Here is a 96,673-nt window from a genome sequence, read left to right as displayed (position 1 = left end):
AGCTTCCGCGGTCCCTGCGGCTTCCGTTCCTCGCGGATCTCGAAGTCCATCGCATCCCCTGAACTGGGGTGTTGCGACGACCACTAGAACCCAAGTCGACTCCGGGGCGGCCCTTTCTGCTGCGTACGTCAGATGCCTGGCGTGAATCGACGTGAAGCGGCGTGAATCAGCGTGAACGCTTGGCGAGGCGCTCCACGTCCAGCAGGATCACGGCCCGCGCCTCAAGCCGCAGCCAGCCACGCTGCGCGAAGTCGGCCAGCGCCTTGTTCACCGTCTCGCGGGAGGCGCCCACCAACTGGGCCAGCTCCTCCTGAGTGAGGTCGTGGACGACGTGAATGCCCTCCTCCGACTGCACGCCGAAGCGGCGCGACAGGTCGAGGAGCGCGCGGGCGACGCGGCCCGGCACGTCGGAGAAAACCAGGTCGGACATCTGGTCGTTGGTCTTGCGAAGACGGCGGGCGACCGCCCGCAGCAGCGCGGTGGCCACCTCGGGGCGTACGTTCAGCCAGGGCTGGAGGTCGCCGTGACCCAGGCCGAGGAGCTTGACCTCGGTCAGCGCACTGGCGGTGGCGGTGCGCGGCCCCGGGTCGAAGAGGGACAGCTCGCCGATCAGCTCGCCCGGGCCGAGGACGGCGAGCATGTTCTCGCGGCCGTCGGGGGACGTGCGGTGGAGCTTGACCTTGCCATCGGTGACCACGTAAAGCCGGTCACCGGGGTCGCCCTCGTGGAAGAGAGCGTCGCCGCGGGCGAGCGTCACTTCACTCATCGAGGCGCGGAGCTCCGCGGCCTGCTCGTCATCGAGCGCCGCGAAGAGCGGGGCGCGCCGCAGAACGTCGTCCACGAGTTCTCTCCTTGTCGACCTGCTCAGGGGACCGTGGCCCCCTATGATGCCGGACCGCGCTGTGCTGGTCCGGAGGACAACCCCCGGACCCCCGGCAGTAAAAATTCGTGCGATCAGTCACAACAAGTTTGACGCACGGGAGCGCCTGTTCGTACGGCAGGGGCCCGATTGGGTCCTGATTACCAGGGACCGGGGCGGATGTCAGTGGTGGCCCGTAGGCTGACCGGGTGTCCAATTCGCCGGTGAGAGCGCAGGCCAAGGGGGCTGGGAGAGTGTCCGGAGAGCAGAATTCCGCTGTGGGCGAACAGTCCTCGCCCGGCGTCAAGAAAGCGACAAAAGCACCCAAATCGGAATCACGACTGGCGATGGTCCGTCGCGCCCGCCGGATCAACAGGGAGCTTGCCGAGGTCTATCCGTACGCCCATCCGGAGCTCGACTTCCGAAATCCCTTCGAGCTGCTGGTCGCCACGGTCCTCTCCGCCCAGACGACGGACCTGAGGGTGAACCAGACCACGCCCGCGCTCTTCGCGAAGTTCCCCACGCCCGAGGACCTCGCCGCCGCGAATCCGGAAGAGGTCGAGGAGCTCATCCGCCCGACCGGCTTCTTTCGTGCCAAGACCAAGTCGATCATGGGACTCGCGGCCGCCGTCCGGGACGAGTTCGGCGGCAAGGTCCCCGGCCGCCTCGACGATCTGGTGAAGCTGCCCGGAGTGGGCCGCAAGACGGCGTTCGTGGTCCTCGGCAATGCGTTCGGAGTGCCCGGCCTCACCGTCGACACCCACTTCCAGCGCCTCGTGCGCCGTTGGAAGCTGACCGAGCAGCAGGACCCGGTGAAGATCGAGGCCGAGATCGCCGCGATCTTCCCCAAGAGCGAGTGGACGATGCTCTCGCACCGGGTGATCTTCCACGGCCGCCGGATCTGCCATGCCCGCAAACCGGCCTGCGGCGCCTGCCCGATCGCGCAGCTCTGCCCTTCGTACGGAGAGGGTGAGACGGACCCTGTGAAGGCGAAGAAGCTGCTCAAGTACGAGATGGGCGGCCAGCCGGGCCAGCGCCTGAACCCGCCCCCGGACTACCCGGGCGAGCCGGCTCCGCCCCTGGGAGCTGCCGGGTGACCTCGCACGTCGATACGACTCACGGAACGACTCAAGGTCTACTCACGGAACGATCCAAGCGCCCCGAGGCGTTGTGCATGAGGGGGTGCTCATGATGCGCGCTGAAGGAGAAACGTACGACCGCGATGTGGCCGTCACGACCGACGGCCTGCCCGCGTGGCTCGACCCCGTCGTGCGCGCCGCGGACACCGTCGAACCCCAGCAGCTCAGCCGCTTCCTGCCGCCCGAGAGCGGCCGCGGCCGGCAGTCCGCCGTCCTGATCCTGCTCGGCGAGGGTGCCAGGGGCCCCGAGCTGCTGCTCATGGAGCGCGCCGGCAGCCTGCGCTCGCACCCCGGGCAGCCCTCGTTCCCCGGCGGCGCGCTCGACCCCGAGGACGGCGACCCGGCCACCACGGGACCGCTGCGCGCGGCGCTGCGCGAGGCCCAGGAGGAGACCGGCCTCGACCCGGCGGGCGTCCAGATCTTCGGCGTGCTGCCCAAGCTCTACATCCCGGTGAGCAGTTTCGTCGTCACGCCCGTACTGGGATGGTGGCGCACCCCGAGCCCTTTCGGAGCGGTCGATCCCGCGGAGACCGCGCGGGTCTTCACCGTGCCCGTGGTGGATCTCACGGACCCGGCCAACCGTGCGACGGCCGTGCACCCAAGCGGCCACACAGGACCGGCGTTTATGGTCGAGGGGGCTCTGGTCTGGGGTTTCACCGCCGGTGTGATCGATCGCATTCTGCACTTCGCAGGCTGGGAACGACCATGGGACCGCGCCAAGCAGGTCCCGCTCGACTGGCGCTCATGACAGGCTGACCCCGTGCCGCGCCCCCAGGGGCGCGGCATTGAAGGCGGCTCGGCAGCGGGCGGCCAGGACCCCAGCCGGACGGAGCACCCGGCGACGAATCTGCGAGGCTAGACGGTGAACGTGCTGGACATCCTGTTGCTGGTCGCCGCCGTGTGGTTCGCGATCGTCGGCTATCGCCAGGGCTTCGTCGTCGGCATCCTGTCGGTGATCGGTTTCCTCGGCGGCGGACTTGTGGCGATCTATCTGCTGCCCGTCATCTGGGGTCAACTGACGAACGATTCCGAGGTGTCCACCACGGCCGCGGTCATCGCCGTCGTACTCGTGATCGTCTGCGCCTCGGTCGGCCAGGCCTTCACCACCCACCTCGGCAGCAGACTGAGGCGGCACATCACCTGGTCGCCCGCCCGCGCCCTGGACGCCACCGGCGGCGCGCTGGTCAACGTGGTCGCGATGCTGCTGGTCGCCTGGCTGATCGGCTCCGCGCTCGCCGGGACCGCGCTGCCCACCCTCGGCAAGGAAGTCCGTAACTCCAAGGTGCTGCTCGGGGTCTCCCGGGTGATGCCCAGTGAGGCGAACACCTGGTTCGCGGACTTCTCCTCCGTCCTCGCGCAGAACGGCTTCCCGCAGGTCTTCAGCCCGTTCGCCAACGAGCCCATCACCGAGGTCCAGGCCCCGGACCCGGCGCTCGCGGGCAGCCCGGTGGCCGCCCGCGCCCAGCAGTCCATCGTCAAGGTCGTCGGCACCGCGCAGAGCTGCGGCAAGGTCCTCGAAGGCACCGGCTTCGTCTTCTCCGACCGCCGGGTGATGACCAACGCGCACGTCGTCGGCGGCGTGGACGAGCCGACGGTGCAGGTAGGCGGCGAGGGCAGGCTGTACGACGCGAAGGTCGTGCTCTACGACTGGCAGCGCGACATCGCCGTACTGGACGTACCCGACCTCAGGGCGCGGCCGCTTCAGTTCGCCGACTCCGACGCACGCAGCGGGAACAGCGCGATCGTCGCGGGCTTCCCGGAGAACGGCTCGTACGACGTGCGCTCGGCCCGCGTCCGCGGCCGGATCAACGCCAACGGCCCCGACATCTACCGCCGTGGCACCGTGCAGCGCGACGTCTACTCGCTCTTCGCGACGGTCCGTCAGGGCAACTCCGGCGGCCCGCTGCTCACGCCCGACGGCAGGGTGTACGGCGTCATCTTCGCCAGGTCACTGGACGACCCGGACACCGGCTACGCCCTGACGGTCGACGAGATCCGCGAGGACATCGCAGTCGGCCTGACCGCCAACCAGCAGGTCGACAGCCAGGGATGCGCGCTGTAGCCGGAGCGGATAGACGTCAGCCTCGGGAAGACGTCAGCCTCGGACAGACGTCAGCCTCGGACAGACCTCAGCTTCGGGCAGATGTCAGCTTCGGGTATGCCGCAATCGCGCCGAGACCCAGCGGGCCCGACGCCTCAGGATGCGGGGAATGCCGATCCCTTGCCCCGGATGCTCATGGCCCTCGGCCTGCGGGCCACCCCTCTCGTGGGTGATCGGCCCACTGGCCGAGCGGCGGTTGCGTGCTGCGTCACCGTAGTCGTGCGTCCAGCCCATACCTCGACGTTTGCCCGTGCCTCATGGTCGGTAATCGCGTCAGGGGCGGCCAATTGGCCTATGCGTCGGGCATTTGGCTGCTGGTCGTACAAGCGTTCTCGGCGGTAGCGGGCCGCGGGGCCGCAGCTGCGACTACCGGTCGGGCTCGGGGTCTTTCAGCCAGCTGATGAGCTCGGTGGAGAAAGCCACGGGGTCCTCCTCATGAGGGAAGTGACCGAGGCCGTCGAACAGCCGCCAGCGGTACGGCGCTTCCACGTACTGGCCCGACCCCGCCGCGCTGCGCGTCCGCATCGCAGGGTCCAGCGAGCCGTGCAGATGCAGCGTCGGAACCCGCACCGGCCGCTTCATCCGGCGGTTGAACTGGATCCCGTCCGGCCGTGCCATCGACCGCACCATCCACCGGTACGGCTCGATCGAGCAGTGCGCCGTCGACGGGATGCACATCGCCCGCCGGTAGACGTCGACCGCGTCCTCGTCCGGCAGCTGCGGCCCGGACCAGTCCTGCATCAGCTTGCCGACCAAGGCCGCGTCGTCCGCGACCAGCTGACGCTCCGGCAGCCACGGCCGCTGGAAGCCCCAGATGTACGAACCCGCACGGCTCTGCGAGAAGTCGGAGAGCATCGCCGAGCGCCACCGGCGCGGATGAGGCATCGAGGAGACCGCGAGCCGGCGCACCAGCTTGGGCCGCATCACCGCCGCGGTCCACGCCAGATAGCCGCCCAGGTCGTGCCCGACGAGCGCCGCGTCCGGTTCGCCGAGCGAGCGCACCACGCCGGTGATGTCGAGCGCGAGGTTCGCGGGGTCGTAACCCCGCGGCGTGCGGTCGCTGCCGCCCACACCCCGCAGATCCATCGCCACCGCGCGGAACCCGGCGTCGGCGAGCGCGGTCAGCTGATGGCGCCACGTCCACCAGAACTGCGGAAAGCCATGGAGCAGCAACACAAGCGGCCCGTCGCCCATCTCGGCGATATGGAAGCGTGCACCATTGGCAGCCACGTCGCGATGTGTCCAGGGACCATCGATGCGTACGGGGCTTCCAGTACCGGTATCAGGGGCCGTCATGCAGACGAGCGTGCCACAACTGAGCACCCCACGGTCACCAAGCCGGTCCCCCGAGGGGGCGACGGGCCGCCCCGACGCCCCCGACGCCCGCTGCGCCGGTGCTCACCGGCTCCGCGGCCGCGGGGCCTCAGACCAGGACCTTGTCCTGCGCCGGCCGGGGGTGCGGTTTGACGCCCTGCAGTACGGCCGCCGTCTCCTTGGCCGATGCGATGGACCTCTCCGGCGGCTTGACCTTCTTGAACTTGGCGACGGCGAGCAGCGCCAGCAGCCCCGCGAGCACCAGGTACGCCCCGCCCACGATCAGGAACGACCAGGCCAGACCCAGCCCCAGATTGTGAATCCCGTACGCCGCCGCGAAGCTCAGCACCGGCAGCGAGAAGAGCGCGAACACTCCCGCGACGGTGATGGCCGCTCCGCCCATCGCGCCTCGCTTGACGTCCTGCCGCAGCTCCGCCTTGGCCAGGGCGATCTCGTCGTGCACGAGCGCGGACATCTCGGCGGTCGCCGAGGCAACCAGCTGGCCGAGACTGCGTTCGGCGCCGACAGCGTTCGCCGCGCTGTTGCCGGGGTCGCTCATCGCTGACTCCCTCTCCTCATCAACGGATCCGTCGTCAGATCATGCCGGACTGTCGCCGCCGTCGTGCGACGCCCCCGCCAGTTCGGCCTTGCGCCGGTGCTCCGCGGCCTTCTCCTCGTAGATCGCGGCCATCCGCAGGTGGTACTCCGGTTTGTCCATCTCGTAGATGTCGGGGATGCCGTCCTGGTCGTCGTCGCGCTCCTCCTCCTCGGTGAGCGAGCGGTACTTGCGGTCGCGCAGCTTGAGCAGGATTCCGGCGAATACGGCGGCGATCAGAGAGCCCATCAGGACCGCGGCCTTGATCTCGTCGGTCAGCACCGCGTCGCCGGAGAAGGCCAGTTCCCCGATGAGCAGCGAGACGGTGAAGCCGATGCCGGCGAGCGAGGCGACGGCGAAGACGTCCGGCCAGGCGAGATCGTCATTGAGCTCGGCGCGGGTGAAGCGTGCCGCGAGCCATGTGCCGCCGAAGACCCCCACAGTCTTGCCGACCACCAGACCGAGGACGACACCGAGGGGCTCGGGCTTGGAGAAGACGTCGGTAAGAGAGTTGCCGGAGACCGAGACGCCCGCGGAGAAGAGCGCGAACAGCGGCACGGCGAGGCCCGCCGACAGCGGCCGTACGAGGTGCTCGATGTGCACCCCGGGGGAGTACTCCTCGCCCTTGCGCGTGGTGCAGCGCAGCATCAGGCCCATCGCGACACCGGCGATCGTGGCGTGCACGCCGCTGTTGTACATCAGCCCCCAGATGACCAGGGCCAGCGGGACGTACACGTACCAGCCGCGAACGCCCTTGCGCAGCAGCAGCCAGAAGACGCCAAGGCCGATCACGGCCCCGCCCAGCGCCGCGAAGTTCAGGCCGTCGGTGAAGAAGACCGCGATGATCAGGATCGCGAACAGGTCGTCGACGACGGCGAGTGTCAGGAGGAACGCCCGTAGCGCGGACGGCAGCGAGGTCCCGAGGACGGCGAGGACGGCGAGGGCGAAGGCGATGTCGGTGGCGGTCGGGACGGCCCAGCCGGCGGCGGATCCGCCGCCGGTGGTGGCGACCAGGACGTAGACGAGCGCGGGTACCGCCATGCCGCAGATCGCGGCGATCACGGGGAGGGCGGCGGCTTTGGGGTCGCGCAGTTCGCCGGCCACCAGCTCACGCTTGAGCTCGATGCCGGCGACGAAGAAGAAGACGGCGAGCAGGCCCTCGGCGGCCCAGTGCTGGATCGAGAGGTCCAGACCGAGGGCGGAGGGGCCTACGTGGAAGTCGCGTACGGATTCGTAGCTGTCGCCCAGCGGGGTGTTCGCCCAGATCAGTGCGGCGATCGCGGCGGCGAGGAGGAGTACGCCGCCGACGGTCTCTGTACGCAGCGCGTCCGCCACGAAGGTCCGCTCGGGCAGGGACAGACGTCCGAGGAACTTACGGTCGGTGGTGGGCGGCGCGGCCACGTCGGGGGACCTCCGGTCGGGTAGGCAGGACAAAGCACATGCCGACCAGACTTCCCGGCGCACCTAGGTTTTCTTGTCGCGTCGTTGACGCGTTCATTAGCTTACCCAAGCGCGCAAGGGCGTATCCGGTGAGTGTCACTTTAGGTGCATAAAGGGCACCCGGCGCGTCTTGGCCGAGTGCCCTTCAGTGCTGTTCAGAGCTGCTCTCTGTGGATCTTCCTTGGTCAGTCCTCGCTGGCGGCGCTCGGCAGCTTCGACTGGATCAGGTCCATGACGGAGGAGTCGGTGAGTGTGGTGACATCGCCCAGCTGGCGGTTCTCCGCCACATCGCGCAGCAGCCGGCGCATGATCTTGCCGGAGCGGGTCTTGGGCAGCTCGGCGACCGGGAGGATCCGCTTCGGTTTCGCGATCGGGCCGAGCGTCACGCCGACGTGGTTACGCAGGTCGTTCACCAGGCTCTCGTCCTCGCTGGCCGTGCCGCGCAGGATCACGAAGGCCACGATCGCCTGGCCGGTGGTCTCGTCCGTCGCGCCCACGACCGCCGCCTCTGCGACCTTCGGGTGCGAGACCAGCGCCGACTCCACCTCGGTGGTGGAGATGTTGTGGCCGGACACCAGCATCACATCGTCGACCCGGCCGAGCAGCCAGATGTCGCCGTCGTCGTCCTTCTTGGCGCCGTCGCCCGCGAAGTACTTGCCCTCGAAGCGCGACCAGTACGTGTCGAGGAAGCGCTGGTCGTCGCCCCAGATGGTGCGGAGCATCGACGGCCACGGCTCGGTGAGGACGAGATAGCCGCCGCCCCCGTTGGGAACCTCGTTCGCCTCGTCGTCGACGACGGTCGCTGCGATGCCGGGCAGGGCGCGCTGCGCGGAGCCGGGCTTGGTCTCGGTGACGCCGGGCAGTGGCGAGATCATCATCGCGCCGGTCTCGGTCTGCCACCAGGTGTCCACGATCGGCGTCTTGCCGGCGCCGATGTGCTCGCGGTACCAGATCCAGGCCTCTGGGTTGATCGGCTCACCGACCGAGCCCAGGACGCGCAGGCTGCTCAGGTCGAATTTGGCGGGGATGTCGTCTCCCCACTTCATGAACGTACGGATGGCGGTCGGCGCCGTGTAGAGGATGGTGACGCCGTACTTCTGCACGATCTCCCAGAAGCGGCCCTGGTGCGGGGTGTCGGGCGTGCCCTCGTACATCACCTGCGTCGCGCCGTTGGCCAACGGCCCGTACACGATGTACGAGTGGCCGGTGACCCAGCCGACGTCGGCGGTGCACCAGAAGACATCGGTCTGCGGCTTGAGGTCGAAGACGGCGTGGTGGGTGTAGGCCGTCTGGGTGAGGTAGCCGCCGGAGGTGTGCAGGATGCCCTTCGGCTTACCCGTGGTGCCGGAGGTGTAGAGGATGAAGAGCGGGTGCTCCGCCTCGAACGCCTCGGGGGTGTGCTCGGCGGACTGACGGGTGACGATGTCGTGCCACCACACGTCGCGGCCGTCGGTCCACGCGACGTCCTGGCCGGTGCGGCGTACGACCAGCACATGCCGGACGCGGTCCACGCGGTCGATGGCGTCGTCCACGGCGGGCTTGAGCGCGGCGGGCTTGCCGCGCCGGTAGCCGCCGTCGGCAGTGATGACGACCTTGGTGTCGGCGTCCTCGATACGGGTGGCGAGCGCGTCGGCGGAGAAGCCGCCGAAGACCACCGAGTGCGCCGCGCCGATGCGGGCGCAGGCCAGCATCGCCACGACGGCCTCGGGGATCATTGGGAGGTAGACGGCGACCCGGTCGCCCTTCACAACTCCCAGCTCGGTCAGCGCGTTGGCCGCCCGGGAGACCTCGTCCTTGAGCTCGGCGTAGGTGATGGTGCGGCTGTCGCCCGGCTCGCCCTCGAAGTGGATGGCGACGCGGTCGCCGTTGCCCGCTTCGACATGGCGGTCCACGCAGTTGTAGGCGACGTTCAGCTTGCCGTCGGCGAACCACTTCGCGAAGGGCGGGTTGGTCCAGTCGAGGGTCTCGGTCGGCTCGGTGGCCCAGGTGAGCCGCCTCGCCTGCTCGGCCCAGAAGCCAAGCCTGTCCGCCTCGGCCTGCTCGTACGCCTCCGCCGTCACGTTGGCGCTCGCGGCCAGCTCGGCCGGCGGCGCGAACCGCCGCTCTTCCTTGAGCAGGTTGGCCAGGCTTTCGTTGCTCACGACATCTCCCTTTCCCAGGGCGTCCTATGTGCCTATGTGTCCCAGGCCATAGCTCATCAGCCAGATGGCCGGGTGACAAGAGCCTTCCGGAAATTGGTTTAGACCTGTAGGTGAATCCAGGGGTGAAGCTATGAGGTAGCCCCTCCTGCCCGGGCGGTGGGAAAGAGGGGCCATACGTTCTCACGGACAGGACCGGTGTGCGGTTCAGGCGCGCGACTTCTCCAGCGCTGGAGGCGCGGGAGTGACGCGGTCGAAGACCACGTCGATCTCGTGCTCGTCGCTGCTCGCGAGGAGATACGCCTGGGCCTCGCCGACATGGAAGTACATGCCGTGCAGCGCCAGCGTGCCCTCGGCGAGCCGCCTCGCCACTGCCTCATGGGCCCGCAGATGCTCCAACTGCTGCACCACATTGGTCAGGCACAGCTGCTCCACCGCGTCGCTGGGCATCCGGCCGGAGATCCTCGCCCAGGAACGGTGCCGACTCCGCATCCGCTCCAGGCTCGGCATTCCGTGCTGCAGCCACCGCCGCAGCGGAGTCTGGGCACCTTGGGGCGGACTGCTCAGCAGGGCCTGCATCGCGCCGCAGCCGGAGTGTCCGCAGATGGTGATCGAGTCCACCTTCAGCACATCGACCGCGTACTCGATCGCGGCCGCCACCGAGTCGTCGCTGCTCTCCGCACCGGGAAGCGGCACGAGATTCCCTACGTTCCGCACGGTGAACAGATCGCCCGGACCGCTGGCCGTGATCATGCTGGTGACCAGGCGGGAGTCGGCACAGGTGAGGAAGAGCTGAGAGGGCCGCTGTCCTTCCCGCGCCAGCCGGGCCAGCTCTTCGCGCACCAGCGGGGCCGTATTGCGCTGGAAGGAGCTGAGCCCGCTGGCCAGTTGATGCGCGGTGGCGTGCAGGGGACTGGCGTCGCAGTGGTGGTTGCGCCAGGGCGTCCAGGGGCGGCAGGAGCAGTGCGTCTGGGTGGCGGGCTCGCTTATCCGGCCCCCGGACCGCCCGGTGAACTCCACCGTCCCACCCTGTGCGACATGCGAGGTCTGCCAGTCGTGCAGCGCCTCGTACGCGGCGTGGTCCATGAAGGACCCGTCCAACTCCACGACACAGTCGGCTCCATGGGGCACCTGCCCCAGCGTCCGGCTCAGCCGCGGCACGGCAAGGAAGGTCAACTGGCCGCGCGCCCGCACCCGGTGGATCCCCTCCTGCTCGTCCGTGGTGATCCGCGTCCTGGTCAGCCGGTGCAGCGCGACCGCGACCGCCACCGCGACCCCGATCACCACCCCTTCCAGTACGCCGGTGACGACGACGGCGGCCAGCGTCACCGCGTACACCAGCACCTCCCGGTTCCGCTTCACGCTGCGCAGATGCGTGATGCTGACCATCTGGACGCCCACGACCATCACCAGCGCCGCCAGGGCGGCCAGCGGGATCAGATCGAGCAGGGGGACCAGCAGCAGCGCGGCGACCGCGATCCACAGCCCGTGCAGCATCGTGGCGTTACGGCTCACCGCGCCCGCGGACACATTGGCGGCGCTGCGAACGGCGACCCCGGTAATGGGCAGCCCGCCGAGCGCGCCGGAGACGACATTCGCCGCCCCCTGCCCGGCCAGCTCCCGGTCGAGCTGGGCGCGTGGAATGCGAACGTCCGGCTCCTTGCGGGCACCCACCAGCTTGTCGACGGCGACCGCCGACAGGAGCGACTCCACGCTGCCGACCAGGGTGATGGTGAGGACGGCGGCGAGGATGCCGAGCATCGGCCCTTCCGGCAGCTGGGGCAGGGCGTGGCTGCTCCAGGACGGCAGATCGACGCGCGGCAGGCTCAGCCCGGCGACCACGGCGAAGGTGGTCGCACCCGCCACCGCGGCGAGGGCGGCGGGGATCTTCCGTACGAGCCGGCCCGCCCGCCCGGGAATCCGCGGCCACACCAGCAGTACGGCAACGGTCAGGACACTGGCCGAGAATGCGGCCGGATGGAGGTCGGCCAACTGGGCCGGCAGGGCAACGACGTTGTCGACTGCGGAGCTCTGCGGGGTGCCGCCGAGCACGATATGGAGTTGTGCGAGGGCGATCGTGACGCCGATGCCGGCCAGCATGCCGTGCACGATCGCCGGGCTGACGGCGAGAGCCGAGCGGGCGACCCGCAGGGCGGCCAGCCCGAGTTGGGCGAGTCCGGCGAGGACGGTGATGGCGCAGGTGGTGCGCCAGCCGTACCGCTGGATCAGATCGGCGGTGACGACGGTGAGCCCGGCCGCGGGACCGCTGACCTGCAGCGGTGCCCCGCCGAGCCGCCCGACGACGATGCCGCCCACGGCGGCGGCCACCAGCCCGGCCTGGAGTGGTGCGCCGGTGGCCAGTGCGATGCCGAGGGAGAGCGGCAGCGCGATCAGGAAGACGGAGATCGAGGCGGACAGGTCGGCGCCCGCGATGCGGAAGCGGCGGCGGCCGCCGCCGGGGGGCGGCGGGCTGTGCGGGCGCTGGAAACACGAGGCGAGAATCGTCCGGAACAGACGGGCCTCGCGGGACGTGCCGGCGGTGCCGTCCTTCTGCGGCTTGCCGGACTTGCCGTTCTTCTGGGACTTGCCGTTTTTTCGGGACTTTCGGGGCTTACGGGTCTTGTGAGATGGGTCGTCGGTGCGAGTGGGGACGCAGGCAGACATGTTTCCCGTCTCCTCCGGGGCAGCGCGGTCGCGGAATGTGGGGGACGCGGCCGTGGGTCACGGCGTGCAGCGGCGGGATTCTCAACTCTCGGTAAATGGATAGTAATGCAGAGTAAAGACTGAGGTGGGATTTCCGGGGCAAATGGGGCACTCTTTCACCCGTACCGGTGATTAATGATTTGAACGCGGCTCGTCGTATCACCCCCCTCACCACCGCGATGCGAGCTTGACGGCGCCGAAGGAAATGCGTCTTACAGGCATATATGCATAGAAAGAGGTGGGTGGATGAACGCCGCCACGAGGAGGATCGCCGTCGGCGCAGTCGCCACGGCGCTGATCGCGGGACTCGCCGGCTGCTCCGGATCGGATGGCCGTGGCGCAACAAGGAAGGGCGACTCCGGATCCAACAAGGGTGCCCCCGGACCGAACATGGGGGCCGCGGGTCCCCAGAGCGCGGTGCGTCTCATCGGCGACGGATCCACTGCGTTCACCGGCATCCAGCCGGGGCTGCTCAAGCCGGAGCGACTGAAGCCCGGTCAGCCGCCGCCGCAGTTCGTGGTCTTCTCCTGGGACGGGGCCGGCGAGGACAGCCTGAAGCTCTTCTCCCACTTCCGCAAGGTCGCCAGGAAGTACGGCGCGACCATGACCTACTTCCTCAGCGGGGTCTATCTGCTCCCCGAGGAGAAGGCGAGCCTCTACGATCCGCCCCAGCACTCTCCCGGGCGTTCCGACATCGGCTTCAATGACATCCAGGGCATCACGGACACCGTGCGTGAGCTGCGCGGCGCCTGGCAGGAGGGCAACGAGGTCGGCACCCACTTCAATGGCCACTTCTGCGGCGAGGACGGCGGGGTCGGCAACTGGTCCGTCCCCGAGTGGAAGAGCGAGATCAGCCAGGCCAAGTCCTTTGTGAAGAACTGGAAGACGAACGCGGACCTGCGGACCGAACCGCCGCTGCCTTTCGACTACGAGAAGGAACTCATCGGTGCCCGCACCCCCTGCCTGGAGGGCCGCCCGAACTTTGTGCGCGCCGCGAGCGAGCTGGGCTTCCGCTACGACACCAGCGGTATCAACGACCAGGTCTGGCCCAAGAAGGAACTGGGCCTGTGGGACCTGTCACTGCAGATGGTGCCGGTGCCCGGCCGCGCCTTCGAGACGCTCGCAATGGACTACAACTTCATGGTCAACCAGTCGGGCACGTCCAAGGGCGACTCCTCCCAGTACGAGTACTGGGGCAACCAGATGCGCGACGGCCTGGTGCAGGCCTTCGACCGCGCGTACCAGGGCAACAGAGCCCCGCTGATCATCGGCAACCACTTCGAATCCTGGAACGGCGGCACGTACATGCGGGCCATCGAAGAGACGATCGCCACGGTCTGTGTGAAGCGCGACGTGAAGTGCGTGTCCTTCCGCCAACTCGCCGACTGGCTGGACGTCCAGGACCCACAGGTCCTGGAGAAGATGCGCACACTCCGAGTCGGCGAGGCCCCGAAGGGCGGCTGGGCGACGTTCCTCGCCGCCCAGCCGGCGAACGCGGCAGTCTCACCCGCGGTCAACCAGGCCGAGCAGGGCTGACGGCCGGTATCCGCTCCCCGAGCCGGTTCCTCAGCTGGGCTGCGGGACTGCCGAACGCTCGCCCATCACGAAGGCGGGGTCGACCTGCGCGGCAAGGTCGGCGCCCGTCTTCGCGTTGCCCCAGCTCTCCGCGTTCTTCAAGTGGAAGTGCACCATCTGGCGCGTGTAGCGCTCCCAGTCGCGATGCGCGTACGAGTCCTCCGCGGCGTTCTGCAGGGTCTGCAGCGACATCCGGTTCTCGGCCTCCAGGAGCTCGAAGCGCGTCGGCCGGCCCTTCTCCATCCCCCGCACCCAGTCGGAGTGCCCGACGGTGACGAGCAGGTCGTCCCCCACCTCATCGCGCAGGAAGTCGACATCGTCCTGCCCCTGCACCTTGTTGCCGATGACCTTCAGCGCGACGCCGAAGTCCCTGGCGTACTCCTTGTACTGGCGGTAGACGGACACGCCCTTGCGGGTCGGCTCAGCCACCAGGAAGGTCATGTCGAAGCGGGTGAACATCCCGGAGGCGAAGGAGTCCGACCCGGCCGTCATATCGACGACCACGTACTCCTCGGGGCCGTCGACCAGGTGGTTGAGGCAGAGCTCCACCGCACCGACCTTGGAGTGGTAGCAGGACACACCGAGATCCGACTCGGTGAAGGGACCGGTCGCCATCAGCCGGATGTCCCCGTCGTCCAGCCGGACGGTGCGGGCGCAGGCCTCGTAGACCGGGTTGTCCTCGCACACGCGCAGCAGGCGCGACCCCGTGCCAGGGGGCGTGGTCTTGATCATCGTTTCGGCGGAGGCGATCCGGGGGTTCGTTCCCCGCAGGTAGTCCTTGATCAGCGACAGATGCGCGCCCATCGCGGGCAGCGCGGCGGCCTCCGTCTCGTCGAGGCCGAGCGCGGCCCCCAAGTGCTGGTTGATGTCGGCGTCCACCGCGACGACGGGTGCCTCATTGGCGGCCAGGTGGCGGATGAAAAGCGAGGACAGCGTCGTCTTCCCGCTGCCGCCCTTCCCTACGAAAGCGATCTTCATGTTCACGAAGGGTAGTGGGTCGATCGCGTGGTGCGATCGAACTGGGTGAGGAAGACCACTCCAAGGTGGGGCGTGCGGCGGGGGCGCGTAGCCTCGCTACCTATGAGTACGAATGCCTCGTCGGTCGACCCCCTTGCCGCACTCGGCTCCCTGCCGGGCGTCGCCGACTCCGTGGACTCCGTGCGCAGGGCAGTCGACCGCGTCTACGGCCATCGGGTCATGCGGCGTCGCAGCAACGAGGTCACCTCGGAGGCGGCGCTGCGCGGAGCGCGTGGTTCAGCCGCACTGTCCGGGGCGGACTGGGCTCTGGAAGAGGTCCGCAGGCGCACCGACTTCGGAGTCGAACCCGAGGCGCGCACGGTCGGGGCCGCCCTGCGGCTGACCGCAGAAGCCGGTCAACTCCTCTCCATCTGGCGGCAGTCGCCGCTACGGGTGCTGGCCCGGCTGCATCTGGTCGCGGCAAGCGGCGCAGGCGACGACGACACGGTGGGCCGACCGCGTCTCGCGGGTGAGACGGTCGAAGAGCCGCTGATCGAGGCGCCGCTGCCGGAGGCGAGCGAGGTGACCGGCCGGCTGGACGGCCTGGCCGAACTGATCATCGCGGGCACCTCCGCACCGGCCCTGGTGACCGCGGCCGTGGTCCACGGCGAGCTGCTGGCGCTGCGCCCCTTCGGCTCGTACAACGGTCTCGTCGCCCGGGCGGCCGAGCGCATCGTGCTGATCGGCAGCGGGCTGGACCCGAAGTCGATCTGCCCGGCGGAGGTCGGACACGCCGAGCAGGGACGGGCCGCGTATGTCGCGGCCTTCGAGGGGTATCTGACGGGGACGCCAGAGGGTATGGCCGCCTGGATCGCGCACTGCGGGCGCGCTGTGGAGCTGGGAGTCAGGGAATCGACTGCGGTGTGCGAGGCGCTGCAGCGCGGAGCCGCCTGAATCGCCCCGTCCGAACTACCCCTGGGAAAGCCCCTGAACAGGGTTGCGGCGGTACCAGAATTGGTACCGCCGCTGGCATGTCCACCGAGTTACCATGCGTCCTCGAATGTTGCCCATCAGGCCGGGAACTTCTGCCCGTCACCTGGTGCGGCTGGCCCGTAATCGACGGGTCGACGTCGCGTGGGTGCTCAGTTTCCATGCTCGGTCCGTGGGGCCTTCATGCGTTAAAGGTGATCCTCTCGGATGTCCTTGGTCTCGCGGGCCGTTGACTCATTTGTACTCCTGCGGGAGGGCAAGCGGAAGCCCTGACTGCAGTTCTTTACTTTTAGGTTCAAATACGGGCGATTTGTTTCACGCGGTCGCGGTGGCGATTTGAGCGGCCGCGCTACGCCGCCGGCTCGCGTACCAGACGAGTCCAGCGGTGGCGGCCGCCGCACCCACCGCGGCCACGGCGACTATGGCCGGGCGCGCGGGCATGGAGAACGCGGGCAGCCGCTGCTTGAGCCGGACCGGCTTATTGAAGACGAGAATCGGCCAACCCCGCGCCGTCGCCTCCCGGCGCAGCGCACGATCCGGATTCACGGCGTACGGATGGCCGACGGACGCGAGCATCGGGACGTCCGTGGCGGAGTCGCTGTAGGCATAGCAACGCGCCAGGTCGTACCCCTCGGAGGCGGCCAGATCCTTGATCGCCTCCGCCTTGGTCGGTCCGTACGCGTAGTACTCCACCTCCCCTGTGAAGCAGCCGTCGTCGCCGACCACCATGCGGGTGGCCACCACCCGGTCAGCGCCGAGGAGCTCGCCGATCGGCTCGACCACCTCCGCGCCGGAGGTGGAGACGATGACGACGTCGCGGCCCGCGGTGTGGTGCTCCTCGATGAGGGAGGCGGCCTCGTCGTAGATGATCGGGTCGATCAGGTCGTGAAGCGTCTCGGCGACGATCTCCTTGACCTGTTGGACGTTCCAGCCCTTGCAGAGCGCGGAGAGGTACTCGCGCATCCGCTCCATCTGGTCGTGGTCGGCGCCCCCGGCGAGAAAAACGAACTGGGCATAGGCGGTGCGCAGTACGGCGCGCCGGTTGATCAGCCCGCCTTGGTAGAAGGACTTGCTGAAGGTCAGCGTCGAAGACTTCGCAATGACCGTCTTGTCCAGGTCAAAGAAGGCGGCTGTGCGCGGCAAGGAGTGGTTTTCCACGAGCCTGAGCATAGGTGCCCGCCATTCGGCGTACGCTGGGGCGCGTGGGTTTGCCTGAGAAGGCTCTCGGGTACACCATGGAAGTCACGGATCGTTCGCGACCGTGCTAACCCGGTCCGGCTCCTCCCCCCCCGAGTCGGCCGGAGAGACGACCCCCGCTCTCCCCCCCGGCGGGGGTCGTCGCATGTCCGGACGCGTTTTCGTCCGTCTGCTGCGATCCATCGTGATCGTTCTCCTCTCGTGTGAGCCCTGCCGGCATCGGCCTTCCATCACTCTGCACCGTCACTGTGCGTAGTGGAAGGGATGCTCCTGGGAGTCACCGGTATGGACGACGGAGATATTCACAAGTGGCTAGTTGTCCACAGTTTTTCAGCAAGATCCACACGATTTTCCGGTGCGCTGCACGGTGATTCCACCCGCGTAGTTCGCGGACCGCAGGAATCGCAGATCTCGGAACCAAGCGAGATCAAAGTAAGTAGGGGGCGGAGATCGTGGCTGGATCTATCACATCGCAGCGGCCGTCGGTCGTCGAAGGGCGGCGGGACGGGCCTCTGATCGTCACCGAAGATATGGAACTGCTCGACGATCTGCTGCGGCTGTGCGCCGCGGCGGGAGCCGAACCGGACGTCCATCACTCGGTGCCCGAGCGAAGCGGAAGCTGGGAGGGCGCGCCGCTGGTGCTCGTCGGCGACGACGCGGCCGCGCGCTGCCGCGGAGCCACGCGCAGACGGGGTGTGCTGCTCGTGGGGCGGGACCAGGACGACCCGGACGTATGGCGGCGGGCGGTGGAAATCGGAGCCGACTGTGTGCTGCGGCTGCCCGATGCGGAAGGCTGGCTCGTCGACCGGATCGCCGACGTGGTCGAGGGTGTCGGACGGCAGGCGCTGACCGTCGGTGTGATCGGCGGCAGGGGTGGAGCCGGGGCATCGACGCTGGCCTGCGCACTGGCGGTCTCTGCGGCCCGGGCAGGCCGGCGCACCATGCTGGTCGACGGAGACCCGCTCGGCGGCGGGCTGGACGTGCTGCTCGGCGGAGAGCAAGTAGAAGGCAGACGTTGGCCGGATTTCGCCGCTTCCAAGGGGCGGGTCGCCGGCGGGGCGCTGGAGGAGTCGCTGCCCGAGCTCCATGCGCTGCGGGTGCTCAGCTGGGACCGCGGGGACTCGGTGGTGATTCCGCCGGAGGCGATGCGTTCGGTGCTGGCCGCGGCACGCAGGCGCGGCGGGGTGGTGGTCGTGGATCTGCCACGCCGGGTCGACGAAGGCGTGGCGGAGGCGCTGGCGCAGCTCGATCTCGGGCTGCTGGTGGTGCCGGGCGAGCTGCGGGCGGTCGCGGCCGCGAACAGAGTGGCGTCGACGGTGGGCATGGTGCTCCAGGACCTGCGCGTGGTGGTGCGCGGGCCGTACGCGGCGGGGCTGGACGAGCAATGGGTCGCGCACGCCCTGGGACTGCCACTGGCGGGCGAACTGCCCGTGGAAGCCGGACTGTTGGCCGCTCAGGACGGGGGCGCTCCGCCGGGCCGTGCGCGCGGACCGCTGGCCAGGTTCTGCACAGCCTTCTGGGAGCGGGCGCTGACCGGGGGCGGCGTCTCATGAGCACCGGACTGCTGGACGCCGTACGACAGAGGCTCGCGGAGAGCGGGGCCGAGCCCACGCCTGCCCGGGTGGCGGCCGCGCTGCGTGCGCAAGGACGGCTGCTCGGGGACGCCGAAGTGCTCGGCGGCACCGAGAAGTTGCGGTGCGAGCTGGTGGGGACGGGGGTCCTGGAGCCGCTGCTGGCCGATCCGTCCGTGACCGACGTCCTGGTGTCCGCGCCCGACCGGGTGTGGGTGGACCGGGGGCGCGGTCTCGAGCTCACCGGGGTGACCTTCGCGGACGCGGCGTCGGTGCGCAGGCTGGCACAGCGGCTCGCCGCGGTCGCGGAGCGACGGCTGGACGACGCCCGGCCCTGGGTGGACGCCCGGCTGCCGGACGGGACGCGGATGCATGCGGTGATCCCGCCGGTGGCGGTCGGCTCGACGTGTCTGTCGCTGCGGGTGGTGCGCCCCAGGGCCTTCTCGGTGGGGGAACTCGTCGCCGCGGGGACGGTGCCGCCGGGCGGCGACCGGGTGCTGCGGGCGCTGATCGACGCCCGGCTGTCGTTCCTCATCAGCGGCGGCACGGGATCGGGGAAGACGACCTTGCTGTCCAGTCTGCTGGGGCTCGTGGGGGAGCGGGAGCGGATCGTCCTGGCCGAGGACTCGGCGGAGCTCAGACCCGAGCATCCGCATGTGGTGCGGCTGGAGTCGCGCGCGGCGAACCAGGAAGGCGCCGGCCGGGTGACGCTGCGGGACCTGGTGCGCCAGGCGCTGCGGATGCGGCCCGACCGGCTGGTCGTCGGGGAGGTGCGCGGAGCCGAGGTGACCGAGCTGCTGGCCGCGCTCAACACGGGCCACGAGGGCGGTTGCGGGACCGTCCATGCCAACGCTGCAGCGGATGTGCCCGCGCGGCTCGAGGCGCTCGGGACGGCGGCGGGGCTCGACCGGGCGGCGCTGCACAGCCAGTTGGCGGCAGCCCTCTCGGTGGTCATCCATCTCGTACGGGACCGGGGTGGACAGCGGCGTATCGCCGAGGTGCATGTGCTGGAGCGGGACGCGGCGGGGCTGGTGGTGACCGTGCCCGCGCTGCGATGGGGCGCCGACGCCTTTGCGTACGAGCGGGGCTGGGAACGGCTGCGGCCGCTGATCGGAGGTGCGCGGTGATGGCCGGTGAGCCGGTGTACGCGGCCGCGGTCTGCGCCGGTGTGGCGGCGTGGCTGACGATCGGGCGGGACCAGGGACTCAAGCGCGCGCGGCTGCTGCTCGCGGGCGGTGGTGCTGGGGAGGTCTCTCCGAGGTGGTCGTGGGATCGGGTGCTGCCATGGGTCAGGCTGCGGCGGGAGTGGCTGTGCCTGCCGGTGGCGCTCGCCCTCGTCGTGCTGGGGGAGTCGGTGCTGCCGCTGATCGCGGGGGCGGCGGCGGTGCCGCTGGTGAGGCGACGGCTGCGGGCCCGGGAGCGGAGGCGGGAGCAGGAGCGGCGGGCCGAGGGGGTCATCACCTTGTGCGGTGTCGTCGCCGGGGAACTACGGGCAGGGCTGCAGCCCGGACAGGCGCTGCTGTTCGCCGCCAGATCCACGGGGGCGCTGGGTGGCACGGAGGCCGCCGTGCTGGCCGCGGCACGGTTCGGGGGCGATGTGCCCCAGGCGCTGCGGGAAGCGGCGCACGAGCCGGGCGCGGACGGGCTCGCCGGAGTCGCGGCCTGCTGGCGGGTGGCCGTGGACAGCGGGGCCGGACTGGCCGCGGGGCTCGACCGGCTGGAGGCGGCGCTGCGGGCAGAGCGGGACCAACGGGCCGACCTGCGCACCCAGTTGGCGGGTGCGTCGTCGACGATCGCTCTGCTGGCGGCGCTTCCGCTGGTGGGCCTGGGGATGGGCTGGGCGCTGGGCGCCGACCCCCTGAGGGTCCTGCTGCACACCCCAGGGGGCCTGGTGTGCCTGGCGGTGGGCGGCCTCCTGGAGGCCGCGGGCCTCTGCTGGGCCGCGCGGATCGTACGGCGGGGGGAGGAGCCATGACCGGGGACGCCGTCCACAGGCTGGGGGCAGCGGTGTTCCTACTGGCCGTGGTGGCCTGCCTGGGCTTCACGATCGCGGGGCGACGGCACGAGCTCAGGGTGCGCAGGCGGATCGAGACGCTGCTTGCGACGGAGCGCGAACGGCAGCGGTGGCGACCGGAGTACGGGGCGTGGGTGCGGCAATGGGCCTACCCGCTCGGCGCGGTGATCACCGGCTATGTCCTCGTCGGCGGGGCGATCGGCTGCGTCGTCGGACTCGGCGGGGCCTACGGCGTACGGCGCTGGCAGCGGAACCGTAAACCGGGCCCGGCCCCCGTGGACCGGGATGCCGGCCGTCAACTGCCGCTTGCCGCCGACCTTCTGGCGGCCTGCATCTCGGCCGGGGCTGGGCCGCGGGAGGCGGCGGAGGCGGTCGGGGAGTCGCTGGGCGGGCCGGTCGGCGAGCGGCTGGCGCGGGCGGCGGCCGAGTTGCGGCTCGGGGGTGAACCGGCACGGGCCTGGGGGTGGTTCGGGCAGATACCGGGCGCGACGGGGCTGGCCCGCTGTCTGGAGCGGGCCGACTCCACGGGCGCGCCGGCCGCTGAGCCGGTGTCCCGGCTGGCCGAGCGCTTCCGGGCAGACCGGGCGCGGGCGGCAACGGCCCGCGGCCGGAAGGCGCAAGTCCTGATCACGGCACCGGTGGGGCTCTGCTTCCTGCCCGCCTTTCTGGCGGTGGGGGTGGCTCCGGTGGTGATCGGCCTGGCGGACGGACTGCTGAACGGCAACTGAGTAACTGCACGAGATCTCTTGGGGGTTGAAATGTGGAATCCGATGCGGGGATGGCTGCGTGGGCTGTCGCGCAGGATGCGTAAGGACTCGGGGATGACGACGTCCGAGTACGCGATGGGGACGATCGCCGCGTGCGCCTTCGCGGCCGTTCTGTACAAGGTCGTCACGAGCGGGGCCGTCTCGGGGGCACTCGAATCGGTGATCGGGAAAGCCCTCAATGCGCAGTTCTGAGGTGCGTGACGAGGTGCGTGACGCGGTGCGTGACGCGGTGTGCGCCAGGGCGCGTGACCGGGGGTCCGTGACGGCGGAGGCGGCCGTCGCGGTGCCCGCCCTGGTGGTCTTCGCCATGGCGCTGGTCTGGGCGCTGATGGCGGCCTCCGCGCAGATCCAGTGCGTGGACGCGGCCCGGGCCGGGGCCCGGGCGGCGGCCAGGTCCGAACCGCAGGCGGCCACGCTGGCCGCCGCCCGCTCGGCGGCCCCGGCTGGTGCGCGGGTCACGCTGAGGCGGGCGGGGGACCTGTGGCGAGTACGGGTCGAGGCGCACGCGCCGGGCCCGGGCGCGCTGGCCCTGACGTTGAGCGCGGAGGCGGCGGCCCTAGCCGAGGACACGGTGGGGCGGGACGCGGCCGGGCGGGACGCCGCTGCCGAGCTACCGGCTGCCGGTGAGGCCGCCACGCGCCTGACCGCCACCGCCGGCCCGGCCACCCCGGAGGTGACCCCATGACCCCCACCCGCAGGCCTATGACGCGGGATGGCGGGCCCATGCCCCAGGACCGCGGGTCGGCGACCGTCTGGGCTGCCATGGTCACCACCGTGCTGTTTGCCGTCTTCGCCGTCGTCCTGGCCATGGGGCAGGTGGTCGTCGCCCGGCACCGGGCCGGCTCCACCGCCGACCTGGCGGTGCTTGCCGCGGCCGATCACGCCCTGCGGGGCACGGCCGCGGCCTGCGGCAAGGCGGCCGAGGTGGCCAGGGCGCAGGGCGCAGCGGTGCTGCGGTGTGCCGTGCGGGGCGAGATCGCCGAGGTGACGGCTCAGGCCCGCTTCGGGCCGTACGCGCCGACGGTCAGGGCGCGGGCGGGGCCGCCGGGGCTCCCCGCAGCCCTGGCGGGGCGGCAGGGGCTTCCCGGAGCAGTTCCGTGAGGAGGCGGACCGCGCCGCGTTTGTGCAGCGGGTCGTTGCCGTTGCCGCACTTGGGGGACTGGATGCAGGACGGGCAGCCCGCTTCGCACTCGCAGGAGGAGATCGCCTCACGGGTGGCCGCGAGCCACTCACGGGCGGTGTGGAAGGCCCGCTCGGCGAAGCCCGCACCACCCGGATGGCCGTCGTACACGAAGACCGTCGGCAGCAGCGTGTCCGGATGGAGTGGCACGGACACGCCGCCGATGTCCCAGCGGTCGCAGGTGGCGAAGAGCGGCAGCATCCCGATCGAGGCGTGCTCGGCGGCGTGCAGGGCCCCGCCCAGCTGCTCCGGGTTGACCCGGGCGGCGTCCAGCTGGTCCTCGGTGACCGTCCACCACACGGCCCGGGTGCGCAGGGTCCGCGGCGGCAGATCGAGTTTGGTCTCTCCGAGTACCTCACCCGTGATGAGTTTGCGGCGCAGGAAGGAGACGACCTGGTTGGTGACCTCGACGGAGCCGTAGCAGAGGCGTCCATCGCCCCACGGAATCTCGGTGTCGGTTTCGAGTACGGAGATGGAGGTGGTGTCGCGGGCGGTGGTGGAGTACGGCGGGTTGGCCTCCTCGACGAGGGCGGCCGAGTCCTCCAGGTCCAGGTGCTTCACCAGGTACGTACGGCCCTGGTGGAGGTGGACGGCGCCGTCGTGGACCGCGCTGTGGGCGGCCGACTCGTCGACCGTGCCCAGCAGCCGGCCGGTGGCGGCCTCGACGATCTGGACGGGGCGGCCGCCCTCACCCCGGATGTCGGTGAGGTCGGCGGCCCGCTCGCGGCGGGTCCAGTGCCAGCCCGACGCCCGGCGGCGCAGCAGCTTGGCGGTCTCCAGCTGGGGCAAGAGCTCGGCGGTCGCCGGGCCGAAGAGATCCAGGTCGGCGTCCGTGAGCGGGAGCTCGGCCGCGGCAGCGCACAGATGGGGGGCGAGAACGTACGGATTGTCGGGGTCGAGGACCGTGGACTCCACAGGCTGCTGGAACAGCGCCTCGGGGTGGTGGACGAGGAAAGTGTCCAGCGGGTCGTCGCGGGCGACGAGGACGGCCAGGGCGCCCTGGCCGGAGCGGCCCGCACGGCCTGCCTGCTGCCACAGGGAGGCGCGTGTGCCGGGGTAGCCGGCGATCACGACGGCATCGAGGCCGGAGACGTCGACGCCCAGCTCCAGGGCGGTCGTGGCGGCCAGGCCGAGGAGCTCGCCGGAGTGCAGGGCGCGCTCCAGGGCTCGGCGCTCCTCGGGGAGGTAGCCGCCCCGGTAGGCGGCGACACGCTGAGGCAGCGAGCGGTCCACCTCCGCCAGACGTTCCTTGGCGATGACGGAGACGAGCTCGGCGCCGCGCCGGGAGCGTACGAAGGCGACGGTGCGGACTCCCTGCACGGTCAGGTCGGTGAGGAGGTCGGCGGTCTCGGCGGTGGCGGTGCGGCGTACCGGCGCGCCCTTCTCGCCGTGCAGCTCGGTGAGCGGCGGCTCCCAGAGGGCGAAGACGAGCTCGCCGCGGGGCGAGGCGTCGTCGGCGACCTCGTGGACGGGCAGTCCGGTGAGCCGGCCGGCGGCCAGAGCGGGTTCCGCGGCGGTGGCGGAGGCGAGGAGGAAGACGGGATTCGCACCGTAGCGGGCGCATACGCGGCGAAGGCGGCGCAGCACCTGGGCGACGTGGGAGCCGAAGACACCCCGGTAGGTGTGGCACTCGTCGATGACGACGTAGCGCAAGGAGCGCAGGAAGGAGGACCAGCGGGGGTGTGAGGGAAGTATGCCGCGATGGAGCATGTCCGGGTTGGTGAGCACGTAGGTGGCGTACTGCCGCACCCATTCGCGTTCCTCGACCGGCGTGTCGCCGTCGTAGACCGCGGGGCGGACGCGGTTGCCGAGCGGCGCGCTGAGCTCCTTGACCGCGCGGCACTGGTCGGCGGCGAGGGCCTTGGTCGGGGCGAGGTAGAGGGCCGTCGCACCCCGTCCGTTCGGGGCCTCGGCTCCGTCGAGGAGGGTGGTGAGTACGGGAGCGAGGTAGGCCAGCGACTTGCCCGAGGCCGTTCCGGTCGCGATGACGACCGATTCGCCGTCCAGAGCGTGCTCGGCGGCGGCTGCCTGGTGGACCCAGGGGTGGTCGATGCCCGCCTGCTGAATGGCGTTGATCACTTCCGGGCGGATGCGGTCGGGCCAGACGGCATGGCGGCCGGGCCTCGGGGGCAAGTGCTCCGTATGAGTGATGCGCGCGGCCCGGCCCGCCCCCGTGGTGAGCCGGTCAAGGACCGTACCGGGGGAGGGGCGGGTGTCCCCGCTCTCGGGAGGTCGTCTGGGACGGTGATTCATGGCCATCGGCACCGAGTCTGTCACCGGCGTGACGGACAATGGTCCCAAGGCGTCGTGCATGGCTGCTGGTAAGTGATTGAATGCCATCGCGGCTGGCGACCGTCCTCCGGCTCCGCCGGGGAGACCTCAGGGGGCGGCCGCTCGATAGCAAGGTGCTGGAGGATCCGTGGACCTGTCCCTGTCGACTCGCAATGTGTCCGGACCTGGTGGCGACCGTACGGTCGTCGAGGTCGGTGGCGAGATTGATGTGTATACCGCGCCCAAGCTGCGCGAGCAGTTGGTCGAGTTGGTGAACGACGGCAGCTACCACCTGGTTGTCGACATGGAGGGCGTGGACTTCCTCGACTCCACTGGACTCGGCGTTCTCGTGGGCGGCCTGAAGCGCGTGCGCGCGCATGAGGGCTCGCTGCGCCTGGTCTGCAATCAGGAGCGCATTCTCAAGATCTTCCGGATCACAGGTCTGACCAAGGTGTTCCCGATTCACACCACGGTCGACGAAGCTGTCGCGGCCACCGACTGAGGTTGGCCGGAGACTGCCGGAAGAAGGGAGGGGTACCGGGCATCCAGCCCGGGCCCCTGAGATGCACGCCCGTACGTCCGCGAGGGGGATTGCATGGCCACCGTTGAACTCCGCTTCAGTGCTCAGCCTGAGCATGTCAGGACCGCCCGTCTGGTGGCCGCTGCCGTGGCTCGCCGGGCCGGGGTCGACGAGGCCGTGCTGGACGAGGTCCGGCTCGCGGTCGGTGAGGCGTGCAGCCGTGCCGTCGGGCTGCACCGCAGCTACGGCATCACCGCCCCCGTCCAGGTCGCCCTGTCCGAGGAGGAGAAAGCCTTCTCCATCGAGGTCAGGGACGAGGTCCCGGGAGCGGGCGCCGAGGGTTCCACGGCGGTCCCAGGCGTGCGCAACGGCACGGACGAGGACGCGGACTCCGAGGGTGAGGACGAGATGGGCCTCGCGGTGATCAGCGGTCTCGTCGACGACGTGGAGGTCAGTTCAAGCGAGGAGGGGGGCGTGATCCGGATGAGTTGGCCGACGACGCCCGTCACCGTCTTGCCCTGACTCCGGATGATCGACAACGGGCGCACACCACCGGCCCTTTGATCGTCTTTATTGGATACGGCCCTGCTGAGCAGGGCCTTTTCCTTTTCCTCTAGATCATTCAATGCGCGTCAATGCCTTTGCCCCATTACTTCTTTCGGGGGCTGTTTCCGGGCCCGATCATTTGCTGAGTAGCAAGCGAAGGTCAATCTCAATTGCCGCACCCTGTTTTGATCAGGTTCCGCTCCCTACAATCCGTCCACATCTTGAGCTCTGAGCGTCAAGGAGGACGAATGGCGGGGCTCGTCAATCCAGAACTGTCCGATCAACCCACTTCTCTCGCAGCCGCGGTACTGACCGACGACAACAGACTGATCGTGATCGTCATCGCCGCAGTCGCGGTGCTGGCCTTGATCGTCGCCCAGCTGCTGGTGCGCCAGGTGCTGGCCGCCGGCGAGGGCACCGATTCCATGAAGAAGATCGCGGCAGCCGTGCAGGAAGGCGCGAATGCCTATCTCGCGCGGCAGTTGCGCACCCTCGGCGTCTTCGCCGTCGTGGTGTTCTTCCTGCTGATGCTTCTTCCGGCGGACGACTGGTCGCAGCGCGGCGGTCGATCGGTGTTCTTCCTGGTGGGTGCGCTGTTCTCGGCGGCCACCGGATACATCGGCATGCGTCTTGCCGTAAGAGCGAATGTGCGTGTCGCCGCGGCGGCGCGTGAAGCAACACCGGCAGAGGGCGAGCCGGAAAAGGATCTGACGGCCGTAGCGCACAAGGCCACGAAGATCGCTTTCCGGACGGGAGGCGTGGTCGGCATGTTCACGGTGGGCCTCGGCCTGCTCGGTGCCTCCAGCGTGGTTCTCGTCTACGCGGCCGACGCCCCCAAGGTGCTCGAGGGCTTCGGCCTCGGCGCCGCACTGATCGCCATGTTCATGCGTGTCGGCGGCGGCATCTTCACCAAGGCCGCCGACGTCGGAGCCGACCTCGTCGGCAAGGTCGAACAGGGAATCCCCGAGGACGACCCGCGCAACGCCGCGACAATCGCGGACAACGTGGGCGACAACGTCGGCGACTGCGCGGGCATGGCGGCCGACCTCTTCGAGTCGTACGCCGTCACGCTCGTGGCGGCGCTCATCCTCGGCAAGGCGGCATTCGGCGACGCCGGACTCGCTTTTCCGCTGATCGTCCCGGCGATCGGCGTGGTCACCGCGATGATCGGCATCTTCGCGGTCGCCCCGCGGCGCGCCGACCGCAGCGGGATGACCGCCATCAACCGCGGATTCTTCATCTCCGCGGCGATCTCGCTCGTCCTGGTGGCTGTCGCGGTCTTCATCTATCTGCCGTCCTCGTACGCCAAGTTGGACGGCGTCACCGATGCTGCCATCCGGTCGCACGGAGGGGACCCGCGGATTCTGGCGGTCGTCGCCGTCGCCATCGGCATCGTGCTGGCGGCCCTGATCCAGCAGTTGACGGGGTACTTCACCGAGACCACCCGGCGTCCCGTGCGGGACATCGGCAAGTCCTCGCTGACCGGACCCGCCACGGTCGTGCTGGCCGGCATCGCCATCGGTCTCGAATCCGCCGTCTACACCGCGCTGTTGATCGGCCTGGGCGTGTACGGGGCGTTCCTGCTCGGCGGTACGTCGATCATGCTCGCCCTCTTCGCGGTGGCGCTGGCCGGCACCGGCCTGCTCACCACCGTCGGCGTCATCGTCGCCATGGACACCTTCGGCCCCGTCTCCGACAACGCCCAGGGCATCGCCGAGATGTCCGGCGACGTCACGGGCGCGGGCGCGCAGGTGCTCACCGACCTCGACGCCGTGGGCAACACCACCAAGGCCATCACCAAGGGAATCGCCATCGCCACGGCCGTACTGGCCGCGGCGGCGCTCTTCGGTTCGTACCGCGACGCCATCGCGACCGCGGCCCGGGAGGTCGGCGAGAAGGTCGGCGACGGCGCTCCGATGAACCTCGTGATGGACATCTCGCAGCCCAACAACCTGGTGGGGCTGATCCTCGGCGCCGCGGTCGTCTTCCTCTTCTCGGGTCTCGCGATCAACGCGGTGTCCCGGTCGGCGGGCGCGGTGGTCTACGAGGTGCGGCGGCAGTTCCGCGAGCACCCCGGGATCATGGACTACACCGAGAAGCCGGAGTACGGGCGCGTCGTCGACATCTGCACCAAGGACGCGCTGCGCGAGCTGGCCACACCTGGTCTGCTCGCCGTACTGACCCCGATCGCGGTCGGGTTCTCGCTCGGCGTCGGAGCCCTGGGCTCCTTCCTGGCGGGCGCGATCGGCACCGGCACCCTGATGGCCGTCTTCCTCGCCAACTCCGGTGGCGCGTGGGACAACGCCAAGAAGCTGGTAGAAGACGGCCACCACGGCGGCAAGGGCAGTGAGGCCCATGCCGCGACCGTCATCGGCGACACCGTCGGCGACCCGTTCAAGGACACTGCGGGCCCGGCAATCAACCCGCTGCTGAAGGTGATGAACCTGGTGGCGCTGCTGATCGCGCCCGCGGTCGTCCAGTTCAGCTACGGGGACGACGCCAGTGCCGGAGTGCGTGCGCTGGTGGCGGTGCTCGCCATTCTCATCATCGTCGGCGCTGTGTACATCTCCAAGCGGCGCGGCATCGCTGTGGGTGACGAAGACAACCTCGCGGAGCGGAGCGCGAAGTCGCCTGATCCAGCGGTGGTTTCATAACACCTGCTCAAGAGGCGGGCGGGCAGCGCGTATTGACGTGCTGCCCGCCCGTTGGCATGCCGTCGTGAGCCTTGTCTCCCTTGGTGCAAATGGTCACAAAAAGCCATCAATCGGATGTGCGACATGCGGTTGTCGCCCACTTGGCGTGTATGTTCCGGGGCCGAGAGCCTTGGAAGGGACCAATCCGGTGAACAAGAAGCTTGCGGCCGCGCTGTCCGGCGGTGCGGTACTGGTACTGGCACTGTCCGGCTGCAGCAGCGACGACGGTGACGACAAGGTGAATGCCTGGGCCAAGAAGGTCTGCGACCAGGCACAGCCGCAGATCCAGAAGAGAGCCAACGCCCAGCAGACCATCATCTCGACCGCGGCGGACGGCAAGCCGGCCGACATCCAGGCCGCCGACTCGAAGGCCTTCCAGGACATCGCCGACGCGGACAAGGCGCTCGCCACCGCTGTGCAGAGTGCCGGTACGCCACCGGTCGACAGCGGCGAGAAGCTGCAGCAGGACGCGGTCAAGGAGCTCAACGACACCGCCACTGCCTATCTCGGTCTGAAGAAGCAGGTCGACGCGCTGGACGCCAAGGACCAGCAGAAGTTCGCGGACGGCCTGCAGGGTGTCGCCGAGGGTCTGAAGAAGATCGAGAAGATGGACCAGGACGCGCTGAAGAAGCTGCAGTCCGGCGAGCTCGGCAAGGCGATGGCGAAGGAGCCCGGTTGCCAGGCGGCGAAGACGTCGAGCCCCGCCGCCGGCGGCACAGGATCGGCCTCGCCCGCACAGGCCACGCCGTCCGGATCGGCGTCCAAGAAGGAGTCGGCCGCCCCGTAGGCGGCGTTTGTCAGTGGCGGCCGCCACAATGGGCGGGTGAGTACGACCAGCCTCGTCCCAGGCCTTCCCTCGCCCGACTGCTCGCCGCGGCTGCGCGAGGCGCTCCTCGACGCCGCCTTCACCGCCGACGGGCTGCTCGACCTGCTCGGCGCACCCGCGTACGCCGCCCTCGCCCGCAGCGAGACCGTGCCCGCCCTGCGCGCCACCCGCGGGGACAGCGCCCTGGACACGCTCGTACGACTGTTCCTGCTCCAGCGACCCGTCGCGTACGAACGGGCACGGGCCGCGCTGCCGATCGAGGAGTGCCTGGCCGACGGCTGGCTGGTGCGGGACGGCGACGACGTACGGGCCACAGTGGACGTTCGGCCCTACGGCGGTCCCGAGGGGCAGGACTGGTTCATCGTCTCCGACCTCGGGTGCGCGGTCGGCGGCGCCGGCGGTGCCAGCGGCCAGGGCGAGGGAGTCGTCCTCGGCGTCGGCGGAGCGTCCACCACGCTTGCCGGGATCACCGTCCGTACACCGGTGTCCTCCGCGCTCGACCTGGGCACCGGCTCCGGCCTCCAGGCGCTACACGCCGCGCAGCACGCGACCCGGGTCACGGCCACTGATCTGAACCCGCGCGCCCTGCACTTCGCGCGGCTCACGCTCGCGCTCTCCGGGGCGCCGGAGGCCGATCTGCGCGAGGGCTCGCTCTTCGAGCCGGTCGGGAAGGACACGTACGACCTGATCGTGTCGAATCCGCCGTTCGTGATCTCCCCCGGTGCCCGACTGACCTATCGGGACAGCGGGATGGGCGGGGACGATCTGTGCCGCTCGCTCGTTCAGCAGGCGGGCGACAGGCTGAACGACGGGGGTTACGCCCAGTTCCTCGCCAACTGGCAGCACGTGGAGGGGGAGGAGTGGCAGGAGCGCCTGCGCTCCTGGGTGCCGCGCGGCTGTGACGCCTGGATCGTGCAGCGCGAGGTGCAGGACGTGACGCAGTACGCCGAGTTGTGGCTGCGCGACAGCGGCGACCATCGCACCGACCCGGCCGAGTACGCGGCTCGGTACGACGCATGGCTGGACGAGTTCGATGCGCGCAGGACCAAGGCCGTCGGCTTCGGCTGGATCACGCTCAGGAAGTCCGGTTCCGATCGCCCGTCCATCGTCGCCGAGGAGTGGCCGCACCCGGTCGAGCAGCCGCTGGGTGAGAGTGTGCGGGCGCATTTCGAGCGGCAGGACTATCTGCGTACGCACGACGACGCGGCGCTGCTCGCCGACCGTTTCACGCTGACGGCGGAGGTCGTCCAGGAGCAGGTCGGGCTGCCCGGCGCGGAGGATCCCGAGCATGTGGTGCTCCGTCAGCACCGCGGAATGCGGCGGGCCACCAAGGTCGACACGGTCGGCGCGGGCTTCGCCGGCGTGTGCGACGGGACGCTGAGCGCCGGGCGGATCCTGGACGCGATCGCCCAGCTGCTCCAGGAGGATCCGGTGCTGCTGCGCGACCGCACGCCGCAGGCGCTCCGGCTGCTGGTGGAAGAGGGCTTCCTGGAACCGGTCCGTTCATGAGATGAAACCGGCCAACATCAGAAGAGGGAGGGGAGCGGCCGCCTCCGCCACGCGGCTCTCGGCAGGCCCCCGCAAGCCCCTGGCAGGCACCGCTCCGACCGGCACCGCGCGGCGCCGACCGGCACCCGCCCGACCGGCTCCGGCGATCGGGCGGGTGAACCCACGCGGCGTTCACCCGGAATTCGCGCCCGAGACGCCCCGAGGTGTCAGCCTCGGCCTCCGGGGATCACCTTGGCATCAGTGAAAGGCCGGGTACGGAACATGGAGAGCGGGCCAGCGATCTTCGCCGGTACGGCGTTCACGCTGTTCGGGGCCGGGCTGCTGCTGTGGACTGGAGCGCGTCTGCGGCACCGGGCACCTGTCGCGCACGGAGTGAGTCCCGCCACGGCAGTCACGCTCGCGGCATTCTTCGGCGCAGCGTTCCTCGCCCTCGGCGTGTGGAGCTTCGGCCGCGTCTGATCTGCCTCTGATCCACCTCTGATCCGCGTCTGAGCTGGCTCTCAGCTGCCTCTGAGCCGCGGTCCGGTCCGCCGCCTGATCGAGGTCTGGTCCGCGTACTGATCAAGGGGCCGGAACCCTGCCGTGCCGGTCTCGTCCCGGTCCGGGCGGCAGGAATGGCCGGACTCGGGTTACCGTTCGAGTGGCCGTTGCGGGCTTTTGCCGTTTGACACGGGGGCGGGTTGTACCGTCACACTCCGCAGCGACAGCAGCGACATAGCAGTGCGTACGCAGTGCCGTACTGCTGTATCTGCCCACCGAGCGTCGACCGGAGAGAGAAGAGCGAAGTTGTCCCCGACCAGCGAGACCGCACAGGGCGGCCGCCGACTCGTGATCGTCGAGTCGCCTGCCAAGGCGAAGACGATCAAGGGCTATCTCGGCCCCGGCTATGTCGTCGAGGCGAGTGTCGGGCACATCCGCGACCTCCCGAACGGCGCCGCCGAGGTGCCCGAGAAGTACACCGGTGAAGTGCGCCGCCTGGGTGTGGATGTCGAGAACGACTTCCAGCCGATCTACGTCGTCAACGCCGACAAGAAGGCCCAGGTCAGGAAGCTCAAGGAGCAGCTCGCCGAATCCGACGAACTCTTCCTCGCCACCGATGAGGACCGCGAGGGCGAGGCCATCGCCTGGCATCTGCTCGAGGTCCTCAAGCCCAAGGTTCCCGTCCACCGGATGGTCTTCCACGAGATCACCAAGGAAGCGATCCGCGAGGCTGTCGAAAACCCGCGCGAGCTGAACCAGCGCATGGTCGACGCCCAGGAAACCCGCCGTATCCTCGACCGTCTCTACGGCTACGAGGTCTCGCCGGTCCTGTGGAAGAAGGTCATGCCGCGGCTCTCCGCCGGCCGTGTGCAGTCGGTCGCCACCCGTCTCGTCGTCGAGCGTGAGCGCGAGCGCATCGCCTTCCGCTCCGCCGAGTACTGGGATCTGACCGGCACGTTCTCCACCGGCCGCGCCGGTGACGCCTCCGACCCCTCGACCCTGACGGCACGCCTGAACACCGTCGACGGGCAGCGCGTCGCCCAGGGCCGCGACTTCGGTTCGGACGGGCAGCTCAAGTCCGCCCAGGTCCTGCACCTGGACGAGACGAACGCCCGCGCGCTGGCCGCCGCGCTCCAGGACGCCTCGTTCGCCGTCCGCGCGGTCGAGTCGAAGCCGTACCGCCGATCTCCGTACGCTCCTTTCCGTACGACGACGCTGCAGCAGGAGGCCTCCCGCAAGCTGGGCTTCGGGGCCAAGGCCACCATGCAGGTCGCGCAGAAGCTGTACGAGAACGGCTTCATCACCTATATGCGTACGGACTCCACCACGCTCTCCGACACCGCGGTCGCGGCGGCCCGGGCGCAGGTCACGCAGCTGTACGGCGCCAACTACCTGCCGGACAAGCCGCGTGTGTACGCCGCGAAGGTCAAGAACGCGCAGGAGGCGCACGAGGCGATTCGTCCTTCGGGTGATCGTTTCCGCACCCCGGCCGAGACGGGACTGACCGGCGACCAGTTCAGGCTCTACGAGCTGATCTGGAAGCGGACCGTGGCCTCCCAGATGAAGGACGCGGTCGGTAACAGTGTCACCGTCAGGATCGGCGGCCGGGCGAGCGACGGCCGGGACGCCGAGTTCACCGCGTCCGGCAAGACGATCACCTTCCACGGCTTCATGAAGGCCTACGTGGAAGGCGCCGACGACCCGAACGCCGAGCTCGACGACCGCGAGCGCCGTCTGCCGCAGGTCGCAGAGGGCGACGCACTGGCCGCCGAGGAGATCTCGGTGGACGGCCACGCGACCAAGCCGCCGGCCCGCTACACCGAGGCCTCGCTGGTCAAGGAGCTGGAAGAGCGCGAGATCGGCCGCCCTTCGACGTACGCGTCGATCATCGGCACCATCCTCGACCGCGGCTATGTCTTCAAGAAGGGGACGGCGCTCGTCCCGTCGTTCCTGAGCTTCGCCGTGGTCAATCTGCTGGAGACCCACTTCGGCCGGCTCGTCGACTACGACTTCACCGCCAGGATGGAGGACGACCTCGACCGCATCGCGCGGGGCGAGGCGCGGGCCGTGCCGTGGCTGAGGCGCTTCTACTTCGGCGTGGGCGATGACGCGGGCGCCGCGTCCGGCGCGGGCAACGGCAACGGCGACGCCCTCGGCGGTCTGAAGGAGCTGGTGACCGACCTCGGCGCGATCGACGCCCGGGAGATCTCCAGCTTCCCGGTCGGCGATGACATCGTGCTGCGCGTCGGCCGCTACGGCCCGTACATCGAGCGCGGTGAGAAGGACGCGGAGGGCCACCAGCGCGCCGACGTCCCTGAGGATCTCGCTCCGGACGAGCTCACCGTGGAGTACGCGGAGGAGCTGCTGGCCAAGCCGAGCGGCGACTTCGAGCTGGGCGCGGACCCGGCCACCGGGCACCAGATCATCGCGCGGGACGGCCGGTACGGCCCGTATGTGACAGAGATGCTGCCCGAGGGCACCCCGAAGACCGGCAAGAACGCGGTCAAGCCGCGGACGGCCTCGCTCTTCAAGTCGATGTCGCTGGAGACGGTCACGCTCGAGGACGCGCTGAAGCTGATGTCCCTGCCGCGGGTCGTCGGCGTCGATGCGGAGGGCGTGGAGATCACCGCGCAGAACGGCCGGTACGGCCCGTATCTGAAGAAGGGAACGGACTCGCGCTCGCTGGAGAGCGAGGACCAGCTCTTCAACATCACGCTGGACGAGGCCCTGGCGATCTATGCGCAGCCGAAGCAGCGCGGGCGGGCCGCCGCCAAGCCGCCGCTGAAGGAGCTGGGCACGGACCCGGTGAGCGAGCGCCCTGTGGTGGTCAAGGACGGCCGATTCGGTCCGTATGTCACCGACGGCGAGACGAACGCCACGCTGCGCACCGACGACAGCGTCGAGGGCATCACACCGGAGCGCGGCTACGAACTGCTCGCCGAGAAGCGCGCCAAGGGGCCCGCCAAGAAGACGGCGAAGAAGGCTCCGGCCAAGAAGGCGCCGGCGAAGAAGACCGCCGCCAAGAAGACCGCTGCGAAGAAGACGGTCGCGAAGAAGACCGCCGCCAAGAAGACAGCCGCGAAGACGACGGTTGCTGCGAAGAAGACGGTTGCTGCGGAGAAGACGTCGGCGTCGGCGGACGAGTAAGCACGTGTGACGGTAAGCCCGTGCGACGAGTGTGTGCGTGTGGCGGGTAAGTACGCGTTATGGGCGCTTTGTGCGAGGGAGCTTTCTCATCCTCCGTACAAAGCGCCCGTATGTTCGGGCAGGCCTCCGGGGAGCGGGGCGCTCCGGATAGGCTGGGCGGATGACGCGAGCCGAGCAGCCAGCCGAGCAGCAGGCGGTCGTGAGCACCGTCTCAGAGACTGCCTCAGACTCCGACGCATCCGACGCACTTGTGGCGGACTCACGTGAGCGGGCCGTGCGAGCCCTGTTGCGCTTCCCACCGCTGAGGCGGTTGTGGAACGCCCAGGTCGTGGGTGGTGTCGGAGACGCCGTCGCCGTTCTTGTGCTTCTGCTGCTGACGCTTCAGGCGGCGGTCGCCGCGGGCTCTTTCGGGTCCGGTTACCGCGGGGCGGCCTTCGCAGTCGCCGCCGTGCTCGGCGCGCGGGTCCTCGCAACCCTGTTGTTCGGGGCCGTACTCCTCGGCCCGCTGACGAGCCTCACCTCGCCCAAGGGGCCGCTCGACCGGCGCTGGACCATGATCGGCGCGGACGGGCTGCGTCTCGCGCTCCTCGTGGTCGCGCCGCTGTGGATCGACTGGACCCCCGACAACGCGCCCGCCATCCTGCTGATCACCGTCTTCGTGACGGGAGTCGCCGAGCGTTTCTGGACGGTCGCCCGCGATGGCGCCGCGCCCGCGCTGCTGCCCGCCCCGCCGCCGGAGGGCGCCGCGGTGCGCCCGCTGCCGGACCACCTCGACGCGCTGCGCCGGCTCTGGCTGCGTACAGGCTTCGCCGTGATCCCCGCCGGGGCCGCGGTCCTGCTGGTGGCCACGCTGATCGGCAATCTGCTCGGCTCGGGCATCGAGTGGTTCTCGCTGCACCAGGCCGCCCTCGGTTCGTATGTCGCGGCCGGTCTCTTCGCCGCGTCCGTGTCGACCCTGTACTTCGTCGAGCTGCCGGGCTCGCTGACGCCGCGACCGCGCTCGCCGCTCGAAGGACTGCGCCGCCCGTCCACCGGCAACGGCCTGGACAAGGGGCGTACGGGCGCCATTCCGCTGTTCGTACTCGCCTGCGCCGCGGTCGCGGGCGCGATCGCTTCCGCCGTCGCAGTCTCCGTACTGCACGCCTTCGACCTGGGCGGCGGGCCCGCCGCCTTCGCGCTGCTCGTGCTCGCGCTGACCGGCGGTACGGGGCTGGGCATCCGCGGGAGCGCGTTCGTACTGCCCACGCTCTCCCGCCGCCGGCTGCTCTCCATCGCCGTCGCGGTCACCGGAGTAGCGCTGCTCGCCATGGGGCTGGTGCCGGACACCGCGAGCGTGCTGATCATCGCGCTGCTCGCAGGCCTCGCGGCCGGTGTCGCCGCGAGCACCGGGCATACGCTCATCGACCAGGAGGCGGAGGACTTCCGGCGCGCCCGGATCACCGAACACCTCCAGGCGGTCGTCCGGGTCACCATCGGCCTCGCCGCGATGGCGGCCCCGCTGCTGTCCGCGGCGATCGGCCCGCACCGGCTTGCGAGCGGCGACTTCGTCTTCGCGCACGGCGGCGCGGCGTTCACGCTGATGCTGGCCGGCGCGCTGCTGCTGCCCGTGGCGGCGATCGTGCTCGCGAAGACCGACGACCGGTCGGGCGTGCCGCTGCGCCGCGATCTGGGCGACGCGCTGCGCCGCGGGTCCGACCCTGCGCAGGCACCCGCCGCCACCGGATTCTTCATTGCCATAGAGGGCGGCGACGGGGCCGGGAAGTCCACGCAGGTCGAGGCGCTCGCGGAGTGGATCCGGGCCAAGGGCCACGAGGTCGTGGTCACGCGCGAGCCGGGCGCCACGCCGATCGGGAAGCGGCTGAGGTCGATCCTGCTCGACGTCTCGTCGGAGGGGCTGTCGAACCGTGCGGAGGCGCTGTTGTACGCCGCCGACCGCGCAGAGCACGTCAGTTCCGTCGTACGGCCCGCGCTGGAGCGCGGCGCGATCGTCATCTCCGACCGCTACATCGACTCCTCGGTCGCCTACCAGGGCGCGGGCCGCGATCTGTCGCCGACGGAGATCGCCCGTATTTCCCGGTGGGCCACGGACGGACTCGTACCGCATCTGACGGTGCTGCTGGACGTCTCGCCGGAGACCGCGCGGGAACGGTTCACGGAGGCGCCGGACCGGCTGGAGTCGGAGCCGGCGGAGTTCCACCAGCGGGTGCGCGCCGGGTTCCTGACGCTGGCCGCGGCCGATCCTGGCCGTTACCTGGTGGTGGACGCGGGCCAGGAGCCGCAGTCGGTCGCCACTGTCGTACGGCACCGGCTCGACCAGATGCTGCCGCTCTCCGACGCCGAGGTGAAGGCGCAGGCGGAAGCGCGCAAGGCGGCCGAGGAGGAGGCCCGGCGCAGGGCCGAGGAAGAGGCCGCGCGCAAGGCGGAGGAAGAGCGGATCGAGCGCGAGCGGCAGGAACAGCTCGCGAAGCTCCGCGCCGAGGAGGAGGAGCGCAAGCGCCGCGAGCTGGAGGAGGCGCGGCAGCGCGAGGCCGAGCGGCAGGCGGAAGAGGCCCGGCAGCGGGCGGAAGAGGCGCAGCGCCGGGCGGAGGAGGAACGCCGTCGGCGCGAGGCGGAGGAGAAGGCACGCCAGGCGGAAGAGGAACGGCGTCGCAGGCAGGCCGAGGAGGAGGCCCGGCTGCGGGCGGAGGCGGAGGAACGGCGTCTCGAGAAGCAGCGGAAGGCGGAAGAGGCGCTGCTGAGGGCCGAGGAGGCGCGGCGGTTGGCGGAGGCGGCGACTGCTGCGGCGTCGGCGTCAGCTTCGGCCAATGACATGACGGTGCCGACGCCCGTCGTCAGGCCTGACGAGGTGACGCAGGAGGTCCCGTCACCGGTGACGCCGACGGCGCCTGCGGCGGATGAGACGGCTGTGCTTCCGAGGGTCCCGGCCGACGCGGAGGAGACAGCGGTGCTTCCGCCGGTACGGGAGGACACGCGGGACGCGAACGCCTCCGACAAGGTTCCGCCGGGCATCTTCCGCGACGAGGCGCCGGACGCGGGCGCGGACGCGGGCGCGAACGACCGCACCCGCGAACTCCCCCAGGTCGACCCGGACGCGGGCCGCGGTCGCCGGCGCCCGGACTGGGCGGAGGAGACGCCACTGGACGACCTCCCGACCCTGGCGGACGAACTGCTGGGCCCGCACGACGAGGACGACAACGGCGGCGGCCGGGGCAAGCGCTGACGGTCTGCCGACCGTCGGGGGCCGGGGCGCGGCGCGCAGCTGCGGCCGCGACGCCGGGCGTCGTCTCGTGCCGCGAGGCGAAGGCTCGGGGGCGCGCCGCTCGCGCCGCGAAGCTCGGGTTCTGGGGTTTGTGCTGCGAAGCCAGCGCTGTCGAGCGCCCGGGCGTGTACTCGCGCTGCGTAGCGAACTCTGTAAGCGCTGCCTGCCGGTGCCGCGCTCCCATGGGAAGCGAACACTTTGGGCATGCGGGTGCGGCTCGCGCTGGGAGGCGAGCACTCTGTGGTGTGTGGGCGCCGCCTGCGCCGCGAAGCGGGCGCCTTTGCAGGGTCCGGGCGTCGTCTCGGGCTGCGAAGCGAGCGCTGGGGGTTTGTGGGTGCCTCTTGCGCCGTGCAGCGAGCGCTGTCGGGGGTCCGGGTGACGCTCGCGCCGCGAAGCTGGCGCCCTTGGGGGTGTGGGGGCGTCAGCCCCCACCAACCTCCCACCCTCCCCGGGGCCTGGGAACAGCCCCCAGTTTCGGGAAGGGGCGGGGTGGGGGAGAACTCCCCGACCGACCCCGCTGTCAGACCCCTCCCCCACAATGGGAGACCCCAGCACGAAAGGCGGGTGATGGCCCATGACCGTATGGGACGACGTCGTCGGCCAAGAGCGCGTCCAGGCGCAGCTTTCCGCCGCCGCGCGGGACGCCGATCTCCGCGTCACCGCCGAAGCCCGCGGTGAGCAGCTGTCCGACGCGTCGAAGATGACCCACGCCTGGCTGTTCACCGGCCCTCCCGGCTCCGGGCGATCCACCGCCGCGCGGGCCTTCGCCGCCGCGTTGCAGTGCGTCAGTCCCGACCGAGCCCTCGGCGGGGAGCCCGGCTGTGGGTTCTGCGACGGCTGTCACACCGCCCTCGTCGGTACGCACGCCGACGTCGACGTGATCCGTACGGACCAGCTGTCCATCGGCGTCAAGGAGACCCGCGACCTCGTCCGCCGCGCCCAGCTCTCCCCGGCCGGCCGCCGCTGGCAGGTGATCATCCTGGAGGACGCCGACCGCCTCACCGAGGGCGCGGGCAATGTTCTGCTGAAGGCCGTCGAGGAGCCCGCACCCCGCACCGTGTGGCTGCTCTGCGCGCCGTCCCTGGAGGACGTGCTGCCCACAATCCGTTCCCGCTGTCGGCACCTCACTCTCCGTACGCCGCCAGTCGCCGCCGTCGCCGACGTACTGATCAGGCGCGACGGCATCGAGCCGGACGTCGCCGCGGCCGCCGCCCGCGCCACCCAGGGGCACATCGGCCGGGCCCGCCGCCTGGCCACCGACGAGCGGGCCCGCGCCCGCCGGGCCACCGTGCTCAGGCTGCCGCTGCGCGTGGAGGACATCGGCGGCTGCCTGAAGGCCGCCCAGGAGCTGATCGACGCCGCCGCGGAGGACGCCAAGCAGGTCGCCGAGGAGATCGACGTCAAGGAGACCGAGGACCTCAAGGCGGCTCTCGGCGCGGGGGCGGGCGGGCGGATGCCGCGCGGGACCGCCGGGGCGATGAAGGAGCTGGAGGACAGGCAGAAGCGCCGCAAGACGCGTTCGCAGCGGGACAGCCTGGACCTGGCGCTCACCGACTTGACCGGCTTCTACCGCGATGTGCTCGCCCTCCAGATGGGCTCAGAGATCGCGCTCGCCAACGACGATGTACGGGACGCACTCGACCGGATCGCCCGCGCGTCGACCCCTGAGGGCACCCTGCGCCGGATAGAGGCGGTGGTCGCCTGCCGTCAGGCACTGGACAGCAATGTGGCGCCGCTCCTGGCAGTCGAGGCGATGGCGGTGGCACTGCGCGCGGCGTGACGGGCGAGGCGGGGTGCCGGTCCGGGGCGGGGGCGACGGACGCGGCCGAACGACGGGCTGGCCGACCGGCGGGGCGCACGGCAGGCGGGGCAGCGGCAGCTTGGGCGCCCACCGGGCGGGCCGCCCCCAGGCAAAGTGCCCGTCAAGCGGGACAGCAGCCGCGGGCGCGCCACTGAGCGGCAGGCAAGGTGCTCGGCAAGCGGGGCAGCCGCCGCCGGGGCGCCCCGGCCGCGCCCAGGCCCCGGCTCCCCGCCCCCCCGGCAGCGGGCCGCGCAGCCGTCGGGCCTGACCCCGCCGCGCCGGCTGGCCCGCACCCGTCGCGGACGCCGCGTCCCGTTGACCGGCTCACCCTTACGTGCGCCGAAAGGCATCTCCGCTCAGCGCGCACTACGCTCCGGGGATGGACACCAGGCGCCTGTTCCGCACCTCCACCCTCGCGCTGGCCGCGGCCGGTCTGCTGATCTCCGGCTGTACGGACGGGAGTTCGTCGCCGAGCGCCTCGGCGACGGCCCCCGCCGCGGGCGACGCGGGGTCCACCCCCGACGCCGCGCTCAAGCCGTACTACGCGCAGAAGCTGAAGTGGCGGGACTGCGGCGTTCCCGGATTCGACTGCGCCACGATGAAGGCCCCGCTGGACTACGCCAAGCCCGACGGAGAGTCCATCAAACTGGCCGTCGCCCGTAAGAAGGCCACCGGCCCCGGCAAGCGACTCGGCTCGCTGCTCGTCAACCCCGGCGGCCCGGGCGGCTCGGCCGTCGGCTATCTCCAGGGGTACGCGGGCGTCGGCTACCCCGCCCCCGTCCGCGCCCAGTACGACATGGTCGCCGTCGACCCGCGCGGCGTCGCCCGCAGTGAGCCGGTCGAATGCCTCACCGGCAAGGAGATGGACGCGTACACGCAGGTCGACCTGACCCCCGACGACGCCGCCGAGACGACCCGGCTCACCACATCGCTGAAGGGTTTCGCCGCGGGCTGCAAGAAGCGTTCCGGCGAGGTGCTTCCCCATGTCTCCACCGTTGAGGCGGCCCGTGACATGGACATCCTGCGCGCCGTGCTGGGCGACGAGAAGCTGAATTACGTCGGGGCTTCGTACGGCACCTTCCTCGGCGCGACGTACGCCGAGCTCTTCCCCGACCGCGTCGGCCGCCTCGTCCTCGACGGCGCGATGGACCCGTCGCTGCCCTCCCGCCAGCTGAACCGCGACCAGACCGCCGGCTTCGAGACCGCGTTCCAGTCCTTCGCCGCGGACTGCGTCAAGCAGAAGGACTGCCCGCTCGGCAGCACGTCCGCCGCCGACGCCTCCAAACGTCTGAAGGCCTTCTTCTCCGAGCTCGATGCCCGGCCCGTCCCGACCGGCGAGAGCCGCAAGCTGGGCGAGGCGCTGGCCACCACCGGAGTGATCGCCGCGATGTACGACGAGTCCGCCTGGCCCCAGCTCCGCGAGGCCCTCGCGAGCGCCATGGCCGGCGACGGCGCGCCTCTCCTCTCGCTGGCCGACAGCTACTACGAGCGTGAGGGCGACGGCTCGTACGCGAACCTGATGTTCGCCAACGCCGCCGTGAACTGCCTCGATCTGCCGCCCGCCTTCACCGCCCCGGCGTCCGTGCAGTCCGCGCTCCCCGAGTTCGAGAAGGCGTCCCCGGTCTTCGGCAAGGGCTTCGCCTGGGCCGCGCTGAACTGCGGGTACTGGCCCACCCCCGCCACCGGCGAGCCGCACCGTATCGAGGCGAAGGGCGCGGCCCCGATCGTGGTCGTCGGCACCACCCGCGACCCGGCCACCCCCTACAAGTGGTCGCAGGGGCTGGCCGAGCAGCTCTCCTCCGGGACACTGCTGACGTACGAAGGCGACGGCCACACGGCGTACGGACGCGGCAGCGACTGCATCGACACGGCGATCAACACATACCTGCTGGAAGGCACGGTCCCGCCGGAGAACAAGCGCTGCCGCTGAGCCCAAGCCGACGGGGTGCCGGTGCCCCGGACCTGGTTCGGGGCACCCAAAACAACCCTGTAGACTTGGCGCCGCTGCTGATGCGAACGTGTCCTCGCGAGGACGGGTATATCCGTAGCTTGCCGCCTTAGCTCAGTTGGCCAGAGCAACGCACTCGTAATGCGTAGGTCTCGGGTTCGAATCCCGAAGGCGGCTCTGTGGAAGCCTCAGGACTCACTCGCCGTGACCTGGGGCTTTTGCTTTTCTGTGGCAGTTGACTCGCCTTCTGGGCGCTGGCGGCGCGCGGCCGGGGTCTGCCGGGTGCGGCCGAAGAGCGCGGCGCGCAGTGGAGGGCCGAAGACGCGGTGGACTTCGGCGGCGGTCAGCCCCGCGGATGGGCCCAGCGGGTTCAGGTACCTGGTGAAGATGAGGCCGGCGATCACACCGACGGCTGCCGTGGCGCGTTCGGTCGCGTCCGGGCCGCCCAGAAATTCAGCAATCCCGCCGAGCAGCTCGCGTTCGAGGTACTCGCGGAACACGTCCATCACCTTCTCGTCCTGCAGCGCCATCCGGTGGGGTACCTGCAGCCGTTCGCTCTGGTCCCACGAGTCGGTGACCGCGACCAGCAGCCGTTCGGGCAGGCCGGCCCGTTCGCCGGCCAGGGCTGTGGACAGGGCGAGGGATTCGCCGCACGGAAGCTGCACCGACTCGCCGAACAGCCCCTGTTTGTTCCCGAAGTGGTAGCTGATCAGGGCCGAGTCGACCCCGGCCGCGGCCGCGACCGCGCGCACGGTCGTGCCCCGGTAGCCACGTTCCAGGAACAGGCCGCGGGCGGCCTCGACGATGTGGGCTTTCGTGGCCGGATTGCCCCGGGGCCGGCCGCGAGTTTTATTCATCAAGGTTGAAATCTTGCGGCGCCGATCGTCAGTGTCAAGGCATCCAGAGCCCGGACCTCCCGGGTCGGGGTGAAGGAGACCGCAATGCGCATCGTCGTCTTCGGCGCGGGTGGCCCGACCGGCCGTCAGGTGATCGAGCAGGGTCTGGCCGCGGGGCACGAGGTCGCGGCAGTGACCCGCCGCCCGGAACTGCTCCCGCCGCAGGAGGGGTTGACCGTGGTCAGCGCCGACGTCACCGACGCCGAAGCGGTCGACAAGGTGGTCGCCGGCAGCGACGCTGTTCTGTCCGCCCTCGGGGTTCCGTTCAGCCGCAAGCCGGTCACCACGTACTCGCAGGGGGCGACCAACATCGTCGCCGCCATGCGGCACAACGCCGTGCGGCGGCTGGTGGTGGTCAGTTCCAGCGTCGCCGATCCCGCCTGGCGGCCCACCGGGGAGTTCTTCTTCAACCGGGTGATGGACCCGTACTTCAACAGGGTCGCGGGCCGGACCCTGCACGAGGACATGCGCCGGATGGAATCGGTGGTCAGGGCAAGCGATCTGGACTGGACGATCGCCCGGCCGTGCGGGCTGTTCGACAACCCGACGGTGACGGATTACGAACTCGCCGAGGACAGCGCCGACGGTCTGTTCACGGCTCGCGCCGATCTCGCCGCGAGCATGCTGCGACAGCTCGAGGACAACCGCTTCGTCCGGAAGGCGATGGGAGTGATCACGACGGAGGTCAGGCCCAGCATCATCAAGTTGATGTGGAACGAGGGCGTCAAGAAGAAGTAGCCGCCGCGGTTGGCGCGGACCGACACCGAGTGGTCGAGTGTCGTCGACATGCCGACGGCGTCCGCGGGCGCCGTCGCCTGCCGCGATCAGCGGTACATCCGGCTGACCAGGGCGTCCCACCCGCGGTCTCCGAGGAGTCGGCGGGAGGCGATCAGCGCCCTGGCGTGAGCGGTGACCACGTAGCGCGGGCGTGGACGGGACGCCGTGAGTGCTCGCTCCACGGCGCGGGCGACGTCGTCGGGGGAGCCCGCCAGCCGTTCCATGAAGCCGCCGGCGACCAGGGCGTCCTGCGTTTTCTTCAGGGCCGCGTACGGGCCGGTCTCGTCGGCGGTGTTCTCGGAGAGCGACGAGGTGATGGTGTCGCCGAAGCCGGTGCGGATGGCGCCCGGCTCGATGAGGCTCACACTGATGCCGAAGGGTTTGACCTCGCCGCGCAGCACGTCCGTGAGGCCTTCGACGGCGAACTTGGAGGCGTGGTAGAAGCCGCCGAGCGGGAAGGTGACCTTTCCGCCCACGGAACTGATGTTGACGATGCGGCCGCGCCCCGCTCTGCGCATTCCCGGCAGCACTAGCTGGATGAGGTGAGCCAGGCCGATGACGTTGGTGTCCAGCTGCCGGCGGATGCGATCGAGTGGCACCTCTTCGACGGGCCCGTACTCGCCGTAGCCCGCGTTGTTGACGAGGGCGCCGACCGCGCCGTGCTCGGCCTCGACGGACTTGACCGCGGCGGCCATGGACTCGGGTTCAGTGACGTCCAGAGCGAGGACACGGGCGCCGGCGTCGGCCAGGCCGGCGATGGCCTCGGGGCGGCGGGCTGTGGCGTAGACGGTCAGTTCGGGGCGGCGGACCAGTCGCTCAACAGCGGCGCGGCCAATGCCCGATGACGTTCCGGTGATCAGGACAGCGGTGGTCATGATGACTCCTGGTGTTGCATGTCGGCAGTGCGACGGCGGTCAGTCGAGGTATGCGCCGGTCAGCCCGAGGACCTTCGAGCCGTCGAGATCCGTGAGCTTGGTGCCGTTGAAGTCGCGGGCCCAGTCGGAGGTCTGGATGCGGAAGGCGGGCTGTTCGGCGGTAAGGGCTTCGAGGACGGATTCAGCGGCCTGGGCAGAAGTCTGCGCGGAGTCGGCGAACATCGTCTGGGTGCGGGTCGCGTACGCCTGGAGGGGCGCTGCATAGGGGCCGGCGGCGGCGATCAGGGCTGCCGGGTCGATCCCGAGGTTGCTGACGAACTCGGTCGCCACAGCGCCGGGTTCGACGACGGAGACGGTCATTCCCACCTTGGCGGCCACCGGCGCGAGGCTCTCCATGAAGCCCTCGACGGCGAACTTGGCCGCGCAGTAGGCCTCGTTGAAGGGCTGGCCGACGACGCCGCCGACGGAGGTGACGGTGATCAGGCGGCCGCCGGTCGCGCGCAGGTGGGGCAGGGCGGCCTTGGTGACCTGGACGACGCCGAAGAAGTTGACCTCCATGACGCGCCGTACATCTTCGACGGTCTCGTTCTCGAGGGTGCCTATGTGGCCGGCGCCCGCGTTGTTGACGACCGCGTCGAGACGGCCGTAGTCGGCGACGACACCCTCGACGGCGGCGGTGACGGAGGTCGGGTCGGTGACGTCGAGCTGCCGGATGTCCAACTCGACTCCGGCGGTTTCGGCAGCCTTGCGCAGGGCGTCGGCGCGGGCGGGGTCGCGCAGCGTGGCGACCGTGCGCCAGCCCGCTTCGGCCGCGGAGACGGCGGCGGCGAGGCCGATGCCGGAGGAGGTGCCGGTGATCAGGACGACCTTGGGGGACATGGTGGAAACCTCTCGCTGAAAGGGGGGCGCGGATGGCGATGGCAATCCAGTGCGTGTGCACACACATTATCTTTGTGTGTACGTACACGCAACCCCTATGCTCGTCCCATGGCGACTCGCAAGCTCAATCAGGGGGAAATGTCCCTGCCCGACCATGCCTTTTACGGCCTCGTGTGGGCCGGAACCGTGCTCACCGAGCGCGTGGGCCGCGCCCTGACCAAGGCGCACGACCTGCCGCTGTCCTGGTTCGAGGTGATGCTGTGGCTGGCCTCCCAGGACGAGCCGGTCTCCGCCTCGTCCCTGGGCAACAGCACCATGCTCAGCCGCAGCCAGGTCTCGCGCGTGCTCGATGCGCTCCAGGAACGCGAACTGGTCACACGTACGCCCTCCACGCGCGACGCGCGCGCGGTCGAGGTCGCGCTCACCGATGAGGGCCGGCGCCGCTTCGAGGAGGCCGACGCCACGCGGCGTGCGTGCCTGGCGCCGGTCTTCACCGACGTACTCGACGAGGCGGACCTCAGGGCCCTGGACGCGGTCTGGCGCAAGCTCAAGCAGCACAAGGACGCATGACGCACGAACGCATGACGCCTCCCCGGCGGGACGCGCCTTTCCGGCAGGCGACGGCAGTCGAGAAGGACCGTGTCGTCCTCGGTCACACTCCTCCCTCGCGGCGGGTCATACCTCTGACGGACCGAACGCCGTCCGTGTGACGAGCAGTACGACACCAACCGAGGAGTCGCCGTGACCGAAGGCATCAAGACGCTCATCTACCCCGTGACGGACCTCGCGAGCGCGAAGTCCCTGTTCAGCAAGGTGCTGGGCGTCGAGCCCAGCATGGACGAGCCGTACTACGTCGGCTTCCGGGTCGCGGGACAGGACATCGGTCTCGATCCCCACGGCCACAGCAGGGGCATGACCGGCCCCGTCGCCTACTGGAACGTGGACGACGTCAAGGGCAGCGTCAAAGCGCTCCTCGACGCCGGGGCGCAGGAGGTGGAAGGCGTCAAGGACGTCGGCGGCGGCAAGCTGACCGCCATGGTCAAGGACGCGGACGGCAACGTCATCGGCCTCATTCAGCCTGCTTGAGGGTACGACTCACTTCAGCCGCACGGGCGGCGCTGTCACCGGGGCAGCATGCGGTGACCGCGCCGCCCGTCCGCGACGACGTCGACGCCAAGGAGGCCGCTTCGGATGACCCCGCCCGCCCGGACCCGGGAACAACGCAAGCAGGACGCACTGATTCGGCTCGAGCAGGACGTCGACGCCTGGGTGGCGACGGCCGACCCGGAGAGCGGGACGCCCTATCTGGTGCCGTTGTCCTTCCTCTGGGACGGCGTCACGCTGTTGATGGCCACGCCGTCCTCCAGTCCGACCAGCCGCAATCTGCAGGCCACCGGAAAGGTCCGTCTCGGTATCGGCCCGACTCGTGATCTCGTACTCGTCGAGGGAACCGTGCTCGCACTGGAAGCTGCCGAGCTGAAGGACGAGGTCGGCGACGCCTTCGCGGCCAAGACGGGGTTCGATCCACGCCAACTGACCAGCTCCTACCTGTACTTCCGGATTCATCCGCAGCGCATCCAGGCCTGGCGCGAGGCCAACGAGATCGAGGGTCGCGAGCTGATGAGCGGGGGGCACTGGGTCGTCGCCTGACACACGGTTCACACCTGACCCACGGGATCACGCCGCCGGCCATCCGCCCGGACGGGGTTCGACCGCGTCGTCCGGGCGGAGACACCTCTGATACGTCCCGTGAGCACCGGGAAAGGCCCGGCGGAAGGGACTGCGGATCCGGCCGCGCGGCGACACTCCCCCGAGTGTGGCTCCCACGCCGAGCACCGGCCGGCCGGATCCGATGCACCGATCCAATCAGCCGTCGCCAACAGATCGCTAACATGTGGCCAACCTTTGTGGCGTGGGATTGGCTGAGACTGGTCGGGGGGATACGGATGCGGTTCGGGCTGCTCGGCCCTCCGGCCGTGCACGACGCCTCCGGTGACCCGCGCCCCTTGAACAGCGCCAAAGCCCGCGCCCTGCTTGCCGCGCTGCTGCTGCGGCCGAATCGCGTCGTCCCCGTGGACGAACTCAAGGCCGCCCTCTGGGGCGACGAGCCGCCCGCGTCCGCCCATGCCTCCCTGCACAATCACGTGACCCGGCTGCGCCGGCTGCTCGCCGAGGACGACCGGCTGCGGGCCGCCCCGCCCGGGTATCTCCTGCGGGTCGAGCCGGGGGAGCTGGACACCGAGGTGTTCGAGGCGCAGGTGCGCACCGCCCGTGCGGCGTACGCGCGGGGCGACTGGGCCGCGGTCGCCGAGGCCGCCCGACTCGGGCTCGCGCTGTGGCGCGGCAGTCCGCTGGCCGGGCTGTACGAACCCGGCGAGGGCGCGCCGGCGCTCGTAGAACGGCTGCGGGAATCACGGCTGTTGATGTTGGAGTGGCACTACGACGCCGAGCTGCAGCTGGGGCGTCATGACGGGGTCGGTCCCGAACTCGCCGCGCTTGTCGCGGAGTTTCCGCTGAGGGAGGCGTTTCACCGGCAGCTGATGCTGATCCTGCACCGAACGGGCAGGCAGGCGGAGGCGCTCGCCGCCTACCAGTCGCTGCGCCGCACGCTCGTCGAGGAACTGGGCGTCGACCCGGGGCCGGCGGTGCAGGAGGTCTACCAGGAGGTACTCCGCAGGCCGCAGGCCGCACGCCCAGCCGCACACTCAGTCCCAGCCGGAGCCGCACACCCCGTCTCAGCCGGAGCCGCACACCCCGTCTCAGCCGGAGCCGCGCACCCAGCGCCAGCCGCTCACCCCGTCCCAGCCCCAGCCGCACACCCAGCGCAAGCCGCAGCCGAGTCGCGGCCGCCGCCCCGGCCCGCCCAACTGCCGCCCGCGCCCGCCCACTTCACCGGCCGCGAGGACCTGGCTGCCGAGTTGCGCGCCGCCCTCGCACTCGCCGCCGCCGACGACGGTGTCAGCCGCCCCGTCGTCGTCTCCGGGATGGCCGGAGTCGGCAAGTCCGCCCTCGCCGTGCGGGTCGCCCACGCGCTGCGGGACGACTTCCCCGACGGGCAGCTGTACGTCAATCTGCGCGGCGCCACCCCCGGCGCGACCCCGCTCGACCCCGGCAACGCCCTCTGCGCGCTGCTGCGCGATCTCGGCGTCGACCCGCTACAGGTGCCCGGCGAGGTGGACGCGGCCGCGGCCCTGCTGCGGTCCACCCTCGCGCCGACCCGGACGCTCCTCGTACTGGACGACGCCGCGTCCGCCGCGCAAGTACGGCCGTTGCTGCCCGCCGGGCCCGGCTGCGCGGTCGTCGTCACCAGCCGCTCCCCGCTGACCGCGCTCGACGGCGCGGCCCGCTTCCCGCTCGCGCCGCTGTCCGCCGCGGACAGCGGGATGCTGCTGCGGGCCGTCTCGGGGCGCGGTTTCGACGAGGGCCTGGATCGGCTCGTCGAACGGTGCGGCCGGCTGCCCCTCGCGCTGCGTGTCGTCGCCGCCCGCCTCGCCGCCCGCCGCGCGCTCACCGCCGACGTACTCGCCGGGCTGCTCGACGCGCAGACCGGCCGGCTCGACCAACTCGACTACGACGACCTGAGCGTGCGCGGCTCGCTCGCCGTCGCGCACGACGGCCTCGACCCGGACGCCGCTCTCGCGCTGCGCCGGCTCGGCGCGGTGGACCTGCCCGAGTACGGCGCGCCCGCCGTCGCCCGGCTGATGGACACCGCCGAGCGGCGCGCCGCGGCCGCCCTCGACCGGCTGGTCGATGTGGCGCTGCTGGAGGAGGTCTCGTACGGCCGGTTCGTGCCGCACGACCTCGTACGGGACTTCGCCCGGGAACTCGCCGAGCGGGACGACGGCCGGCAGCAGGCCGCCGAGCGCGTTCTCGTCTGGTACGCCGAGGCCACCCGCCAGACCGGCATCGCCCTGCTCCCGCCCGGTCAGGAGGCGGGACTGCGGCTGCCCGGCCCGATCGGCGAGGCCGCGCCCTTCGACTCCGCCGAACAGGCCCTGGCCTGGGGCGATCTGGAACTGCCCAATCTTCTCGCGCTGACCGAGCGGTACGTCTCACAGTCGGCGACGGCGCTGCTGCTCGTACGGGCCGGATTCACGTATCTCCAGCGGCGCGGCAGGCTCCAGGAGCTCGCCGTGCTGGGCGAGCTGGCCCTGGACGCGGCCCGCAAATCGGGCGACACCGCGGCCGAGGCGCACGCGCTCACCGACCTCGCGGGCATGAACTTCCTCAGCGGCAGGACCGAACGCGCCCTGATCCTGAACGAGTCGGCCGTCACGATCTGGCGCACCCTCGGCGACGACCGCCGCATCCAGCGCGGCCTCGGCAACCGCGGCATGCTGCTGGAGGGACTCGGCCGGTACGAGGAGGCGGCCGATGCGCTGGAATCCGCCATCGCATACGCCCGCCGGCTCGGCGACGCGCACGGCGAAGCCATCATCCTCAGCCACCTGGGCAATCTCTACGAGCACACCGACGCCCGCGCTGCGATCGTGTGCCACGAACGCAGCCTGACCGCGGGTGTGCGGCTGAACAGCGAGATCCTGCGGCTCACCGCCCACTGCAACATCGGCTACGCCCATCTCACCCTCGGCGAACCCGCCGAAGCTGCCCGGCACTTCGACGAGAGCCTCGCCCTGATCGGTGACGACGGCGACTGGCACACCCAGTCCCAGGCCCGCATCGGCCGGGTCCGCGCCCTGCGTGAACTGGGCCGCGCCGAGGACGCCCACCGCGAATGCGCGCTGCTGCTGGAACGCGCGGGGTCCCGCGCCGACACCCAGATGCAGGCGCTCGCCCGGCACCAGCGCGGACTGCTCGTGCACGCCGAGGGCGGCGAGGACGAGGCGCGCGATCTGTGGGAGTCGGCGTTGGGCGCGCTGGAGGCGCTCGACGGCAAGCATGTGGCGCTCATGGGTGAGCTGCGGGAGCTGCTGGGCCGGTCCGCGACCCTCTGAATTCCCCGTGAAACATTCCGTCCGGGTCACCGCGTCAATGGGGTGAGGGGCAAGAAGCCCCGCTGAGCCCGCTGATCAACGGGGATGAACGGGGAGGGCATGAAACAGTCCAGCGCGGATGAATTCATGGAATTCGCAGCCGGCCGCACGGGCCATCTCTTCCGCTCCGCATGTCTGCTCACGAGCGGCGACACCCATCTCGCCGAGGATCTCGTACAGGAGACGCTCAGTCGTATGTACGTCCGGTGGGGGCGGATCGAGAAGATCGGCAACCCGGCCGGCTATGCCCAGACCGTCCTTGTACGCACCTTCCTCACCCATCGCAGGCGACGCTCGACCGCTGAGCGCCCCACCGGCGAACTCCCCGACACAGTCGCGGCGGCGCAGGACTTCGACCCGGCGCTGCGGCTCGCGCTGCTCCAGGCCCTCGGTCAACTGGCCGCCAAGGACCGGGCGGTGGTGGTGCTGCGGTACTTGGAAGACCGCAGCATCGAGGAGACCGCCGAGGTGATGCGCTCCAGCTCCGCTTCCGTACGCACCAGATCATCGCGAGCCCTGGCGAAACTCCGCGAACTGCTCGGCGACAGCATCGCCGAGCTCATCGCCCGCTGAACCGGCTGAACCGTGAACCCGCTTGTAGCCGCTGAAGCGGCTGAAACCTCCCTCACTACTGCTCACTCACCTTTCGGGAACTGGTGGTTCTCCATGCCTTTCGAAGACAACCTCGGCGAAGCACTTCGCCGTACCGGCGACACCTTCGGCACAAACCTCCAAGGGCTGGCGGAAGCCGGGCTGACCCGCGGTCGCCGCACCCTTTGGCGCAGGCGCGCAGCCGCCGTCACCGCGAGCGTGGTACTGCTCGGCGTCATGGGCGCGGGCGGGGCCTACACAGGAGTCTTCGACGACGGGGAGCGCGCGAATGTCGCCGCGCCCGATGGCCGGGGGACGCTCGGCATCCTCAGGAAGCTTCTCCCCGAGGGGAAGGTCAGCCAGGAGCGTCCGGGCAAGGGGAGCGAGCCCTACTCGCATGGCTCTCTCGTCTACGACGACGGCAAAGGCGCCGCCGCGATCTCTGTCTGGCTGGGCAGGACGGACTCGCCCCTGGCCTCCATGGCCAAACTGGCCCGCTGTGAGGTCGGTCCCGACGGCACCGGCCGCTGGGGCCCCAACGGGACCTGCACGACAAAGAAGTTCGAGGACGGCTCCGACCTGCTGCTCACTCAAGGGCACGAGTCTCCGTACCGCGACAACGACCCCAAATCCTGGTCGGCCCGCCTCATCAAGGCGGACGGTTCGGTGATCACCGTCACGGAATGGAACGCACCTGCCCAGAAGGGCGCAAAGGTCACCCGCGCCAACCCGCCGCTCACGCAGCAGCAGCTGACCGATCTGGTGACGGCGAAGGACTGGCGCAGCAAGCTGGACGCCTTCCCCCGGCGTGGCGACGGCACCCATGACGCGGACGCTCCGACCAGCAGCGAGATCGTGAACACCCTCACGCCGCTGCTCCCGTCGGGTCTGACGTCGTTCGGGGGCCTGCGCGGCACCAGCCCCACGGACTACGCCAGTCTCGGCGTCAACGACGGCAAGGGCGAGGCCCGGATCGAGGTCAATGTCGACCATCGCGGAACCAACAACGGCGATCAGGTACGGCTCGAAGAGCGGCAGGGCCCGTATCCGTGGAGCGACAAGGGCACGCTGCACCGGTCCGTCACCGCCGTCCGGCCCGGCGGCTTCCGGGTGGTCGTCACTGCCTACAACGCGGGTCAGCCGTTCGGCGAAGCGACCCGTGCCACCCCGCCGCTCACCATGAAGCAGCTGACGGCCATCGCGACCAGTCAGGAGTGGGACAAGCTCAAGTGACGGGCCGTGCACATCACTTCGCGTCGGCGTAGCACCGAACCACCGCCGTCGTGAACGGAAACCGCACCGGCGTCTCACCGAAAGCGATCCGCCCGGCCAGCTCCCCGGCCGCGCGGATCGCCTTCGCCACGTCCTGTGCCTCCTCGGCCGGGCAGTGCACGACCACCTCGTCGTGCTGGAAGAAGACCAGCTCCGCGCACATCCCGGCGGTGGCCTGGCGCAGCGCCGCCAGCATCAGCAGCGCCCAGTCCGCCGCGCTGCCCTGGACCACGAAGTTACGGGTGAAACGGCCCCGCGCCCGAGCGTTCGACGACGCGTAGCCGGGCGTGAATTCGGTGTCCGAGGTGTCCGAGGCGTCCGAGGGCGGGAGTTCCTCGCTCTCCTGGGGGATCCCCGCCTCCTCGTCGTGGCCAGAGCCGACCGCCCGCGGGCTGGTGCGGCCCAGCCAGGTGCGTACGAGCCGGCCCTCCTCGCCCGCGCGGGCCGCGTCGTCCACGTACGCCACGGCCAGCGGGAATCTGCGTCGCAGCATGGCGAGGTTCTTCAGGCCGTCGCCCGACGTCTGGCCGTAGATCGCGCCGAGCAGCGCGAGCTTCGCGTGGTCGCGGTCGCCGGAGAAGGCCCGGTCGGACAGCGCGGAGTACAGGTCGCCGTCGTGGCCCGCGACCTCCATCAGGTCCCGGTCGCGGGAGATCGCGGCCAGCACCCGGGGCTCCATCTGGTCGGCGTCCGCGACCACGAGCCGCCAGCCCTCGTCAGCGACCACCGCGCGCCGTATCACCTTCGGGATCTGAAGTGCCCCGCCGCCATTGGTCGTCCAGCGGCCGGAGACCGTGCCGCCGGGCAGATACTCGGGCCGGAACCGCCCGTCCCGCACCCAGTCCTGGAGCCAGCTCCAGCCGTGGGCCGTCCAGATGCGGTACAGCTTCTTGTACTGGATCAGCGGCTTCACGGCCGGATGGTCGAGCTCCTCCAGCTCCCAGCGGCGCGTCGACCGCACCTTGATCCCGGCATGGGCGAAGGCCTTCACCACGTCAGCGGGCAGATCGGGGCGCACCCGGCGCCCGAACGCCGCCGACACCTCGTCCGCCAGCTCCGCCAGACGGCGCGGCTCGCCGCCGCCCGCGTACCGCTCGCCCAACAGCTCGTGCAGCACCTCCCGGTGGACGTCCGCCCGCCACGGCAGCCCCGCCCGGTTCATCTCGGTGGCCACCAGCATCCCCGCCGACTCGGCGGCCGTCAGCAGCCGCAGCCGCCCTGGGTGCTCGGCGGCCTCGTGTCTTCGCTGCTGGTGGGCGTAGACCTCGAGCAGCGCCTCGAGCGGTACGGGCACGGGCTGCGGCTCGAACAGCGAGGACTGCGAGCCCGGTTCGGCCGCGCGCTGCGGCGGATCGGGTGGTACGGGAGCGTTCCGCAGCCGGGCGAAGGCGGCGGCGGCCGACCGGGGTTCGCCGAGCCGGCCCTCGTGGCCGAGCAGAAGCAGCTCCGCGTCCTCTATGTCGTAACACCGCTCGACGCGCACCCCGGCGGCCAGCAGGCGGGGATAGATCTCGGCGGTGGAGCGCCAGACCCACCGGCCGACCTCCGGCCGGGACCGGACGGCCTCGACCAGATCGGGCTCCACCTGGACGGGCCCGGTGGGCAGGCCGTCGGAGCCGAGGGGGACGAGTCGCGCCCCGTCGCCCTCCGCCGCCGCCAGAGCCCATCGTTCGCTCATGGGTGCGAGTCTGGCAGCCGGGTCTGACAACGGCCCGTTACGAGCCCCGCTCTGCGAGCCCCGCTCTCCGCGACTTGTACGCGACGTCTACGCGACCTCTACGCGACCGCGTGGAAGAGCGCCGACGCCTCGCCCCGCGACGCCACTCCCAGCTTGGTCAGGATGTTCGCGACATGGAACTTCACCGTCGATTCACTGATGTGCAGCTCCTGCGCGATCACCCGGTTGCGGTGCCCGCGGGCCAGATACGTGAGCACCTCCAGCTCCCGCGCCCCCAGTGAGCCGAGCGGACTCGCGGGCGCGGTCTGCGGCGCCCCCAGCGGGATCGTCGCCGTGACCGTGATGCCCCAGCCGGGCACGGCGTCCACGTCAAGACGCCCGCCCAGCGCGTCGAGGCGCTCGTCGACCCGGTGCGAGCCGAGCGTGGAGCTGGAGATCTCGCCGGGGCCGTCGTCCCGTACCGTCGCGCGCAGTTCGCGGTCGGTGAGCTGCCAGCCGACGTGAATCCGGCTCACATCGTCCTGTTCGAGGACGGTCAGCAGCACGGCCCGGACTACCGCGCGCGCCGCGTGCGCCACATCGGCGGCCAGCGGCCGGGCGGAGTCGGGCCCGCCCAGTTCGAGACGGACCGGGCTGTAGCGCACCAGCGGCCGCAGCGAGTCCGCGAGCCGGGCGAAAGCCTGTCCGGCGGGCTCCTCGGCGACCGCCTGGTCCCGTTCCGTCTCGGCCCGCAGCTCGATCAGCGCGCCCACGGCCAGGTCGACGGCGGTGGCGCGGGCGGCCGCGTCGTCGAGGCCCCGGCTGCGCAACACGCCGAGCAGCCCGGACAGCGCGGTGGCGTGCGTCTCGGTCAGCTCGGCGATCACCCTGGCACGCTCCCCGGCCGAGGCCCGGGACTGGACCAGCGCGCCCGGCACCGCCTCGGTGGCGAGCCGGTCGAAGTGGCTGGTCACCAGGTCCCACATGGCCTGGACGACGGCGGTGTCCGGCCCGGCGATCGCGCTGTCCTCGCCGCGTACGAGCACCAGCAGCGCCCCGCGCACGGTCGCGTCGCTGGCCACCGCGAGCACCGGGTGCTCGGCCCCGCCGATCCTGGCCGTGCCCTGCCAGGGCTGCCCGGCGGGCACCGAGTCCACCAGTGGGTGTAGTTCGGCCGCGGTGATCCGCCCGGCCAGAGCGCCCTCGCCATACGCTTTGAACGGGGAGTGCGCGCAGTGCGTGGACAGCTCGGCCGCGGCCAGATGCGGGACGAGCCCGTCCAGGGTCGCGGACAGCCGCGGCAGGACCTCGCCGAGGGGCTGCCGGATCACCTCGTAGGCGGCGGCCAGGGCGGGCGCGGCGGGCACGGATCCGGTCAGTTCCATGACGGCCAGCGTACGGCCCGGGCCGGTGCGGGCGGCTGTCCCTTCGGCCAGGTCGAACCATCCTTAAGGCGGGCCGCTCCTGGCCCGTCCGCGATCGAAGGTTGGTCCCGGCGGAAGGAGCCAGACATGAAAGCGATCGTCTTTGAAGAGTTCGGCGGACCCGAGGTGCTGCGCCTCGGCGAGGCCGAGGAGCCGCACGCCGGACCCGGCCAGGTGCGGGTCAAGGTCAAGGCGGCGGCCGTCAACCCGGTCGACTACAAGATCCGTTACGGCTGGATGCAGGAGGTCTTCCCGACCCCGCTGCCCGCGATCCCGGGGCAGGAGTTCGCCGGGATCGTCGACGAGGTCGGCGAGGGTGTGACGGCGGCCGCGGTCGGCGACGAGGTCCTGGGGTGGGCCACCACAGGCGCGTACGCGCAATACGCGCTGGCCGAGTCCTTCGTCCCCAAACCGGCCGGCCTCGACTGGGCGGAAGCGGCGGCGCTGCCGGTCGCGACCGAGACCGCCCAGCGGGTGCTCGACCTGCTCGGTGTGCGGGCCGGCGAGACGCTGCTGGTGCACGGCGCGACAGGCTCGGTCGGCGCGGCGGCCACGCAGCTCGCCGTGGCGGCCGGTGCCACGGTCATCGGCACGGCCTCCCCGGCGCGCCACGACTACCTGCGCGAGCTGGGCGCAACCCCGGTGGCGTACGGCGACGGGCTGGTCGCGCGGGTCCACGAGGCCGCTCCCCAGGGTGTGGACGCCGTTTTCGACACGGCGGGCAAGGGCGCGCTGCCGGACTCGATCGAGCTGCGCGGCGGCTCGACCGACCGGATCATCACGATCGCGGATCCGGAGGCGGCCGCGCACGGGGTGACGTTCTCGGCGGGCATGGCCGAGGCCCCGGAGATCGCCCTCGCCGAGCATGTGCGGATGGCGCTGAACGGAAAGCTCCGGATCCCGGTCGCGGAGGTCTTCCCGCTGGAGGAGGCGGCGAAGGCGCAGGCGCTGAGCGAGACGGGCCATGCACGGGGGAAGCTGGTGGTCACTCCGTCCTAGTAGGGCCCCGCCCCGCGTTCTCCCTGGTGGACGACCTCTCTAGGATCGATCGCGCTTGCTGAACCGAACCAGGGGTGGGGATTCGTAGTGCGCGGTGTCGTGGTGCGTGGCGTGGGCGCGGGGCTGGCCCCGGCGGCGCTGTTCATCGGAATGCTAACCGGCTGTTCGTCGGACCCGGAGCCGGAAGCCGATCGGGGGAAGCCCGCAGGCGGCGCGAAGAGCGCGGGGGAGGCAGCGGCGACGAGGGAGGCCAAGGGTGCGGCCAAGGGCGGCACGGTCGGGGGCGCGGGTTCGCCGTGCGCCCTGCCCGTCTCGTTCGACCTCGCGGTGGGCTGGAAGCCGCAGGCCCTCAAGGACGACCCCGAGTTCGGGCTGACCCGGCAGGGTCCCGTCACCCTCGTCTGCGAGATCGACGCCAAGCCCGCCGGGAACATCGGCTTCCTGCGCATATGGACCGGTGGCCGCAGCGGTGATGATCCACGCAAGGCTCTCGAAGCATTCGTCGCGGAGGAGGCGAAGGACCGGGACGAGGTGGCGTACGCCGGGACCAAGGCGGGCGAGTACGCCGCCACCGAGGTGATCTACCTCAACACCAACGAGTTCCTGGATGCGCCGAAGAAGGAGCGGGCTTTCGCCTTCACCACCCCCAAGGGCGTGGTCGTCGTCCATCTCGGCGGACTGGACAACGAGGAGCACGAGGGGATGCTCCCGGCGTACGAGCTGGCGAAGAAGAGCGTGCGCGGCGCCTGACGGCCTGGAGCGCGCTCGCCGGGCGGGTCCGTCTCCGTACGGGCTGCCCGAGGTGCCTGATCGCCGCGGCGCTGCGAGGCTCGTTGCATGCGAGTTGCACTGGCGCAGACCGACTGCGTACTGGGCGATGTGGACGCGAATCTCAAGACGGCCCGTGAGCAGATCGAGCAGGCCGTCGCCCAGGGCTCCGACCTCGTCGTCTTCCCCGAGCTGAGTCTGCACGGCTATCACCTGGGCGCGCTGAGGCGCGACACCTCGGTGGAGGCGCGCGATCCGCGGCTGCTGAAGCTGGGGACGTACGGCGCGGACGTGATGTCCGGATTCCACGAGCACACCGCGATGCGGGCGTACAACACCTGCGCGTACTACAGCGGCGGTGAACTCGTGCACACCCACCGAAAGTTGTATCTGCCCAACTATCTGGCCTGGGAGGAGCGCAAGCACGTCAGCCCCGGCCAGTTGCTGCGGGCGTATGACCTGCCGCGCGGTGCCGGTCGCGCGGCCACGCTGATCTGCAACGACGCCTGGCAGCCGGTGCTGCCGTGGCTCGCCGTGCAGGACGGGGCCGAGGTCCTGTTCGTACCGGCGAACAGCGCCGCGAGCCTCGATCCGGAGGCGATGGACACGGGCCTGTACTGGGACAGTCTGCTCGCCTACACGGCTCGGATGCTGCAGTGCTGGGTCGTCTTCGTGAACCGGGTGGGGAGCGAGAACGGGGCGTCGTTCTGGGGCGGATCACGTGTGGTCGACCCGCGCGGGGCGGTGGTCGCCCAGGCTCCCAAGTGGGAGCCGGGGCTCGTCACCGTGGACATCGACGCTCATGAGGCGCGTCGGCAGCGGCGGGCGGTGCCGCTGGTGGCGGAGGCGCGCCTGGGGCTGGTCGACCGCGAGGTCCGTCGTCTGATTGACGAGGGCGGCGACAGCTAGCCGGAGCCGTCCGGCGACCGGTTCGTCCTCAACCGCCGGACGGGCTGAGAGTCCGGCCGCCGGTGGCGTGGAGCCTGCCTCGGCCCATGGAATCATCGGAGGCGTGAGCACGGTCGGTACGGTGGAGAAGGCCCTCGCCGTCGCGCTGTACGCCGACGGGGACGAAGGGCTGGACACCGGCGCGTCCCTGCTCGCCGCCGATCCGTCCGCCGACGCGGAACTGCGGCTGCGCGGCGAGGAGTTCGTACGCAGTGCCTGGGAGCGCGGCTGGCAGCCGGCCGACGTCGTACGGATCGTCCGGCGTGACCTGGACGAGGCGCATGAACGGCTGGTCGCCGAGCTGATCGTGGGGGAGAGCGGGCGGTACGCACATCTCGCCCCACGCTGGCGGGCCCAGCTCGACGAGCTGCAGCGGGCCCCTTACGCCGCGGACCGTTTCTCGTACGCCACCGCCGTGCTGGAGCTGTACCGGCTGCTGATCCGGCTCCCGGGGATCGAACCGGTCGGCCCGGTCCCCGGCGCACCCTTCTCCGCCGAGCCCGCACCGCACGAGCCGCGCATGCTGACCCGCATCCGCGCCCTGCTCGCCAAGGCGGAGGCGACCGGCTACCCCGAGGAGGCGGAGGCGCTCACCGCGAAGGCGCAGGAACTGATGGCCCGCCACAGCCTCGACGATGCCCTGCTCGCCGCCCGGACCCACCGCCCCGACGCACCGGCGGCCTGCCGTATCGGCGTGGACGCTCCGTACGAGACGGCCAAGGCGATCCTCCTCGACGCGGTCGCCTCCGCGAACCGCTGCCGCGCGGTGTGGAACAGCGCCTTCGGCTTCTCGACGGTCGTCGGCTTCGACGGCGACCTGGAGGCGGTCGAGCTGCTGTACACCTCACTGCTGGTCCAGGGGACGACGGCGATGACCCGCGCGGAGGCGGGCCAGCGCGCGGGCGGCCGCAAGCGTACGAAGACCTTCCGCCAGTCGTTCCTGATGGCGTACGCCCACCGGCTGGGCGAGCGGCTCGCGGCGGTGGCGGACGAGGTGGTGACGGCGGACCTGCTGCCGGTGCTGGCATCGCGGGACGTGGCGGTCACGGACCGCGCGGACGAGATGTTCCCGCAGACGACGACCACGCGGGTCCGCGGCGCGACGGACGAGGCGGGCTGGACCCACGGCAGGGCGGCGGCGGACAGCGCGCGCATGGCGCAGGACCGCGGGAAGCTCAACCCGTGAGGGAAGCCGGCCACGCGTAGGGCGCCGGACGAGGACGGGCCGCGAACCCCGAGAGGGGTCCGCGGCCCGTAGTCGGCCCCGTAACCGAGGTCGGCCCGTAATCGACGCCGACCCCGTAACCGACCTCGTGTGTCAGGGAGTCGGGACACCCGTCGGGAGGCCGGTCGGGAGCCCCTCCGGCAGCTGGCCCGTCGCGGACTTGGTGAGCGTGTCCTTGGCGCCCGCGTCCCAGGAGATGACGAGGGTCTTGCCGTCGTTGGACTCGATCGCGCCCATCGTGCGGTCGGTGTTCCCGTCCGCGCACTTCAGCGACAGCATCGGCTTGCCCATGTCCGCCACCTCGCCCGTGCAGGCGTGCCCGTCGGCGATGAGCACGGCCTTCGTGCCTGTGACGGCCAGGTCGACGGACTTGCCGTCGGTCTTGCCGAACCAGGCGCCCTCGATGCTCGCGCTGCCCGCGTCGCCGCCGCCCGCTTCCGTGGGCGAGCCGGACGCCTTGGCGTCCTTGCCCGCGTCGTCGCCGTCGTCGCTCCCGCAGCCGGTCAGTGCCAGAGCGGCGACAAGACCCGCCGCGGCCAGTGAAGTACGTACGCGCTTGTGCACTTGTCGGTCCCCCGTAGTCGGTTTCAAGACCGCGCCAAGCTACCAGGAGGACTTGCGAACTCCCGGAAGGAATCCGGCGTGTGCCTGCTCACGCAGCCGCACCCGCGAAAGGCCGAACTTCCGCAGGTGTCCGCGCGGCCGGCCGTCCACGCTGTCCCGGTTCCGCACCCGCGTCGCACTCGCGTCGCGCGGCTGACGCCGCAACTCGGCCTGCGCGGCGGCCCGTTCGTCCGCGCTCGTGCCCGGGCGGCGGATGATCTCCTTCAACTCCGCCCGCCGCGAGGCGTATCGCTCGACGACTTCCTTGCGCCGCTCATTGCGGGCGATCTTGCTCTTCTTCGCCATCAGACCTTCACCCCGCGAGCGCGGATGCGGGCCACGGCGGCCTCGATCCCGATCGTGTCGACGGTCTTGATCGCGCGGGCGCTCAGCGTGAGCCGGACATTACGGCCCTCGCTCGGCAGCCAGTAGCGCTTGCGCTGGATGTTGGGGTCGAAGCGGCGCGACGTGCGCCGGTGCGAGTGGGAGATGTTGTTGCCGAAGCCCGGCTGGGCGCCGGTCAGCTGGCAGTGGGCGGACACAGGTGATTCACCTCTCGTTGACGGGAGCCCATTTGGTAATGGAAACCATTTCCATATACTAACCCCATGGCCCGCAACGAACTCCGCCCCATCATCAAACTCCGCTCCACCGCAGGCACCGGCTACACCTACGTGACCCGCAAGAACCGCCGTAACAACCCCGACCGCATGACGCTGCGCAAGTACGACCCGATGGTCGGCAAGCACGTCGACTTCCGAGAGGAGCGCTGAGCAGCGCGATGAAGCCCGGTATCCACCCCCCGTACGGCCCCGTCGTCTTCCGTGACAAAGTGGCCGATTTCGCCATCCTCACCCGTTCGACCGCCACCAGCGAGAAGACGGTCGAGTGGGAGGACGGCAACACCTACCCCGTCATCGACGTCGAGATCTCCTCCGCCAGCCACCCCTTCTATACGGGGACCGCGCGGGTGCTCGACACGGCCGGGCGGGTGGAGCGCTTCGAGCGGCGGTACGGAGGCCGAGCGTGAGGCTTCCCGTCGCGCTCGTCGCCGGGCTGCACTCCGACGCCCGCAAGGCCGCCGTGGACCGGCTGCTGGCCACGGTGCCCGGCAGTGTCGCGCTCCACCACGACCTGTCGACCGCCGCGCGGGGGACCGTCGTACGGAGCGTCCGCGACGCGCACGGCGTGCAGAGCACCGGCGAGACGCCGCTGGTCAACGACTGTGCCTGCTGTGCGCTGCGCGAGGACCTGGTGCCCGAGCTGGAACGGCTCGCGGACGGCGGGACGACCCGGCTCGCGATCGTCGAGCTGTGGGACTCCGTAGAACCGAAGGCGATGGCCGAGGTCGTCGCGGCGCACGGCGGCGAACGCCTCACCGTCACCTCGGTGATGACCGCCGTCGACCCGGCCCTGCTGCTGCCCTACCTCGCCAACAGCGACGACCTGATCGACGCGGGGCTCGCGGCCGCCACCAGCGACCAGCGCACGGTGGCCGACACCTGGGCGCGCCAGTTGGAGTACGCGCCCGTGCTCGCCGTCGTCGACAGCGAAGGACCTCAGGGTGCTTCCGACGAGGACCGCGCGCTGCTCGCCCAGCTGCACCCGACCGCGCGCCAGGTCGAGGTCGGCGGAGCCGGTCTGGCCGCCGCCGCGCTGGCAGGCTTCGACGTGGAGGCCGCGGCGGCCGCCCAGCACCCGGCCTGTGCGCTGCTGCCGCAGGAGGCGGACGACTGCGGTGTCGGTACCTACGTCTGGCACCGCCGCCGCCCCTTCCATCCGGAGCGGCTCTACCAGGCGCTGGAGGACCTGACCTGTGCGGCGGCCCGCAGCCGCGGCCGCTTCTGGCTCGCGGACCGCCCGGACACCCTGCTGGCCTGGGACGCGGCGGGCGGCGCGCTCTGCGTGGAGAACGCCGGACCCTGGCTCGCCTCGCTGCCGGATGCCGCCTGGGACCTGGTCCCGCCGGTCCGCCGGGCCGCGACCGCGCTGGACTGGCACCCCGAGCACGGGGACTGCTGCCAGCATCTGGTCTTCACCTCGCCGGGCCTGGACCGCGACGGTCTGGAACAGCTCCTCGAATCCTGCCTGTTGACCGATGCCGAGTACGCCGCGGGCCGCGAGGCCTGGAAGCGGCTGCCACCCGCCTTCGACTCCCTCCTGGAGGTCTGATGTCCCCCCGCCGCACCGACCCGCGCAAGCCCGTCAAGTCCCGCCCCAACCCGCTGCACCAGGCGAAGATCACGTACATCGACTACAAGGACACAGACCTGCTGAGGAAGTTCATCTCGGACCGCGGCAAGATCCGCAGTCGCCGGGTGACGCGGGTGAGCGCCCAGCAGCAGCGTCTGCTGGCCCGTGCGATCAAGAACGCCCGTGAGATGGCGCTGCTGCCGTACTCCTCCGGAAAGTGATGCGTAGGAGATTCCCTACGCTTGACCCGTAGGGAATCTCCTACCTATCGTGGGGGCATGAACATCACCCACGCCTCCTTCGTCACCCTGCCCGTCACCGACCAGGACCGGGCCAAGGCCTTCTACACCGACGTCCTCGGCTTCGAGGTCACCGCCGACCGGCAGATGCCGCCGGGCCGCTGGCTCCAGGCCGCGCCGAAGGGAGCCCAGACCGTCTTCACGCTCTCGGGTCCCGGCATGGGCGGCTTCACTCCCGGCTCCGCGCAGGGGATCATGTTGGTCACGACCGATGTCGACGCCGAGTGCGCGAGGCTCGCCGCGGCCGGGATCACCGTGGACGGGCCGAACGACCTCCCCTGGGGGCGGATGGCCGGGTTCCAGGACCCCGACGGCAACGGTCTGATGCTGCTGACGGAGAAGGAAGGCGTGTAGATCCGCCATGAGTGCCACCGGTGCGCGCGAGGCGAGTGAGGACCGGCTCTTCGCCGCGCTCGCGAACACCCACCGGCGCGAAGTGCTGCGGCTGCTGCGCGACACCGGTCCCCAGCCCGTCCAGGTCATCGCCGACCACTTCGACATGCGCCGGCCGAGCCTCTCGGAGCACCTCAAGGTGCTCCGGGAGGCCGGTCTGGTCTCCGAGGAGCGCGCGGGCCGGCAGCGGATCTACCGCCTGGAGGCCGCCCCGCTCGCGGAGGTGCAGGACTGGCTCCATCCGTACGAGCGGTTCTGGCGCGACAGGCTCAAGGGTCTCGGCGAGCTTATGCCCGACGATGAGCCATGACCTCCCCGTACGAGCGTGACGACCAGCGCGGTGGTGAGCGCGACGACCAGCGCGATGGCGAGGGTGACGAAGACCTCACCACCATCCGCGTCGACCAGTTCCTGGCCCATCCGCCCGCCAAGGTCTGGCGCGCGCTGACCGAGCCCGAGCTGATCGCCCAGTGGCTGATGCCGGGTGACTTCCGCCTCTAAGTGGGCCATCGGTACACGATGACGGCGCTGCCGCGGCCGAACACCGACTTCTCCGGCACCGTCCTGGCCGAGGTCCTCGCGTACGAAACGGAGCGCATGCTCCGGGTCCGCTGGGCCGACGCCATGGGCGCCCGGAACCCCGCCGACTGGACGATTACCTGGACCTTGGAGCCAGAAGGGCGTGGAACACGTCTCTTCCTTGCGCACGAGGGATTCGACCCGGACGACCCGGCTCAGGTCATGGCGCACAAGCTGATGGGCGGCGGCTGGAGGTCGCAGGTCCTGCGGGCGCTGCGGGACACGCTGGAGAAGCTGTAACCGAGGGACCACCCGGCGTGCACGTGCATCTGCCCGTGCAGCTGCTCACGCATCGGCGTGGGAAACACAGCTATGATCCGGAACAGTTGACACATGCACCTTGTACCCCGGGAGCGTTCTCGTGCACCACGCGTACAACGGCATGGCGGCCACGGAACTTCGCGGGGTCGTCTGGCAGAAGAGCAGACACAGCAACTCCCAAGGGTCCTGCGTGGAGTTCGCCAAACTGCCCGGCGGAGACGTGGCGATGCGCAATTCACGGCACCCCGACGGCCCAGCTCTGGTCTATACGCCCGCCGAGATAGAGGCGCTGCTACTGGGCGTCAAGGACGGGGAGTTCGACCACCTGGTCTAGGCAGCCGGGTTCGTGGATGCTGTGGGCCCAAGGGACGTCGGCTGAGGCTGTCCGGCGGGTGGCTTCGCGCGCGAGCCGCCGGGGCCACTCGACCCCGACGGCCTAGCCCAGCCGGAACAGCGCCCAGACGACCTTGCCGCGCAGCGACCCGGCCAGCGGGTGCCAGCCCCAGCTGTCGCTGAATGAATCCACCAGAAACAGACCGCGGCCCGACTCGGCGCCCCCGCTCGGGTCCGGAAAAGGGGCGTCCTCGCTCTCGCCGGACGCCCCTGGACTGTCGTGGCTGGGATCGCGCACCGCGCACACCAGCCGGCTCGTCCAGCGCATCAAATGCAGCCGTACGGGCGGGTCCTGGGACTCGCGGATCTCCCGCGGGGCGTCGTCGGGCAGGGCGTGCCGCAGTGCGTTGGTGACAAGTTCGGAAACAACCAGTGCGACATCGTCGAAACGCTCGCTCAACTCCCACTGCCCGAGCGTCGCCTTGGTGAACTGCCGTGCCCCACGCACCGCTTCATAGCGGGCCGGCAGGGCGCACGAGGCTGAGCTGGAAACCGCTGCGGGATCCATTGGGGGAAGCCCCTGCCGTAACGGCTCGAGCATGGTCGATCCATTCGTCCCCATGCGAGGCACTCCCAGGAATCGCGGCTGTGACGCTACAACACGAACGAGCACGCAGGTGCGCGAGGACCATGGTTCCCAATGCGTAGAGCAGATGCAAGGGCAGATGCACGTGCACGTGCCCGACCTGTCCGCCCCGGTGCCGGTTCTTACTCATTTCTTCCGCAGATCTCTTTCCACCCTCTTCCCGAGGCTGTCTCATTTCCGTAATCGAACGAGTACGGGCTGAAGCGTTTTGGTGGCAGAATCCCGGTCTCGGGGTTCGGGGGCACTCCGCGAGACTGGCAACGACGCACATCGACAAGCAACGACACACACATCGACGTAGCAAGACCTAGCGATGGGGAGGGTTGGAGTCGTGACCGCAGGCGAGTCTTCCGGTTCCGTGGTGCGGCGCATCCTGTTGGGCTCCCAACTGAGGCGGCTGCGCGAGTCGCGCGGCATCACCCGCGAGGCGGCTGGTTACTCCATCCGCGCATCCGAATCCAAGATCAGCCGCATGGAGTTGGGACGGGTGAGCTTCAAGGCGAGGGACGTCGAGGATCTGCTGACGCTCTATGGAGTCGCCGACGAATCGGAGCGCGGATCCCTCCTCGGCCTCGCCAAGGAGGCCAACGTCGCCGGGTGGTGGCACAGCTTCGGCGACGTACTGCCAGGCTGGTTCCAGACATATGTCGGCCTGGAGGGCGCCGCCTCGCTCATCCGGATCTACGAAGTGCAGTTCGTACACGGCCTGCTGCAGACCGAGTCGTACGCGCACGCGGTTGTCACCCGCGGCATCCCGGACGCCCCGCGCGCCGAGATCGACCGCCGGGTCGCGCTCCGCCTGGAGCGCCAGAAGGTCCTCGTCTCCGAGCGCGCGCCCCGCTTCCACGCCATCCTCGACGAGGCGGCCCTGCGCCGCCCGTACGGCGACCGGGCAGTGATGCAGGGCCAGTTGAGGCATCTGATCGAGATCTCCGAGCAGTCGAACATCATCCTGCAGGTGATGCCCTTCAGCTTCGGCGGGCACGCGGGCGAGAGCGGCTCCTTCACCATGCTGCGTTTTCCCGAGTCGGACCTCTCCGACATCGTCTATCTGGAGCAGCTCACCAGCGCCCTCTACCTGGACAAGCGCGAGGAGGTCGCTCAGTACGAACGAGTGATGGAGCGTCTCCAGCAGGACAGCCCGGACCCTGCCGAGAGCCGGGATCTTCTCCGTGGTCTCCTCCAACTGATCTGAAACACAAGTACGATGACGTGAAGTCAGGCATCTGCTTCTGCGTAAGGAATCGGATCACATGTCCTTGTTCACCGAGCTGGCCCACCAGTACATCGATGGCGAGTGGAGGCCGGGAAGCGGCTCCTGGGACATCATCGATTTCAACCCGTACGACGGGGAGAAGCTGGCCTCGATCCCGGTCGCCACCGCCGTGGAGGTGGACCAGGCCTACCGCGCCGCGGAGCGCGCGCAGGAAGCCTGGGGCGCAACCAATCCGTACGCCCGCCGACTGGTCTTCGAGCGCGCCCTGCGAATCATCGAGGACCGCGAGCAGGAGATCACCGAGACGATCATCGCGGAGCTGGGCGGCACGCATCTCAAGGCGGCCTTCGAGCTGCACCTCGCCAAGGAGTTCCTGCGCGAGGCGGTGCAGCTTTCCCTGCGGCCCGAGGGCCGGATCCTCCCTTCGCCGGTCGACGGCAAGGAGAACCGCGTCTACCGCCTGCCGGTCGGCGTCGTCGGCGTCATCAGCCCCTTCAACTTCCCCTTCCTGCTGTCGATCAAGTCGGTGGCCCCGGCGCTTGCGCTGGGCAACGCGGTGGTCCTCAAGCCGCACCAGAACACCCCGATCTGCGGCGGGTCCCTGGTGGCCAAGGTCTTCGAGGACGCGGGCCTGCCCGCCGGGCTGCTGAACGTCGTCATCACCGACATAGCCGAGATCGGCGACGCGCTGCTGGAGCACCCGGTGCCGAAGGCCATCTCCTTCACCGGCTCCGACAAGGTGGGCAAGCACGTCGCCACCGTCTGCGCGGCCAACTTCAAGCGCGCCATCCTCGAACTGGGCGGCAACAGCGCGCTGATCGTGCTGGAGGACGCGGACATCGACTACGCGGTGGACGCGGCGGTCTTCAGCCGTTACGTGCACCAGGGCCAGGTCTGCATGGCCGCCAACCGCGTCCTGGTGGACCGGAGCGTGGAGAAGGAGTTCACCGAGAAGTTCGTCGCAAAGGTCAAGACCCTGAAGGTCGGCGACCCGGCGGACCCGCAGACCCACATCGGCCCGCTCATCAACTCCTCGCAGGCCGACGCCGTCACGACACTGGTCGACCAGACCGTCGAGGCCGGGGCGACCGCGCTGCTGCACGGGACGTCCGAGGGCAATCTCGTGGGCCCGTCGGTGCTGACCGGTCTCTCGGCCGACTCGCCGGTCCTGCAAATGGAGATCTTCGGCCCGGTGGCGCTGATCGTGCCGTTCGACGGGGAGGACGAGGCGGTCAGGATCGCCAATGACACTCCCTACGGACTGAGCGGCGCGGTGCACACCGGTGACATCGAGCGGGGTGTACGGATCGCCCAGCGGATCAACACCGGAATGATCCACATCAACGACAGCACCGTCCACGACGAGCCCATCGTCCCCTTCGGCGGCGAGAAGCACTCCGGCAGCGGGCGATTGAACGGCGAGTCGATGATCGAGGCGTTCACGACGCAGAAGTGGATCTCGGTGCAGCACGGCCGCTCGCAGTTCCCCTTCTGATCTCTCCTCGACCTGATATCTCCGCGACCTGATCTCTCCTCGACCTGAAATCTCTGCGGTGCCCGGACCCTTGCGGACAGAAGCTGACCGCAAGGGTCCCTAGCTTGGTTGTTGTCAGGACGGCACAGCCAAGCCCGGAAGGACGGACACCATGGTCACTCACGTTCCCGCAGAGGCCCACGGCGACGAGCGCGGCGCGCTCCTCTCCTTCGTCGAGGCGCAGCGCGGCGCGATCCGTCGCTCCGTTCTCGGACTGACCGAGGAGCAGGCGGCGAGCCGCCCGAGCGCCAGCGAGCTCTCGCTGTCCGGACTGCTCAAGCATGTCGCGGAGACGGAGCTGAACTGGCTGCGGATGGCGCAGCAGAAGCCGGGGGCGCCTCCCACAGGCAGCTCTGGGGGAGAGAAGGCGCGCAACGAGGAGACCTGGGGCGACAGTTTCCGGCTTGTCGGCGAGGAGACGATCCCGGGGATGCTGGCCTTCTGGGACTCGGTCGCCAAGGAGACCGAAGAGTTCATCCACTCCGTGCCCAGCCTGGACGACACCTTCCCGCTGCCCGCCGCGCCCTGGTTCCCCAAGGACTGCGCGGTGTCGATGCGCTGGCTGATGCTGCACCTGGTGGAGGAGATCGGCCGGCACGCGGGCCACGCGGACATCATCCGCGAGTCACTGGACGGCAAGGGCGCATTCGAGCTGGTGGCGCTGGAGAGCGGTCAGAGCTGGGGCGAGTAACGGGGGCCGGCCCAGGCCCCTCGCCGTGCTGGTCCGCGTACCTCCCCGGCTGTCTCCGCGTACCCTAGTCAAAGTTGAATAGGAAGGGTACGCGGATGTCAGCGATCCGGCTGCTGGTCCTTGGGGCCGTACGCCAGCACGGGCGGGCGCACGGCTACCAGGTCCGCAACGATCTGGAGTACTGGGGCGCCCACGAGTGGTCCAACGCCAAGCCCGGCTCGATCTACCACGCGCTGAAGCAGATGGCGAAGCAAGGCCTGCTGCTCGCCCATGAGATCGCGCCGTCGACGGCCGGCGGCCCGCCGCGCACCGAGTACGAAATCACCGAGAAGGGCACCGAGGAGTTCTTCAGACTGCTTCGGGAGTCCCTGACGGTCTACGACCAGAAGCTCGACATGCTCTCGGCGGGGATCGGCTTCATCGTCGATCTGAAGCGGGACGAGGCCGTGGCGCTGTTGAAGGAGCGGGTGCGCGGCCTGGAGGAGTGGCGGGCCGCGGTGACGGAGTACTACACCCCCGAGGAGGGCCCCCAGTCGCTCGGGCACATCGGCGAGATCATGAACCTGTGGGTCGGCTCGGCGGACTCGGGAGCCGAGTGGACGCGGCGCCTGATCCGGCGGATCGAGGAGGGGGCGTACACGTTCTCGGGGGAGGGCGATCCCTTTGTGGGGGTGCTCGCCGAGGGCGAGGAGAACCCCTACGCCACGGGTGTGGCGCATGAGGGCGATCAGAGCTAATCAAGTTTGACCAATCGCGGATTCGGGACTACCTTCAGGCTGTAGTCAAGTTTGACTACTGGCTTGGCGGGTGGATGAGGTGCGGAGGAGACGCATGACAGACGCGATCGTCGTCGAGGGCGCGCGAAAGCGGTACGGGGAGAAACGGGCCCTGGACGGACTGGATCTGGCGGTGGCCCGCGGCACGGTGCACGGGGTGCTCGGGCCCAACGGCGCGGGCAAGACCACCGCCGTACGGATCATGGCGACGCTGCTGCGGCACGACGAGGGCGTGGTGCGAGTGGCAGGCCACGACGTACGGACCGAGGCGGTCGAGGTGCGGCGCCGGATCGGGCTGCTCGGGCAGCACGCGGCGGTCGACGAGGAGCTCGGCGGCCGGCAGAACCTGGAGATGTTCGGGCGGCTCTACCACCTGGGCGCTCGGCGGGCGGGCACGCGGGCGGACGAGCTCCTGGAGCGGTTCGGTCTCGCGGACGCGGGCCGCAAGGCGGTCAAGCAGTACAGCGGCGGGATGCGCAGGCGGCTCGACCTGGCGGCGTCGCTGATCACCGAGCCGGAGGTGCTGTTCCTGGACGAGCCGACGACCGGGCTCGACCCGCGCGGGCGGGCCGAGGTGTGGAGCGCGGTGCGCTCACTGGTCGGCGGGGGCACGACCGTACTGCTGACCACGCAGTATCTGGAGGAGGCCGATCAACTGGCCGACCGGATCTCGGTGATCGACGCCGGGCGGGTGATCGCGGACGGCACGGCGGACCAGCTGAAGGCGAAGCTCGGCGGCGACCGGATCGACATCGTCCTGCATGACGCGGGACAACTGGCGTGCGCCGCCGCACTGTTGTCGGGCGAGGCAACCGTGGATGAGGACCGCAGGCTGGTCAGCGCGCCGGTGGACGACCGGATGGCGGCCCTGACCGCGGCCGTGCGCGCCTTGGAGGCGGCCGGCATCGAGGCGGAGGACATCGCCGTCCGACGTCCCACGCTCGACGAGGTGTTCCTGCACCTCACTCAGGAGGTGTCCGCATGACCGTATGGGCTCTCACCGACTCCTGGACCATGACCCGGCGCGAACTCGCCCACTGGGCACGGCAGCCGGTGCAGGTCGTCGTCGGCCTGGTCTTCCCGGTGATGCTGCTGCTGATGTTCGGCTATCTGGTCGGCGGCGGACGGGGCGTGGAAGGGGCGTACGTCGGCTTCCTGGTCCCCGGCATGCTCGCGCTGACCATGGCCTTCGGCCTGGAGGCGACCATGCTGGCCGTCACCCAGGATCTGGGCAAGGGGGTCATCGACCGGTTCCGCTCGATGCCGATGGCGAGCTCCGCGGTGCTGGTGGGGCGGAGCGCGGCGGACATGCTCCAGTCGGCGCTCAGTCTGATCGTGATGATCGGCGTGGGGTACGCGATCGGCTGGCGCTGGCACGGCGGGTTCGGGTCGTTCCTGGGGGCGGTGGGGCTGCTGCTCCTGCTGCGGTTCGCGATGCTGTGGATCGGGATCCATCTGGCGATGGTCGCGGGCAGGCCGGAGATGGTGCAGGCCGTGCAGATCCTGGTGTGGCCGATCGGCTTCCTGTCCAACGCCTTCGCGACGCCGGAGGCGATGCCGGGCTGGCTGGGCGCGGCCGTCGAGTGGAACCCGATGTCGGCGACGGCCACGGCGGTACGGGAGCTGTCCGGCATCCCGGGGGTGGCGGACGGCTCGTGGGCGGCGGAGCACGCCCCGCTGATGGCGGTGGTGTGGCCGGTGGCGCTGGTGGCGGTGTTCTTCCCGCTGGCGGTGCGGCGGTTCAGGCGGCTCAGTCACTGAGCGCCGGGGGCGGGGCGGCCGTCAGTGGTGGAAGGCGGTCGCCGCCGCCGTGTCCTTGCTCAACGGGTAGGGCTGACGGCGCAGTTCGGGCAGCAGCCGCTTCAGGTCGTCCATCAGCAGCTCCGCGAGATCGGAGGAGAAGCCGTTGCGACAGACCACGCGGAGTACCGAGAGATCCTCTCGGTTGGCCGGGAAGGTGTACGCGGGCACCAGCCAGCCCTTCTCGCGCAGCCGCCGCGAGACGTCGAAGACGTCGAAGTTCTCCACACCCGGCCCGGTGGTGAAGGCGAACACGGGCAACTCGTCGCCGCGGGTGAGAAGGCGGAAGTCGCCCAGAGCCTCGATCCGGTCGGCGAGCCCGCGGGCGACGTCCCTGGCGGCCTGCTGGACGGCCTGGTAGCCCTCCCGGCCCAGCCGCAGAAAGGTGTAGTACTGCGCGACGACCTGGGCGCCCGGGCGCGAGAAGTTCAGGGCGAAGGTGGGCATGTCGCCGCCCAGATAGTTGACCCGGAAGACCAGTTCCTCGGGCAGCTCGTCGGCCGTGCGCCACAGCGCCCAGCCCACACCGGGATAGACCAGACCGTACTTGTGCCCGGAGGTGTTGATCGAGGAGACCCGCGGCAGCCGGAAGTCCCAGACGAGGTCCTCGTCGACGAAGGGCGCGACCATCGCGCCGGACGCCCCGTCGACATGGACGGGGATGTCCAGACCGGTGCGCTCCTGGAGGGCGTCCAGGGTGGCGCACAGCTCGGCGACCGGTTCGTAGGACCCGTCGAAGGTCGAGCCGAGCACGGCCACTACGCCGATCGTGTTCTCGTCGCAGAGATCGGCCGCCGCCTGCGGATCGAGATGGAAGCGGTCGCCCTCCATGGGCACGAGCCGCGGCTCGACCTCCCAGAACGTACAGAACTTGTCCCAGCAGACCTGGACGTTGACGCCCATCACGAGATTCGGGCGGGCGGTCGCGGGGTAGCGGTCGGCGTTGCGCTTGGCCCAGCGGCGCTTGAGCGCCAGTCCGGCCAGCATGCAGGCCTCGCTGGATCCGGTGGTCGAGCAGCCGACCGTGTTGGCCGGGTCCGGGGCGTTCCAGAGGTCGGCGAGCATGGCCACGCAGCGCCGCTCCAGCTCGGCGGTGCGCGGGTACTCGTCCTTGTCGATCATGTTCTTGTCCTGGCACTCCGCCATCAGCACCCCCGCCTGTGGCTCCATCCAGGTGGTGACGAAGGTGGCGAGGTTGAGCCGGGAGTTGCCGTCGAGCATCAGCTCGTCATGGACCAGGCGGTACGCGGTCGCGGGCGGCAGGGGGCTGTCCGGGAGCCGGTGGGTGGGCGGGGCCGAGGTCATTCCGCTGACCGGGTCGGCCGCGCCGTAGAAAGGATTGAGGGAGAGCCTGCGCGCTCCGTCCTCCTCGGGGGCACCGCTGCCCGCACCCTTGTGGAGTGGCATCGTCCTCACCGCCTTCCTTGCTCCGGGCTCCAAGCGTTCAGCTCTCAGGCTCGTACGGGCTTGCACCTCACGCAACGTGAGGCAGCAGGCTGAGGCGCGTAACGAGAAACGAAGGAGCGGAAAGCGATGAGCTACTTGGTCGGACAGGTCGCCTCATTTGCCGGAGTGACGGTGCGCACGCTGCACCACTACGACGAGATCGGACTGCTCTCGCCGAGCGGCCGCAGCCACGCGGGCCACCGGCGCTACGACGACGCCGATCTCGACCGGCTGCAGCAGATCCTGTTCTACCGGGAGCTCGGCTTCCCGCTCGACGAGGTCGCGGCACTTCTCGACGACCAGGCCAGCGGAGAAACAGACCCGCAGGAGCATCTGCGCAGGCAGCACGAGCTGCTGACGGTCCGTATCGAGAAGCTGCAGAAGATGGCCGAGGCCGTCGAACACGCCATGGAGGCACGGAAGATGGGCATCAACCTCACGCCCGAGGAGAAGTTCGAGGTTTTCGGGGAGTACGACCCGGACCGGTACGACGAGGAGTCGCGTCGGCGCTGGGGCGACACGGAGCCGTACCGGGAGTCGCAGCGCCGGGTCGCCACCTACACCAAGGAGGACTGGCTCCGGATCAAGGCCGAGGGCGCAGGGAACACCAGCGCCTTCGTCGCCCTGATGGAGGCCGGAGTCGCCCCGGACTCGGAGTCGGCGATGGACCTGGCCGAGCAGCACCGGCAGCAGATCAGCCGGAACTTCTACGACTGCACATACGAGATCCACACCGGGCTCGCCGAGATGTACGTCGCGGACGAGCGCTTCAGCTCGACGTTCGAGCAGCTCAAGCCCGGTCTGGCCAGCTATCTGCGTGACGCGATCCTCGCGAACGCGATGCGGAACGTCTGATCGGGTCCTGGCGCGGGTCCTGGCGCGAGTCCGGGCGGCATGACCCTGCCGGGGCTCGCGTCCGGCTCAGCTCCGGGCCAGGACCACCGCCGTGCCGTACGCGCAGACCTCCGTGCCCACCTCCGCCGCCTCCGACACGTCGAAGCGGAACATCAGCACGGCATTGGCCCCGCGCGAGCGCGCCTGGTCGATCAGCCGCTCCATCGCCTGGTTGCGGGTCTCGACCAGGGTCTTGGTAAGCCCCTTCAGCTCGCCGCCGATCATCGACTTGAGGCCCGCGCCGATCTGGCTGCCCAGGTGCCGTGAGCGCACGGTGAGCCCGAAGACCTCTCCGATGACCTGCTGCACCTGAAATCCGGCCACGTCGTTCGTGGTGACGACCAGTACGTCGGACTGCGGGCCCTGACCGCCGCCGTAATCCTCGATGCCCATCTGCGTCCACCTTCCGTACGGCTCCCATGAAGCTCTCTGTGGCTTGTGACGCACAGCTTTGTCCCAGTCCGAGCACAGTGCATCCTGGGCGGGCCGATGGAACGTGGAGTGGCCGCGATGCGTTGATAGCTTTGGTTTGCCGACCGCGCCGAATCGACGGCCGAATCGACGATCGACCGACTATCGACTCAGGAGCCCGGACCTCGTGACTACCCTTGCGCTCGGACCGAGCTGGCTGGACCCGGACTATCTGATCTCGACCTTCGGTCTGATCGGAGTCCTGGTCATCGTCTTCGCCGAATCCGGCCTGCTCATCGGCTTCTTCCTGCCGGGTGACTCGCTGCTGTTCACCACCGGCCTGCTGGTCACCACCGGGACGCTGGACGAACTGCCGCTGTGGGCGGTCTGCGTCCTGATCGTCCTCGCCGCGATCATCGGCGACCAGGTCGGCTATCTCTTCGGCCGCAAGGTCGGCCCCTCGCTCTTCAAGCGCCCCGACTCCAGGCTCTTCAAGCAGGAGAACGTCGAGAAGGCGCACGAGTTCTTCGAGAAGTACGGCCCCAAGTCGCTGGTGCTCGCCCGCTTCGTGCCCATCGTGCGTACGTTCACGCCGATCATCGCCGGTGTGAGCCGGATGAACTACCGCTCGTTCATCACCTACAACATCATCGGCGGCACCCTGTGGGGTGCGGGCGTCACCCTGCTCGGCGCCTCTCTCGGCAAGGTCGAGTTCGTCCACAAGAACATCGAAGCGATCCTGATCCTCATCGTGCTGATCTCGGTGGTGCCGATCGCGATCGAGTTCCTGCGGGCCCGTTCCCGGAGCAAGAAGGAAGCCGCCGCGGCCGGACCGGCCGACGAGGTGCAGCCGGCGCAGCGCGGCCGCCACGCCAAGCGCTGAATCCGTCCGTACGGGAACTAGAAGCCGCGCGTCCGCTTGGCCGCGCGGCGTTCGGCCCGTCCCTCGCCGACCGGCACCTGCAGGAACAGCCGGGAGATCTCGCCTCCCAGGTTCACCCCGATCGCGATGGCCAGGGCCAGGGCGGCGGCCTTGGACAGTGAGGCGAGCCCCGCGTTCAGGTCGTTCCTGGCGATCTCCAGCAGCCCGAAGTACGTCGCGCTACCGGGCAGCAGTGGCCCGATGGCAGCGGTGACGTACGGCAGCGCGGAGGCGAACCGGTAGCGCGAGAGCAGCTGCCCGAACAGGCCCACCAGACCGGCCGCCGCGGCCGTGGCCGCGACCGGCGGGACGCCGGCGATGTCCGCGAGCGCGCCGTACACCACCCACGCCACCCCGCCGTTGAGCGTCACCAGCAGCACGGTGTTGCGCTCCTGCTGCAGCAGTACGGCGAAGCACAGGGACAGCGCCATCGCCGCCAGCGTCTGGGCGACCGGCCGCTCGACGCTGTGGATGGCCGTCTCGGGGTTGAGGCTCGCGCCAAGCGCGATGCCCAGATAGAGCACGCTCAGTACGCCGATGACGATGCCGACGACGAGATAGCCGACTTCGAGCAACCGGGCGGCAGCGGTGATGTAGAAGCCGGTCAGACCGTCCTGTACGCCGGCGACCAGGGCCCGCCCCGGGATCAGCGCGAACAGCCCACCGGTGATCACCGCGGAGGCGCGTACGTCCAGCGGCGACAGCGTCAGCGCGACCCCCATCGCGGCCGGCGGCAGGGCCGCCGCGACGAACTGGTAGAACTCCGGCAGCCCGCGGCCCGCGCAGAGCCAGGCCAGCCGGTCGCCGAGCATCGCGCTGATCGCGGCCGCCACGAACACCAGCAGCCCGCCGCCTACCAGCACGGACGCCGCGCCCGCGAGCAGGCCGCCGGCCGCGGTGAGCGCCCAGCCGGGGTAGGGGTGGCGGTTGCGGCGGATCTCGGCGAGACGCCGGTAGGCCTCCTCCAGCGAGACGTCGACGTCCTCGGAGCTGATGTCGTGGACGAGGCGGTAGACGGCGGCCAGCCGGGTGTAGTCGGTGCCCCGGCGTCGTACGGTCCGGTTCGCCGTCACCGGGTCGTCGACCAGCGACGGCTGGTAGGTGATCGACAGCAGGGTGAAGGTGACGGTCGGCTCGCAGCGGTCGAGGCCGTACGAGACCGAGATGGCGAACATGGCCGCCTCGACGTCCTCCGCGCCCTCGCCGCCGGCGAGCAGCAGCTCGCCGATACGCAGCGTCAGGTCCAGCACACGCGGCACGGCGGGACCGGCCTCGCCGTGCCGCTGCGCGTGCTCCGGCATCGGCCGCTCGCCGACCGGGATGCGCAGCATCGCCCGCATCCGGTCCTGCCAGGGCGCGTGTTTGGTCAGCCGGATCACCGGCATGCCGTGCGCGGGCGTGAAAGCCGGCGGCGACTTCTTGGCGCTGTAGGTGCTGGGCGGTGCGAACGCCGAACGCTCCTGCTCGGAGGGTGCTTCGGAGGCGAGCCCGGCCGGAACGGCGAACTCCGAAGACGGATGATCCTCCTCGGCCACCTCCGGCTGTCCCACCCCTGCCGGCGGGGTGAAGGCGCTGTGCGCCTCGTCGGACTGAGGCTTCCGGTCTTCCGGACCCTCCGGCTCCGCCACCACGTGCTGCCCTCGCTCCCGATCGTGTCGCGCTGTCCGCCCAGTATGTGCACGCCCACCCGACCACACGCACCCCGGCCACCGGCCCAGGACGCACGACGGGCGGCGCACCCCGTGGGGTGCGCCGCCCGTACGAGCAGCTCAGTGAAAGGTCAGCGCGAGGTCAGTGCGCGCCGCCCTGCGCCTCCAGACGCTTGTAGGAGGCCTCGATCTCCGCCTCCGCCTCGGTGCGGCCGACCCAGTTCGCGCCCTCGACCGACTTGCCGGGCTCCAGGTCCTTGTAGACCTCGAAGAAGTGCTGGATCTCCAGGCGGTCGAACTCCGAAACATGGTGGATGTCCCGCAGGTGCTCCACCCGCGGGTCGGAGGCCGGCACGCAGAGCAGCTTGTCGTCGCCGCCCGCCTCGTCCGTCATCCGGAACATGCCGATCGCGCGGCACTTGATGAGGCAGCCGGGGAACGTCGGCTCGTCAAGAATGACCAGCGCGTCCAGCGGGTCGCCGTCCTCGCCGAGGGTGTTCTCGACGAAGCCGTAGTCGGCCGGGTAGCTGGTCGAGGTGAAGAGTCGACGGTCCAGGCGGATCCGACCGGTCTCGTGGTCCACCTCGTACTTGTTCCGCGAACCCTTCGGGATCTCGATGGTGACGTCGAACTCCACGGGTGGCTCCTCCATGATCAACACATACGTCTGGTGATTAAGTGTCCCTCACGCAGATGAGTGATCGCGAAAGGGGCTGGTTCGAGGTGCCAGAGGTCAGGACGTGGCAGCTCACCGCGGGCGCTGCCGTGGTCGGCCTCGCCCTCGCTGCCGGGGCTGTTGCCGCGGCCGGTCCGTGGGACTCCGGTCAGCGTAAGGCCGAGAGGGACTGGGCCGCTGCCCGGAGCGTCCCAGGTGGCGCACATCACGAGATCCCCAGGCCGAAGCGCCCGGCGCCCGCGCCCAGCGCGCCCGGCGTGCTCGCCGCCCTGGGCGCCCCCACGACCAAGGCGTCGGCCGAGCGGACCACCCCCGACGACCTCGCCGGGGTGCTTGCCCCGCTGCTCGGCGACCCCGGCCTCGGCACGGTCCGCACGGCCTGCGTCATCGATGTCGCGACGGGCAGGCAGCTGTACGGAAAGGGCGCCGCGGACCCCATGACCCCGGCCTCCACCATCAAGATCGCAACCTCGGCTGCGGCCCTGTCGGCGCTCGGTCCGGACCACCGCATCCCCACCACGGTCGTCGCGTCGAAGGACGCGAAGGAGCTCACGCTGGTCGGCGGCGGCGACGCGACCCTCGACACCGCCGCCCTGCGCAGTCTCGCCGACCGCACGGCGCGTGCCCTGCGCGAGCGCGGCGTGAGAACGGTCCGCCTGGCGTACGACACCTCGCTCTACAAAGGCCCCGCGCTGCACCCGATCGGCCCCAACGGGAACATCGCCCCGGTCAGCGCGCTGATGGTCGGCGAAGGGCGGCTCGGGGGAACCTCCCAGGCCGCAGGCCCTGGGGGAGAGGGGCCGACGGGCGCCGCGGACCGCAGCGGCGACCCGGCCGGCGACGCCGCCCGCGCCTTCGGGCGACTGCTGACCGAGCGGGGCATCAACAGCTCGGCGACGCCCGCCCCCGGCCGGCCCGCCGCCGGAGCCGAGCCCGTCGCCAAGGTGCTCTCCGCGCCCCTCTCGGCCCTGGTCGAGCGGACCCTGACGCACAGTGACAACGACATCGCCGAGGCTCTCGCCCGCCAGACCGCCCTGGCGACCGGCGAGGAGGCGAGCTTCGCGGGCGCGGAGCGCGCCGTCACCAGGCAACTGACCCGGCTGAAGCTCCCGTTGACCGGTGCCCGCTTCGCCGACGGCAGCGGACTCAGCCGCCAGGACAGACTCTCCGCCGGACTGCTGACCGCGCTGCTGGCCCGCGCCGCCGACCCGGCCCACCCCGAGTTGCGCCCGGTCCTCACCGGCCTACCGGTCGCGGGCTTCAGCGGGACCCTGCAGACCCGCTACACCGAGACCTCGCCGGGCGCCGGACTGGTGCGCGCCAAGACCGGCACGCTGACAGGGGTGAACACCTTGGCCGGCACGGTCGTCGCCCCGGCCGGCCGCCTCCTCGCCTTCGCTTTCCTGGCCGGGAACACTCCGTCCAGGGACGTCGCCCAACCCGCCCTGGACCGGCTGGCCGCGGCGCTGGCATCGTGATGTTCCCGGCGAACCGGCCGGTCGAAACGACTCACCGAGGGACGAGCCGACAACGTACGGTTGACGCATGACGAGCATCGGTGGTGCCGAGATGGTCGACTGGAACCTCGCTGTGGCGACCGCGACCCGCTTCGTGCGGCCCGGGCCCGACGTGAGCAGGGACGAGGCGCGCGCCGTCGTCGCCGAGCTGCGACGGCATGCCAAGGCGTCCGAGGAACATGTGCGGGGCTTCACCCGGATGATCCCGGAAGACCATGAACCACTGGACACCCCTGTCCTGGTGGTGGACCGGGCCGGGTGGGTCAAGGCGAACGTCGCGGGCTTCCGCGAGCTGCTCAAGCCGCTGCTGGACAAGATGCAGGAGCGCCGCCCCGGCGGCGCCGGCGGCGCGGTACTCGGCGCGGTCGGCGGCAAGGTCACCGGCGTGGAGCTGGGGATGCTGCTGTCGTTCCTGGCCTCCCGGGTCCTCGGGCAGTACGAGACCTTCGCCCCGCCCACCCGTGAGCTGCCTGCCGGGGAGAACGGCGGCGGACGCCTGCTGCTGGTCGCCCCGAACATCGTGCACGTGGAGCGCGAACTCGAAGTCGACCCGCACGACTTCAGGCTCTGGGTCTGTCTCCACGAGGAGACGCACCGCACCCAGTTCACCGGCGTGCCGTGGCTGCGCGACCACCTGGAGGGCGAGATCCAGTCATTCCTCGGCGAGACCGAGGTCGATCCGATGACCGTCCTGGAGCGCTTCCGGGAGGCCGCCCAGTCGCTGGCAGGCTCACGTCCCGAGGGCGAGGAGGACGAGAGCGGCCGCTCCATCGTCGAGCTGGTGCAGACTCCCGCCCAGCGCGAGATCCTCAGCCGGCTGACCGCCGTCATGTCGCTGCTCGAGGGACACGCGGACTATGTGATGGACGGTGTCGGGCCCGATGTCGTGCCCTCCGTCGCCGAGATCCGGGAGAAGTTCCAGCAGCGCAGGGCACGTGGCGCGAGCCGGCTCGACCAGGCGCTGCGCAAGCTGCTCGGGCTCGACGCCAAGCTGCGTCAGTACCGCGACGGCGAGCGTTTCGTGCGCTCCGTCGTGGAGGAGGTCGGTATGGATGGATTCAACCGGGTCTGGACGTCTCCGAACACCCTCCCCACCAAGGCGGAGATCGCCAAACCGGCGGACTGGGTCGCGAGAGTGCACCGTAAAGCAGAGTCGTGAGCGGGCGGCGTCCGACGGCAGAAGAATGCCCCCGTAATCACCCATCCGAGGGACCGTGGGCAATGGGTAGGCGTGCAATGCTCGGGTATCGGCTCGGTTCTGTCACCATCGACGCACTCTGAGTGACTTTTCCTCCCGTCCGACTCCGACCGAGGCACCCCCCAACTTTTCACGAAGGGCACCGGACATGGGTCCCCATCCTGCGGTCGCGGCGATACGCCTGGCGGTCCGCCGCGTACTCCACGACGTACTCACCGAACACTCCGATCGTGTCTCGCGCTCCGTGGGTCACGCGACCAATGCGTACTCCGCTTTCGCCGCGTCCCCCTCGCGCTCCGCGTCCTCCGCCACGAACACCGCCAACCCCACTTCCGCAGACGAGCAGCCGCTCGTCCTCGTGGCGTGCTCCGGCGGCGCCGACTCCATGGCCCTCGCCTCCGCCCTCGCCTTCGAAGCCAGAAAGCTCTCCGTCCGGGCCGGCGGCATCACCGTCGACCACGGCCTCCAAGCCGGCTCCGACCTCCGCGCCGCCGAGGTCGCCGCCCGGCTCAAAGCGATGCAGCTCGACCCCGTAGAAGCCATCTCCGTACGGGTCGGCCGCGACGGCGGACCCGAGGCCGCGGCCCGTGACGCCCGCTACGCCGCCCTCGACGATGCCGCAGAGCGCCACGGCGCCGCGGCCGTGCTCCTCGGCCACACCCGCGACGACCAAGCTGAAACCGTCCTGCTGGGCCTCGCCCGCGGCTCCGGCATCCGTTCGCTGTCCGGAATGGCGGCCATCTCGGGGGCGGCCGGCCGTTACCGCCGTCCCTTCCTCCAGCTCGACCGGCAGACCGCCCGCAAGGCCTGCATGGTCCAGTCGCTGCCCGTATGGGATGACCCGCACAACGCCGACCCGGCCTACACCCGCTCCCGGTTGCGCCACGAAGGCCTGCCCGCCCTGGAGAAGGCGCTCGGCAAGGGCGTCGTCGAGGCCCTGGCCCGTACCGCCCAGCTCTCCCGCGACGATGCCGACGCCCTGGACACCTGGGCCGCCGACGCGGACGCCGCCGTACGGGACGACGCGGGTCAGCTTCACTGCGCCAAGCTGTACGCGCTGCCGCCCGCCGTGCGCCGCCGAGTGCTGCGCCGCGCCGTCATCGACGCCGGCGCGCCCGCCGGTTCACTCTTCGCCCGCCACGTCGAGGAAGTCGACCGCCTGATCACGAGCTGGCGCGGCCAGGGAGCCATCAATCTGCCCGGCCGCGTCGAGGTGCGACGGCAGGGTGGCAGACTGGTCATTCGGCAAGGCTGACGCAGCACGACGAAAGTGGCCCGGGTGAACGAGAAGGACATGGGCACCGACCTCCAGTCGGTGCTCATCACCAAGGAAGAGATCGACGCGAAGCTTGGCGAGCTGGCCGCGAAGATCGACGCGGAGTACGCGGGCAAGGACCTGCTCCTCGTCGGTGTCCTCAAGGGCGCCGTGATGGTGATGGCGGACCTGGCGCGTGCGCTGTCCACTCCCGTCACCATGGACTGGATGGCGGTGTCGTCCTACGGCGCGGGCACCCAGTCCTCGGGCGTGGTCCGGATCCTCAAGGACCTGGACACCGACATCAAGGGCAAGCACGTCCTGATCGTCGAGGACATCATCGACTCCGGCCTCACGCTGTCCTGGCTGCTGTCGAATCTCGGCTCGCGCGAGCCGGCCTCCCTCGAGGTCTGCACCCTGCTGCGTAAGCCGGATGCCGCGAAGGTCGCGATCGACGTGAAGTGGATCGGCTTCGACATTCCCAATGAGTTCGTCGTCGGGTATGGCCTGGATTACGCCGAGAAGTACCGCAACCTGCCGTTCGTCGGCACGCTCGCACCGCACGTATACGGCGGCTGAAGCCCCCCAGAGGCACGGGAACCCTGGCCTCCTTCCCGCCGTTGGAGCAAGGGAAGGCGGCCGCAGGTGACAATGCTGGGGTACCGTCCGAAGAACAGTCTTTTCTCACAGCAGCATTTACCTACGGGCAGGAGGGACGGGGCGAATTCGCTCCGTATGGATGGACGTGAAGCGATACTTCCGTGGGCCGGTCATGTGGATCGTGCTGGCCGTCCTCGCCGTGGTCGTGTTGATGCAGGTCGTCGGCTCGTCCGGCGGCTACAAGACGGTGGACACCGGCGAGGTCGTCCAGGCGATCGACAAGAACCAGGTCGACCAGGTCAAGCTGACCACAGGCGACGAACAGATCATCAAGGTTGATCTGAGGGACGGCCAGAAGGTCAAGGGCAGCGACAAGATCCAGGCGAGCTACATCGGCACCCAGGGTGCCGATCTGGCCGAGAAGCTGCAGACGAAGTTCGAGGCCGGCGACATCGAGAAGGGTTACACCGTCTCGCCGTCGAAGCAGAGCCCGTTCGTTTCGGTGCTGCTCTCGCTGCTGCCCTTCGTTCTCATCGTCGTGGTCTTCCTCTTCCTCATGAATCAGATGCAGGGCGGCGGCTCCCGAGTCATGAACTTCGGGAAGTCCAAGGCCAAGCTGATCACCAAGGACACCCCGAAGACGACCTTCTCCGATGTGGCGGGGGCCGACGAGGCGGTCGAGGAACTCCACGAGATCAAGGAGTTCCTGCAGGAGCCGGCCAAGTTCCAGGCGGTCGGCGCCAAGATCCCGAAGGGTGTGCTGCTGTACGGCCCGCCCGGCACGGGCAAGACGCTGCTCGCTCGCGCTGTCGCGGGCGAGGCGGGCGTCCCGTTCTACTCGATCTCCGGCTCCGACTTCGTCGAGATGTTCGTCGGCGTCGGTGCCTCCCGAGTGCGTGACCTCTTCGAGCAGGCCAAGGCGAACGCCCCGGCGATCGTCTTCGTCGACGAGATCGACGCCGTCGGCCGGCACCGCGGTGCGGGTCTCGGCGGCGGCCACGACGAGCGAGAGCAGACGCTGAACCAGCTGCTCGTCGAGATGGACGGCTTCGACGTGAAGGGCGGCGTCATCCTGATCGCCGCCACCAACCGGCCGGACATCCTCGACCCGGCGCTGCTGCGCCCGGGCCGGTTCGACCGGCAGATCGCCGTCGACCGCCCGGACATGCAGGGCCGTCTCGAGATCCTCAAGGTCCACCAGAAGGGCAAGCCGGTCGCCCCGGACGTCGACCTGGGCGCTGTAGCCCGGCGTACGCCCGGCTTCACCGGTGCCGACCTGTCGAACGTGCTGAACGAAGCGGCGCTCCTCACGGCGCGCAGCGACAAGAAGCTGGTCGACAATCACGCCCTGGACGAGGCGATCGACCGCGTCGTGGCGGGCCCGCAGAAGCGGACCCGGATCATGTCGGAAAAGGAAAAGAAGATCACCGCGTACCACGAGGGCGGTCACGCTCTGGTCGCGGCGGCTTCGCCGAACTCCGACCCGGTCCACAAGATCACGATTCTCTCCCGTGGACGGGCGCTCGGTTACACCATGGTCCTGCCGGACGAGGACAGGTACTCCACCACGCGCAACGAAATGCTCGACCAGCTGGCCTACATGCTGGGCGGGCGCGCGGCGGAGGAGCTCGTCTTCCACGATCCGACCACCGGTGCGGCCAACGACATCGAGAAGGCCACGGCCACGGCCCGCTCGATGGTCACGCAATACGGCATGACCGAGCGGCTCGGCGCGATCAAGTTCGGCGCCGACAACACCGAGCCGTTCGTGGGCCGTGAGATGGGTCACCAGCGCGACTACTCGGAAGAGGTCGCGGCGCTGGTCGACGAAGAGGTCAAGAAGCTCATCGAGACCGCGCACAACGAGGCCTGGGAGATCCTGGTCGAGAACCGCGACGTTCTCGACAACCTGGTCCTCCAGCTCCTCGAGAAGGAGACCCTCGGCAAGGAGCAGATCGCCGAGATCTTCGCGCCGATCGTGAAGCGCCCGGCTCGCCCGGCGTGGACCGGCTCCTCGAGGCGTACGCCGTCGACGCGGCCGCCGGTACTCTCACCGAAGGAGCTGGCGCTGACCAACGGCGCCGTCGGATCCAATGGCGCGGTGCCTGCGGACGCCGTCCCGGCGATCGAGGCGGTTCCGGAGGAGCGTCCGGAGAGCTGACCCGGCCGGCGCTGTGGCCACACAGGGCCGGAATGGATGCCGCGTCCCCCAAGGTTTTAGCCTGGGGGACGCGGCATTCCCGTATGCGCGCACGTCAGAGCAAGAGGAACGAGGCACAAATGACCGACCCGGTGACGCTGGACGGCGAGGGCACGATCGGCGTTTTTGACGAGAAGCGGGCCGAGAATGCCGTACGCGAGCTCCTCATCGCGGTCGGGGAGGACCCGGACCGTGAGGGCCTGCGGGAGACGCCGACGCGTGTGGCGCGCGCGTACAGGGAGATATTCGCCGGGCTGTGGCAGCAGCCGAAGGACGTGCTGACGACGACGTTCGACCTCGGTCACGACGAGATGGTCCTGGTGAAGGACATCGAGGTCATGAGCTCCTGCGAGCATCACCTGGTGCCGTTCCACGGGGTCGCGCATGTCGGGTACATCCCGTCGGTGGACGGGAAGATCACCGGGCTGTCGAAGCTGGCCCGCCTCGTGGACGTTTTCGCGCGGCGGCCGCAGGTGCAGGAGCGGCTGACGACGCAGATAGCGGACTCGCTGATGGAGATCCTGGAGCCGCGCGGGGTGATTGTGGTCGTCGAGTGCGAGCACATGTGCATGACGATGCGGGGGGTACGGAAGCCGGGCGCGAAGACGATCACTTCGGCGGTGCGGGGGCAGTTGCGGGATCCGGCGACGCGCAATGAGGCGATGAGCCTGATCATTGCGCGCTGAGGGGGGGAGCCTCCGGCCCTGTCGCGGCTGTGCGGCGCTGGGGCGCGTGGGGGGTGCGGCGCGGCCCCGGGCAACCCCTCGGCCGCACCGTGGACCCCGCGACGAGCTACGCGCGGGCCGCGTCCTCGTCGTCGTCTTCCGGGAGTTTGCAGACCCGCTCGAGGAAGAACGCCGCCGCGATCACGCCGATCCCCGCCACCACCGACAAACCCGCATAGATCGCCTGGTCCCGGCGCGCCGGGATGTCCAGGGAGCCGAGCAGATACACGCCCGCGCCGCCGTACATGCCCGCCACCAGCGCCGCCACCAGTGCGCTCGCCTGGCCGAAAACCACCGCTCGGGCCGCCATCAGCGGCTCAACGCCCCTCGCGCCCGGGCGTCGTTCGCGCTGGGCCCGCAGGCGTGCGCGGAGCGAGAGCGCGGTCGCGGTGAGGGTGACGGCGATCACCGCCAGCACGATCGGCGCGGCCAGTGGCACGCTCGGCAGAGTCCCGAACGCGTCCCACAGTCGGGCGCCGCCCCAGGACAGCACCCCGGCCGCGGCGAAGAGACCGGCCAGTACACCGAGCCGTAGTTGCTTCACCGAGAGTGCCGCCCTTCACCTGTCCGCCGTACGCAAGAGCCTAACGACTACTCGGGCAGACGGAGTTCCAGGTCGGCGCGCGGAACCACGGCATCCCGGCCGACGCCGGCCAGCAGCTGCGCCACCGGACCGTAACCCGGAATGTGCGCCTCCGGATCGATGTCGTACCAGGGGGCGAGTACGAACGCGCGCTGGTGGGCGCGGGGGTGGGGCAGCGTGAGCAACGGGTCGTCGGAGACCACGTCGGCGTACGCCACGATGTCGACGTCGATGGTACGCGGACCCCAGCGCTCCTCGCGGACCCGGTCGAAGGCCTCTTCGATGGCCTGGCCGCGCTCCAGCAGGGAGGACGGCGGAAGGGTGGTCTTGATCACAACGACCGCGTTGAAGTACGCGGGCTGGCTGCCGGGCTCGACGCCCCACGGCTCCGTCTCGTACACCGGAGACACGGCCTTCACCCGCAGCCCGGGCGTGTCCTCGAGCGCGTCGATCGCGCCCTGGATGGTCTCCAGGCGGTTGCCGAGATTGGAGCCGAGGGCGATCACGGCCCGTTTCGGATTGGACAGGGTGATGTCCGCCGCATCGACCTGCTCCACCACGGAGGCGGGTACCGGCTGCACGGTCGGGTCGCTCTGCGTCCCGTTGGAAAACACAGTCATACTCGGCTCCGGGTGATCGTGATGGTCACATCGTCGAAAGGCACCGTGATCGGTGCGTCCGGCTTGTGCACGACCACCTCGACCTCTTCGACGCCGTCATGCTTGAGGCACTGCTGGGCGATCCGCTCAGCCAGCGTCTCGATCAGGTCGACGGGCTCGCCCGCGACGACCGCGACGACCTCCTCGGCCACAATGCCGTAGTGCACGGTCTTCGCCAGGTCGTCGTCGGCCGCCGCGGGGCGGGTGTCGAGCCCGAGCACCAGGTCCACGATGAAGGTCTGGCCCTCCTCGCGCTCCCGGGGGAAAACGCCATGGTGCCCGCGGGCCTTGAGGCCGCGCAGCGCGACACGATCCACGCGAATCACTCCTGCTGTCGTTGGTCTTGCGGGCACGCTGCCGAGTGCGGTCGGCCCGTGTCCACCATCGAATCTACCTGCGAGCGCTGACAGCCCTCGCCCACAGGGGCCGTGGACGGGGTCCGCGGCGACGCCCCCGCGAGGCTGGTAGCCGCCCCTACCCGGAGGCCCGGAATTCCAACCTCCACAGGGCCGCTTACCCACTTACGAGGGGGTCTCGTCGTCCTCTTCTTCGTCGCTTTCAGCCAGTACGGGTGATCCGTGATGTGACCAGATCTTCCATCCGTCGGATGTGCGACGAAACACATTGGTGGCGACGACGAGCTGGCCGACGAGGGGGCCGAGTTCGCCGCTCTCCTCGGCGGGGCCGCCGCTGAGGATGTTCTCCGTACAGGTCACCAGGGCGGTGTCGCCGGCGAGGCTCACCTTGACGTCGGTGAGGAAGAACTGGATGTACTCGGTGTTCGCCATGATCAGGGCGTACGAGCGGAGCACCTCGCCGCGGCCGGAGAGCACGGGCCAGCCGGGGTGGATGCACGAGATGCCCTCGTCCAGCCAGAGGCTGGAGAGCTCGTCGAAGTCACCGCGCTCCATGGTCTCGTAGAACGTGGTGTTGGCCGCTTCGACCAGCTCTACGTCGGTACGGCTCACCGGGCGGCCTCGACGGCCCGGGCGACGCGGACGGCGTCGGCCGTGGCGCGCACTTCGTGGACCCGGACGGCCCAGGCGCCCTCGTGCGCCGCGATGGCGGAGACCGCGGCGGTGGCCGCGTCCCGCTCTCTGGCGGGCGGCGGGGCGCCCTCCTTGGCCAGTACGTGGCCGAGGAACCGCTTGCGGGAGGCGGCGACGAGCACGGGGCGGCCGAGCGCGCGGATCTCGGCGAGGTGGGCGACGAGGGCGAGGTCGTGCTCGGCCTGCTTGGCGAAGCCGAGGCCGGGGTCGATGACGAGGCGCTCGGGGGTGATGCCGCCGGCGACGACGGCGTCCACGCGGTCGCGCAGCTCGGTGACGACTTCGGCCACGACGTCGGTGTAGACGGCGCGGCTGTTCATGTCGTGGCTGAAGCCGCGCCAGTGCATCACGACGAAGGGGACGCCGGTGGCGGCGACGGCGGGGACCATGCGGGGGTCGGCGAGGCCGCCGCTGACATCGTTGACGAGGACTGCGCCGGCGGCGACGGCCTTTTCGGCGACGGAGGCGCGCATGGTGTCGACGGAGACGGTGACGCCCTCGGCGGCGAGGCCGCGGACGACGGGGATCACGCGCCGCAGCTCCTCGTCCTCGTCGACGCGGCTGGCGCCGGGTCGGGTTGACTCGCCGCCGACGTCGACGAGGTCGGCGCCTTCGGTGACGAGGTCGAGGCCGCGCTTGACGGCGGCGGTGGTGTCGAACCAGCGGCCGCCGTCGGAGAAGGAATCGGGCGTCACATTGACGACGCCCATGACCGCACAGCGATCCCACTCCGGCAGCCCACTGACTGTGCCTCGTCCGCGCAACGTACTCATACGCCCAGCCTAGGCCCGCGAGCCGGACCACCAGTCACGCCGGTGGGCGCGGGCGGGGTTTGTTCCCCACCCGCCCGCCCTTGAGATGTCGGGGGTACGGGGTACCCCCACGCCCCCGGCGGCGCGGCAGCTTCGCGCCGCGGGGCTGGGGCCTGCCCGCGCGGCGACAAGCAGCCGGGCGGGGCCGGGGCACCCCCCTGGCGGGAGCCCGCGGTCGGGTGGCGGTGTGCCCCCGGCCGCCCGGGGCGGCAGCTTCGTGCCGCTCCGAGGGCCCCGAGGCGGGAAGCCCGTCAGTCCGGACCGCCCCGCGGCGGGCAGTCAGGCGGGCCGGGGCACCCCGGTCCTCGGGGCGGCGGCTTCGCGCCGCTCGGCGGGGCCCTGGGCCGGACTGCCCCACGGTCCGGCCATGGGCCGGACCGCCCCGCGACGGCATCCGAGGGGTCGGCGGGGCCGGGGCAGGCGGGCCCGGCGACCTTCCTACGCCGCGCGGATCTCGCGTTCCGGCTGGGGCCGCGTGATGTGGGCGCAGGGCCGGGGCTGGCGCGTCGGGCGGCGACGGGGGAACAGGCGGGGGAGCGTGACGTTCACGAAGCCCTCTGCCTGCATCGCGGCGAAGCCGATGCGCGGCAGGTCGCGGGTGTTACGGAAGACCACGAAACGCGGCTCCCAGCGCGGCCGGAACTTCGCGTTGAACTTGTACAGCGACTCGATCTGGAACCAGCGGGACAGGAACACGAGCAGGCCGCGCCACATCCGCAGGACAGGGCCCGCGCCGATCTTCTCGCCGCGGGCGAGAGCCGAGCGGAACATCGCGAAGTTGAGCGAGACCCGCTCGATCTTCAGCCCCGGCGACGCCTGCAGCGAGGCGACGATCAGCAGTTCGTTCATGCCCGGGTCGGCCGAGCGGTCGCGCCGCATCAGCTCCAGGGACATGCCGTCCGTACCCCACGGGACGAAGTGGATGATCGCCTTCAGGTCGCCGTAGGGGGACTCCGCGTCCTCCTTGTGCGCCGTGGCGATCACCGCGTCGCCGTCGGCCGGGTCGCCTATCCGGCCCAGCGCCATCGAGAAGCCCCGCTCGGTGTCGGTGCCGCGCCAGTCCGCCGCGGCCAGCCGGATCTGCTCCAGCTCCTCGTCGGAGATGTCACGAGCGCGCCGTACCCGGGTCTCGTAGCCATTGCGCTCGATGCGCTTCACCATCTGGCGTACGTTGCGCATCGCGCGCCCGGTGAGGGAGAAATCCGCGACATCCACCACCGCCTCGTCACCGAGTTCCAGCGCGTCAAGCCCCGTCTCCCGGGTCCAGACCTCGCCGCCGGTCTCCGAACAGCCCATCACCGCCGGGGTCCAGGAGTGCGCCTTCGCCTCGTCCATGAAGCGCTCGATCGCGCCCGGCCATGCCTCGACGTCGCCTATCGGGTCGCCGCTGGCGAGCATCACGCCGGAGACGACGCGGTAGCAGACCGCCGCCTTGCCGCTGGGCGAGAAGACGACGCCCTTGTCGCGGCGGAGCGCGAAGTGACCCAGCGAGTCGCGGCTGCCGTGCCTGGCCAGCAGGTCGCGCAGTCGGCGCTCGTCGTCCTCGGTGAGGTGCGCGGCCGGGTGCTCCGGCCGGAAGGCGAAGTAGATCGTGGTGACGGCGGTCAGCAGGCCGAGCGCGCCGAGGGAGTAACCGACGGTCCAGGAGACCCTGCCGGCGTAGTCGACGGGGCCTTCGAAGCCGAAGAGCCCGTACAGGACATGCTCCAGGCGGTCCGTCAGGCTCGGGCTGCCGACCACCTTGCCCGGGTGCGCGCTGACGATGACCAGGCCGAGACCGAGCGAACCGGCGCCCATGAGGATGAAGTTGGCGAGCGCCTTCCACCGGCTGCGCGGATCGGGCAGCGCCGCGAATTCGCTCCGGTGCCGCACCAGCAGCGTCAGAAGCGCCAGCGAGAGCAGTACGCCGATGACCGAGTGCCGGTAGACGAACTGCCCCACGGCCCCGGCGGGCAGCAGAATCACAGCGGCCCGCCAGGCCCGGCGCTTGTGGCGCTTGAGTCCGTGGGCGAGCAGCAGCAGCAGTACGCCCGCGCTCAGCGAGAGCGCCGCGGCGAACGGCCCCATGGCCCCCGGCAGCACCTCGGCGAGCGAGTGCATGCGGCTGTGCCGGAAGCGGGGGAAGACCCCGGCGGCGATGTCGATCAGGCCGACGAGTGTGCAGGCCGTGCCGACCAGCGTAGGGACCGCTTCCGGGCGGGGGCCGCGCAGCACGCGACGTACCCAATCCGGAACCAATCCTGATTTGTCCTCATCTACCGTTGCAGACATCGCTTCCCGTGGCTCCGCGAGAGATCCTGTGTCCGTGGGCCGCAGAACATTGGGCTCCGGACGATTTGCGTTCTCTAGGACGGGACTTCCGGGGGGCGGGTTCACTCATTCACAGGAAATTCTCAAGGAAGAAAGCTCACGCGACTCATGGGTCTGACCAGTAACAAAGTTCTGGCCTTGGCCACCCTCGTGGCAGTGCTGCTGTTCGCGGCCACGATCTGGCTCTGGCCGCGACTCGCCCGTCGCGGCTGGGGCGCCGTCACCGGCAGGATCGGGCTGCTGCTCGCGACCCAGCTCGCGCTCTTCGCCGCCGTCGGCCTCGCGGCCAACAACTCCTTCCTCTTCTACGGCTCCTGGTCCGACCTCTTCGGTCAGAAGCAGGACCTCGGTGTGGTCGTGGACCACTCGGCCGGAGGCAAGCGGATCAAGGTCGTCGAGAAGCAGAAGCTGGATGTGCCGGGCGGCTCACGGCCGGAGACGGGCGGTCAGATCCAGAAGGTCGTCGTCGCCGGCGAGAAGTCGAAGATAGACAGCCCGGCGTATGTCTATCTGCCGCCTGAGTATTTCCAGCCGAAATACGCGAAGAGTACATTTCCGGCTGCTCTCGTGCTGACCGGATACCCGGGGACGGCGGAGAATCTGCTCAAGGGACTGAAGTATCCGAGGACGGCGTTTCTGCAGGCCAAGGCCGGCAAGATGCAGCCGATGATCCTGGTCATGATGCGACCGACCGTCGCGCCGCCACGGGACACCGAATGCGTGGACATACCGGGCGGGCCGAAGACCGAGACCTTCTTCGCCAAGGATCTGCCGAAGGCGGTCTCGGAGACCTACCGGGTCGGGACCAAGCCCCAGAACTGGGGGTTCATGGGGAATTCGACCGGCGGCTACTGCGCCCTGAAGATCGCGCTGCACCACCCGGAGCAGTTCGGGGCGAGCGCGGGCCTCTCCGCGTACTACAAGGCCGCCGACGACCCCACCACCGGTGATCTCTTCCACGGCAACAAGAAGGAGAAGAGCCGGGCCAACTTGCTGTGGAGCCTTGACCACCTGCCGCAGGGGAAGTCGTCCTTCCTGGTGACCAGTTCCAAGGAGGGCGAGGCGAACCTCAAGTCGACCCTCCAGTTCATCGACAAGGTGAAGTCGCCCGCGCGCGTCTCGTCGATCATGCTCGACAGCGGCGGGCACAACTTCAACACCTGGCGGCGCGAGATCCCGCCGGCTCTGGTGTGGATCAGCGGCAGGCTCAGCGCTTCGTGAACTGCGGTTCCGGAACTGCGGTTGGTGGACTGCGGCCCGTGAACTGCCGTTCGCAGACTGCGGTTCGCGAACTACGTAGCCGTCTTGACCGTTTCGATCGTCTCCAGCGCGACCGCGGTACGGGGGATGTCCTGTGCGTCCGCGTCGATCGAGCGGCGCAGCGCCTCGTGCAGCCGGGCCGGTGTGAGGACCCCCAGAAAATGCCCGGTCTCCTCCTTGTCGATCACCGCGATCCAGCCCGCGTCGTGCTGGAGCATGGTGGCGAAGGCCTGCTTGAGGGAGGCGCCGACGGGCAGCCAGGCCTCCATCCGGCGGGCGTGTTCGCGCACGGAGCCGGGCTGTCGCGCCTGCTCGGCGGAGATCCAGCCGTGCAGATTGTCCGCGCCGTCCAGCACGACGGCCCAGCGGGAGCCGAGTTCCCGGGGCAGCGGGTCGTCGAGATGGACGACGGGAGGCTGCTCCAGGTCGCCCTCCTCGATGGGCGTGACGGACAGCCGCTTGAGGCCGCGGTCCGCGCCGACGAAGTCAGCTACGTACGGGGTCGCGGGGGTGCCCAGGACCGCGGCCGGGGCGTCGAACTGCTCGATCCGCCCCTGCCCGTAGACGGCGATACGGTCACCGAGGCGGACGGCCTCCTCGATGTCATGGGTGACGAAGAGCACGGTCTTCTTGACCTGGGACTGGAGTCTGAGGAACTCGTTCTGCAGATGCTCGCGCACGACCGGGTCGACCGCGCCGAACGGCTCGTCCATCAGCAGCACGGGCGGGTCGGCGGCCAGCGCCCGGGCCACGCCGACGCGCTGGCGCTGGCCCCCGGAGAGCTGCTCGGGGTAGCGGTCGCCGTACGTCTTGGGGTCCAGGCCCACCAGGTCGAGGAGCTCGGCGGCGCGCTCGCGGCCCTTGCCGCGCTGCCAGCCGAGGAGATGGGGGACGGTCGCGGTGTTCTCCAGGACCGTTTTGTGCGGGAAAAGGCCGACCTGCTGGATCACATAGCCGATACGACGGCGCAGTTGGACGGGGTCGATGGCGGATATGTCGGCCCCGTCGAGGAATATCCGGCCGCTGCTCGGCTCGATGAGGCGGTTGACCATCTTCATGGTCGTGGTCTTGCCGCAGCCGGACGGTCCGACGAGCGTGACCAGTTCGCCCTCGGCGACCTCGAACGACAGGTCGTCGACCGCTGTCGTCCCGTCCGGGTACCGCTTGGTGACGTGCTCGAAACGGATCATGGTTCCTCATTGTGACGGGTGTTGTGTGAAAGCCATGTTGCTGCAATGTGGCGGCCTCGGCGATTGTCAGTGCTCGGGGATATGGTCGCCGGACATACATACGTTCGGCACTGCTGGGGAGGTGGGGATGGGTGAGTACGCAGTTTGCGGCGCAAAGCTGCCTGGCGGCCAATGACTGGATCTGCGGGGAGTACGTCCGCACCCGCAGCCAGGAGCTGACCGACGCGACTGTCCAGCATGTCTGGATCACCGTGGTGTCCGTCCTGATCGGCCTTGCCGTGGCCTTTCCGCTGGCGCTGCTCGCCCGCGCCCAGCCGCGGTTCGCGGGGCCGGTCCTGGGGCTCACGACCCTGCTCTACACAATTCCGTCGCTGGCGATGTTCTCGCTGCTGCTGCCGGTCTTCGGCCTTTCCGCCGCGCTGGTGGTGACCGGCCTGGTGCTCTATTCGCTCACCATTCTCGTGCGGAACATCATTGCGGGCCTCGACGCGGTGCCCGACGAGGCGCGGGAGGCCGCGCGCGGCATGGGATACGGAGCGGGGCGGCTGCTCTGGGAGGTCGAACTGCCGCTCGCGCTGCCGGCGTTGATGGCGGGCCTGCGGATAGCGACCGTATCGACGATCGCGCTGACGACCGTCGGCGCGCTGGTCGGCAAGGGCGGTCTGGGCAATCTCATAGACGACGGAGTGCAGACCACCTTCAAGGCACAGGTGCTGACCGCGTCCGTGCTGTGTGTGCTGCTGGCGGCCGTGGCGGATGTGCTGCTGCTCGGACTGCAACGGCTGCTGACGCCCTGGACCCGAATACGCACGCTGAAGCCCTCGGTGAAGCCGTCGGTGGAGCGCACGGCGAAGGTGAAGGTGGCGGGCTGATGGGGGTAGTGGCCGACGCGTGGACGTGGCTGACCACCGGCTCCAACTGGTCGGGGGAGAGCGGCGCCTGGCACCGCCTTGGCGAGCATGTCTACGTCAGCGGGATCGCCCTCGCGCTGGCCTGCGCGATCGCACTGCCGGTCGCGCTGTGGCTGGGGCACCTGGGCAAGGGCGGCGCGCTCGCGATCAATATCTCCAACGCCGGACGGGCGATCCCCGTCTTCGCGGTCCTCGCCCTCTTCATGCTCACGCCGCTGCGCAGCGCCGGCTATCTGCCGACGATCATCGCCCTGGTGCTGTTCGCGGTCCCGCCGCTGCTGACCAACGCCTATGTCGGCATGCGCGAGGTGGACCGGGCGGTGGTGGAGGCCGCGCGGGGGATGGGGATGTCCGGCGGCCAGCTCTTCCTCCGGGTCGAACTGCCCCTCGCCTACCCGCTGCTCATGACCGGCCTGCGGTCGGCCGCCGTCCAGGTGGTGGCCACGGCCACGATCGCCTCGATGGTCGGCCAGGGCGGCCTGGGCCGGATCATCACGGCGGGATTCAACACGTACAACACCCCGCAGGTGGTGGCGGGCGCGCTTCTCGCCGCGCTGCTTGCGCTGCTCGTGGAGGGAGCGCTGGTGGCGGCCGACCGGCTGCTGAGCCCCCTCCGTAAGACCGTGTGACAACCCTTGGACGGAGAACCTGATGAGCAAGACCTCGCGCATCGCGGGTGCGGTACTCGGTGTGGTGGCCCTGACGGGTTCTCTCGCCGCATGCGGCGGCGACAGCCTGGAGAAGGAGAAGGGCGGCTCGGCATCGGGCGGTGGGTCGGGCGAGAAGGGCGCGCTCGTCGTCGGCGCCGCATCCTTCACCGAGTCCAAGGTGCTCGCCGAGCTGTACGCGCAGATCCTGGCCGACGCCGGATACAAGACGTCGGTCACCACGGTGAAGAACCGTGAGCTGTACGAACCCTCCCTGGAGAAGGGCGAGATCGACGTCGTACCGGAATACGCCGCGACGATCGCCGAATTCCTCAACGCCAAGGTGAACGGGCCGAAGGCGCCCGACGAGAAGCCGGTGGCGTCCGGTGACGTCGACGCCACCGTCGCCGCTCTCACCAAGCTCGCGGAGCCGCGCGGACTGAAGGTGCTGCCGGCCGGCGCGGCCGTCGACCAGAACGCCTTCGCGGTGAGCAAGGAATTCGCCGAGAAGAACAACCTCAAGACTCTTTCCGATCTTGGCAAGTCGAAGCTCAAGGTGAAGATCGCGGCGGGCGACGAGTGCGAGGTACGGCCGTTCTGCGCGCCGGGTCTGAAGAAGACGTACGGCATTGACGTCACGGGCATCGACCCCAAGGGAGTCGGCACCCCGCAGTCCAAGCAGGCGGTCAAGGACGGCGCCGACCAGCTGGTGCTGACCACGACCACCGACGCGGTGCTGGACGGCCTGGTCTTCCTTCAGGACGACAAGAAGCTCCAGAACGCCGACAACGTCCTGCCGGTGGTCAATGCGAAGGACGCGGGATCGAAGGAGATAGCCGACGTCCTCGACAAGCTCACCAAGGTGCTGACCACCGAGGATCTTGCGGAGTTGAACCGCAAGGTGGACGCCGAGCGCGCCAAGCCGGAGGACGCGGCGAAGGCATATCTCGAGTCGAAGGGGCTGCTCAAGAAGTAGGTGCGGTGCGGCCCGGTGTTCTTTCAATGAGAGATTTGCCGGGCCGACACCCCATTCGGCGTCTACGCACGGTAAATTTCAGGCCATGCCCCGTGGACGCCACCGCCATTCCCCGCCCCTTCACAGGCTGCTGCCGCCCTCGGCGGTCGCCGGAGCGTCGGTGCTGTGCGCCGCCGGCGCGTGGTTTCTGGCGGAGCCAGTCGTGCTCCGTTCGCTGGTCACCGCCGCGACGGCCGCCGCCGTGACCGGCGCGGTCCTGATGCGCAGCTGGGACCGGGCCGCCGGGCGCCGGGTCGCTGAGCTCAGCCGCGCCCGCGCGAGCGACCAGTGGAAGACCGAGGAGCGCATAGCCGAACTCGAGACGGACATCGAGGAGTCGCGCGAGCTGCGCGCCAAGCTCGATGCGAGGCTGCGCGCAAAACGGGTCGAACTGGCCGCCCTGCGTGGTGAGCACGCCGCGCTCCTGCGGCGGTACGCGACCGCCGAGACCGAGCGGGCCGGCGTGCTCGAGGACCGCCGCCAGCTCGCGCTGGAAGCGGCATCCCCGGTCAAGGCGCTGCCCCCGGCGGGGACCACGCCCACCCCGGCGACGTATCTGCGCGCCAACAAGGCACTGGACGACCTGTCGCGCAACGCCGCGGCGCAGGAGGCGAAGCGCACCGTCGAGGAGGCCCGGCAGCGCGATCTGGCCGAGCGGGCCCGTGAGGCGGACGAGCCGCAGGGGAAGCACGCGGCGGTCGCCGGGGGAGAGCAGCACACCCGCCCGTCGTCCGCCGTCCCCGCCCGTCGTCCCGTCCCTGCGGCGACAGCCATCGCTCCCTACGGTCCGCAGCGCCGTCGGCCCAAGCGCCCCGAGGGCGGCTTCGACTTCTTCGGCACGGGCGGGGATGCCGCTTCCGGTCCCGGTGCGCAGAAGGCGATAGAGGCCGCGCAGAACGAGGACCTCGCGGACGTGGTGGGCGAGGAGCTGGCCGCGCAGCGTACGGCGGACTCGCGGGCGGTCGGCAAGGTCATCGACCTGACGGCGCACGACGAGACGGAGCAGCTGGACGTGGCGGAGCTGCGCGACGCGGTCGGCTGACGGACCCGGCGGACGGTCCGCGTACGGCCTGGTCCGGGTGCCACGTGGGCGGCTGGGTACGGCCTGGTCCGGGTGCCAGGTGGTCCGCGTACGGCCTGGTCCGCGTACTACTTGTCGATGTCGCCGACGACGAAGAACAGCGAGCCCAGGATCGCCACCATGTCCGCGACCAGCGTCCCCGGCAGCAGCACCGTCAGCGCCTGGATGTTGTTGTACGACGCCGAGCGGAGCTTCAGCCGGTAAGGGGTCTTCTCGCCCTTGGAGACCAGGTAGTAGCCGTTGATCCCGAGCGGGTTCTCGGTCCAGGCGTAGGTGTGGCCCTCGGGCGCCTTCAGCACCTTCGGCAGTCGCTGGTTGATCGGCCCCGGCGCGAGCTCGGCGATCCGGTCCAGGCACGCGTCCGCCAGGTCCAGCGCGTTGTGGGTCTGGTCGAGCAGCACCTCGAAGCGGGCCAGGCAGTCGCCCTCCGCCCGTGTGACGACCTTGAGGGTGTCCTGCAGCTCCCCGTACGCCAGATACGGCTCGTCGCGCCGCAGATCGAAGTCGACGCCGGACGCGCGGGCGATGGGGCCGCTCACTCCGTACGCGTGCACCGCCTGCGCCGACAGGACGCCCACGCCACGCGTACGGCCGCGGAAGATCTCATTGCCTATGACCAGCCGGTCGTACACGTCCATCCGCGACTGGAGGGCGGCGACGGCCTCGCGTGCCCGGCCGAGCCAGCCCGCAGGGAGGTCCTCCTTCAGGCCGCCGACACGGTTGAACATGTAGTGCATCCGGCCGCCGGAGACCTCCTCCATGACGTGTTGGAGGTCCTCGCGTTCACGGAAGGCGTGGAAGATCGGGGTGATTCCGCCCAGTTCGAGGGGGTACGACCCGAGGAACATCAGGTGGTTGAGGACGCGGTTGAGCTCGGCGAGGAGCGTACGGGTCCAGACCGCGCGTTCCGGGACTTCCATGCCGAGCATCCGCTCGACGGCCATCACGACGCCGAGTTCGTTGGAGAAGGCGGAGAGCCAGTCGTGGCGGTTGGCCAGCATCACGATCTGGCGGTAGTCGCGCGCCTCGAAGAGCTTCTCGGCGCCGCGGTGCATATAGCCGATGACCGGCTCGGCGTGCTGGATGCGCTCTCCGTCGAGTACGAGACGGAGGCGGAGTACGCCGTGGGTGGAGGGGTGCTGGGGGCCGATGTTGAGCACCATGTCGGTGCTTTCCGCCGCGCCGCCGATGCCGACCGTCGTCTCCGTCATGGCGCCAGTATCCCCCGGCCGGGGCGCGGCTGGGCTCCGCCCCGGACCCCGGGTCCTCAATCTCCCTCAGCTACCGCTGGGAGGCGCCCCCAGGACGGGCTTGAAGGTTGCGCAGCCGTGCCGGTCAGCCCGCCGGGCCGCCAACTCGCTGCAGCAGCCAGCCGAAGTCGCCCAGGCCGCCCCGTGCCCGCAGTTCCGCCGCCTCGCCCGCCGAGGCCAGCGCGCGGACGTACGCAGCGGGGTCGGACGACGCCAGCGACAGTGGGGGCCGCCCTCCCGTGAC

The 96,673-nt window shown here is 70.2% G+C and carries 91 protein-coding genes, 1 tRNA gene and 1 pseudogene (1 of these 93 cut by a window edge); 61 read left to right on the top strand and 32 right to left on the bottom strand.

Going from position 1 to position 96,673, the window contains the following annotated elements:
* Positions 1-166 precede the first annotated feature (166 nt).
* Positions 167-841 (bottom strand): Crp/Fnr family transcriptional regulator, encoded by a 675-nt coding sequence (locus ACFYWY_RS22080; protein WP_307661979.1) that lies wholly within the window; start codon positions 839-841, stop codon positions 167-169.
* A gap of 296 nt (positions 842-1,137) precedes the next feature.
* On the opposite strand from ACFYWY_RS22080, the gene nth reads away from it, so the two are divergent.
* The 3 genes from nth to ACFYWY_RS22065 all read left to right on the top strand — a co-directional run bounded on the left by nth (position 1,138) and on the right by ACFYWY_RS22065 (position 4,060).
* Entirely contained in the window at positions 1,138-1,956 is an 819-nt protein-coding gene (gene nth, locus ACFYWY_RS22075) for an endonuclease III (protein ID WP_389189225.1), read from the top strand.
* Between the two features lie 91 nt (positions 1,957-2,047).
* A complete protein-coding gene (locus tag ACFYWY_RS22070) occupies positions 2,048-2,746 on the top strand; it encodes an NUDIX hydrolase (RefSeq protein ID WP_389189222.1) in 699 nt (232 codons plus the stop codon).
* 114 nt (positions 2,747-2,860) lie between these two features.
* Positions 2,861-4,060, top strand: a complete 1,200-nt coding sequence (locus ACFYWY_RS22065) for a MarP family serine protease (RefSeq protein WP_389189219.1) — start codon at positions 2,861-2,863, stop codon at positions 4,058-4,060.
* Between the two features lie 84 nt (positions 4,061-4,144).
* Here ACFYWY_RS22065 and ACFYWY_RS22060 read toward each other — a convergent pair whose 3' ends face one another.
* From ACFYWY_RS22060 to ACFYWY_RS22035, 6 genes are all read right to left on the bottom strand, one after another.
* On the bottom strand, positions 4,145-4,333 hold the full coding sequence (locus ACFYWY_RS22060) for a hypothetical protein (RefSeq protein ID WP_389189216.1): 189 nt from the start codon (positions 4,331-4,333) through the stop codon (positions 4,145-4,147).
* 132 nt (positions 4,334-4,465) lie between these two features.
* Positions 4,466-5,395: an alpha/beta fold hydrolase gene (locus ACFYWY_RS22055; protein ID WP_389189213.1), complete on the bottom strand. Its 930-nt coding sequence runs from the start codon at positions 5,393-5,395 to the stop codon at positions 4,466-4,468.
* Between the two features lie 127 nt (positions 5,396-5,522).
* Positions 5,523-5,972, bottom strand: a complete 450-nt coding sequence (locus tag ACFYWY_RS22050; RefSeq protein ID WP_389189210.1) for a phage holin family protein — start codon at positions 5,970-5,972, stop codon at positions 5,523-5,525.
* A 39-nt stretch (positions 5,973-6,011) separates the two neighbouring features.
* Positions 6,012-7,409 carry a Na+/H+ antiporter NhaA gene (gene nhaA / locus ACFYWY_RS22045; protein WP_389189207.1) on the bottom strand — a complete coding sequence of 466 codons (1,398 nt, stop codon included), beginning with the start codon at positions 7,407-7,409 and terminating at the stop codon, positions 6,012-6,014.
* 224 nt (positions 7,410-7,633) lie between these two features.
* Positions 7,634-9,589 carry an acetate--CoA ligase gene (acs, locus tag ACFYWY_RS22040; RefSeq protein WP_389189204.1) on the bottom strand — a complete coding sequence of 652 codons (1,956 nt, stop codon included), beginning with the start codon at positions 9,587-9,589 and terminating at the stop codon, positions 7,634-7,636.
* 204 nt (positions 9,590-9,793) lie between these two features.
* Positions 9,794-12,250, bottom strand: coding sequence for a bifunctional SulP family inorganic anion transporter/carbonic anhydrase (locus ACFYWY_RS22035; RefSeq protein ID WP_389189200.1), 2,457 nt, complete (start codon positions 12,248-12,250; stop codon positions 9,794-9,796).
* Positions 12,251-12,535: 285 nt separating this feature from the next.
* Between ACFYWY_RS22035 and ACFYWY_RS22030 the strand changes: the two genes are divergently transcribed.
* A complete protein-coding gene (locus ACFYWY_RS22030) occupies positions 12,536-13,825 on the top strand; it encodes a hypothetical protein (protein ID WP_389189197.1) in 1,290 nt (429 codons plus the stop codon).
* Between the two features lie 30 nt (positions 13,826-13,855).
* Here ACFYWY_RS22030 and ACFYWY_RS22025 read toward each other — a convergent pair whose 3' ends face one another.
* A complete protein-coding gene (locus ACFYWY_RS22025; RefSeq protein WP_389189194.1) occupies positions 13,856-14,842 on the bottom strand; it encodes an ATP-binding protein in 987 nt (328 codons plus the stop codon).
* 102 nt (positions 14,843-14,944) lie between these two features.
* Here ACFYWY_RS22025 and ACFYWY_RS22020 point away from each other — a divergent pair, with 102 nt between their 5' ends.
* Positions 14,945-15,775, top strand: a complete 831-nt coding sequence (locus ACFYWY_RS22020; protein WP_389189190.1) for an oxidoreductase — start codon at positions 14,945-14,947, stop codon at positions 15,773-15,775.
* Positions 15,776-16,126: 351 nt separating this feature from the next.
* Here the strand turns inward: ACFYWY_RS22020 and ACFYWY_RS22015 are convergent, their stop codons facing one another.
* Positions 16,127-16,981 carry an HAD family hydrolase gene (locus tag ACFYWY_RS22015; protein ID WP_389189187.1) on the bottom strand — a complete coding sequence of 285 codons (855 nt, stop codon included), beginning with the start codon at positions 16,979-16,981 and terminating at the stop codon, positions 16,127-16,129.
* A gap of 479 nt (positions 16,982-17,460) precedes the next feature.
* Here ACFYWY_RS22015 and ssd point away from each other — a divergent pair, with 479 nt between their 5' ends.
* From ssd to ACFYWY_RS21980, 7 genes are read left to right on the top strand one after another with little or no spacing between them, the layout of a single operon-like run.
* Positions 17,461-18,561 (top strand): septum site-determining protein Ssd, encoded by a 1,101-nt coding sequence (gene ssd, locus ACFYWY_RS22010; RefSeq protein WP_389189184.1) that lies wholly within the window; start codon positions 17,461-17,463, stop codon positions 18,559-18,561.
* Positions 18,558-19,706 carry a TadA family conjugal transfer-associated ATPase gene (locus tag ACFYWY_RS22005; protein ID WP_389189181.1) on the top strand — a complete coding sequence of 383 codons (1,149 nt, stop codon included), beginning with the start codon at positions 18,558-18,560 and terminating at the stop codon, positions 19,704-19,706. The genes ssd and ACFYWY_RS22005 overlap by 4 nt, the downstream gene beginning before the upstream one ends.
* Entirely contained in the window at positions 19,706-20,554 is an 849-nt protein-coding gene (locus tag ACFYWY_RS22000; protein WP_389189178.1) for a type II secretion system F family protein, read from the top strand. The genes ACFYWY_RS22005 and ACFYWY_RS22000 overlap by 1 nt, the downstream gene beginning before the upstream one ends.
* Positions 20,551-21,321: a type II secretion system F family protein gene (locus ACFYWY_RS21995; RefSeq protein WP_389189175.1), complete on the top strand. Its 771-nt coding sequence runs from the start codon at positions 20,551-20,553 to the stop codon at positions 21,319-21,321. Before ACFYWY_RS22000 ends, ACFYWY_RS21995 begins: the two co-directional genes overlap by 4 nt.
* A 30-nt stretch (positions 21,322-21,351) precedes the next feature.
* A complete protein-coding gene (locus tag ACFYWY_RS21990; protein WP_389189172.1) occupies positions 21,352-21,552 on the top strand; it encodes a DUF4244 domain-containing protein in 201 nt (66 codons plus the stop codon).
* Complete coding sequence (locus tag ACFYWY_RS21985; RefSeq protein WP_389189169.1) at positions 21,539-22,045, top strand: TadE family type IV pilus minor pilin; 507 nt, start codon at positions 21,539-21,541, stop codon at positions 22,043-22,045. Before ACFYWY_RS21990 ends, ACFYWY_RS21985 begins: the two co-directional genes overlap by 14 nt.
* Before the next feature lie 38 nt (positions 22,046-22,083).
* Positions 22,084-22,461, top strand: coding sequence for an Rv3654c family TadE-like protein (locus tag ACFYWY_RS21980; RefSeq protein WP_389189166.1), 378 nt, complete (start codon positions 22,084-22,086; stop codon positions 22,459-22,461).
* Here ACFYWY_RS21980 and ACFYWY_RS21975 read toward each other — a convergent pair.
* Complete coding sequence (locus ACFYWY_RS21975; protein ID WP_389189163.1) at positions 22,385-24,880, bottom strand: DEAD/DEAH box helicase; 2,496 nt, start codon at positions 24,878-24,880, stop codon at positions 22,385-22,387. The two genes, ACFYWY_RS21980 and ACFYWY_RS21975, sit on opposite strands and share 77 nt — an antisense overlap.
* 79 nt (positions 24,881-24,959) lie before the next feature.
* Between ACFYWY_RS21975 and ACFYWY_RS21970 the strand changes: the two genes are divergently transcribed.
* From ACFYWY_RS21970 to ACFYWY_RS21920, 11 genes are all read left to right on the top strand, one after another.
* Positions 24,960-25,313, top strand: coding sequence for an STAS domain-containing protein (locus ACFYWY_RS21970; protein WP_003967428.1), 354 nt, complete (start codon positions 24,960-24,962; stop codon positions 25,311-25,313).
* 93 nt (positions 25,314-25,406) lie between these two features.
* A complete protein-coding gene (locus tag ACFYWY_RS21965; protein ID WP_389189159.1) occupies positions 25,407-25,853 on the top strand; it encodes an ATP-binding protein in 447 nt (148 codons plus the stop codon).
* Positions 25,854-26,125: 272 nt separating this feature from the next.
* Entirely contained in the window at positions 26,126-28,531 is a 2,406-nt protein-coding gene (locus tag ACFYWY_RS21960; RefSeq protein WP_389189156.1) for a sodium-translocating pyrophosphatase, read from the top strand.
* A 187-nt stretch (positions 28,532-28,718) separates the two neighbouring features.
* The gene (locus ACFYWY_RS21955; RefSeq protein WP_389189153.1) at positions 28,719-29,357 is read left to right on the top strand and encodes a small secreted protein; all 639 of its coding nucleotides are present in this window, start codon (positions 28,719-28,721) and stop codon (positions 29,355-29,357) included.
* Positions 29,358-29,393: 36 nt separating this feature from the next.
* Positions 29,394-30,905, top strand: a complete 1,512-nt coding sequence (locus ACFYWY_RS21950) for a methyltransferase (protein ID WP_389189150.1) — start codon at positions 29,394-29,396, stop codon at positions 30,903-30,905.
* Between the two features lie 261 nt (positions 30,906-31,166).
* Positions 31,167-31,364, top strand: a complete 198-nt coding sequence (locus ACFYWY_RS21945; RefSeq protein WP_389189147.1) for a hypothetical protein — start codon at positions 31,167-31,169, stop codon at positions 31,362-31,364.
* 327 nt (positions 31,365-31,691) lie between these two features.
* The gene (gene topA, locus ACFYWY_RS21940; protein WP_389189144.1) at positions 31,692-34,532 is read left to right on the top strand and encodes a type I DNA topoisomerase; all 2,841 of its coding nucleotides are present in this window, start codon (positions 31,692-31,694) and stop codon (positions 34,530-34,532) included.
* Positions 34,533-34,692: 160 nt separating this feature from the next.
* Positions 34,693-37,752, top strand: a complete 3,060-nt coding sequence (tmk, locus tag ACFYWY_RS21935; RefSeq protein WP_389189141.1) for a dTMP kinase — start codon at positions 34,693-34,695, stop codon at positions 37,750-37,752.
* Positions 37,753-38,365: 613 nt separating this feature from the next.
* A complete protein-coding gene (locus tag ACFYWY_RS21930) occupies positions 38,366-39,571 on the top strand; it encodes a DNA polymerase III subunit delta' (protein WP_389189138.1) in 1,206 nt (401 codons plus the stop codon).
* A 400-nt stretch (positions 39,572-39,971) separates the two neighbouring features.
* A complete protein-coding gene (locus ACFYWY_RS21925; protein ID WP_389189135.1) occupies positions 39,972-41,522 on the top strand; it encodes an alpha/beta hydrolase in 1,551 nt (516 codons plus the stop codon).
* A gap of 121 nt (positions 41,523-41,643) precedes the next feature.
* Positions 41,644-41,717: transfer RNA gene (locus ACFYWY_RS21920), tRNA-Thr, on the top strand.
* 11 nt (positions 41,718-41,728) lie between these two features.
* On the opposite strand, the gene ACFYWY_RS21915 is transcribed toward ACFYWY_RS21920, so the two are convergent.
* Positions 41,729-42,397 carry a TetR family transcriptional regulator gene (locus tag ACFYWY_RS21915; protein WP_389189249.1) on the bottom strand — a complete coding sequence of 223 codons (669 nt, stop codon included), beginning with the start codon at positions 42,395-42,397 and terminating at the stop codon, positions 41,729-41,731.
* Positions 42,398-42,481: 84 nt separating this feature from the next.
* Here ACFYWY_RS21915 and ACFYWY_RS21910 point away from each other — a divergent pair, with 84 nt between their 5' ends.
* On the top strand, positions 42,482-43,174 hold the full coding sequence (locus ACFYWY_RS21910) for an NAD(P)-dependent oxidoreductase (RefSeq protein WP_389189132.1): 693 nt from the start codon (positions 42,482-42,484) through the stop codon (positions 43,172-43,174).
* An 86-nt stretch (positions 43,175-43,260) separates the two neighbouring features.
* On the opposite strand, the gene ACFYWY_RS21905 is transcribed toward ACFYWY_RS21910, so the two are convergent.
* Together ACFYWY_RS21905 and ACFYWY_RS21900 are read right to left on the bottom strand one after the other, a co-directional pair.
* Positions 43,261-44,088 (bottom strand): SDR family NAD(P)-dependent oxidoreductase, encoded by an 828-nt coding sequence (locus ACFYWY_RS21905; protein WP_389189129.1) that lies wholly within the window; start codon positions 44,086-44,088, stop codon positions 43,261-43,263.
* 39 nt (positions 44,089-44,127) lie between these two features.
* Positions 44,128-44,967, bottom strand: a complete 840-nt coding sequence (locus ACFYWY_RS21900; protein ID WP_389189126.1) for an SDR family oxidoreductase — start codon at positions 44,965-44,967, stop codon at positions 44,128-44,130.
* A gap of 108 nt (positions 44,968-45,075) precedes the next feature.
* Here ACFYWY_RS21900 and ACFYWY_RS21895 point away from each other — a divergent pair, with 108 nt between their 5' ends.
* From ACFYWY_RS21895 to ACFYWY_RS21870, 6 genes are all read left to right on the top strand, one after another.
* The gene (locus ACFYWY_RS21895; RefSeq protein WP_389189123.1) at positions 45,076-45,537 is read left to right on the top strand and encodes a MarR family winged helix-turn-helix transcriptional regulator; all 462 of its coding nucleotides are present in this window, start codon (positions 45,076-45,078) and stop codon (positions 45,535-45,537) included.
* 171 nt (positions 45,538-45,708) lie between these two features.
* The gene (locus tag ACFYWY_RS21890) at positions 45,709-46,053 is read left to right on the top strand and encodes a VOC family protein (protein WP_389189120.1); all 345 of its coding nucleotides are present in this window, start codon (positions 45,709-45,711) and stop codon (positions 46,051-46,053) included.
* A 105-nt stretch (positions 46,054-46,158) separates the two neighbouring features.
* Positions 46,159-46,617: a pyridoxamine 5'-phosphate oxidase family protein gene (locus ACFYWY_RS21885; protein ID WP_389189117.1), complete on the top strand. Its 459-nt coding sequence runs from the start codon at positions 46,159-46,161 to the stop codon at positions 46,615-46,617.
* Between the two features lie 296 nt (positions 46,618-46,913).
* A complete protein-coding gene (locus tag ACFYWY_RS21880) occupies positions 46,914-49,922 on the top strand; it encodes a BTAD domain-containing putative transcriptional regulator (protein WP_389189113.1) in 3,009 nt (1,002 codons plus the stop codon).
* A 99-nt stretch (positions 49,923-50,021) separates the two neighbouring features.
* Positions 50,022-50,534, top strand: coding sequence for a SigE family RNA polymerase sigma factor (locus ACFYWY_RS21875; RefSeq protein WP_389189110.1), 513 nt, complete (start codon positions 50,022-50,024; stop codon positions 50,532-50,534).
* Between the two features lie 93 nt (positions 50,535-50,627).
* Positions 50,628-51,785 carry a hypothetical protein gene (locus tag ACFYWY_RS21870; protein ID WP_389189107.1) on the top strand — a complete coding sequence of 386 codons (1,158 nt, stop codon included), beginning with the start codon at positions 50,628-50,630 and terminating at the stop codon, positions 51,783-51,785.
* A gap of 13 nt (positions 51,786-51,798) precedes the next feature.
* Here the strand turns inward: ACFYWY_RS21870 and ACFYWY_RS21865 are convergent, their stop codons facing one another.
* Positions 51,799-53,502, bottom strand: a complete 1,704-nt coding sequence (locus ACFYWY_RS21865; protein ID WP_389189104.1) for a bifunctional 3'-5' exonuclease/DNA polymerase — start codon at positions 53,500-53,502, stop codon at positions 51,799-51,801.
* Positions 53,503-53,600: 98 nt separating this feature from the next.
* Positions 53,601-54,866, bottom strand: coding sequence for a LuxR C-terminal-related transcriptional regulator (locus ACFYWY_RS21860; RefSeq protein ID WP_389189101.1), 1,266 nt, complete (start codon positions 54,864-54,866; stop codon positions 53,601-53,603).
* A 126-nt stretch (positions 54,867-54,992) separates the two neighbouring features.
* On the opposite strand from ACFYWY_RS21860, the gene ACFYWY_RS21855 reads away from it, so the two are divergent.
* The 4 genes from ACFYWY_RS21855 (at position 54,993) to ACFYWY_RS21840 (ending at position 58,806) form a co-directional block, all read left to right on the top strand.
* Positions 54,993-55,904: an NADP-dependent oxidoreductase gene (locus ACFYWY_RS21855; RefSeq protein WP_389189099.1), complete on the top strand. Its 912-nt coding sequence runs from the start codon at positions 54,993-54,995 to the stop codon at positions 55,902-55,904.
* An 87-nt stretch (positions 55,905-55,991) separates the two neighbouring features.
* On the top strand, positions 55,992-56,654 hold the full coding sequence (locus ACFYWY_RS21850) for a lipoprotein (protein WP_389189096.1): 663 nt from the start codon (positions 55,992-55,994) through the stop codon (positions 56,652-56,654).
* A gap of 87 nt (positions 56,655-56,741) precedes the next feature.
* Positions 56,742-57,581, top strand: coding sequence for a nitrilase-related carbon-nitrogen hydrolase (locus ACFYWY_RS21845; RefSeq protein WP_389189093.1), 840 nt, complete (start codon positions 56,742-56,744; stop codon positions 57,579-57,581).
* Between the two features lie 121 nt (positions 57,582-57,702).
* Entirely contained in the window at positions 57,703-58,806 is a 1,104-nt protein-coding gene (locus tag ACFYWY_RS21840; RefSeq protein ID WP_389189246.1) for a DUF2786 domain-containing protein, read from the top strand.
* A 132-nt stretch (positions 58,807-58,938) separates the two neighbouring features.
* On the opposite strand, the gene ACFYWY_RS21835 is transcribed toward ACFYWY_RS21840, so the two are convergent.
* Genes ACFYWY_RS21835 through rpmB form a run of 3 tightly spaced genes read right to left on the bottom strand, consistent with a single transcriptional unit; the run spans position 58,939 to position 59,990 of the window.
* Positions 58,939-59,409, bottom strand: coding sequence for a hypothetical protein (locus ACFYWY_RS21835; protein ID WP_389189091.1), 471 nt, complete (start codon positions 59,407-59,409; stop codon positions 58,939-58,941).
* A 39-nt stretch (positions 59,410-59,448) separates the two neighbouring features.
* The gene (rpsN, locus tag ACFYWY_RS21830; protein WP_389189088.1) at positions 59,449-59,754 is read right to left on the bottom strand and encodes a 30S ribosomal protein S14; all 306 of its coding nucleotides are present in this window, start codon (positions 59,752-59,754) and stop codon (positions 59,449-59,451) included.
* Complete coding sequence (gene rpmB, locus ACFYWY_RS21825) at positions 59,754-59,990, bottom strand: 50S ribosomal protein L28 (protein ID WP_389189086.1); 237 nt, start codon at positions 59,988-59,990, stop codon at positions 59,754-59,756. Before rpmB ends, rpsN begins: the two co-directional genes overlap by 1 nt.
* 66 nt (positions 59,991-60,056) lie before the next feature.
* On the opposite strand from rpmB, the gene rpmG reads away from it, so the two are divergent.
* From rpmG to ACFYWY_RS21785, 8 genes and pseudogenes are all read left to right on the top strand, one after another.
* Positions 60,057-60,221, top strand: coding sequence for a 50S ribosomal protein L33 (rpmG, locus tag ACFYWY_RS21820; RefSeq protein ID WP_389189082.1), 165 nt, complete (start codon positions 60,057-60,059; stop codon positions 60,219-60,221).
* A gap of 8 nt (positions 60,222-60,229) precedes the next feature.
* Positions 60,230-60,478 (top strand): type B 50S ribosomal protein L31, encoded by a 249-nt coding sequence (locus ACFYWY_RS21815; protein ID WP_215097335.1) that lies wholly within the window; start codon positions 60,230-60,232, stop codon positions 60,476-60,478.
* Entirely contained in the window at positions 60,475-61,620 is a 1,146-nt protein-coding gene (locus ACFYWY_RS21810) for a CobW family GTP-binding protein (RefSeq protein WP_389189078.1), read from the top strand. Before ACFYWY_RS21815 ends, ACFYWY_RS21810 begins: the two co-directional genes overlap by 4 nt.
* Positions 61,620-61,862 carry a 30S ribosomal protein S18 gene (gene rpsR / locus ACFYWY_RS21805; RefSeq protein WP_389189075.1) on the top strand — a complete coding sequence of 81 codons (243 nt, stop codon included), beginning with the start codon at positions 61,620-61,622 and terminating at the stop codon, positions 61,860-61,862. The genes ACFYWY_RS21810 and rpsR overlap by 1 nt, the downstream gene beginning before the upstream one ends.
* A 57-nt stretch (positions 61,863-61,919) precedes the next feature.
* Positions 61,920-62,294: a VOC family protein gene (locus ACFYWY_RS21800; protein ID WP_389189072.1), complete on the top strand. Its 375-nt coding sequence runs from the start codon at positions 61,920-61,922 to the stop codon at positions 62,292-62,294.
* 7 nt (positions 62,295-62,301) lie between these two features.
* Positions 62,302-62,643, top strand: a complete 342-nt coding sequence (locus tag ACFYWY_RS21795) for an ArsR/SmtB family transcription factor (protein WP_389189069.1) — start codon at positions 62,302-62,304, stop codon at positions 62,641-62,643.
* Positions 62,640-63,152 (top strand): annotated as a pseudogene (locus ACFYWY_RS21790) (SRPBCC domain-containing protein). The gene ACFYWY_RS21795 and the pseudogene ACFYWY_RS21790 overlap by 4 nt, the downstream one beginning before the upstream one ends.
* A gap of 121 nt (positions 63,153-63,273) precedes the next feature.
* Complete coding sequence (locus ACFYWY_RS21785) at positions 63,274-63,507, top strand: DUF397 domain-containing protein (RefSeq protein ID WP_389189066.1); 234 nt, start codon at positions 63,274-63,276, stop codon at positions 63,505-63,507.
* A 102-nt stretch (positions 63,508-63,609) separates the two neighbouring features.
* Here the strand turns inward: ACFYWY_RS21785 and ACFYWY_RS21780 are convergent, their stop codons facing one another.
* On the bottom strand, positions 63,610-64,128 hold the full coding sequence (locus ACFYWY_RS21780) for an ATP-binding protein (protein ID WP_389189063.1): 519 nt from the start codon (positions 64,126-64,128) through the stop codon (positions 63,610-63,612).
* 355 nt (positions 64,129-64,483) lie between these two features.
* Between ACFYWY_RS21780 and ACFYWY_RS21775 the strand changes: the two genes are divergently transcribed.
* From ACFYWY_RS21775 to ACFYWY_RS21750, 6 genes are all read left to right on the top strand, one after another.
* Positions 64,484-65,347, top strand: coding sequence for a helix-turn-helix domain-containing protein (locus ACFYWY_RS21775; protein ID WP_389189060.1), 864 nt, complete (start codon positions 64,484-64,486; stop codon positions 65,345-65,347).
* Positions 65,348-65,405: 58 nt separating this feature from the next.
* Positions 65,406-66,863, top strand: a complete 1,458-nt coding sequence (locus ACFYWY_RS21770; RefSeq protein WP_389189057.1) for an aldehyde dehydrogenase family protein — start codon at positions 65,406-65,408, stop codon at positions 66,861-66,863.
* Between the two features lie 151 nt (positions 66,864-67,014).
* Positions 67,015-67,593 (top strand): DinB family protein, encoded by a 579-nt coding sequence (locus tag ACFYWY_RS21765; RefSeq protein ID WP_389189054.1) that lies wholly within the window; start codon positions 67,015-67,017, stop codon positions 67,591-67,593.
* A 95-nt stretch (positions 67,594-67,688) separates the two neighbouring features.
* Positions 67,689-68,330 (top strand): PadR family transcriptional regulator, encoded by a 642-nt coding sequence (locus tag ACFYWY_RS21760; RefSeq protein WP_389189051.1) that lies wholly within the window; start codon positions 67,689-67,691, stop codon positions 68,328-68,330.
* A 94-nt stretch (positions 68,331-68,424) separates the two neighbouring features.
* The gene (locus ACFYWY_RS21755) at positions 68,425-69,354 is read left to right on the top strand and encodes an ATP-binding cassette domain-containing protein (RefSeq protein ID WP_389189048.1); all 930 of its coding nucleotides are present in this window, start codon (positions 68,425-68,427) and stop codon (positions 69,352-69,354) included.
* A complete protein-coding gene (locus tag ACFYWY_RS21750; protein ID WP_389189045.1) occupies positions 69,351-70,130 on the top strand; it encodes an ABC transporter permease in 780 nt (259 codons plus the stop codon). Before ACFYWY_RS21755 ends, ACFYWY_RS21750 begins: the two co-directional genes overlap by 4 nt.
* A gap of 21 nt (positions 70,131-70,151) precedes the next feature.
* Here the strand turns inward: ACFYWY_RS21750 and ACFYWY_RS21745 are convergent, their stop codons facing one another.
* Positions 70,152-71,576 (bottom strand): glutamate decarboxylase, encoded by a 1,425-nt coding sequence (locus ACFYWY_RS21745; RefSeq protein ID WP_389189042.1) that lies wholly within the window; start codon positions 71,574-71,576, stop codon positions 70,152-70,154.
* A 126-nt stretch (positions 71,577-71,702) separates the two neighbouring features.
* Here ACFYWY_RS21745 and ACFYWY_RS21740 point away from each other — a divergent pair, with 126 nt between their 5' ends.
* Entirely contained in the window at positions 71,703-72,470 is a 768-nt protein-coding gene (locus tag ACFYWY_RS21740; protein WP_389189039.1) for a MerR family transcriptional regulator, read from the top strand.
* A gap of 66 nt (positions 72,471-72,536) precedes the next feature.
* Here the strand turns inward: ACFYWY_RS21740 and ACFYWY_RS21735 are convergent, their stop codons facing one another.
* Positions 72,537-72,902, bottom strand: coding sequence for a YbjQ family protein (locus tag ACFYWY_RS21735; RefSeq protein WP_389189036.1), 366 nt, complete (start codon positions 72,900-72,902; stop codon positions 72,537-72,539).
* A 205-nt stretch (positions 72,903-73,107) separates the two neighbouring features.
* Here ACFYWY_RS21735 and ACFYWY_RS21730 point away from each other — a divergent pair, with 205 nt between their 5' ends.
* A complete protein-coding gene (locus ACFYWY_RS21730) occupies positions 73,108-73,803 on the top strand; it encodes a DedA family protein (RefSeq protein ID WP_389189033.1) in 696 nt (231 codons plus the stop codon).
* Between the two features lie 17 nt (positions 73,804-73,820).
* On the opposite strand, the gene ACFYWY_RS21725 is transcribed toward ACFYWY_RS21730, so the two are convergent.
* Positions 73,821-75,473, bottom strand: a complete 1,653-nt coding sequence (locus ACFYWY_RS21725) for a threonine/serine exporter ThrE family protein (protein ID WP_389189030.1) — start codon at positions 75,471-75,473, stop codon at positions 73,821-73,823.
* Positions 75,474-75,633: 160 nt separating this feature from the next.
* Positions 75,634-76,128 (bottom strand): inorganic diphosphatase, encoded by a 495-nt coding sequence (locus ACFYWY_RS21720; RefSeq protein WP_108151010.1) that lies wholly within the window; start codon positions 76,126-76,128, stop codon positions 75,634-75,636.
* A gap of 56 nt (positions 76,129-76,184) precedes the next feature.
* Between ACFYWY_RS21720 and dacB the strand changes: the two genes are divergently transcribed.
* From dacB to folE, 6 genes are all read left to right on the top strand, one after another.
* On the top strand, positions 76,185-77,645 hold the full coding sequence (gene dacB / locus ACFYWY_RS21715; protein WP_389189027.1) for a D-alanyl-D-alanine carboxypeptidase/D-alanyl-D-alanine-endopeptidase: 1,461 nt from the start codon (positions 76,185-76,187) through the stop codon (positions 77,643-77,645).
* A 67-nt stretch (positions 77,646-77,712) separates the two neighbouring features.
* Positions 77,713-78,843: a zinc-dependent metalloprotease gene (locus ACFYWY_RS21710; RefSeq protein WP_389189024.1), complete on the top strand. Its 1,131-nt coding sequence runs from the start codon at positions 77,713-77,715 to the stop codon at positions 78,841-78,843.
* Between the two features lie 187 nt (positions 78,844-79,030).
* Entirely contained in the window at positions 79,031-80,137 is a 1,107-nt protein-coding gene (gene tilS, locus ACFYWY_RS21705) for a tRNA lysidine(34) synthetase TilS (protein WP_389189021.1), read from the top strand.
* 39 nt (positions 80,138-80,176) lie between these two features.
* Positions 80,177-80,716 carry a hypoxanthine phosphoribosyltransferase gene (hpt, locus tag ACFYWY_RS21700; RefSeq protein WP_355829262.1) on the top strand — a complete coding sequence of 180 codons (540 nt, stop codon included), beginning with the start codon at positions 80,177-80,179 and terminating at the stop codon, positions 80,714-80,716.
* Between the two features lie 160 nt (positions 80,717-80,876).
* Positions 80,877-82,898, top strand: a complete 2,022-nt coding sequence (gene ftsH, locus ACFYWY_RS21695; protein WP_389189018.1) for an ATP-dependent zinc metalloprotease FtsH — start codon at positions 80,877-80,879, stop codon at positions 82,896-82,898.
* A gap of 119 nt (positions 82,899-83,017) precedes the next feature.
* On the top strand, positions 83,018-83,623 hold the full coding sequence (gene folE / locus ACFYWY_RS21690) for a GTP cyclohydrolase I FolE (protein ID WP_389189015.1): 606 nt from the start codon (positions 83,018-83,020) through the stop codon (positions 83,621-83,623).
* Positions 83,624-83,729: 106 nt separating this feature from the next.
* On the opposite strand, the gene ACFYWY_RS21685 is transcribed toward folE, so the two are convergent.
* The 6 genes from ACFYWY_RS21685 to ACFYWY_RS21660 form a co-directional block, all read right to left on the bottom strand.
* On the bottom strand, positions 83,730-84,206 hold the full coding sequence (locus ACFYWY_RS21685; RefSeq protein WP_389189012.1) for a DUF3180 domain-containing protein: 477 nt from the start codon (positions 84,204-84,206) through the stop codon (positions 83,730-83,732).
* A gap of 47 nt (positions 84,207-84,253) precedes the next feature.
* Complete coding sequence (gene folK / locus ACFYWY_RS21680) at positions 84,254-84,865, bottom strand: 2-amino-4-hydroxy-6-hydroxymethyldihydropteridine diphosphokinase (RefSeq protein ID WP_389189009.1); 612 nt, start codon at positions 84,863-84,865, stop codon at positions 84,254-84,256.
* A complete protein-coding gene (gene folB / locus ACFYWY_RS21675) occupies positions 84,862-85,221 on the bottom strand; it encodes a dihydroneopterin aldolase (RefSeq protein ID WP_389189006.1) in 360 nt (119 codons plus the stop codon). The genes folK and folB overlap by 4 nt, the downstream gene beginning before the upstream one ends.
* Before the next feature lie 204 nt (positions 85,222-85,425).
* A complete protein-coding gene (locus tag ACFYWY_RS21670) occupies positions 85,426-85,872 on the bottom strand; it encodes a nuclear transport factor 2 family protein (RefSeq protein WP_389189003.1) in 447 nt (148 codons plus the stop codon).
* Complete coding sequence (gene folP / locus ACFYWY_RS21665; RefSeq protein ID WP_389189000.1) at positions 85,869-86,726, bottom strand: dihydropteroate synthase; 858 nt, start codon at positions 86,724-86,726, stop codon at positions 85,869-85,871. The genes ACFYWY_RS21670 and folP overlap by 4 nt, the downstream gene beginning before the upstream one ends.
* 477 nt (positions 86,727-87,203) lie before the next feature.
* Positions 87,204-89,036, bottom strand: a complete 1,833-nt coding sequence (locus ACFYWY_RS21660) for a phosphatidylglycerol lysyltransferase domain-containing protein (RefSeq protein WP_389188997.1) — start codon at positions 89,034-89,036, stop codon at positions 87,204-87,206.
* A 147-nt stretch (positions 89,037-89,183) separates the two neighbouring features.
* Between ACFYWY_RS21660 and ACFYWY_RS21655 the strand changes: the two genes are divergently transcribed.
* On the top strand, positions 89,184-90,296 hold the full coding sequence (locus ACFYWY_RS21655; protein WP_389188994.1) for an alpha/beta hydrolase: 1,113 nt from the start codon (positions 89,184-89,186) through the stop codon (positions 90,294-90,296).
* A gap of 71 nt (positions 90,297-90,367) precedes the next feature.
* On the opposite strand, the gene ACFYWY_RS21650 is transcribed toward ACFYWY_RS21655, so the two are convergent.
* Entirely contained in the window at positions 90,368-91,525 is a 1,158-nt protein-coding gene (locus ACFYWY_RS21650; RefSeq protein ID WP_389188990.1) for an ABC transporter ATP-binding protein, read from the bottom strand.
* A 131-nt stretch (positions 91,526-91,656) separates the two neighbouring features.
* Here ACFYWY_RS21650 and ACFYWY_RS21645 point away from each other — a divergent pair, with 131 nt between their 5' ends.
* From ACFYWY_RS21645 to ACFYWY_RS21630, 4 genes are all read left to right on the top strand, one after another.
* On the top strand, positions 91,657-92,397 hold the full coding sequence (locus ACFYWY_RS21645) for an ABC transporter permease (RefSeq protein ID WP_389188986.1): 741 nt from the start codon (positions 91,657-91,659) through the stop codon (positions 92,395-92,397).
* Entirely contained in the window at positions 92,397-93,065 is a 669-nt protein-coding gene (locus tag ACFYWY_RS21640) for an ABC transporter permease (protein WP_389188983.1), read from the top strand. The genes ACFYWY_RS21645 and ACFYWY_RS21640 overlap by 1 nt, the downstream gene beginning before the upstream one ends.
* Positions 93,066-93,087: 22 nt before the next feature.
* Positions 93,088-94,059 carry an ABC transporter substrate-binding protein gene (locus tag ACFYWY_RS21635; protein ID WP_389188980.1) on the top strand — a complete coding sequence of 324 codons (972 nt, stop codon included), beginning with the start codon at positions 93,088-93,090 and terminating at the stop codon, positions 94,057-94,059.
* An 85-nt stretch (positions 94,060-94,144) separates the two neighbouring features.
* Entirely contained in the window at positions 94,145-95,140 is a 996-nt protein-coding gene (locus ACFYWY_RS21630; protein WP_389188978.1) for a hypothetical protein, read from the top strand.
* 107 nt (positions 95,141-95,247) lie between these two features.
* Here ACFYWY_RS21630 and ACFYWY_RS21625 read toward each other — a convergent pair whose 3' ends face one another.
* Together ACFYWY_RS21625 and ACFYWY_RS21620 are read right to left on the bottom strand one after the other, a co-directional pair.
* Positions 95,248-96,390: an NADH-quinone oxidoreductase subunit D gene (locus ACFYWY_RS21625; RefSeq protein ID WP_389188975.1), complete on the bottom strand. Its 1,143-nt coding sequence runs from the start codon at positions 96,388-96,390 to the stop codon at positions 95,248-95,250.
* Positions 96,391-96,514: 124 nt separating this feature from the next.
* Positions 96,515-96,673, bottom strand: partial view of an SAM-dependent methyltransferase gene (locus tag ACFYWY_RS21620; protein WP_389189242.1) — the final stretch only. 819 nt of this gene lie beyond the right edge of the window; only the last 159 of its 978 coding nucleotides appear in the window; its start codon lies off the right edge, out of view; its stop codon occupies positions 96,515-96,517.

This window comes from Streptomyces sp. NPDC002870 (genome assembly GCF_042888505.1).
In the GTDB taxonomy this organism is placed as follows: domain Bacteria; phylum Actinomycetota; class Actinomycetes; order Streptomycetales; family Streptomycetaceae; genus Streptomyces.
This window is presented reverse-complemented; position numbering and strand designations above follow the sequence as displayed.

What these genes read in the sequence shown, in the direction of transcription:
- ACFYWY_RS22070 (WP_389189222.1), top strand. Translation starts at nt 2,048, where the DNA reads ATGATGCGCGCTGAAGGAGAAACGTACGACCGCGATGTGGCCGTCACG.
- ACFYWY_RS22060 (WP_389189216.1), bottom strand. Translation starts at nt 4,333, where the DNA reads ATGGGCTGGACGCACGACTACGGTGACGCAGCACGCAACCGCCGCTCG.
- ACFYWY_RS22055 (WP_389189213.1), bottom strand. Translation starts at nt 5,395, where the DNA reads ATGACGGCCCCTGATACCGGTACTGGAAGCCCCGTACGCATCGATGGT.
- ACFYWY_RS22050 (WP_389189210.1), bottom strand. Translation starts at nt 5,972, where the DNA reads ATGAGCGACCCCGGCAACAGCGCGGCGAACGCTGTCGGCGCCGAACGC.
- ACFYWY_RS22035 (WP_389189200.1), bottom strand. Translation starts at nt 12,250, where the DNA reads ATGTCTGCCTGCGTCCCCACTCGCACCGACGACCCATCTCACAAGACC.
- ACFYWY_RS22030 (WP_389189197.1), top strand. Translation starts at nt 12,536, where the DNA reads ATGAACGCCGCCACGAGGAGGATCGCCGTCGGCGCAGTCGCCACGGCG.
- ACFYWY_RS22025 (WP_389189194.1), bottom strand. Translation starts at nt 14,842, where the DNA reads ATGAAGATCGCTTTCGTAGGGAAGGGCGGCAGCGGGAAGACGACGCTG.
- ACFYWY_RS22020 (WP_389189190.1), top strand. Translation starts at nt 14,945, where the DNA reads ATGAGTACGAATGCCTCGTCGGTCGACCCCCTTGCCGCACTCGGCTCC.
- ACFYWY_RS22015 (WP_389189187.1), bottom strand. Translation starts at nt 16,981, where the DNA reads ATGCTCAGGCTCGTGGAAAACCACTCCTTGCCGCGCACAGCCGCCTTC.
- ACFYWY_RS22005 (WP_389189181.1), top strand. Translation starts at nt 18,558, where the DNA reads ATGAGCACCGGACTGCTGGACGCCGTACGACAGAGGCTCGCGGAGAGC.
- ACFYWY_RS22000 (WP_389189178.1), top strand. Translation starts at nt 19,706, where the DNA reads ATGGCCGGTGAGCCGGTGTACGCGGCCGCGGTCTGCGCCGGTGTGGCG.
- ACFYWY_RS21995 (WP_389189175.1), top strand. Translation starts at nt 20,551, where the DNA reads ATGACCGGGGACGCCGTCCACAGGCTGGGGGCAGCGGTGTTCCTACTG.
- ACFYWY_RS21990 (WP_389189172.1), top strand. Translation starts at nt 21,352, where the DNA reads ATGTGGAATCCGATGCGGGGATGGCTGCGTGGGCTGTCGCGCAGGATG.
- ACFYWY_RS21985 (WP_389189169.1), top strand. Translation starts at nt 21,539, where the DNA reads ATGCGCAGTTCTGAGGTGCGTGACGAGGTGCGTGACGCGGTGCGTGAC.
- ACFYWY_RS21980 (WP_389189166.1), top strand. Translation starts at nt 22,084, where the DNA reads ATGCCCCAGGACCGCGGGTCGGCGACCGTCTGGGCTGCCATGGTCACC.
- ACFYWY_RS21975 (WP_389189163.1), bottom strand. Translation starts at nt 24,880, where the DNA reads ATGGCATTCAATCACTTACCAGCAGCCATGCACGACGCCTTGGGACCA.
- ACFYWY_RS21965 (WP_389189159.1), top strand. Translation starts at nt 25,407, where the DNA reads ATGGCCACCGTTGAACTCCGCTTCAGTGCTCAGCCTGAGCATGTCAGG.
- ACFYWY_RS21960 (WP_389189156.1), top strand. Translation starts at nt 26,126, where the DNA reads ATGGCGGGGCTCGTCAATCCAGAACTGTCCGATCAACCCACTTCTCTC.
- ACFYWY_RS21945 (WP_389189147.1), top strand. Translation starts at nt 31,167, where the DNA reads ATGGAGAGCGGGCCAGCGATCTTCGCCGGTACGGCGTTCACGCTGTTC.
- tmk (WP_389189141.1), top strand. Translation starts at nt 34,693, where the DNA reads ATGACGCGAGCCGAGCAGCCAGCCGAGCAGCAGGCGGTCGTGAGCACC.
- ACFYWY_RS21930 (WP_389189138.1), top strand. Translation starts at nt 38,366, where the DNA reads ATGACCGTATGGGACGACGTCGTCGGCCAAGAGCGCGTCCAGGCGCAG.
- ACFYWY_RS21925 (WP_389189135.1), top strand. Translation starts at nt 39,972, where the DNA reads ATGGACACCAGGCGCCTGTTCCGCACCTCCACCCTCGCGCTGGCCGCG.
- ACFYWY_RS21915 (WP_389189249.1), bottom strand. Translation starts at nt 42,397, where the DNA reads ATGAATAAAACTCGCGGCCGGCCCCGGGGCAATCCGGCCACGAAAGCC.
- ACFYWY_RS21910 (WP_389189132.1), top strand. Translation starts at nt 42,482, where the DNA reads ATGCGCATCGTCGTCTTCGGCGCGGGTGGCCCGACCGGCCGTCAGGTG.
- ACFYWY_RS21905 (WP_389189129.1), bottom strand. Translation starts at nt 44,088, where the DNA reads ATGACCACCGCTGTCCTGATCACCGGAACGTCATCGGGCATTGGCCGC.
- ACFYWY_RS21900 (WP_389189126.1), bottom strand. Translation starts at nt 44,967, where the DNA reads ATGTCCCCCAAGGTCGTCCTGATCACCGGCACCTCCTCCGGCATCGGC.
- ACFYWY_RS21895 (WP_389189123.1), top strand. Translation starts at nt 45,076, where the DNA reads ATGGCGACTCGCAAGCTCAATCAGGGGGAAATGTCCCTGCCCGACCAT.
- ACFYWY_RS21885 (WP_389189117.1), top strand. Translation starts at nt 46,159, where the DNA reads ATGACCCCGCCCGCCCGGACCCGGGAACAACGCAAGCAGGACGCACTG.
- ACFYWY_RS21880 (WP_389189113.1), top strand. Translation starts at nt 46,914, where the DNA reads ATGCGGTTCGGGCTGCTCGGCCCTCCGGCCGTGCACGACGCCTCCGGT.
- ACFYWY_RS21875 (WP_389189110.1), top strand. Translation starts at nt 50,022, where the DNA reads ATGAAACAGTCCAGCGCGGATGAATTCATGGAATTCGCAGCCGGCCGC.
- ACFYWY_RS21870 (WP_389189107.1), top strand. Translation starts at nt 50,628, where the DNA reads ATGCCTTTCGAAGACAACCTCGGCGAAGCACTTCGCCGTACCGGCGAC.
- ACFYWY_RS21865 (WP_389189104.1), bottom strand. Translation starts at nt 53,502, where the DNA reads ATGAGCGAACGATGGGCTCTGGCGGCGGCGGAGGGCGACGGGGCGCGA.
- ACFYWY_RS21860 (WP_389189101.1), bottom strand. Translation starts at nt 54,866, where the DNA reads ATGGAACTGACCGGATCCGTGCCCGCCGCGCCCGCCCTGGCCGCCGCC.
- ACFYWY_RS21855 (WP_389189099.1), top strand. Translation starts at nt 54,993, where the DNA reads ATGAAAGCGATCGTCTTTGAAGAGTTCGGCGGACCCGAGGTGCTGCGC.
- ACFYWY_RS21845 (WP_389189093.1), top strand. Translation starts at nt 56,742, where the DNA reads ATGCGAGTTGCACTGGCGCAGACCGACTGCGTACTGGGCGATGTGGAC.
- rpsN (WP_389189088.1), bottom strand. Translation starts at nt 59,754, where the DNA reads ATGGCGAAGAAGAGCAAGATCGCCCGCAATGAGCGGCGCAAGGAAGTC.
- rpmG (WP_389189082.1), top strand. Translation starts at nt 60,057, where the DNA reads ATGGCCCGCAACGAACTCCGCCCCATCATCAAACTCCGCTCCACCGCA.
- ACFYWY_RS21815 (WP_215097335.1), top strand. Translation starts at nt 60,230, where the DNA reads ATGAAGCCCGGTATCCACCCCCCGTACGGCCCCGTCGTCTTCCGTGAC.
- rpsR (WP_389189075.1), top strand. Translation starts at nt 61,620, where the DNA reads ATGTCCCCCCGCCGCACCGACCCGCGCAAGCCCGTCAAGTCCCGCCCC.
- ACFYWY_RS21800 (WP_389189072.1), top strand. Translation starts at nt 61,920, where the DNA reads ATGAACATCACCCACGCCTCCTTCGTCACCCTGCCCGTCACCGACCAG.
- ACFYWY_RS21795 (WP_389189069.1), top strand. Translation starts at nt 62,302, where the DNA reads ATGAGTGCCACCGGTGCGCGCGAGGCGAGTGAGGACCGGCTCTTCGCC.
- ACFYWY_RS21780 (WP_389189063.1), bottom strand. Translation starts at nt 64,128, where the DNA reads ATGGGGACGAATGGATCGACCATGCTCGAGCCGTTACGGCAGGGGCTT.
- ACFYWY_RS21770 (WP_389189057.1), top strand. Translation starts at nt 65,406, where the DNA reads ATGTCCTTGTTCACCGAGCTGGCCCACCAGTACATCGATGGCGAGTGG.
- ACFYWY_RS21765 (WP_389189054.1), top strand. Translation starts at nt 67,015, where the DNA reads ATGGTCACTCACGTTCCCGCAGAGGCCCACGGCGACGAGCGCGGCGCG.
- ACFYWY_RS21760 (WP_389189051.1), top strand. Translation starts at nt 67,689, where the DNA reads ATGTCAGCGATCCGGCTGCTGGTCCTTGGGGCCGTACGCCAGCACGGG.
- ACFYWY_RS21755 (WP_389189048.1), top strand. Translation starts at nt 68,425, where the DNA reads ATGACAGACGCGATCGTCGTCGAGGGCGCGCGAAAGCGGTACGGGGAG.
- ACFYWY_RS21750 (WP_389189045.1), top strand. Translation starts at nt 69,351, where the DNA reads ATGACCGTATGGGCTCTCACCGACTCCTGGACCATGACCCGGCGCGAA.
- ACFYWY_RS21745 (WP_389189042.1), bottom strand. Translation starts at nt 71,576, where the DNA reads ATGCCACTCCACAAGGGTGCGGGCAGCGGTGCCCCCGAGGAGGACGGA.
- ACFYWY_RS21740 (WP_389189039.1), top strand. Translation starts at nt 71,703, where the DNA reads ATGAGCTACTTGGTCGGACAGGTCGCCTCATTTGCCGGAGTGACGGTG.
- ACFYWY_RS21735 (WP_389189036.1), bottom strand. Translation starts at nt 72,902, where the DNA reads ATGGGCATCGAGGATTACGGCGGCGGTCAGGGCCCGCAGTCCGACGTA.
- dacB (WP_389189027.1), top strand. Translation starts at nt 76,185, where the DNA reads ATGAGTGATCGCGAAAGGGGCTGGTTCGAGGTGCCAGAGGTCAGGACG.
- ACFYWY_RS21710 (WP_389189024.1), top strand. Translation starts at nt 77,713, where the DNA reads ATGACGAGCATCGGTGGTGCCGAGATGGTCGACTGGAACCTCGCTGTG.
- tilS (WP_389189021.1), top strand. Translation starts at nt 79,031, where the DNA reads ATGGGTCCCCATCCTGCGGTCGCGGCGATACGCCTGGCGGTCCGCCGC.
- hpt (WP_355829262.1), top strand. Translation starts at nt 80,177, where the DNA reads ATGGGCACCGACCTCCAGTCGGTGCTCATCACCAAGGAAGAGATCGAC.
- ftsH (WP_389189018.1), top strand. Translation starts at nt 80,877, where the DNA reads ATGGACGTGAAGCGATACTTCCGTGGGCCGGTCATGTGGATCGTGCTG.
- folE (WP_389189015.1), top strand. Translation starts at nt 83,018, where the DNA reads ATGACCGACCCGGTGACGCTGGACGGCGAGGGCACGATCGGCGTTTTT.
- folK (WP_389189009.1), bottom strand. Translation starts at nt 84,865, where the DNA reads ATGACTGTGTTTTCCAACGGGACGCAGAGCGACCCGACCGTGCAGCCG.
- folP (WP_389189000.1), bottom strand. Translation starts at nt 86,726, where the DNA reads ATGAGTACGTTGCGCGGACGAGGCACAGTCAGTGGGCTGCCGGAGTGG.
- ACFYWY_RS21660 (WP_389188997.1), bottom strand. Translation starts at nt 89,036, where the DNA reads ATGTCTGCAACGGTAGATGAGGACAAATCAGGATTGGTTCCGGATTGG.
- ACFYWY_RS21655 (WP_389188994.1), top strand. Translation starts at nt 89,184, where the DNA reads ATGGGTCTGACCAGTAACAAAGTTCTGGCCTTGGCCACCCTCGTGGCA.
- ACFYWY_RS21650 (WP_389188990.1), bottom strand. Translation starts at nt 91,525, where the DNA reads ATGATCCGTTTCGAGCACGTCACCAAGCGGTACCCGGACGGGACGACA.
- ACFYWY_RS21640 (WP_389188983.1), top strand. Translation starts at nt 92,397, where the DNA reads ATGGGGGTAGTGGCCGACGCGTGGACGTGGCTGACCACCGGCTCCAAC.
- ACFYWY_RS21635 (WP_389188980.1), top strand. Translation starts at nt 93,088, where the DNA reads ATGAGCAAGACCTCGCGCATCGCGGGTGCGGTACTCGGTGTGGTGGCC.
- ACFYWY_RS21630 (WP_389188978.1), top strand. Translation starts at nt 94,145, where the DNA reads ATGCCCCGTGGACGCCACCGCCATTCCCCGCCCCTTCACAGGCTGCTG.
- ACFYWY_RS21625 (WP_389188975.1), bottom strand. Translation starts at nt 96,390, where the DNA reads ATGACGGAGACGACGGTCGGCATCGGCGGCGCGGCGGAAAGCACCGAC.